The sequence below is a fragment of the Vulcanococcus sp. Clear-D1 genome, from assembly GCF_014654725.1.
Taxonomy (GTDB): domain Bacteria; phylum Cyanobacteriota; class Cyanobacteriia; order PCC-6307; family Cyanobiaceae; genus Vulcanococcus.
This window is the reverse complement of the sequence record NZ_JACVZV010000006.1, coordinates 1-95,627: the sequence shown is the minus strand read 5'-3', so window position 1 is coordinate 95,627 and position 95,627 is coordinate 1. Positions and strand designations below refer to the sequence as shown.

Below are 95,627 nucleotides of genomic sequence, written 5' to 3'. Positions count from 1 at the left end.
CGTTTGAAGCGATGAGACAGAGAAGCCACCCGAGAGGGTGGCTTTTTTGTTGGCTGGTGCTGGGGGAATTAGAGGCGAATCGAGGCATCCAGTTGTACACCCCCAAAGCCAGGCCCCACGCACTTGTGGCCAGTGCAGAGGCCTGGGTTGCCGTGGGGTTGTTGCTCAGCCTGGCTAATTCATCAGCTGCGGTGTACGTGCACCTGTTGCCAGGTGTCGTTGCGGCGATGCCAGATGCGGGTTTCGCAGCAGCTGGCGGTGATGGGTTCACCACCTGATAGCCGTTGGGTCAGTCGGGTGTAGCTGATCACCACGGCATCGTCGCAGAGCCAGCGCAGATGCGGTCGGGCCATGGTCACGGTGACGGCTGTGGCGGGTGCATCGCCGGCAGGAAGATTGAAGTAGTACTCATGGAAGGGCAGTCCCTCCACCAGGTGACCGTTGGTCTCTGCTTCGAAGCAGCTCAGGTCTGCTGCGCAGAAGCCTGCGTAACGGCTCCAATCGCCATTGACCACGCTCTCCAGCATGGCTTGATTGATAGCGAGAATCTCCTGGTCACGATTGCTGAGAGCCATTCGCGGGATGAAGCCTGCGGTAATCATTGATTCTCTCAAATCTTCCGCTGTCTCGGCCTGGATTCCCTTCGCGATCGCTGAACAGTACCGACATCCCGGCTGAGTCTGCTGCTTCAAGCTCGCCCAGTGAGTCGCTGATGAAAAGACACTCGGCAGGTGAAACTCGCATCTGCCCGGCGATGGATCTGTAGCTCTTCTCCTCCTGTTTGCTGCCAACCCGAGTATCAAACCAGTGACTAAAAAGTGCTTGCAGATCTCCGGAAGTGCTGTGGCCATACAGCAGTTTTTGAGCTGGAACGGATCCCGACGAATACACAGCTAGAACCAGCCCAGCCTTGTGCCATCGCTTCACTGATTCGGCTACATCTGCATACAGCGGTGCCACCAACTCCCCGTTTGCGTAGCCACTTCGCCAGATGCGTCCTTGCAAATCTTTCAGGGCGGTCAACTTCACATCACGATCAATGAGGCTCTGTAAATAGGTCGCTACGCCAGTGGTGCTTTCGTCCCCTGATGATTGGCTGCGGAGGGCGATGGCCTGGGGATGGTCATCGTTCATCCACGCTTGCTCCGCTTGTTCCACCAGGTTTTGAATCTCAGGATCTGCGGCATGGGCAGCGATGAAGCCCGGCAGTGCGTTCCTCGCATAGGGGAACAGCACTTTGGCGACAAAGCTCACTGGGCATGTTGTTCCCTCGATATCCAGCAGCAGATGCGTGATGCTCATGGTGTTGTCAGATCGCTTGCGGGCGCTGGATCAGGGCCTCGAGCAGGAGACGACGCCAGCGTTGCTCTAGCAAGAATTCAAGAATCTCCAGATGACGAACGGCAGAGCCGAGATTGCGTCCCCAGGCGTAAAGGCCATGGCCCGCAATGAGCACACCGTGCGGGGCGTCAGACAGCAAGGGCTTCACCCGCTTGGAGAGGGCCGGTAGGTCTTGATCATTGGCGCAAACGGGGATGCTCACGCTGCAGGCGTGGGTTGTGACCCCTTCCAACCCCTTCAGCATTTCCAGATCACGCAATTCCAGATGACTCTGCGTACAGGCTTCAGACTTATCGGTCTGCTCCAGGGCCCATTGCGAGAGCAAGGTGCCGGCCTGGGAATGGGTGTGGAGCACAGCCCCTGCTCCACAGCTGTTCACGATCTCCACGTGCAGGGCCGTTTCTGCACTGGCCTTTCCCTTGCCTGCCACCACCTCTCCTGAGGCGCTCACATGGATCAGATCACGAGGGGCCACGGTTCCCTTGTCGACCCCACTGGGTGCCATCAGCAACAGCAGCGGATCGCGCTCGAGCACGCAACTGAAATTGCCGCCGGTTCCATCACACCAGCCGCGCTGGTGGATGCTGGCCATGGCTTTGCTGAGCGCTGAAGCCAGGGCGGTGGTGTTGGCATTGGCCATCGGTCAGCAACGCAGTCACCCTCCAGCAGCTTGGCAGCTGGGGCACCAGTGGCTGCTGCGTCCGCTCAATTTGTCGCGGCGGATCGAGGTGCCGCACACCCGGCAGGGTTGCCCGCCCCGTCGATACACCCAGGCGGCATTGCCGTAGTTGCCGTTGGTGCCGGTGAGATCGCGAAAATCGCTGAAGGTGGTTCCGCCAGCGCCGATGCTGGCTTGCAGCACCTCCACCAGGGCTTGATGCAGCCGTTTGAGTTGTGCCGGCTTGAGCTGCTGGCTGGGCGTGTGGGGCGCGATGCGGCTGATGAACAACGATTCATCGGCATAGATGTTGCCCACACCGGCCACCAAGGCCTGATCCAGCAACGCAGTTTTGATCGGCCGGCTGGAGCCGGCGAGCTTGTCGGCGAGGTGCTGCGGGCTGAACTCTGTGCTGAACGGTTCGGGGCCCAGTCGGCGCAAACCGGTCATCACCGATTCCAGCGGTTCACCTGGGGGAACCCACCACATTTCCCCGAAGCTGCGCAGATCCACGAAGCGCAGTTCCTGACCGGCCGGGTTCCAAATCCGTACCCGCGTGTGCCGGCAGGGTTCGGCTGGGGTCTCCATCCAAAGAAATTGGCCTGTCATGCGCAGGTGCACCCCCCAGTGCCCTGCGGGTTCACCATCGCGCTCGAGGCTGGCCATCAGATACTTGCCGCGCCTCAGCCACTGCTGCACGGTGCAGCCTTCCAGCGCGCTGCAGAAGAGTTCAGGCAGGGGCGGGGATGCAACGGCGCGAGCCCGCACTACCTCCACCCGGGCCACCGCAAAGCCGCTCACCTGCTGCTCGAGCCCTCGCCGCACCGTTTCCACTTCGGGCAGTTCTGGCACGATCGGCTCTGGAGGCTGGAGCGCCACAGCCTGCCATGCAGATCAACCCCAGCCGCGCAAAAGAAAACCCTGGCACTAGGGCCGGGGTTGAACGAGGCAAGAGCGGAGCTGAGTGCTCGAAGCTTCAGGCCTTTTCGAGCTCGCTCTCGGCGAAGTTGTTGGTGTTGATGCCGCCTTCGGAGCCGCTCACGCCGTTGTAGTTCACCTTCTCGAAGCGCACCACCACGGGGTAGCGGATACCGGAGGTGTCGATTGAGGCGACGGTGCCGACTTCGTTGAACCAGTAGGACTCAGGACGCTTGATGCGCACCTTGTCGCCGCGGGAGATGGCCATCGCTGCGCAGGGAAAGGGGTGGCTGTCAGACGGAATGTACCCGCGTCGGGCGGGTCTTCTCACCGGCCGTCACGAAACGTGGCACCATCGACCTTCCATGAGCGCATCCCAATGGCCGAGGCCCTCTCTTTCAGCCTCGATCTGCCGGATCCCGAGAGCGAGACCATCAGCTCGATGGAGTTCCTGGCCCGCATTGAGGAGGCCTGGGCCATCTGTGATCGCTTCGACCTGCAGACCGAGATCTGGCGGGGTCGGATCCTGCGGGCGGTGCGGGATCGAGAGCGTCGCGGCGGCGAAGGCCGTGGGGCCGGCTTCCTGCAGTGGCTCAGAGAGCAGGAGATCAGCAAAACCCGGGCCTATGCCCTGATCCAGCTGGCCGAATCGGCTGACCAGATGCTGGGGGAGGGGGTGCTGGAGGCGACCAGCGTGAACAACTTTTCCAAGCGCGCCTTCATGGAAACGGCCCAGGCCGACCCTGAGGTGCAGCTGATGATCGGCGAAGCCGCCAACGACGGCCAGCAGATCACCCGGAAGCAGGTGCGGCAGCTCACCGATGAGTTCACCGCCGCTACCAGCCCCTTACTGCCGGAAGAAATCCGCCAGCGCACTGCTGAAAACCTCCTGCCTCCCAGGGCCGTTGCTCCTCTGGTGAAGGAGCTGGCCAAGCTGCCGGATGAGCAGCAGGAAGACCTGCGAAAAGTGCTGCGCGATGAGCCCGAGCTGGAGCGAGTGAAGGATGTGACCAGCACGGCGCGCTGGTTGAGCAAAGCCACCGAGGCCGGTCTGTCGGTGCGGGCGTTTCAGCAGGGTGAGCTCGATTTCGATAAGGCCATGCAGGAGGCGCTGCGGCTGGATGCGTTGGGTTTGCTGGCCGATGCGGTGGGGCAGGCTCAGGCGCTCGAGGCGGCTGTGCTGAAGCTGCACACCAGCTGGCGGCGGCTCAATGGTCTGCAGGAACGCTTGTGGGTGGAGAGCGGCAGCAGCACGCCCCACCTGCGTGAGTTGCTCACAGCCATGCAGACCCTGAGCGGCAACACCATGAGGGTGTCGCTGGGCGAGCTGGCGGGCGGCAAGCGGGTGCGGCTGCAGCTGGTGGAGGAGGCGCCGGATCAGTTGGAGGCCCCACCGATTCCGGTGATCGCCCAGGCCGGCTGAGGCCGGCGTGATGGCGGATAGGCTCGAGCAGGCGCTGCAGGATCATTTCGGCTGGAGCAGCTTCAGGCCCGGCCAGCGGCCGGTGGTGGAGGCGATGCTCGAGGGTCGCGACTGCCTGGCGGTGCTGCCCACCGGCGCGGGCAAATCCCTCTGCTATCAGCTGCCGGCGCTGGTGCGCGGCGGGCTGGTGCTGGTGATCTCCCCGTTGGTGGCCCTGATGGAAGATCAGGTGCAGCACCTGCAGCGGCGGGGGATCCCGGCGGCCTGCTTGCACCGCGGCCTCGATCCGGCCCGCCGCCGCGACCTGATCGCCCGGGTGCGCAGCAATCGGCTGCGGTTGATCTATCTGGCACCGGAGCGCCTGCAGGTGGAAGCCACCCGCCAGCTGCTGGAGGACATCCATGAGCAGGGGCAGCTGGTGGGGGTGGCGATCGATGAGGCCCACTGCATCAGCGCCTGGGGCCACGACTTCCGCCCCGATTACCGGCGCCTGGGGCAGCTGCGCCGTCTCTGCCCGGGCGTGCCGTTGGTGGCCCTGAGCGCCACCGCGGCGCCGCGGGTGCGGGCGGATCTGATTCGGATGCTGGAGCTTCGGCGCCCTCTGATTCAGGTGCGTTCAGCGCGCCGCGACAACCTTGCTTATGCGATGCGGCGCCGCCCCTCCGATCCCATGCCCCAGGTGCTCGAGGCCCTGGCCGAGGCCCGCGGGGCCAAGCTGATTTATGCCCGCACGCGCCGCTCGGTGGAGAGCTGGGCGCGGCGGTTGTGCGAGGCCGGCGTGGAGGCGATCGCGTATCACGCGGGAATGGATCCGGAAAGCAGGGCCCTGGCGCTGACCCATTTCCAGGAGCATGCGGCACCAGTGTTGGTGGCCACGGTGGCCTTTGGCATGGGGGTCGACCGCCCGGATGTGGGCCTGGTGCTGCACCTTGATCTGCCTGCCAGCCCTGAGGGGTATCTACAGGAGTCCGGCCGCGCCGGCCGCGATGGGCAGCCAGCCCGTTGCGTGGTGCTGTTCGATCCCGACGACCGCATCAGCCTGGGCTGGGCCATCCGCGCCTCCGCTGAATCGGTGAGCGATCCCCAGGAGCGCCAGCGGGTGGAGCTGGCCCAGCAGCAGCTGCGCCGTATGGAAGCCGTGGCGGAGGGGCCTGCCTGCCGGGAGCAGGCGCTGCTGCTGGCCGTTGGGGAACTGGTGCCGCCCTGCGGCCGCTGTGATCGCTGCAGCGAGCGGCCGGCCCTGGTGGATTGGTCGGAGCAGGCCGCTGAGGTGCTGGCTCTGCTGGAGCAACGGGGTGGGGTGGATCTGCGCAGCCTGGGGGAAGACCTGGCCCAGGCGGAGGGCGAGGAGGTGGAGCGCTGGCGCTGGTTGGCGCGTCAGCTTGTGCAGGAAGACCTGATCGCTGAGAGCGACGACGGTGCTCAGCGCCTCTGGCTGCGCCCCGCGGGCCGCCGTTTTTTGCGGCAGCCCTGGCCCCTCAGGCTGGCGGCCTGATCAGCCGCCTTTAGCCGTGCAGAGATCGTTGATCAGCTTGTGCTCGAAATCGCTCTGGGGCGCATCCCAGGTTTTCCAGGTGCCCGATTGCCCGGTGGCATTAAGCCGCTTGGCATTGCAATTGATGGCCAGGTAGAGGGGTTGCCCGTCGCTGTTGAGGCTGGGGGCCACATAGCTGCCGCCCATCGGCTGCCAGTTGGCCCAGTCCACCTGCAGGGGGCCGTAGTTGCGCCAATCGGGTGAGGCCGGTTTGCCGGGCTTGGTGCTGGAGGCAGCGGCTGCGGGCTGGGCCGCCGGTTTGGCAGCCACGGGTGTGGCGGCGGGTTTGGGCTCCGGTTTGGGTTCGGGTTTGGCAGCCACGGGTGTGGCGGCAACGGGCGTGGCGGCCTCGGCGGCCGGCTTCGGCTCTGGTTTGGCGACAACTGGTGCTGCTGCCGCTGGAGCAGGCTTGGCCACAACTGGCTGGGCGGCAACTGGTTGGGCAGCGGGTTTGGGCGCGGGCTGCGGTGCCGGCTTGGGTGCCGGTTTGGCGGCAACGGGCTGCGGTTTGGCTGCCGGCTTGGCCGCGGGTTTCGCGGCTGGCTTTGCTGATCCCCGCAGTTTCAGGGTGCGGCCCACCTCCACCTGGTTCGGATCGCTGATCCCGTTGAGGGCGATCAGGTTCTGCATCGACACGCCGTAGCGATCGGCAATCACCGAGAGGGTTTCACCGCTCTGCACCTTGTGCTGCGTGGCGCTCTTGTTCACCGCGGGCTTGGGGGCTGCGGCGGTGGTGGTGCGGGTGATGGGCACCTGGATGCGGCTGCCGGCCCAGAGGTCCTGCGGGCCGCGCAGGTTGTTGAGTTCCATCAGGCGTTGCACGCTGGTGCCGTAGCGCTCAGCCAGCTCGGAGAGGGTTTCGCCCGGCTTCACTGTGTAGTTGGCTTTCACCGTGGTGGTGCGGGTGCCACCACCGCCGCCACTGCTGCTCGAGCTGGTTGCTCCGGGCACCTGGATGCGGCTGCCGGCCCAGAGATCCTGCGGACTGCGCAGGCCATTGAGCTGCATCAGGCGTTGCACGCTGGTGCCGTAGCGCTCGGCGATTTCGGAGAGGGTCTCGCCCGGTTTCACGGTGTAGTTGCCGCTTCCGCCCCCGCGGCTGGTGGTGCCGCCGGCGCCGGGCACCTGGATGCGGCTGCCGGCCCAGAGATCCTGCGGGCTGCGCAGGTTGTTGAGCTGCATCAGGCGCTGCACGCTGGTGCCGTAGCGCTCGGCGATCTCCGAGAGGGTTTCACCGGGCTTCACCACGACCTCTCCGGCCAGGCCCGGCAGGGGCAGCAACAGGGCCAGGGCGAATGCGGCAGCGGAGCGGCGGCGCATGGGGCGTGGGCGTTCGGCTGGAGGCACCATACGGGCCTTGGCCGGTGACGCCAGCCCTCTTTTGATAAGGCCTGGTGATCAGGCCCGGCCATCGATCCGGGGCGGGGTGGGGCGTGGCTCAGCCCAGCAGTCTCCGCACCAACGGAAGCTTGCCGGCGTAGGGCGGGTAGCGGAAGGGAACATCCAGGCGGAAGGGCCGGCGCATCACGCTGCGTTCGTGCGAGAAGGTGCGGAAGCCGGCTTCTCCGTGGTAGCTGCCCATGCCGCTGTTGCCCACGCCGCCAAAGGGCAGCTCCGGCACGCCCACCTGCATTACCACGTCGTTGAAGCACACCCCACCGGAGCTGGTGCGCTGCAGGATCTGCTCCTGGGCGGCGCGCTGCTTGCTGAATAAGTAGAGGGCGAGCGGCTTGGGGCGCTGGTTGATCCGCTCGATCGCTTCATCGAGGCCGCTCACACTCAGTACCGGCAGCAGCGGGCCGAACAGCTCCTCCTGCATCAGAGGATCGTCCAAGCTGTCCACCCGGATCAGGGTGGGTGCGATGCGCCGCTGGTCGGCATCGCTCGCGCCGCCAAACAGCACTTGGCCGCGGTGGCGGGCCCCCTCCAGCAGGTTGTGGAGTCGTTCGAACTGGGCCTGATTCACGAGGCTGCCCAGATCCGGCGAGGCCAGGGGCTCGCTGCCGAAGCAGTGCTCGATCCGTTGGCTCAGTCGTTGGACCAGTGGTGCTTGCACCGCCTCATCCACCAGCAGGTAGTCGGGGGCGATGCACGTTTGGCCGGCATTGAGGCATTTGCCCCACACCAGCCGCCGGGCGCTCACCTCCAGATCCGCATCGCCCAGCACCACCGCAGGGCTCTTGCCCCCCAGCTCGAGCGTCACCGGCGTGAGGTGGCGGGCGGCGGCTTCCATCACCAGCCGACCCACCCGTTCGCCGCCGGTGAAGAAGATGTGATCGAAGCGCTCCTGCAGCAGTGCTTGCGCCACGGGGCCATCGCCCTGCACCACCTGCACGGTGCTTGCTGGGAAGGCTGCTTCAAGGAGCTCGCCGATCAGGGCGCTTGTGGCGGGAGCGTGCTCCGAGGGCTTCAGCACCACCGTGTTGCCCGCCGCCAGAGCGCTCACCAGGGGCTGCAGGCTCAGCAGGAAGGGGTAGTTCCAGGGGCCGATCACCAGCACGCAGCCCAGGGGCTCGCGGATCACTTCGGCCCAGCCCGGCTGCATGAACACCGGCAGCCCCACGGCACGCGGCGCCATCCAGCGGCGCAGACGGCTGCGCACCAACTGGATTTCCTGCTGCACCGCCACCAGCTCGAAGTAGGCCTCCACCGGTGGTTTGCCCAGATCGCTGGCCAGAGCGTTGAGCACCGCATCACGCCTCGCGGCGATGGCCTGCTCCAAGCGCTCCAGCTGCTCCAGCCGCCAGGCCCGCGGGCGTGTGGTGCCCGCGCTCACGGGCTGCCGCATCGCGGCGATCGAGGTGGAGAGCAGCATGAAACGCGAATTCAGGAGGGGCTCAGCCCAACCATTCCTGCTCGGGATGCTGCCGCAGATGCTGGCGGACCTGCTGCTGCAGCGCCGTGATCACGGCCTGCACGGCCGGGTGATCGCTGAGGTCGTGGCGGAGGAGGATCAGGTCGATGCCGCCTGGATGGCGCAACAGGGGGTGCTCCAGGAGATCAGCAGCAGCTGTGCTGGAAGAGGGGCTGGGCCGGGTGATCACAGCAAGATCGAGCACGCGCTCCTGTAGGAGGCGCTCCACCTGGAGGGGGTCGGCGCAGTGCTGCACCAGGGTGGGCTGCTGCGTTCCGCTCACCAGGGCGGCATGGCCGCAGGTGAGCCAGCGGGGTTCAGCAGGTGTTGCCTGTAGGCGCATCCATTGCGACGAACGCCTGAGCCCCTCCAGCAGCCCCTGATTGGCGCTCGCTCGGTAGCGGCCGTCGGTGTGTTTCCGGAACTCCAGGCCGAGCCGGCGGCTCACCTGCCGGTAGATGCGCGAAATCGAGCTCTGATCGCGTTGGGTGATCTGGGCCACAACGCTGGTGCTGGGGGTGATTTCCAGCAGGTCGAGAACGGGTAAACCGTCGAACAGGATGTCGGCCAAGGGAACCATCTCTGCCTATGCAGAATCTGCAAGCAGGGGGCGCCTTGGCTCAATCCCCAGTGGTGGGTAGGGCCTGATCCAGTCTTCCAGGCCCGGGCTTGGCGGGGAAGAGCAGCTGCAGTGCAGCCCCGCCCCGATCGCTCGTGCCGCACCGCAGCGCGCCGTGATGGTTCTCCATGGTGGTTCGCACCACAAACAGGCCAAGACCGCTGCCGCTGCGCTTGGTGGTTTGTAGGGGTGTGTCGTCCAGCAGCGCCGGCGGTAGGCCGGGGCCGTTGTCGTCCACCGACAGGCACCACTGCTCGCCCTCAGCCCTAAGGCTCAGGCTGATCCAGGGATCCGTCACGGCGGCATCCCTCAGGGCTTCGGCGGCGTTGCGCAGCAGATTCACGATGGCGATCTGGATCTGAACCGGATCGCCATCGATCCAGGCGGGCTGCTGCTGGCGGTCCAGTGCTTCGCTCTCCACCGTGAGGCTGCTCACCGGCCCACCGGAGCGGGCATAGAGCAGAGCGCTCTGGGCGACCTCACGCAGATCCAGCCGCTGATGGTCTGTTTGCACGTTGCGGAGCAGGGCACGCATCGTTTCGATCGTGAGCACCACCCGATCCGCTTCATGGCGGATGCTCTGCAGCTGGGCCTGCCAGGCTTCCGGCAGCTCGGGGCTGCCGGGCTTTTGGCTGCGATCCAGAAGCAGCTGGCTGTTGAGCAGCAACACGCTCAGGGGCTGGTTGATCTCATGGGCCACGGCCGCGGCCTGCAGGCTGCTGCGCAGCTTGTCTTTGAGCAGGGCCAGGGTTTGCGCGTCGCGGTAGCGCTCCCGTTCCTGCGCTTCCCGCAGGTTGGTGGTGAGCGTGTTGTAGCGCTCCACCAGTTCGCTGATGGCGCCATCGAGGGCGAGCAGTTCCTCGCCGGCGCTGCCGCTCAGGCCGCTGGTGAAGTGGAGACCTTGCCCCGCTGCAGGGTTCGGGGCAGCCAGGGCTTCCCCCAGTTGCCGGGAGGCGGATTCCAGTTGGTTGAGCGGATCCAGCAGAGCTCGGATCTGGCGGCTGATCAGCACCACCGCACCGGCCATTGCTGCGGCCGCAGCGAGCAGCGCCATCACACTGCTGCGTTCAGCCGCGGCGCTCGTGGGCCCAGTCGCCAGGGCTGTGAGCAGCGTCCAGTTGAGCCCTTCCTCCTCGCCCCAAGGGCTGGCCTGCAGGGTGTAGGCCTGGTCCTCCACCCTCACGCGCACCGGTGGGCTGGGGCGGCCGCTGCGGGATGTTGCGGCCGAGAAGGCTTGGCTCAGTTCCTGAATCAGGGGGTTGCGCAAGTCGCGCAGGTTGGCGCGCTGCACCGTGCCCTGCTTCTGAGCCAGGGTGAGCTCAGGCAGTGAACAGGCCACCAGATCGCCGTTGGGTTCCACGATCACGGCGATGCCCTCGCGCTCCTTCCACACCCCTTGCAGCCAGGTGCTCAGCTGACTGAGCACCATGTCCACCCCCACCACGCCCTTGAGGCTGCGATCCGGGCCGAACAACGGTGCGTTGTAAGAGATGGAGAACACCTCTGGCTGGTCTTCCCAGGCGTAGATCGAGCTCCAGCTGGGCTGGCCAGCCTTGGCTGTGTCGACGTACCAGGCTTCTTCGTGGGTGGCCGTCATGCCGGGGATCCGCTCCAGCAGCGCGCCGCGTTGGCCGTTCGCGCCCATGGCGTACACGGCCATGGAGCCGCGGCCGCTGCGAAGTGTGTCCTCGTTGAGGAGCAGATCGCCGGCGGCGGTGCGCTCCAGGCCCACAAACGACCCATCGGCGTTGCCGATGTTGATGTAGTCCACCGGGAAGACCGTCATCTGGTTCCAGAACCGCTCCGCGATCGCCCCAAAGTCCCGTTCCCGTGACGGATCGGCCTTCAGCCAGTTGAGGTTGAGCGCGTTGATCCAGATCGGGTAGCTGAGCTTGCTGGAGAGGCGAATGGAGAGATCCACCACCGAGGCGTTCTGGCGGTACACCTCGCTGAGCTCGAGGCCACTGCGCCGCCCGAGGCTGTAGCTGAGCAGGCTGAAGCCGCCGGTCACCAGCAACAGCTGCACCGCGCTCACCGCTGCCAGCCGGTTGGCGAGCCGTTTGGGGCGCGTGAAGACGTTGCCTAGGCGCAGGTTCAGCACTCAGCCCTCCACTGTGTTGAGGCGGCCCCTGAGCGAGGCCTGCCGCACCAGTTCGGAGCCGCTCACACCGAGCTTCTGGGCGATGGCCTTGCGGTGGGTTTCCACGGTGGTCACCGAGAGGCCACTGGCGCGGGCGATCTCCTTGTTGGTGAGGCCCTGGCCGATCAGGCCATAGATCTCCTGCTGCCGTGGCGTGAGTGGATCCGCGCTGTGGGGTAGGCAGCGTTCCAGCACCTGGGTGAGTTGCGCGAAGGCTGAGGTCTTGTCGACCACGCCCACGATCAGTGGCTGCAGCGCACCCGGACAGACAAAGCTGCTGGCCTGACCGGAGAGCACCACCACCTTGGCGTGGGGGCGAACGGCGGCCAGGGCCTGGGCTACTGCTAGTCCATCACCATCGGGAAGGGCCAGGTCAAGGATCAACAGGTCGGGCGCGTCGTCGCCACTGCAGAGAGCAATGGCATCGGCCTGGCGCGTGGCCGTGCCCACCACAGTGAGGCCAGGCATGGCCTCCAGCATCGAGCACAGCAGCTGGAGGAACATCACCTGGTCCTCCACGATCAGGCAACGCAGTGCCTCAGGGATCGCTGGCGGTGATGCGGTCATCCAGCGAACTTGAAGAACAAACTGAGCAAAATCCTGCAGGATTGCGGGGGGTTTGCACAGCTTTCTTGCTGTTTTTGAAAGCCCTTGACGAGACTTGAACTCGTGACCTCTCCCTTACCAAGGGAGTGCTCTACCGCTGAGCTACAAGGGCATGTGGAAGGTGGGCCGGGCTGGATTTGAACCAGCGTAGGCAGAGCCAGCGGATTTACAGTCCGCCCCCATTAACCACTCGGGCACCGACCCGAACCACACCCCAAGAACTTACCAGCCGGTGGGTCTGCCCCTGGCCCTGCTCCTTACGATCGAATCAGTGGAGGCCGGTTCAACGGCGCTGGCGATGCGGGTGCTGCTGCTCAATGGGCCCAATCTCAACCTGCTGGGGTTGCGGGAGCCAGGGCTCTATGGCGCTGACACCCTCGAGGCGATTGAGGCGGAGTTGGCTCGTCAGGCCGCAGGGCTCGGCGTGGCGCTGGAGTGCTTCCAGAGCAACCACGAGGGCGCGTTGGTGGATCGCATCCATGCCGCCCGCGGCCATGCCGACGGCATCTTGATCAATGCCGGCGCCTTCACCCACACCTCCATCGCCCTACGCGATGCCCTGCTGGGGGTGGCCCTTCCTTATGTGGAGCTGCACCTGAGCAACGTGCACGCCCGCGAAGCCTTCCGCCATCACTCCTATTTGGCCGACAAGGCCCTGGGTGTGATCTGTGGCTTCGGCCCCGCCAGCTACGGCCTGGCCCTGCAGGGCCTGGTGCTGCGCCTGCGCGCAGAGGCCGTGGCATGACACTTGTGCTCGAGAACCCCACGGCCCGGGTGAAGTGGCTGGCGGCCCCCAGCAGCGTCAGCTGGCTGGAGCAGGCCAACGGCCTGCCTGAACTGGTGCTGATTGATCACGCCCATTGCGAGCGCAAGGCGGCTGGCGTGGCGCTGCAGCTGATGTTCCGCTACCCGTCTGATGAGGGGCTGGGGGCACTGTTGAGTCCGCTGGCTCGCGAGGAGCTGGAGCACTTTGAGCTGGTGCTAGGGCTCCTGCAGCGGCGGGGGATGGCGCTGCGCCCGCTGCCGGCTCCGGTCTACGGCGCCAGCCTCACCGCGGCGGTGCGCAAAGGCGAGCCGGAGCGGATGCTCGATTCCTTTCTGGTGGCGGGGCTGATCGAGGCCCGCAGCCATGAGCGCATGGCGCTGCTGGCTGCCCACAGCCCTGATCCCGAGCTACGCGCCCTCTATGGCGAGCTGCTGGCCAGCGAGGCACGCCATTTCGGGTTGTACTGGTGTCTGTGCGAAGAGCGTTTCGGCCGCGAGGCCACGGTGGCGCGCTTGGAGGAGCTGGCGGCGGTGGAGGTGGAGGCGCTCAGCGGTGAGCTGGCGAACCCTGACGCTGTGCGCATGCACTCGGTGGGTGTCGTGCTGCGCTGAAGGTGGGGCTGGGTTTGGGTTTTATTCCACCGTCACCTTGACGCCGCCATTGGGGGAGGGTGGCAGTGAGAGTTCGCTGGTGCTCAGTGGCCCATAGAGGCTGAGTAGAGCCTGCTTGTACTGCGATTCGCTGATCACGTCCTCATCCACAAGCTGGCGAAGATTCTCCATGCGGGTGCGGATCATGACGTCTTTCAGTAGCGGCTGGCAGCTGAAGGCATTGTTGCTGCGGGCCAGTGGAATGTTCAGGCTCAGCATCGCCAGAAGCGAGCTCTGATTGCCGATCGTGGCGTTGCCATTCGATTGAGCCACGCTGATGCTGTTGCCCCATTGATCGGGATAAGCGCCGGCGGAAAGGCTGAGGTTGGGCAGGGCCCCGGCATCGGCGTTGCAGCGCACGCTGCCGAGATCAATCGACACCCGTGATCCTTGGGGAAACTGCTGGTTTGGGGCTAGGTAGATCTGTCCTATGGCTGCCTGGGGGTGGAGGCAGAAACAGAGCGCCAGCGTGAGCAGATCCTTGCCTGAACAAGACCCTGCAGCGAGGTTCCGCATACATAAAACGATGGTTGATCTGTCGCCACGCTGTAAGGAATCACGCGGCTAGCGCCTGGGCCGAGGCGGAATACCGAAGGCCGAAGGCGGATTAAGGCCTCGGCTTCGGCTGGGGGCAAGGGGGTGAGGTCAGCCGTGCTGCGTCCCTGCACCTGGCGCACACGAAACACCTGCAGTTCCACCCGTTGCAGGCGATCGCTGTTGTTGCTGACTTGGAGCACGCCCCGGCGCTGCTCCAGCACCAGGGGAGAGAGCCCCAGGGCTAGGGCATGGCTTGATGTCACCATCACCGCGGCCCCGAGACAGCCCGCCAGTGCTCTAGCGGTTCGCATCATCGGTGCAGGTCACGGTGGCGACGGCGTTGTAGGTGCCATTGGCAAACTTGTTGCCGTTGCTGGTGGTGCTAAAACGCACGTGCAGATTGGTGCTCGGCAGATTGCCATCGCTGCCGAGGTTGAGGCTCTGGGCTGTGCTGCTGTAGGAGCCGTTTCCGAGCTTCACTTCACTGGTGGTGGCGGCCGTCCCTCCGGAAAGCTTGGGGGGATCCACGATCACCGTTCCAGCTGAGGTGAGGTTGCTCACCACCGCAATTGTGCCGGGTGCCTGGGTGCCACTAAAAGTGCCCGAAAGGCTGGAGTCGGAGGTGATGAGTCCGCGTTTCTTCTCGACCGCTAGCGATCCGCCAGTCGTCGTGATGTCGCAGAAGTTGCTCACCACCGTGGGGCTGAAATCCACGTTTTGACTAGCGCCAATGGTGGCGGCGATTGTGGTGCTGGGCAGGAGCGCGAGGCTCAGCGCCACAGCATGGCTAATGCGTTGGTGAGATGGAAGCGATGCAGACATGCAGGCCGTTCGAAGACAAGTCGAGTGTTGTCTCCTCGCGTTCATCAGAAGGCTGGATCACCAGATCTGCTGAGGGCCCGAGCTGCTTTTCAGCCTCCATGCAGCGTTTTTTCATCCAGCAGCGGAAACTGCTCGGCGATTGCCTCGCCCGTGAATTGGGCCACCCAGCCGTCGGGGTTGTCAAAAAAGCGGATGGCGCAGAACTGCGGGCTGTTGCCCATGTCGAACCAATGCTTGGTGCCGGCGGGAACGCTGATCCAGTCGTCAGCTTCGCAGAGCACCTGCAGCACTTCATCACCGATGTGCAGGCAGAACAGACCCTGGCCTTCCACGAAGAAGCGCACCTCGTCTTCGCTGTGGGTGTGTTCCGAGAGGAACTTTTGGCGCAGAGCTTCGCGATCGGGGTGCTCAGGTGTCATCCGGATCGCATCCACCGTGGGGTAGGTGCCCTTGGATTGCACCCGCTTGATTTCGGTGGCGTAGGCGGCGAGCACGGCGGCTGCATCGGCGCCGGCAGGGAGTTCCACCCGTGCCGGCCAGCGTTCGAAGCCAATGCCGCGCTGTGCCAGCTCGGCGGTGATCAGTGCCGGGTCGTTGCTGGCGAAGTGGGGCAGCGGATGGTGGCTGCCGGTGACCGGAAAAATCTGCAGATGACTCATCGGGTCATGCCGCACGCCTCTTCACCCTAGAAAGGCGGCAGACCGCAGCTTTGGTGATTTGGATCACGATCCGGTGTCGGCATCGCCGGCCGGCAAGCTCACGTTGGTGGGGGTCGGGCCCGGGGATCCTGAGCTGCTCACCGTGGCCGCGGTGCGAGCGATCGAGGCGGCTGCAGCGGTGGCCTACCCGGTGGCGAGGCTGGAGGCAGAGGGCATGGCGGCCCGGATTGCCTCTCCCTGGATCCGCTCCGAGCAGCGCCGGTTGCCGTTGCTCTTCCCCATGGTGGCTGAGGCGGAACCGCGCCAGCAGGCCTGGCATGCCGCTGCCGAGGCCCTGGTGGCCGAGCTGAGCCAGGGCCAAGCCGTGGTGCTGCTCTGTGAGGGCGATAGTTCCCTGTATGCCAGCTGCTCCTATGTGCTGTTAGCGCTGGCGGAACGGGTGCCCGCCGCGGCATTGCGTGTCATTCCTGGGATCACGGCTGTTTCAGCCGCTGCTGCAGCGGCCTCCAGCCAGGGAATCCCATGGCCGCTGGCGCTGCAGCAGGAACCGCTCTGGATTCGTCCCACCCCCGAAACACCTTTGGAGCTGGCGGCGCTGTTGGAGCAGGCTGCTGTGGCCGGTGCCGTTCTGGCCCTGTTGAAGCTTGGCCACCGCTGGAGTTGGGTGCAACCGCTGCTAGCGGAGCGCGGGTTGCTGGACCACACCCTGTTCGCCCAGCGGGTGGGCTGGCCCGACCAGCAGCTGGCTTCGGCTGTGCTGGTCAGCGCAGCTGAGCAGCCCTACTTTTCGTTGTTATTGATCCGCCAGGGCTGGCCGGCGGTTCTGCCCTGAGGAATCACGCACGATGACCGCCATTGATTGGTTCTCCCTGCTCCATCCGGTGCTGGTGATCCTGTTCGTGTATCCCGTGATGGGCGCCACGATCCGGCTGGGCATCTTGGTGCGAGAGAAGCGCCTCGGCATCACCAAGCAGCCGGCGCTTGTGCCGCGGGAACACGCTGACCACGGCCGCTGGGTCACGGCTGGTGTGGTGGTGGCCGTGCTGATCGCGCTGGTTTATTCGTTCATCAGCAAGGCCGTGGAGCCTGGCGCGGCCTTTGTGGGGGGGGCGGCTCGCCTGGCGTTGTTGCTGCTCGTGGCAGCCGGCACGTTGGTGGCGATCTTGGCGCTGCTCAAGGTGAAGCGCCCAGCGCTGAGGGCCAGCTTCACTCTGCTCACTTGGGCGGGGCTGCTGGGCTTGGGCAGCCAACCGGAGATCTGGCGCCTCTCCGATAACCCCTTCAGCGGGGCGTTCTGGAGCTCGCACTACTGGAGTGGCGTCCTGCTCACCGGGCTGTTTCTGATGAACCTGGCGGCTCGCCCGGAAATCACGCGCCACCTGCGCTGGCGCCGCCTGCACGTGGCGAGCAACATCCTGATCATGGTGCTCCTGGCGGTGCAGGCGATCACCGGCAGCCGCGACCTGTTGGAGATTCCGCTCAGCTGGCAGAAGCCGGCGATCTACCGCTGCGATTTCACCAATCGGGTGTGTCCGGAGCCTGGTGCCGCTCCAGCTGCTGCGGCACCAGGCTCAGCCGTTGCTGCTCCCTCCCTGGGCTGACCAGCCGGCGCAGCAGAGCGAGTAGTGCTCGCCATTCCGGCGGCGCTTGCCGCTGCGGCCAGGCGCCGGGGCGCCCATACAGCCAACCCAGGAACTGTTCACGCACAACGGCTGGGGCTTGCTCCCAGGCCCAGCTCAGGTGTGAGCCTCTGTGCACTTGCGGGGCTAGGGGCAGGGCCGGCAACCCGGGGACGTTCGAGATCCGCAGCTCCAGCCACTCAGCTATCCCCTCCGGCGGGAGGGTGCCTGGCGCTAGGGCAACACCGGTCTCACTCAGCGCTTCGATCGTCACCAGCTGCTCCACGGGGTGCCCGGCATGATCCAGCCCCCGCAGCGAGGCTTGCAGGTTCAGGGCCAGCCAGGGGCTCGGATCGCCGGCGGCGGGATCGCGGCAGGCCTGAAGCGCCACCAGCAGGCCGAGCAGTGTGAGCCCGCCCCAGGCCAGGCCCAGCCAGCCGCCGGCACTGCCGCCACCGGAGCTGAGATGGCGCAGGATCAGAGCCAGGTTGAGCCCATTGAGGCCCAGCAGCACCAGCAGCGGCAGCGCCAGCACCGGTGCGATGCCGCCGCGCCCTTGCACCCGGTGCTTGGGGGTGATCCGAAACGCTTGCACCCGCCCCCAGAGGCTGGCCAGCACCGTGGCGGCGAGCGGCACAGCCAGCGCCCATCCCGGCAGATCGGCCAGCAGCGCATGGCGGCTGCCGCGGTTCAGCCAGCCCGTGCTCAGGAGCAGGGCGATCCAGAGCGGCAGCAATTTGCCCAGCACAGCTGCATCGGTGAGCAGCACTGGCAGCACGCCCAGCAGGCCGATGCTGAGCGGCATCAGCAGGAGCAGCAGCCGCGGCACCGTGTTGAACCAGTGCAGCGCGCCCTCCAGATAGGCCAGGCGTTGGCCGGGCCGCAGGTTGCGCAAGCGCAGGGGGCCCTGCCGCAAGCGCAGCGCCTGCAGGGTGCCGGAGGCCCAGCGCTGCCGTTGGCGCACGAAATCGAGCATGGTTTCGGCGGCCAGACCGGCGCTCAGTTTTTCGCCGAGGTAACGCAGCTTCCAGCCACGGGAGGCCAGAGCCATGCCGGTCACGAGGTCTTCCGAGATGGCCTGCTCCACGAAGCCGCCTATGTCGTCCAGAGCGGCGCGGCGCACCAGGAAACTGGTGCCGGCGCACACCACCGCATCCCAGGCGCTGCGCACCGGTTCGATCCAGCGGTAGAAGCTCTCCTCATCCGGCAGCAGCCAGGCCTCCATGGCCAGGTTGCGCATCACCGGGTCGGCATTGAAAAAGTGCTGGGGGGTCTGTACCAGCGCCACCTGCGGATCGAGCAACAGGCCGATCGTGCGCTCGAGGAAGTGCTGTTGGGGCACGAAATCGGCGTCGAACACCGCCACCAGCTCGCCGCTGCCCAGCGGCAGCCCGGCGTTGAGGTTGCCGGCCTTGGCGTGCCTCCGCTGCGGCCGGTGCTGGTAGCCGGCGCCGTAGCGGGCGGCCAGTTCGGCCACCTCGGTTCGGCCGGCGTCATCGAGCACCCACAGCTGCTTGTGCGGATAGCTCAGCTGGCTGCAGGCCCGCAGGCAGCGCTCCAACACCGGCAGGGGTTCGCCGCAGCTGGGGATCAACACGTCCACCGTGGGCCGCCAGCTGCTCGCCTGCCACTGAACCTGGGCTGCATCTGCTTCGGGGCGGCCATCGCTGAAACGCCGCCAAGCGAGCAGCAGCGGCAACAGCCCACTGAGCAATAGCCAGCTCTCGGCCAGCAGCAACAGCACGCTCAAGGCCGCGGCCAGCGGCCCACTGAGATTGAGGCTTGCGGTGAGGCGCCAGTGCAGATAGCTCAGGCTCAGCAGCGCGAGCAGCAGCAGCAGGCTGCGCCGCATCCAGAGTGGGCAACGGGCCTCAGGCCGGCGACTCAGCCACAGAGGCCACAGCAGCACCAGCCAAGGGAGCCAGAGCTCCGCAGTCATCCAGCTGGGCCGCGGCTTGATCCAGCAACGCTAGGGCTTCTGCGGGGGTGGGCGCCCGCATCAGAGCGTGGCGAAGCTGCGGCGCTCCGCTGAAGCCGGTGCAGGTCCAGCTCATGTGCTTGCGAGCGATCAGTAGGCCGTGATCGCCGCGGGCAGCCACAAGAGCCTGCAGCTGCTCCCGCGCTAGGTGGATGCGTTCGAGGGCTCCGGGGCTGGGCGGCATCGGCCTGCCGCTGAGGGCGGCATCGATCTGCCCCACCAGCCAGGGGGCACCCATCGTGCCGCGGCCCACCATCACGCCATCGGCGCCGGTGTGCTCCAGGCAGCGCAGAGCATCGGCGGCGCTGTTCACATCACCGTTGGCGATCACCGGGATCGTGAGCGCCCGCTTCACGGCGGCGATGGCGTCCCAATCGGCCTGGCCCTTGAAGCCCTGCTCGCGGGTGCGGCCGTGCAGGGTGAGCAGCTGCGCGCCCGCGCCCTCGAGCTGCCGGCACCAGCTCACCGGATCGGCGTCGCTGCCGCACCAGCCCAGACGGGTTTTCACAGTGACCGGGATAGCCACGGCCGCGGCCACCGCCTCCACGATCCGCGCCGCCAGCTCCGGATCGCGGATCAGGCCGCTGCCGCCGCCCTTGTTGGCGATCTTTTTCACCGGGCAGCCCATGTTGATGTCGATCAGATAGGCACCGGCAGCCTCGGCGCGGCGGGCGGCATCGGCCATGGCGGCCGGGCGGTGATCGAACAGCTGGACCCCGATCGGGCCGGGTTCGCTGGCCAGTTCTTCCACCTTGATCAGGCCATGGCCCAGCTCCAGGCTGGTGGCGTTCACCATCTCGGTGAACAGCAGCGCATCGGGGGCCCAGCGGCGCACCAGGCTGCGGAAGATGCGATCGCTCACCCCCGCCAGGGGCGATTGCAGCACGCGGCAGCGCAGCGCCCGGGGTGTGCCGCGGCCAGCCAGCTCGAGTGGGGGTGGGGCGGTGATCATGGTGCGTTGATTGTCGGACTCCAGGCCGATGCCTCCTGCCGAAGCCGCCGCCACGCCCGTTCCCTTCCCCCTGAGTCGTGCGCTGTTGGAAGCGGTGCTGGCTGATCGCACCAGCGACCGCTTCGTGTGTGAACTGATCTGGCCGCGCCTGGGATACGAGCAAAACGGCTCTGGCAGCTGGAGCGCGGGCCCGGCCACGGAGGCCAGCTGGCGGGAGTTGTTTCCGCGCGAACCGCAGTTCATCGCCGAGCGGCCCCCCTCGGTGGCGCTGACGCGCTCCATCCCCAAGCAACACAAACAGCTGCTCAAAGAGCAGCTGGGCTTCGGGGGGTATCGCATCGGAGAGCTCTATCCGCGCCGCACCCGCCGGGCCACGGCGGTGAACTGGCTGCTAGCCCATCTGGCGGAGCGGGGCGAGTCGCTGCCAGACAGTGGCCCGCTGCCGGAGCTGCGCGAACAGCCCGCCGATCCGGTGGCCGGCCACCCGGGTGATTTGCCGATCAGCTGAACACGGCAACCCAATTCACCGCGCGTGAAAACGGCGGCCCGATGGCTCACACCTGAATCGTGACGGGTGTGCCCACGGGGGTGTTCTCGAATAACCAGCGGGCATGCGGGCTCGGGATGCGGATACAGCCACTGCTGCGGGCCACCCCGAAGGCCTGCCCAGCGGCCTCCTGCCAGGGGGCCCCATGCATGCAGATCATTTCGTTCTCGGTGATGCACATGGCCCAGGGCACGTTCGGGGCCACGTAGGTGCGCCCGCGCATGGTGACGCTGCGGTGCTTGGTGAACACCTGAGCGCTGCCGGTGGGGGTTGGGCTGGAAGCTTTGCCCGTGCTCACCAACACCGTGCGCACCAGCTCCTGCTGCTGGTTGTACACATAGAGCTTCTGGTCGGAGAGGTCGACCACGATCGAGGCGATCAGGTCCAGCATGGGGGTAGGCCGCCGCAGGGGTCGGGGCTCAGAACACCCTCCTCGTAGCGAGACTCAGTGCGTCGCGCATTGCGACGGCGGAAAGTTTTTCGCTTCCGCCGGCCTGTAGGGTCAAGTCACGACAGTTGTTGTGATACCCGCTTGGCTCTGCCGGTCGTCGCCATTATTGGCCGCCCCAATGTGGGCAAATCCACCTTGGTCAACCGCCTCTGCAAGAGCCGTGAGGCGATCGTGCACGACGAGCCCGGTGTGACCCGTGATCGCACTTACCAAGACGGCTACTGGCGTGACCGCCATTTCAAGGTGGTGGACACCGGCGGTCTGGTGTTCGACGACGACAGCGAATTTCTGCCGGAGATCCGCGAGCAGGCCAACCTCGCCCTCTCCGAGGCGTCTGTGGCGGTGGTGATCGCCGATGGCCAGCAGGGCCTCACCGCGGCGGATGAATCGATTGCCGAATGGTTGCGCGGCCACAACGTGCCGGTGCTGCTGGCGGTGAACAAGTGCGAATCGCCCGAGGCCGGCCTCTCGATGGCCGCCGAGTTCTGGAGCCTCGGCCTGGGGGAGCCCTATCCGATCTCCGCCATTCACGGCGCCGGTACGGGCGACCTGCTCGACAAGGTGGTGGATTACCTGCCTTCCACCGAAGAACTCACCGGTGAGGAACCCATCCAGCTGGCGATCATTGGCCGGCCCAACGTGGGCAAATCCAGTCTGCTCAATGCCATCTGCGGTGAGAAGCGGGCGATCGTGAGCCCGATCCGCGGCACCACCCGCGACACGATCGACACCACGCTCGAGCGCGAGGGCCACACCTGGAAGATCCTCGATACCGCCGGCATTCGCCGCAAGCGCTCGGTGAACTACGGCCCCGAGTTCTTCGGGATCAACCGCAGCTTCAAGGCGATCGAGCGCTCCGATGTGTGTGTGCTGGTGATCGATGCCCTCGATGGCGTGACGGAGCAGGATCAGCGCCTGGCGGGCCGCATTGAAGAAGACGGCCGCGCCTGCGTGGTGGTGGTGAACAAGTGGGATGCGATCGAAAAGGATTCGCACACCATGCCGGCCATGGAAAAGGAGCTGCGCGCCAAGCTCTATTTCCTCGATTGGGCACCGATGCTGTTCACCTCGGCCCTGAGCGGCCAGCGGGTGCAGAGCATCTTTGCGATTGCGGCTGTGGCGGTGGAGCAGCACCGCCGCCGGGTGAGCACCTCGGTGGTGAATGAGGTGCTCCAGGAGGCCGTGAGCTGGCGCTCGCCCCCTACCAGCCGTGGTGGGCGCCAGGGCCGGATTTATTACGGCACCCAGGTGGCTACGCGGCCCCCCAGCTTCACCCTGTTTGTGAACGACCCGAAGCTGTTCGGCGACACCTACCGTCGCTACGTGGAACGGCAGATCCGTGAAGGCCTGGGCTTTGAAGGTTCACCGCTCAAGCTGTTCTGGCGCGGCAAGCAGCAGCGCGATGCCGAGCGCGATCTGGCTAAACAGCAGGCGCGCGGCCGCTGAGGTTGTGGGCATCGAGCCTCCGGCGATGCGGGCCTGATGGATTGGTTGCGGCAGATCCCCATCGGCCAGTACGTCGATGGCACGGGCAGCTGGCTGCGTGATCTCGATCCGCGGCTCAAGCTGGCTTGGACCGTGGCCTTTCTTCTCACGCCGATCCTGGCGGGGCCCTGGTGGCGGCTGGCTCTGGTGGGCTTGCTGCTGCTGGTGACGGCGTGCAGCGGCCTCCCCTGGCGAATCTGGCGCCGCACCCTGCCGCTGCTGCTGGCGCTCTCGGTGTTGGTGGGCGTGCTGGCCACCTTCCTGCCCGCCGGTGGGGTTGATCCGGTGGCCTTGAACCGGCCACCTCAGGAGCTGCGCTTGGCCCCTGCGGATCAGGGGCAGCGCTGGGAGTTGTTGCGCTGGGGGCCGGTGCAGTTGGGGCCGGTACCGTTCGGGCCGCTGCTGATCACGCGCCGCTCTGCGGCGTTAGGGCTCAACAGTGCCACCTTGTTGTTCACGGTGATTCACAGCGCCAATCTGTTGCTGCTCACCACACCACCGGAATCGTTGGTGTGGGGCCTGAGCTGGTGCATTTCGCCCCTGGCGCGGATGGGGGTGCCCGTCGATCGCCTCGGTTTCACCCTGCTGCTGTCGCTGCGATTCCTGCCATTGGTGCAGGAGGAATTTCAGAACTTGCTGCGCTCGGTGGCCACGCGTTCGGTGAACCTGCGTCAACTGGGGCTGCAGGGTTCTTTGGCGCTGGTGCTCGCTCTGGGGGAGCGCCTGCTGGCCAATGTGTTGCTGCGGGCTGAACAGGGAGCCGAGGCGTTGATGGCCAAGGGTGGGCGTTGGATTGCACCGGCTCAGTTGATTCGCGATCCGCTGCCCAGGCCAGCGCTGCAATGGGCCTGTGCCTTGGGGCTCGCGCTGTTGCTCGGTTTGCGGTGGAGGTACGGTGACGTCTGATTTGGTCACCGTCGGCACAGACCGCGTGAGCGCTGAGTGAGCACAGAGCGTTATCTCAATCACCCCACTTTCGGCTTGCTCTACCGCGTGGCGGAGGTGGGTGAGGGGCGCGATCTCTACGCCACGCTCTATGCCCAGCGCATGTTTTTTGTGGTGACGCTGCAGGAGCGCGGCGCTCAATTTGAGGTGATTCCGTTGATGGATGCCCGCCATCTGGCGGAGCAGAATCTCGCGCGTGCGCGCCGTGATGGCCCTCAGGCCCATGCCCGCTGGCGTCAGTTGTTCGATCAAACCTTCATCTGATCGCCAGTGGTGTCTGAGTCAGCAGCTGAGCGCTTGGAGGCGATTCGCCGCCAGCTGCCCGCCTCCACCCAACTGCTGGCGGTGAGTAAAGGTCATCCCGCTGCCGCCATTCGTGAACTGGCAGAGCTGGGTCAACGCAGCTTCGGCGAAAGCCGGCTGCAGGAAGCCATAGCCAAACAGGCGGAGCTGGCGGATTGGCCTGCGCTCGACTGGCACTTCATTGGGCGGCTGCAGGCCAACAAGGTGCGGCCCGTGGTTCAGCGTTTCGCTTGGCTCCACTCTGTGGATTCGCTGGCCCTGGCCGAACGGGTGGCCCGAATTGCCGCAGAGGAGGGTGTCTGCCCCAAGGTGTTGCTGCAGGTGAAGCTGCGCCCCGACCCGGCTAAGGGTGGCTTTGCCCCCGAGGATCTGCGCCAGGCCTGGCCGCAACTGCGGGCCCTGCCGACGGTGCAACTGGTGGGCCTGATGACCATGGCGCCCCTGGGACTTGATGCAGCGCAGCGCAAGAGCCTGTTTGCCGACTGCGCGGCCTTGGCGCGGGAGCTGGGTCTTGAGCAGTTGTCGATGGGGATGAGTGGCGATTGGCAGGAGGCTGCTGCGGCCGGCAGCACCTGGGTTCGTATCGGCTCAGCCCTCTTCGGCTCGAAACCCTTGTCACCGCCCGCGTGGGACGCTATCTAGGCTAAGTGCCAAGACCGAGGTTCCACGGTGTCGTTGCTCTCCCGCCTGCGTGCAGTTGTCTCCGGTGACGACTACCTCGACGGCTACGACGACGAGCTTGACTACGACCACGGTGATGTGCCGGAGACCAGCACCACCACGAGCCCTGGTGCCCTGGCTCTCACCAGCGATTTCGACAGCGTGGATCCCTTTGCTGGCAGCAATGTGATCGGCATGCCGGGCATCTCCTCCTCCGCCGCGGAGGTCACCCTGATGGAGCCTCGCAGCTTCGATGAAATGCCCCGCGCCATCCAGGCCTTGCGCGAGCGCAAGACCGTGATCCTCAATCTCACGATGATGGAGCCGGATCAGGCCCAGCGCGCTGTGGATTTTGTGGCCGGTGGAACCTTCGCCATCGACGGCCACCAGGAGCGGGTGGGCGAAAGCATCTTCCTGTTCGCCCCCAGCTGCGTCACGGTGACCACCGCTGCAAGCGAAGAGCCCTCCTCTCCCACCGTGGTGTCCCGTGAGGTGAGCCAAGAGCCGGAAGCAGCTCCCGCTCCCGCCTGGGGCCGCGAAACCTACGGCGCTAGCGTCGGCTGAGCGCACCTCTCGCCCTTTTGAGCAGCTTCTCCCCCACCAGCTTTGGGGTGATCGGCCTGGGCCGCATGGCCCAGGCCTTGTTGTTTCCTCTCTTGGAGAGCGGGCAGCTCAGCGCCGCCGGTGTGCAGGCGGCGGTGGCGTCCCTCCCCTCGGCCGAGCGCCTGCGGCAGCAGCGCCCTGGCTTGCAGGTGAGCACGGATCCGGCAGCGGCCTGGGGGTGCGCAGCGGTGCTTCTGGCGGTGAAACCCCAGCAGCTCGAGGCGGTGGCTGCAGCTGCACCTGCCCCCACCGGTGCGGAGCCGCCACTGCTGATTTCGGTGCTGGCTGGCGTGACGGTTGCACGCCTGCAGCGGCTGTTCCCCGCTTGGCGGATCGTGCGAGCGGTGCCCAACACGCCTTGCTTGGTGCGTGCCGGACTCACCGGCCTGGCCTGGGGTGAAGGCGTGTCTGCTGAACAGCAGGCCTGGGTGCAGCAATTGTTTGCTCAGGTGGGTGAGGTGCTGCAGTTGCCGGAGGTGCAGCTGGATGCCTTCCTGGCCCTCACCTCCTCGGGCCCGGCCTTTGTGGCAATGGTGGCCGAAGCGATGGCCGATGGTGCCGTGGCAGCAGGTTTGCCCCGGGTGCAGGCCCATCACCTGGCCCATCGCACCCTGGCCGGCACAGCCGCCTTGCTGCAGGAGCAGCAGCTGCATCCTGGGCAGCTCAAAGACATGGTGAGCAGCCCGGGGGGCACCACCATCGCCGGCATCCGTGCCCTGGAGAGCAGTGGCTTGCGATCTGCCTTGATCGAGGCGGTGCTGGCTGCCGCCGAGCGCAGCCGTCAGCTGGGCTGAGGCCCAACGGAATCAGGCCTTCTGGCCGATGCGTGGTTCGGTGCCTGCCAGCAGACGCTCAATGTTGCTGCGGTGCCGCCAGAGCACCATCACGCTGGTGAGCAGTGCCAAGGCCAGGTAGGCCGGCCGCAGACCGGTGCCAGTGCTGGCAAAGGAGCCAAGCATCAGGAGCGGCAGGCTCAGGGCAGCGATCACGCTGGAGAGCGACACGATCCGCGAGATCGAGATCACGGCCATGAACACCCCAAAGCAGGCCAGGCCCACGGGCCAAGTGAGGCCCAGCAGCATGCCCAGCCCCGTGGCCACTGCTTTGCCGCCGCGCCAGCCCAGCCAAACCGGCCAGATATGACCGGCCAGCGCCGCCAGGCCCGTAGCCACCACCCACCAATCGCTCTCGGGGGTGATGCCGAGCGGCTGCAACAGCAGCTTGGCCAGGAGCACGGCTGCAGTGCCCTTGAGCACATCCACCAGAAACACCACCAGAGCCGGAACCTTTCCGAACTGCCGCAGCACGTTGGTGGCGCCGGTGGAGCCGGAGCCCAGGCTGCGGATGTCTACCCCCTTGAGCCAGCGGCCCGCCAGGTAGCCGCTGGGGATCGAGCCCAGCAGATAGCCCGCCAACAGGCAGAACAGAGGGGTTTGCAGCAGTGGGGTCACAGCAGGTCGTCGTCGAGGGCGAGTTCGGTGGGGCTGCCGGCGAAAGCCAGCCAGATGGGGAATTGAAGGATTGGCACCTCCACCGCGGCTTCGGCGGCATCCACCACGATGAAGGGGAGCTCGCCCCGTTCTTCCAGGCGATCGGCTCGTTCGATCAGCGCATCGGGGCGCTCGAACAGCACGATGCCGCTCTGGGGGCCGAAGTCTTCGCGGGCGAGGCCAAGGCAATCCTGCAGGCCGCGGCGCCACTCGCCCAGCCGCTCGGGTGTTCCGGCTAGCACGAGCGTTTGAAAGCGCTCGCCGTAGAGATCGCCCAGGATCGAGATAGCCGCAGCGGTGATCAGGGCATTGCGGTTGCGGCTGCCGCTGCTGGGCTGGGCCCCGCGGCCGCCCTGGTTGAGGAACCAGTCGTCGAGCAGGGCGGCACCGGAGGCTTCCAGGCTGCGGCGCAGTTTCCAGGGGTCGGCATAAAAATCCGGCTGGCCCTGGAAGCTCTGCAGCCGCTCGCGGATCAGGGCCTCATCGGCGCTGAACAGGCCCGCGGCTGCCGGAGCCGGGGTGCTGGCGCCGGCGGCATGGCTGGCGGGCTGAGTGGCGGCCGCCTGATCCAGCGGTGAGGGCTGCACCACCAGCGGCTGCACCACCAGCTCCATCTGCTCGGCTGCCACCGCCAGCTCCTGCAAGGCGCCCACCAGGTAATCCTGAAAGCCCTTCACCCGCCGGGCGATCGAATCCGTTTGGCCGGCGAAGGTGCTGTTGATGTCTTGTTGGAGCTGATCACGGCGGCCGCTCAGCTCCTTGATATCCGCTTCGAGGGCCTCGCGCTGTTGGTGCAGCTCGCGCAACGCCAGTTCCTGCCAACCGGCAGGCGGTGTGTCGGGTGCGGGTGTCTGGACGTCGTCGCTCATGGCTGGGCGCTCACGTGGATGTTGAGCTGCTCGCGCAGGGTCTTGGGATCGAACAGCACCGGCAGAAAGTGAATGCTGCGCTGTTCACGGAAATAGAACAGCACAGGGATGGGAGACCAGAACAGCGTCCAGCTCAGCCATTCGCTGTAGGGGAAGCGGCGCAGCACGGTGCTGCCGCGCCACACCAGCAGGGCATCGGCACTGAATTGAAGCCGCAGGATCTGGCTCTGGATCAAGAGAAACAGCCCAAACAGGCTGACCGCCAGCGAGAGCCAGGGGTTGAGCAGCAGCGAGGCCAGCCCAAGCCCCAGCACCGCCAGGGGCAGCCAGGGGCTTGGCGCCAGGATCACGCCCTGGCTGGCGTCGGGCAGAGGCGCTTGAGACGCGGTCATTGGCCGAACAGCAGTTGGGTGAGCACCACGTCCATCAGCGACACGGTGACCAGAATCATCACCACGGCGCCGGTGGTGCTGGTGCCCACTTCCTTCGGGCCGCCGCGGGTGGTGAGGCCCCAGCCGCAGGAGATCACGGCAATCTGCAGGCCGAACACCACCGCCTTCAGCAGCATGGCTGGCAGATCCGAGGGCTCCATCCAGGTGCGCACGGAGTTCCAGAACACCGACGGTGGGATCTGATAGAGGAGCGTGCTGCTCACCTGGCCCGACCACATCGCCACAGCGAAGAACGCCAGGCACTGCACCGGGGTCATGATCAGCATCGCCAGCACCCGCGGCACCACCAGGTACTGCACCGGATCGGTGCGGAGCATGGTGATCGCATCGATCTGCTCAGTCACCTTCATGGTGCCGAGCTGGGCGGCGTAGGCCGTGGCCACCTTGCCCGTTACCAGGGTGGCGGTGAGGATCGGGGCGATCTCACGGGCAAGGCCCAGGGCGAGGATGCCGCCCACCGTGGCGCCCGCCCCCTGCTTCACCAGTTCGGAGGCGGCCTGGATGTTGAACACGGTGCCCGCGGCAAGCCCGGTGATGATCACGATCAGGAAGCTGCCTGGGCCCGCTTCCATCAGTTCCACCATTAGGTCGGTGATGCCCACTTGGCCTTTGGCTAGAGCGGCCAGGGCTTGACCGCCGATCAGGAAGCTTTCGCCCAGGCGGATGAGCCAGCGGGGGCGAAGCCAGGTGGGAAGACGGCGGCGGGGCATCAGTGACATCGGGAGGGGTTCAGCCGGCGCTGGGGTGGTGCTGCAGGTGAAGGCCTTTCTCAGGCCAGCGGCGCATCACCACCAGGCCCAGAACCACCAGAACTGCAGGAATGATGCCCATGCACAGCCGGATCGCCACCAAAGCGCTATCGGGCTGCAGCATGCCGCGGGACGCCACATAGCCGCTGAGGCTCATCAGGTTGCCGAAGAAGAAGAGGGCAAAGCTGATGCAGATCTTCTGGGTGAACACCATCCAGGCGCTGTACTGGCCCGCCGGTTTTTCCGGGTCGGCATCAATGGCATCGGGCAGCAGGGCCCACGGGATCAGGTAGGCGGTGGAGGCGCCGAGGCCCACCAGCAGAATGGCGCCCAGCAGCAGGGTCAGGCGCAGCCCGTTGGCGGCCGATCCCAGCGGACTGATCGCTGCATCGAGCGGTGCCAGCAGCATCGCGGCCATGCAGCCGGCCACCCAGAGGCCACTGCCCCACTGGAGGGCGCGGATGCGGCCCTGGCGGTGCGACACCGAGGTCCACAGCTGCAGACCCACCAGGGTGCTGATCTGGAACGGCAGCAGGATCCAGTTGCTCCAGCCCTCCGGTACGTGCATCACCACAGGCAGGAAGATCAGCGCGGCGGTCTGCATGATCTGGAGGGCACACCAGAGCAACAGGTAGAGGCCCAACACCTTCACGAAGCGCCCGTTGCTGCGCACCCGCTTGATCAGCCGCCGCGTGGTGCCCCGCTGCGCGTCGGGCTGCTGGCAGTGGCGGGCTGAGGGGGCGATGCCCCAGGCGCACAGCAGCGTGCACACCAGGATGATCAGGCCGGAGAGCACGCCCATCTGCCAGTAGCTGCTGGGGTTCTGGTGATCGCGCAGCAGCAGCGCCCCCAGCACGATGCCCACTAACCCCGCCGTGATCGAGCCGGTGAAGCGGGCCATGTTCAGCCGCGTGCGCAGCGACACATCAGTGGTGAGTTCGGCGGCCAGGGCGGCGTAGGGAAGGTTGACGCAGGTGTAGAGGCTGTTGGCCAGCACGGAGATGGCCACGAACACCCAGAAGCGCACCCACTCGCTGCCAGGGGGCAGCCACCACATCAGGGCCATCGCCACACCGAGGGGTAGGGCGCTTCCCACAATCCAGGGCAGGCGTGGTCCCCAGCGGCCCATGGTCTTGTCGCTGAGCCAGCCCACCACGGGATCGTTCACCGCATCCCAGAGGCGGGCCAGCATCAACACCAGGCCAGCCATCCAGGCGGGCAGGCCGGCGGCGGCCGTGTAGAAGATGAAGAGGTAGAAGCCGATCAGCGAGGCAGCCATGCCCGTGCCGGCGTCGCCTAGGCCGTAGGCCACCAGGAGCCGCAACCGCGCCGGGCCCCGCAGGCTTGCCGCATCAAACGGTGCGGCTGGGGCGGCGGGAGACGCAGCGGACAAGAGGTCTGATCCGAACGCAGGTCATAATGCTGCAGCCGGCGTGAATTCCATGACACGCAGGCCCAGCGGCAACGCTTGATGCGTTTGTACTGCTGCGGGCTTAGTTTAGTGGTAAAACCTCAGCCTTCCAAGCTGATGATGCGGGTTCGATTCCCGCAGCCCGCTTACAGCTGATGCCCCTCCATCAGGGGCGCGGCCACCAACAACACCAGGCTGCGGCTCCCCATCGCAACGCTGTCGCCTGAGATGGATGGGCCATCGGACGGCAGATCCTCCCCGGTGGGTTGATGGGTGTCGATCACCCGCTTCCAATCGCTGCTGCAGCTGGGGATCTCGAAGCTCAGATCTTCGTGATAGGCATTCATGCCGCACCAGATCAGTGGGCCGTGCTCGCGGTCGTTGAGGCTCCAGGCCAGGGTGTGCGACCAGGCGGCCCAATCCGGCTGAGCCAGCTTCACGCCATCCCATTGGCGCATCAGGTGGCCGGCCTGATCGAAGCGCAGGGCCTTGCCCGCCTCCGGGTGCGGGATCTCAGGGTTGAGCAAGTCGGCCAGGTGATGGCGCAGATGGATCAGGCGCTGCACAAACAGCCGCAGGGCTTGGTCGTCGGCATCCGGCTGCCAGTGCATCCAACCCAGAACGTTGTTTTGGCACCAGGCGTTGTTGTTGCCCCCCTGGCTGCGGCGCACCTCGTCGCCCATCAGCAGCATCGGCACCCCTGGGCTGAGCAGCAGTGAACACAGCAGGTTGCGCAGTTGGCGGTTGCGCAGGGCTGTGACGCCCGCATCGGTGCTGGGCCCCTCGGCGCCGTGGTTCCAGTTGTTGTTGTGGTTATCGCCGTCGCGGTTGTCTTCGCCGTTGGCCAGGTTGTGCTTTTGGCTGTAGCTCACCAGATCCGCCAGGGTGAAGCCGTCGTGGGCGGTGAGGAAGGTGATGCTGCGGCCCAGCAGGGCTGGCTGGCCGCCGAACAGATCCGGGCTGCCGGCCAGGCGTTGGCCCATGGGCCAGCAGCTTTTCTCATCGCCTTTCCAGAAGCGGCGCACGTCATCGCGGAAACGGCCGTTCCAGGCGCCAATGCGCCGTGCGGGGAAATCGGCCAGGCGGTACAGCCCGCCGCAATCCCACGGTTCGCTCACCAGCTTCAGATCCGCCAGTTCCGGATCGGCTTCGATCTCCTCAAACAGGGGCGGGTGATCAAGGGGAGCTAGCTCATCACCGCGGCTGAGGGCGATGCCCAGGTCGAAGCGGAAGCCATCCACCCCCAGCTCCAGCGCCCAGCAGCGCATCGATTCGAGGATCAGCCGGCGGGAGTGGGGGCGATTGGCGGCGATGGAATTGCCGCAGCCGCTCACATCGAGGTAATCGCCCTTGGCGTTCTGGTGGTAGTAGTTGCGGTCATCGATGCCGCGCCAACTCAGCGTGGGCCCGGCTTGGTTGCCTTCGCAGGTGTGGTTGTAGACCACATCCACCAGCACCTCCAGGCCGGCCTGGTGACAGGCGCTCACCAGCTGACGCACCTGGTGGCGAATCTGCAGCGGATCGTCGCCCTGCTGATAGGCGTGGTGGGGTGCCATCCAGCTCAGAGGGCTGTAGCCCCAGTAATTGAGCCGGCCCGCTGGGGCATCGTGCGGGTCGAAAGCCATCACCGGCAGCAGTTCCACCGTGGTGATGCCCAGTTCCTTCAGATAGGGAATCGCTTCGATCAGCCCCAGGTAGGTGCCCTGCGCGGCTTCGCTCACCGGGCTGCCTGGGCCGCGGCTGAAGCCCCCCACATGCAGCTCGTAGATCACGGTCCGCTGCCAGCTGTGGCGCGGCCGCGGCGCGGAGCGGAAATCAAAGCGATCCCGTTCCGTCACCACCCCCTTCAGGCAGCTGGCGGTGTTCGGCATCGCCCCAACAGCGTCAACCCGGCGGTAGACATCCCAGCCGGTGATCGCTCGGGCGCAGGGGTCGAGCAGCAACTTGGAGGGGTTGAAGCCGTGGCGGCCCGGCAGCAGCGGGCCGAACACCCGGTAGGCGTAGCAGCAGCCGATGCCGACCCCGCTCACCTCCACATGCCAGATGTCGCCGGAGCGGTGGCGATGGTCGAGCTCCACCACCTGATCGGGTTCCGGCGCGTTGCCCGCCGGAAAGATCAACAGCTCAATACGGGTGGCCATCGGGGCCACCAGGGAAAAGTTCACGCCCTGTTCGGTGGCGCTCGACCCCAGGGGCCAGGGTTGTCCCAGTCGGATCGTGCGCACCGGAGCCTGGAGGCCTCTGCCACAAGCTAGGTGTTGTCTGCGGGTCTTGCCCCCCGATGTCATGGCTCCAAGCACAACCCACAGCCGCCGGGCGCCCGCCTCGGCAGGTTCAGGAGGGGCTCTGGCTGTTCGCCCCCAACCGCGATACCCAGGGCGGCAGCTCCTGGTGGCTTGAGCCCTCTGCGGCCGATCGCTCCGGCGTGTTGATCGATTGCCCGGCCTTCAACGACGCCAACCTGGCGTTCCTGCAGCAGCAGCCCGCCGGCCGCATCGTGCTCACCGGCCGCGAGGGGCATGGCCGCCTGCGTCGGTTTCAGGAGGCTTTGGGCTGGCCCGTGCATGTGCAGGAGCAGGAGGCCTATCTGTTGCCCGGAGCGCAACAACTGATCGGCTTTGCCGAGCAGACGGAGCTGGAGCCAGGGCTGCGGCTGTTGTGGACGCCTGGCCCCAGCCCCGGCACCGCCGTGTTGCTGGCGGAGCAGCCTGGGATCTTGTTCTGCGGCCGGCTGTTGAGCCCACTGGCTCCAGGGCAGGCAGGCCCGCTGCGTACGCGCCGCAGTTTTCATTGGGGCCGTTGGCTGCGCAGCCTGGATCGCTTGCGCGCCTGGCTGCCGCCGGGGCAGCCGCACTGGCTGGCGAGTGGCGCCGGATTGGGTGCCTTGCGCGGTGAGGCGCTGGTGCCGTCGGCGCGGGCGCTGCTGGATCAGCTCGACCTGGATGCGCTGGCCACTCAGCAGCCTGTTTGAGGCTCGATGGACCCCGCGGCGGTGGCGAATGGGTCACAAAAGTGGCAAAACCGTGGCTGCAAAAGGGGTCCGATGGTTGCCGGGCCTTGCCAACACCCATACCATTGGCGCGCTGAACCCAGTGGCGGTCGGTGTTCCCGAGCCGCCCGGCTGCTACTGACCCAGAGGCTTCCCCAGTCCGATGAACAAAGCTGATCTCGTCAACCTCGTTGCTGCCCGCACCGAGCTGACCAAAACCGACGTGGCCCAGGTGGTGGATGCCGCCATCGACACCATCATTGATTCGGTGGTGGAAGGCAAAAAAGTGTCGATCCTTGGCTTCGGCTCCTTCGAGCCCCGCGAGCGCTCCGCCCGTCAGGGTCTGAACCCCAAGACCGGCGACAAGATCAAGATTCCCGCCAAGCGCGTGCCTGCCTTCACCGCCGGCAAGCTGTTTAAGGACCGCGTGCAGGGCTGATCGCCTCACCGGCATGACGCAGATGAGGCGGTCAGAAGACCGCCTTTTTTGTGCCCTTGGTGCGGGATGCTGAAGGCCTCTCCGCTTCCCGCCCCAGCCCAGTGTTGCCCGAGCATCTGCAGCGCCAGCTCGCCTGCCGCCGCGGCAACCGGGGGCGTTTTGCGCCATCCCCCACCGGTCGTCTTCACCTGGGCAACCTGCGTACAGCCCTGATCTCGTGGTTGATCACCCGGCTGCAGGGTGGTGAGTGGCTGCTGCGGATCGACGATCTCGATATCCCCCGCAACCGGCCCAATGCCGAGGACTCCATCCTCAGCGATTTGCGTTGCCTGGGGCTGGAGTGGGATGGGCCGCTGATTCGCCAGAGCGAGCGCCGCGGCCTCTACGCCTCGGTGCTCTCGGCGCTGCGCCGGAACGGCCGGCTCTACCCCTGCCGCTGCAGTCGCCGGATGCTGGCGGATGTGTCTGCCCCCCACGGCGCCACAGCGGTGTATCCGGGCTTTTGCCGCAACCGCGCCAGTGGCTGGGGGGCGGAGCAGGGGCGTCTGCCCAGCTGGCGTCTCAGGCTGAGGCCTGGCGTGCTCGGTTGGTCTGAGCAGCTGGCCGAGCACGGCAACCTTGCGGCGGAAACGGAGGTGGGCGATGTGGTGCTGCGCCGCGCCGATGGCTTCCTCGCGTACCACCTGGCCACGGCCGTGGATGAGCTGGCCCTGGGCATCACCGATGTGGTGCGCGGTTGCGACCTCTGGTCTGCCACGGGCCCGCAGGTGGCGGTGATGCGGGAACTTGATGGAGAGCCGCCGCAGTACTGGCATCTGCCGCTTTGGCTGGATGAACAGGGCCAGCGGCTGTCGAAGCGTGATGGCGGCTTGGGGCTCGACAGCCTCAGCGACCAGGGCCTCGATGCAGCCGCTGTGGTGGGGCTGATGGCGGCGAGCCTGCAGCTGGTTCCGCCCGGCAGCCGCCTCAGCAGCGGCGAATTACTGCAGGACTGCAGCCTGGATCGGCTTCAAGCCGTGCTCTGCAGGCGAGCCTGAAGGCTTAAGGAAGCCTTCGGGATCAAATGGCTGAAAACTCCCCAGAGTGATCGTCAACAGAACGATTCACGATGGCAAGCTCCCAGCGAGGCGCACAGTCCAACGGCAGTGCATGCACTTGCTGTGGCGGCAGTGGGGTGCTCCGCACCGAGGCTGCCGGCTACCGCACCTGCCTGGAGTGTCTGGGCCAAGGCCAGAGCCCAGTCTTTGAAACGGTGTTTGGGTTGCCGGATCCAGCGGCACCGCCGGCCGCCGAACCCTGCAAGCGTTGGGCCCGAGGGGCCAGCGTGGAGATCAGCGCTTCGATTTCTGGCGCCAGATGAAGAACGCTGTCGTGGCCACGACCAACAGCAGAGGAGCCGCGGTGAGCAGCAACAGGGCAACGGCGGTCCAGTCGGTGTACATCGCGCTCGGGCTCACAAGAGGCGCCATCATCTCAGTGCACCCCGCGTGGCGTCCATGACTCGATGGCTTGTTCCGCTGCTGGTGTTGGTTGCGGCGCTGCCGGCCCAGGCCGGGGTGGAGTTCACCGATTGCCAGCCCGCCTCAGGCGGTGGCATCACCTGCGACACCCGCCCCACCGGCAACACCCTCATGGACGACGAGGCCGCTCGCTACGGGCTCTTCGATGAGGCCAGCCCAGGCTGGGCCGAATACGACCCCTATGAGGGCTACGACGACATGTTCGGTGGCAACTGGACCTGATTAGCTCAGGCGCGTGATCGTCTGAAAGGCCACAAAGCTCACCAGCCAGGCCAGCAGCAATGACCAGGCCACGCTCAGCAGCGTGAAGCTCAGTTTTTTCGATTCACTGCGGATCACCGCCACGGTGGAGAGGCAGGGCGTGTAGAGGAGGGTGAACAGCATGAAGCTCAGCGCCTGGGGCCAGCTCACATCGCTGGCGATCGCGCGGCTGAGTGCCACGGGATCCGCCTGGCCGTAAATCACCGCCAAGCCCCCCAGCACGATCTCCTTGGCGATGAAGCCGAACAGGAGCGCCACCGCAAGTTTGGGGTTGATGCCGATCGGCGCCAGCAGCGGTTGGGTGAGGGTGCCGAGCTGGCCGGCCAGGCTGGCACTGGAGGCGGGCTCCACGCCCACCGGCAGGTTGTTGAGCAGCCACACCGCCACCACCCCGAAGATGATGAACCGGCGCGACCACAGCCAGAAGTGCTTCACCTCGCTCCAGGCGCGGCTGAGCATTTGCCCCGCTGTGGGCAGCCGATAGGGCGGTAGCTCCAGCACCAGGGGCTCATTGCTGGGGAAGCGGCCGCGGAACAACAGGGCCGTGAGCATGGCGGCCACAAAGCTCATCAGATAGAGCCCAAAGATCACCAGGCCCCCGATGCGCGGCGGGAAGAACACCGCTGCCATGAACAGGAACACGTTCAGCCGGGCCGAGCACAGCGAAAACGGGATCACCAGCATCGAGAGCAGCCGCAGCCCGCGATCGCGCATCACCCGCGTGCCGAGGATCGCTGGCACGTTGCAGCCGAAGCCCATCAGCGAGAGCACGAAGCTGCGGCCATCGAGGCCGAGGCGCTCCATGAAGGCATCCATCAGATAGGCCGCCCGCGACAGATAACCGCTGTCTTCCACCAGGCCCATCGCCAGGAAGAACAAGGCGATCACTGGCAGGAAGGCCATCACCGTGCCCAGGCCCTGATACAGCCCCTCCAGCAGGAAACCCTGCAGCAGGGCTGGCAGGGGCGCGATCAGGGGCTTGAGCACTGCCTGGCCGAACTGGTCCAACAGGCTGCCCAGTGCTTCCTGTACAGGTACCCCGATGGCATAGATCCCCTGGAACATCAGGGCCATCGCCAGGAAGAACAGCGGCAGCCCCAGGAGTGGATGCAGCAGCACGGCATCGAGGCGGCGGCTGCGGCTGTCCCGCCAGCGGGCCGGCAGGGTGACGCAGCGCTCCACCAGCTCGGCCATGGCACCATCGAGATCGGCATCCATCGCCGCCAGCCGTTCCTCGAGCTGCTCGGGGATGGCGGCGGGGTGATCGGCGCGTGCCTCCAGTTGGGCCAGCAGTGTGTGCTGGAGGGTTTCAAGGCCTTGGCGGTATTTGGCGCTGAGCGGCAGCACGGGTTGGTTGAGGGCTGCGCTCAGGCTCTCGGCCTGGATGCTCACCCCGAAGCGTGCCGCCTCATCAGCCATGTTCAGGGCCAGCACGGCCGGCAGACCGAGCTGTTGCACCTGCAGGGCTAGCCGCAGCTGGCGATCGAGCTGACTGGCATTGAGCACCACCAGCACCAGATCCACGGGTGTTTGTTCGAGGAACCGGCGGACCACCGCTTCGTCGTCGCTGTGGCCGCGTAGGTCGTAGATGCCTGGCAGGTCAACCAGCTGCACGCTGCGGCCGCTCAGCTGCAGATCGGCTTGTAGGAGATCCACGGTGAGGCCGGGCCAGTTGCCGATATGGGCGTGGTGGCCGGTGAGCCGGTTGAACAAGGTCGACTTGCCCGTATTGGGCATGCCGAGAACGGCAATGGTGCTCACGCGGCCAGGCTCACCCGGGCGGCGTCGCGGCGGCGCAGCATCAATTCGGTCATGCCGACGCGCACATGCAGTGGCCCGGACCACCAGCCTCGGCGCAGCACCTGAACGGATTGTCCGGGCCGTAGACCCAGCGCCTCCAGCCGCTGACGAAGCCCAGCATCCGCTGCCAAGGCCTTCACCGTGGCCGTGGCGCCGGTGGGCAGATCCGCCAGCTGGGAGACCGCTCGCATCAATGGATGCCTATTGCGAATGAGTTGCAATATCTTAAACGTGCTGGCTGGCGCTCCAGTCGAAATTGATTACGTTGGCCTCGAACGACTGCTCTGTTCAGGTCGGTGCTGCATTTTTGGTCGCCCCATCTCGACCCGGCCCATCCCGAGGACTGCACCCAGCCGGAGCGTTATGCCATCCAGCTGCTGGAGAAAGGCACCTTCCTGGCCGTGGGGCCTGATGGTGAGGCCCTGGTCGAGGTGAACAGTGCCGATCAGGCCCATCTCTTTCACGTGCATGAGTCGGCGCTGCGTGCGGCCCGGGAGCTCAATGCCGAGGGCCGCGGGCCCGTGGATGTGGTGAAGGTGGAGCTGGATCTGGGCGGCTGATTCGGAAGCCTTCGGCGCAGCAAGCTCCGTAGGATCCGCCCCTGCCCGCCCGGCGCCGCTGCGCCAGCCCTGATGGAGCTCACCTACCGCCCCCGTCGCCTGCGCCGCACCCCTGCCCTGCGGGCGATGGTGCGCGAGACCTCCCTCAGCGCCGCCGACTTCATCTATCCCCTGTTCGTGCACGAGGGCGCCACGAATGAGCCCATCGGCGCCATGCCCGGCTGCCAGCGCTGGAGCCTCGAGGGGCTTGTTCAGGAAGTGGGCCGCGCATGGGATCTGGGTATCCGCTGCGTGGTGCTGTTCCCGAAGGTGGCCGATGGCCTCAAAACCGAGGACGGCGCTGAGTGTTTCAACGAGGGTGGCCTGATCCCCCGCGCCATCCGCCGCCTCAAGGAGGTGCACCCGGGGATGGCGATCATGACTGACGTCGCCCTGGATCCCTATTCCTGCGACGGCCACGACGGCATCGTGAGCGGTGAGGGTGTGGTGCTCAACGATGAGACCGTCGCGATCCTGTGCAAACAGGCCGTCGCCCAGGCCCGCGCCGGTGCTGATCTGATCGGCCCCAGCGACATGATGGACGGCCGCGTCGGTGCCATCCGCGAAGCCCTCGATGAAGAAGGCTTCGAGCATGTGGGGATCATCAGCTACACGGCCAAATACGCCTCCGCCTATTACGGCCCCTTCCGTGAGGCCCTGGATTCAGCGCCTCGCGCGGCCGCCAGCAAGCCGATCCCCAAGGACAAGTCCACCTATCAGATGGATCCGGCCAACGCCCGCGAAGCGATCACCGAGGCCCAGCTCGATGAGCAGGAAGGCGCCGACATCATGATGGTGAAGCCAGGTCTGGCTTATCTCGACATCATTCATCGCCTGCGCGAAGAGAGCGAGCTGCCCATTGCCGCCTACAACGTGAGCGGTGAATACGCGATGGTGAAGGCCGCCGCCGAAAAGGGCTGGATCGACGAGCGGGCTGTGGTGCTGGAAACCCTGCTCTGCTTCAAGCGGGCCGGCGCCGATCTGATCCTCACTTATCACGCTTGTGATGCGGCCCAGTGGTTGCGCGAGGGTTGAGGGCAGGCGCAGTCGGTGCGATCCTCCGGGGGCTCCGGCAACATCCGTGACCCCCGATGGCCCGCTACCTCCTCCTCTGGGTTCACGGCCCCTGGATCGCCGCTTCGCTGATGGTGATCCTGGCTTTCCGCCTGTTGCTGGCTGAAGATTTCAGCCTCCATGGCCATGGGTGGGGGTTGCTGGGCAGCGCCTCGATCTGCTTCTCGATCGGCTGCGTGTGCAAGGTGTCGTGGGTGCTGGCTCAGTTGAACCGGCGCCGCACTGCCGCCGAACAGCAGCTTGAGCACTTGGTGCTCCACTGAGCCCTGCCGCGATGAGCCGCTCCTCTGTTCTGCTGATCATTGGCATCCCCTGGGCCACGGCAGTGGCTGTGCTGTTGATGGTCACCAAGATCCACTCCTTCAGTGGCCGCGTGCACTGGGGCCTGCTCGGCAGCGCCTGTATCTGCTTTTCGATCGGCTGCCTGGCGCGCACCAGCGTTGGCCTGCACGACATGGCCCAGCGCGCCAAGCATGAGAGCGCGTCGGCGATGGATCGGCCGGCCTCCTGATGGGGTTGCGTTTGCTGCTGCGCGGTGGAGTGTGGCTGGGGGCCGGCTTCTGGGTCACCACTGCCGCTGCGGCTCCTCTCACCACAGCCATGCCACCGTCGCCGGGGCTAGTGCGATCGCTGGCGTCATTCGAGCGCGATCTGCTGGAGCTCGATGGGGCGCTGCGGTCTCAGGGTGCAAGCGACCCGACGACCTTCAGCCTGTCGGATCCCGCTCTCCAACCTCCGGATCCCCAGGCCGCCCCAGTGAGCACCGCTGCCGCTGATCAACCCCAGGAACGCGTGCTCAGCCTGGTGCAGGCCCTCAGCGTGGCGGTGGCTAATAGCCCCGAACTGGCGGAGCGCCGTGCCCGCATCGCTGAAATGCGCGGCTTGCAGCGCTCGGTGCTGGGGCGCTTCTGGCCGCGGCTTGCGCTCAACCTGGGTGGAGCCTTCGCCCAGCGCAGCGACTACAACCTAGTGCTCCGGGACAACGCCGGCATCTATCCAGCGGCTCCCGCTCCTGGTGCAGCGTTTCTTGTGGCGGAGAATGGCTGGAACCGGATTCAGGCTAACCAGGGCAGCGCCTGGGGCAGGCTCGATCTGGATTGGGAGCTGATCAGCTTCGAGCGCGGCGCCGCCCTGGCGGAGCAGGATCAGCGCCTCACCGCCAGCCTCGAGCAATACGGCGATGCCCTGCGCCAGCTGCAGCTCCAGGTGAGCGAGGCCTATTACGGCTTGCAGCTGGCTGATCAGCTGCTGCGCATCCGACAGGCCGTGGTGCGCAACGACGCTCTGGTGCGTAACCAAGTGGCAGCCCTGAAGGGCTCGGGGTTGGTGCCGAGGCTCGATCTGCTGCGGGCGGAGGCAGCGCTGCAGCAGAGCCGCTTCCGCCAGGAGCAGGCAGAAGCGCTTCGTCAGAGCCGCCGACAGGTGCTCACCAATCTGCTCAACGTGGCGTTCACCACGCTGCTGCGGGCCCAGACGGATGTGGCGCTGCAACCCCCCTGGCCGTTGGCCCTGGATGCCACGGTGGTGGCTGGATTGCGAGATAACCCGGCCCTGGAGCAGCTCTCGGCGGAGCGCCAGGCTCTGTTGCGTCAGGCCGACCGCCGGCAGGCCCAACTCCTCCCGAGCTTGCAGCTGTTTGCCGCCGGTGGAGGCGGCACCGATCTACTCACCAAGCCGGTGATTGATCTCAATGGCTGCTGCGCCTCGATGAATACCCCCCAGATGTCAACTCAGAGTGCTGACTGGGTGGCTGGATTGCGGCTGCACTGGCGGTTCTTCGATGCGGGCGTGTCGGGTGGCGAGGCGCAGGCCAGCCGCGCGGCCGCTGAAGCGGTGCTGCAGCGCCTGGCCCGCCAGCGCAACCAGATCCGCCAGGAGCTGGAAACCGCCTTCTACGACTACCGGGCTTCCTTGAGTCAGCTGGCGGCGGCGGAGGCCTCCTATCAGGCGTCCCGCGAGGCGTTCCGTGACGCCCGCGCCCGCTACCAGCTGGGGCTGGCGGATTACACCGATGTGAGCGAAACGATCATGCTGCTCACGCGCTCCATGGAGGGGATCGCCGAATCCACCACCCTCGCCAATGTGAGCTACGCGCGGATGTTGCGTCAGCTGCAGCCGGTCCCCCAGCAGCCGGAGCGTGCACCGAACCTGCCACTCACCCTGTCGGTGGATCCGGTGCCTCAGGGGCCGTAGCGCTTTCAGCGTTGAGGCGCCGCTGCTCCAGCCGCGAGCGCAGCGCCAGGCTGCGCCAGGTGAGCAGCACCAGGAGGGCGATGAACCAGAACCACACCTCCGGGGCATTGCTCTGCAGCAGCACCGCCAGAAGCACAACTTCCAGGGCGAGGAAGGGCCATTCGCGCTTCATGGCAGGGTTCCCTCCTGGCGGCGGCTCGGCTGATCCTGCTGCAGATCGAGCTGAGGCGTGCGGTAGGTGCCAGTGAGATCCCTCAGGATCGGCAGGAGATAGCTCACCGGTGTGCGCCATTCCACGTAGGCGTGCGCCTTGAGGGTGAGGCCTTCGCGGATCGGAAACACGCTGCTGCCCTTGGAGAGGGTCCAGCGGTAGCCGTCGTCGCTGCGGCGGCCGGGCAGGAGATCGATTTCGGTGCGGATCACCGGGCCGCTGGCCACCAGCGATTCCGCCAGCGGTGGGTTGCCCATGGTGGTGTTGATGTCTTCCGGAGTGGCGGGCAGCAGGCTCACCCGTTCCACGAGTCCCTGGATGCCTCCGAAGCGGCCGCGCTGCTGCCAGTCGGGCACCACCTCAATGCCCTGGTTGTGTTGTAGGCGCCGGGCATCGGCGGGGTGGAAGTAGGCGATGGCCCGGAGCACCGTGCTGTTGCGGTTGGTGGCGGTGGCCGCACCGAGGGTGCCGAGGCGCTGCCCCGGTTTCACGGTTTGGCCATGGATCACCTGCAGGTCGAGCACGCTGCCGTCGCGCTTGGCTGTGAGGTGGCCCTGGTATTTGAGTTTGGCCTCGGTCACCCGCACTTCGCGGCGGGTGTTGTCGATGCGGAAGCGCCGTTGCTGCTGCTCGGTGTCGATGTCGAGCTTCACCTTGGTGTAGGCGCTGATCACATCCTTTTCGCGGATGGCGAGCTCATCGAGCTCCACCTGCAGCTGGGTGTTGCGATCGGAGGTGCTCACGACTTCCAGCGAGAGCGGCGCCACCACTTCGGTGCGGGCCAGATGGGCGAAGTCGGCCACCTTCTGGGCGTAGGTGCTCTGGAGGGTGCGCACCCGCTGGCGCTCCCGCTCCAGCTTGCGCAGGGCTGTGTCGCGCACGTCGCGGGCAGCCTGCAGGCGGATGGCGTCGCGGCGGTTGAGGTCGGTGTTGATCTGCACCAGTTCGCGCAAATCGCGCTGCTGCTGCTCGAGCTGCTTCTCCAGGGCCGGCTGATCGAGCACCATCAGCAGCTGGCCCTGGCGCACCACATCGCCCACCTTCACCTTCAGCTCGCGGATCTGGCCCTCGGCGCGGCTATCGAGGATGGTGGCGCCGCCGGGCACGATCACCACACCACGGCCCACCACCTCGGTGGGAACAGGCCAGAACAAGGCCCACAACGTGGTGAGGCTGCCCATGCCGATCAGGCTGAGCAGCACCTGGCCCTCCTGGTCACTGGCCTGGCGATGCACCCATCCCCTGAGGGCCTCCAGTGATGGCTTCAGGTTCACGGCAGGCCGTCCTTTCGCTGCATGATTTCTGCCGGTCCTCCGCGATGGGTGGCAGCGTTGACAATGGAAGGATCGTCGATCAGGTCCATGTCCGCCAGCCACCGACTCGGCCATGTCGCCCTGCGGGTGCAGGACATGGACCGCGCCAAGCGTTTTTATCTGGGTCTCGGCCTGCAGCTCACCTGGGATGCCGATGACTGGTGCTATGTGCAGTGGCCCGCCACCGGCGAAGGCATCGCCCTGCTGAGCCCCAGCTACCGCGCCGCCGGCCCCCACTTCGCCTTCCACTTCAACAACCGCGCCGAGGTGGATCGGATCCGTGAGCAGTTGGTGGAGGAGGGCCACAGCTGCGGGCCGGTGCACGATCACCGCGATGGCACCGCCTCCTTCTACATGCAGGATCCGGAAGGCAACTGGCTGGAGATGCTCTACGAGCCGGCCGGTGGCATTCCCTCCAACACTGGCGCTGAGCCGATTGCGGTGTTTCCGGCGTGACGGCTGCACCAGGTGCCGAGCATCCGGTGGAGCCATGGCCACGGGTGTTGCCTTCGCAGCACTCTCTTGAACCGGAGATTCCTGAAGAGCCCCTTGTCGACGCGGCCCCGTTGAGCGGCATTCAGCGTGAGGCCCTCGAGCTGCTCGAGTGGGGCGGGCTTGGCGAGCATGTGGCCGGCTTCGCCAGCACCACTGCTGGCCGCCGCGTGTGCCGCGAGCTGCCCCTGGCTCCCAGCCTTGAGGCCAGCCGCCAGCTTCTGGCGCAAACCACCGAACTCCTGGCCCTCGATGGCGTGCTGGAGGGCGGCCTCAGCTTTCAGGGGGTGGCGGAGCTCAGCCGCACCGTGCAGCTTTGCGCCAAGGGCGGGGTGGCCTCAGCCGATGAGCTGCTCGATGTGGCCACCACCTTGGCGGCGGCGCGGCGGCTGCGCCGGCAGATCGATGATCCCGAGCTGCGGCCCACCACCACGGCCTTGGTGGAGGAGCTGCGCACCCTGCCGGAGTTGGAGCAGCGCCTGCGCTTCTGCATCGAAGACGGGGGTCGCGTGGCGGATCGGGCCAGCCCGCCCCTGGCCCAGTTGCGCCGCCAGATCGGCGCCGCTCGCCAGGAGCGCCGCGATCGGCTGAACGACTTGTTGCGTCGTTACGCCGCCCTGTTGCAGGACAACGTGATCTCCGAGCGCAATGGCCGGCCAGTGGTGGCGGTGAAGGCTGGTGCCGCCAGCCAGTTGCCGGGCCTGGTGCATGACAGCTCAGCCTCCGGCAGCACGGTGTTCATCGAGCCCCAGGCGGTGATTCCCCTGGGCAACCGCTTACGCCAGCTGGAGGGCGAGGAACGGGAAGCCGAGCGAGCCGTGTTGCTGGAGCTCAGCGGCCTGGTGGGGCAGGAGCAACCGGCCCTGGATCATCTGCAGCGCGTGTTGCTGCTGCTCGATTGCGGGCTGGCGCGGGCCCGTTACGGCGCCTGGCTCGGGGCCGTGCGCCCCGAACTCGACCCTGATCCGCTGGCGCCGCTGCAGCTCGAGGGTCTGCGCCATCCGCTGCTGCTCTGGCAGGAGCGCCGCGAAGGCTCACGTTCGGTGGTGCCGGTGAGCTTGCGGGTGCACGAGGGGCTGCGGGTGGTGGCGATCACCGGCCCCAACACTGGCGGCAAAACCGTGACCCTCAAGAGCGTGGGTTTGGCGGCCTTGATGGCTCGGGCCGGCTTGTTCCTGCCCTGCAGTGGCAGCCCGCGGCTTCCCTGGTGCGCCCAGGTGCTGGCTGACATCGGCGATGAGCAGTCGTTGCAGCAGAACCTCTCCACCTTCAGCGGCCATGTGCGCCGGATCGCCCGCATCCTTGAGGCGCTGCCGCCGGCCGGTGCGGATCTGGCCAGCGCAGCCGGTGCCTCGTTGGTGCTGCTCGATGAGGTGGGCGCCGGCACCGATCCCACGGAGGGCACGGCCCTGGCGATCGCCCTGCTCAAGCAGCTGGCGGAGCGGGCGCGGCTCACGATTGCCACCACCCACTTCGGGGAGCTCAAGGCCCTCAAATACGACGACCCCCGCTTTGAGAACGCCTCTGTGGCGTTTGACGTGGAAACCCTCTCGCCGACCTATCACTTGCAGTGGGGTATCCCCGGCCGCAGCAACGCCCTGGCCATCGCCACTCGGCTGGGGCTCGATCCGGCTGTGCTGGCGGATGCTCAGGCGCTGCTGGCTCCGCGCGGCGAAGGGGAAGTGAATCAGGTGATCGCTGGTTTGGAACATCAGCGGCAGCGGCAACAAGACGCGGCCGAAGAGGCGGCGGCCCTGTTGGCGCGCACCGAATTGCTCCACGAGGAGCTGCTCCAGCGCTGGCAGCAACAGAAGGAGCAGAGCGCCGAACTGCAGGAGCAACGCCGCCAGGAGCTCGAGCGCTCGATCCGCGACGGCCAGAAGGAGGTGCGCCGCATCATCCGCCGCCTGCGCCAGGGCCGCGATGTGGACACCAGCAGCCTCGGCGAAACGGCGCGCCGTGCCGGCCAACGGCTCAAGAAGCTCGAGCAGCAGCACCGGCCCCAGCCGGAGCGCCGCGATCACAAGGGTTGGCGACCTGGCGTGGGCGATCGGGTGCGGGTGCTGTCGCTGGGTAAAGCCGGTGAAGTGTTGGCTCTCTCCGCCGATGGCCGTGAGCTCACGGTGCGCTGCGGTGTGATGCGGCTCAACCTGGAGCTCTCGGCCATCGAGGGGCTCAACGGCGAGAAGCCGGCGCCGCCTGAGGCCACCGTGAAGGTGCGCAGCCGCACCCCCATCGGCAGCCGCAGCCCCGATGTGCGCACCGAGCGCAACACCGTGGATGTGCGCGGCATGCGCGTGCATGAAGCCGAGGCTGCGGTGGAAGAGCGCCTGCGCACCGCCAGCGGTCCGCTCTGGGTGATCCACGGCATCGGCACCGGCAAACTCAAGCGCGGTCTGCGTGAGTGGCTGGCCACTGTGCCTTATGTGGAGCGCGTCAGCGACGCCGAACAGGGCGACGGCGGCCAGGGCTGCAGTGTGATCTGGCCGAAATAGAGGCTCGGCCTGCCGCGTGAGTTAGCTCAGCGCCGGCAGGACGGGTTCGCGGCCGGGCGGGGTGGCCGGTTCAGGCCGGGGGATCGCCTCCCCCGCCTGATCAAACAAACGCCATCCCAGGGGGTCCACTTCCAGGTGCACGCTCTGGCCCGGCACCAGTGCTTGATCGGGTTCAGCCCGCAGTTGCACGAGGTGATCGCCCTCGAGCAGGCGGGCGGTGAGCAGCTGTTCATTGCCCAGGCCCTCCACGTGGCACACCTCCGCCGGCAGGTTGCGGTTGGTGGCGGGGGCCAGCTGGAGGTGCTCGGCCCGCAGGCCGCCGTTCAGCTCCTCGCTACCGCCACGGGCTTGCCACTGCAGCAGCGCTTCGGCGATGGGGCCTTCGGGCATGAAGCGGCGGCTGCCCAGTTGCAGTTGACCCTGGCCTGCGCTGCGCACCGGCAGCAGATTCATCGGGGGGCTGCCGATGAACTGCGCCACGAACAGGTTGCTGGGCCACTGGTAGAGCTCCGTGGGGGTGCCCAGCTGCTGCAGGTGGCCGCGGTTGAGCACGGCGATGCGGTGACCCATGGTCATCGCCTCCACCTGGTCGTGAGTCACGTAGACGGTGGTGGTACCCAGGCGCCGCTGCAGCTCCACGATCTGGGCGCGGGTGCCCGTGCGCAGCTTGGCGTCGAGGTTGCTGAGGGGCTCATCCATCAGGAACACCGCCGGCTGGCGGGCGATGGCGCGGCCCAGGGCCACCCGCTGCTTCTGGCCACCGGAGAGCTCCTTGGGCAGGCGATCGAGCAGGTGGTCGAGTTCGAGTGTGGCCGCCACCTCCTGGATCCGAGCTTCGATTCGCCTTTCCCGACTGGACGGGATGCGGAGCGGCTTGGGCAGGCCGCGGCTGGCGCGGTGCAGGCTGTCTTGCAGTTGCTGGGCGGCGCTGCGCCGGCCCTGGCGGCGCAGCCCGAAGCCGATGTTGTCGGCCACGTTGAGGTGGGGATATAGCGCGTAGCTCTGGAACACCATCGCCACATCCCGCTGGGCTGGCCGGAGCCCGGTGACGCAGCGATCTCCCACAAAAATTTCGCCGCCGGTGGGGGCCTCCAGGCCCGCCAACAGCCGCAGCAGCGTGCTCTTGCCGCAGCCGGAGGGGCCTACGAGCACTAGAAATTCACCGTCGGCGATCTGCAGATCCACCTGGCGGAGCACCTCCACCGGCGCACTACCCCGCCGCGGTGGATAGGTCTTGCTGACCTGCTGGAAGCGAACCTCTGCCAAGACCAGGCCACGCGGCGGCCCGATCCTAGGGTTGGTCAAATGCAGTTCATTGATCAGGCCCGCATTGCGGTGCGGGCCGGCCGCGGCGGCGACGGCATCGTGGCGTTCCGCCGGGAGAAATACGTGCCAGCTGGCGGTCCCTCCGGTGGGGACGGCGGCCGCGGCGGTGACGTGTGGCTGGAGGCTGATTCCAACCTCCAGACCCTGCTTGACTTCAAATACAAGCGCCTGTTCGAGGCGGTGGATGGTCGCCGCGGCGGCCCGAACAAGAGCACCGGTGCCAGCGGTGACGGGCTCACGATCAAGGTGCCCTGCGGCACGGAGGTGCGCGATCTACGCACGGGCATCCTGCTGGGGGACCTCACCGAACAGGGCCAAAAGCTGCTGGTGGCGGTGGGCGGCCGCGGTGGCCTCGGCAATGCCCACTACCTGAGCAACCGCAACCGCGCTCCTGAGAAGTGCACCGAGGGCCGCGATGGTGAGGAATGGAACCTCCAACTCGAGCTCAAGCTGCTGGCTGAGGTGGGGATCATCGGCCTGCCCAATGCCGGCAAGAGCACGTTGATTTCTGTGCTGTCCGCAGCGCGGCCGAAGATCGCCGATTACCCGTTCACCACCCTGGTGCCCAACCTTGGTGTGGTGCGCCGTCCCACCGGTGATGGCACGGTGTTCGCCGATATCCCAGGCCTGATCGCCGGGGCGGCGCAAGGGGCTGGCCTCGGCCACGATTTCCTGCGCCACATCCAGCGCACCCGCCTGCTGATCCACCTGGTGGATGCCAGCTCCGACGATGTGGTGCGCGATCTGCACGTGGTGCAGCAGGAGCTATCGGCCTACGGCAACGGCCTCGACGAACGGCCCTGCCTGGTGGCGCTCAACAAAACTGAGCTGCTGCTCGATGACGAACTGGAGGAGAGGATTCAGCAGGCCAGCGACCACTGCGGCCAGCCTGTTCTGGCGATCTCCGCCGCCACGTCACACAATCTCGACAAACTGCTGGCGGCTACCTGGAAGGAGCTCGGGATCTGAGGCTCGTTCCAGGCAGGCTCGGCTCAAGGACGACTCAGTCGTCGTAAACGAGGCACTCAGGAGCGTCGGGGTTGAGGTCGCAGAACACCTCCAGAGGAGTGGGATCGTGCTTGTCCTCAGGGTGGTGCGCCTTGTATTCCTCAAGGCTCTTCACCTCTTCCTCGAGGTGACGGACCTTGCCCTGATCGCCGGCAGCGCGGGCCGCTTCGATCTCGGACTTGTCCTTGGCGATGTGCTCGTCGATCGTGGTCATGGAGGAGGCCGGAAGTGCTCGGCCGCTCGACGTCGTGCACACCATACGGGCTGCAAGTCCTGCTGGACGGGGTTTGTGGTGGGCTTCTGATTTCGGCCTGGTGCCGTTGTCTGCGGCGTTCTTGCTCCGGCGTTGCTATCGAGAGTTCACCAGGCTCCTGGGGCCATGACACGCATTCGCCAACGCCGCGACCGCCACTTCATCGACGACCGCGGTCGTCTCTATTGGATCAACGGTCCGGAGCATCACTGCTATCTCTCCGAGCAGCGCCAGTGGCGAAGCGGCCTCAGCTTCGACGAGGTGCTCGTGTGGAAGCAATGCGCCCCGAGCGGCCTGGTGAGCCAGCGCTTCAGCTCCCTCCAGGCGGCCTGTGAGGCGTTTGAGCACAACCAGGTGCAGTGGTCACTGGATCTCTACCTGCGCCGGATGGGCGATGAGATGGCGCTGCAACGCGGGGTGGACGACTACAAGCCCACCGCCCTGAAAGAGGAGGAGCTGCGGACAGGTCGGCTGTGCCGGCAGCCCTGGCTGGGCTCGGACCCCACCCCCGCTCCCCGCTGCGAGTTGACCGCCCGGCCGGCCTCCTGCCGGCCCGCAGCCGCTGAGCTCCCCCACCAGTTGCGCCGGCGCCGCAGCAGCGCTGCTAGCCGGCCAGTTCGCTGAGCTCCAGCCAGCGCTCCTCGCCGCGCGCGATCCGCTCCAGCAGCTGAGAGAGCTCTTCGCTCAAGGCCTCGAGGGCGGCGTAATCACTGCCGCCCACGGCCAGAAGCCCCTCCAGCTCGCCGCGGCGCTCTTCCCATTGCGGCAGCTGAGCATCGAGCTGCTCCAGTTCGCGGGTCTCCTTGAAGCTGCGCCGGCGGCTCTTGGCTGCAGTGGTTGCGGGGACTGGGGCTGCGGTGGCGCTGGGCGTGCCTGGGTTCGGCGCCGGGCTGCCGTTGGCGCCGCCGTTGCTGGCCGTGGTGCTTTTGTTCTGCTGCCGCTCGAGATAGCTGCTGTAGTTGCCTTCGAAGCGCTCCAGTTGGCCGTTCTCGAAGCTGAACAGCCGATCCACGGTGCGATCGAGGAAGTAGCGGTCGTGGGAGACCACCACCACGCAGCCGCGAAAGTCTTCCAGGAAGTCCTCCAGCACCGTGAGGGTCTGCACGTCGAGGTCGTTGGTGGGCTCATCGAGCAGCAGCACGTTGGGCGCCTCGATCAGCAACCGGCAGAGGTGCAGCCGCCGCCGCTCACCGCCGGAGAGTTTGCTCACCGGCTGGTGTTGCTGGGCCGGCGGAAACAGAAAGCGCTCGAGCAACTGGGAGGCGCTGAGGGTGGAGCCTTCGAGCTCCACGCTGCTGGCGGCCTCCTTCACCACATCGATCACCTTGCGCTGCCGGCCAGCCGCATCGGTGCCCTCGAGCACGTGGTGGCTGTGCTGATCGAAGTAGGCCAGCTTCACGGTGCTCCCCAGCTCGATCCGGCCGGCGTGGGCCTGGCGCCGCCCGGCGATCAGATCCAGCAGGGTGGATTTGCCGGAGCCATTCGGGCCGATGATCCCGATCCGATCCTCGGGGCTGAAGTCGTAGCTGAAGGCTTGGAGCAGCGGGGGGGCGCCGCCGGCCCGGGCTGCGTCGCTGGCCCACACCCCCAGCTCCTCCGCTTCGATGGCGCGTTTCCCGAGGCGGCGTTGGTTGGTGGCCAGGCTCAGCTGCCCTTTGCTCTGACGCTTGGGCTGCTCCTGCATCGCCTCAATGCGCTGGATGCGGGCCTTTTGCTTGGTGCTGCGGGCCTTGGGACCGCGCTTAAGCCACTCCAGCTCCCGCCGCAGCACGCTGCGCAACTTGGCCTCGCTGGCGAGCTCGGCGGCGTCTTCCTCGGCTTTGCGCGCCAGGTAGTAGGCGTAATTGCCGCTGTAACTGCGGGCTTCGCCGCGATCCACCTCCACGATCCGGTTGGTTACCTGATCGAGCACGTAGCGGTCGTGGGTGATCAGCACCAGGGCGCCGCGGAAGCGCTGCAGGTAGCCCTGCAGCCACTGAATGCAGTCGGCATCGAGGTGGTTGGTGGGCTCATCGAGTAGCAGCACATCCGGATCGGCCACCAGGGCTGCTGCCAGAGCCAAGCGTTTGCGGTAGCCGCCCGAGAGATCGCCTACGCGGCGCTGGGTGTCGCCGATGCCGAGCCGCTGCAGCACCTCTCGGATCTGTTGCTCCAGATCCCAGGCCTGGCTCTGGTCCATGCGGGCGTTGAGCTCGCCCAGTTCCGAGAGCAGAGCGGTGTCGTCGTTGCCGGCACTGTGGGCGTGGGCGAGGGCGTCGCTCACCTCGGTGTAGCGCCGTAGCAGCTGCATCTTTTCACCGCTTTCGGCGAACACCTGCTCCAGCACGGTGCGCTCCGGATCCATCTCGGGCTCCTGGCTCACCAGCACGATCCGGGCTTGGGGCAGCACGCGCCGCTCGCCTGTGCCCGGCGGCTCGAGCCCCGCCAGCACCCGCATCAGGGTGGATTTGCCCGCGCCGTTGGGGCCGATCAGCCCGAGCCGCTCCCGCTCGCTCACATGCAGGCTCAGGCCGTCAAACAGGGTGCGGATGCCGAAGTCCTTGCGGACATCCACCAGGCTGATCAAACTCACGAACCAGGCTGCCGCCGCTGAGCTTCCAGATAAGCAAACACGCTCTTATCGCCCACATCAGCGGCCGCGGGCATTGGGAACTTGCGCAGGGTGAGCACCAGCAGCAGCGCGGCCTCCACCCCCATCAAGGTGCCGCTGGCCGCCGCCGGCAGCAGGCCGCTCAGGGCGCCAAGCAGGGCCACCGGCAACAGCAGCGTGACGCCGATCGCCTCAGGGCGGCGGAAACAGAAGAACTCCTTGAAGCCGATGCCGGCCAGGGCGGCAAAGAAGGGGCCGATCGCCCAGAGCCACGCCGGGTGGCCAGCCACCGCATCCGCCATGCGGGCCGGGCCAGCGCTGATGGCCAGGGCCATAAAGCCCACGCTCCCCAGTAACCAGAGCAGCTGCAGGGCGTGATGGAGGGGCCTCAGGTAGATGTGAATCCAGCGCAGGGCCAGCCCAACCCCCAGCAGCAGCGGCAGTAGCCAGGGCCACAGCCAGGCACCGCCCCATTGGCGCCATTGCAGCAGCAGCCCTGCCTGGGCGATCGCCGCGATGCAGAGGGCCAGCCTGTAGCCGAACACCTCCCGTTCATCCTCCGCCGTGATGGTGTACGGCCCGTAGACCCCTTCGAAGCTGGTCATGGCGGCGGCGGCGCTTGCACCAGTGTGGCCAGGGCGGGTCCGGCGGGCACGATCCCCGATGGATGCAAGGGAAAGAGGGCCCCGAAGTAGTCCTCGCGCCAGGCCTGATCGCAGCAGGTGTCCGCCACGCCGGGTAGGCCATAGAAGCGTTGGCGCCACTGCCACAGGGCGGGCAGTTGCCACAGGGGCCGCCGCGACACCCCGAACAGCGGCGCGTACACCAGCTCCAGGCGAATCAGGGTGGGGAACAGCTGCACATCCGCCAGGGTGATCTGCTCGCCGCAGAGCCAGGGCCCCGCGCCAGTGCTTGCCAGGGCGGTTTCGGCCTGGTCGAGGGCGGCGAACAGTTCGCTCTCGGCTCGGTCGTAGGCCGCCTGGTTGCGGGCAAAACCGCAGCGATACACCCCGTCGTTGACGGCCCCCTGCAACAGCTCCCGCCAGCGCATGATTTCAGGGATCAACGCTTTCGGAACGAGATCGTGCGCGGGGTCTGCCATCGGCCACTGGTTGAGCAGTTCGATCAACCGTGCGCTCTCCCCCAGCACCACGCGGCCGCTGGCAGCCTCCACCAACACCGGCACCGTGGCCCGCTGGTTGGCGTCGGCGCCTGAGCGCCGGTAAAGCTCCTGCAGGGTGTTGCAGCCCAGAAACGGTGTGCGGAAGCGCCAGCGGCCGGCTTGCGGATCGGGTTCCACGATCAGCAACCTGATCGACTGCTGCAGTTGCCGCAGCGCCCACACCAGCCAGGCGCGGTGGGCCCAGGGGCAGCTGCGCCCCACGATCAACACGTGGGATTCAGCGTCTGCGGCATTGGCGGGCAGAGGCGGCAGCGCGCTGAAGGCAGATGCCGGTCTGCGGTAGTTGCCATCGCGATCGGCAGGGCCGAGGCCCTGCATCAGCTGCAGCCATTGCCAGTGCCAACCGGCCCGGGCGGCGCTCACCACGGCTGGAGGAATGGCCATCGCCGGCATCGCTGGATCACTGCCAGGCTGGCGCAGCAACCCGCCGGAGAACAGGCATGGGCCAGGGCCGAGTTCTGGTGGTGGCAGCCACCCACGGCAACGAGCGCAATGCCCCCTGGCTGCTCGAGCAATGGAGGGCGCGGCCGGAACTGCTGCGCAGCGGAGGGCTTGAGCTGCATCTCGAAATCGGCAATCCCGAGGCGTTTGCTGCCAACCGCCGCTACCTCGATCGCGATCTCAATCGCTGCTTCACTCCCGAACTCCTGGCTGACACCAGCCGCACGGAGAGCGAGGTGCAGCGCGCCCGCGACCTGCTCGCGGCCCATGGCCCCGATGGTGCCCAGCCCTGCGCCGTGGTGCTTGATCTGCACAGCACCACCAGTGCCATGGGTAATTCGTTGGTGGTGTACGGCCGGCGGCCAGCGGATCTGGCCCTGGCGGCCGGCATTCAGGCCCGGTTGGGGCTGCCGGTGTACCTGCATGAGGCCGATTCGGCGCAGACCGGATTTCTGGTGGAGCGTTGGCCGGCGGGGTTGGTGATCGAAGTGGGGCCCGTGCCCCAGGGTTTGGTGTCGGCGGTGATCTGCCGCCAGACCCAGCTGGCCCTGGAAGCCGCTCTCGACACCCTGGCCGCGGCTGCAGCGGGCCGGCTCCGGCTTCCGCATGGCCTGCAGGTGCACCTGCACCACAGCAGCCTCGATCTCCCCCGTAGCCCGCAGGGGGTTCCGGCCGCAGCCCTGCATCCCCTGCGGCAGCACCGTGATTGGCAGCCGCTGCAACCGGGTGATCCCCTGTTTTGGAGCGCTGATGGTGCCGCCCTGCCGTTGGAGCGGGGCTCAGCTCTGGAGGCTGGCGCCCGCTGGCCGGTGTTCATCAACGAGGCCGCCTACGGCGAAAAGGGCATCGCCCTGAGCCTCTGCCGCCGGGAGCTGTGGAGCTGTGAACTCAGCTGGGCCGAGGCCCTGGGCGCGTTGGTTCAGCGGAGTGGGCCGTTGTAAATCAGCTGAGCAACGGTGCGCCCATCGGGGCTGATCAGGATCTCGCTGGAGATGGTGGGTGTCTTGCCCAGTTGCTGCCAGCCAGGCGCACCTCCGTTGAAGCGGAACAGGAAGCCCTGATCAGTGCTGCTCACCAGGCAGCTGCCGCCGCTGCCCCCCGAAGAAAACATGCAGGCGTCCGGCATGTACTGGCTCAGGCCGCCATTGAGTTGCACCACGGTGTTGCGGGCCAGGTTCAAGGCGCGTTGCCGCGCTGGTGCCAGCTGCTGCAGCTGGTCGATCCGCTCAAGGGTTTGATTCACGCCCTGGGCGAAGCCGGCGCCAGGGGTGAGCGCCAGGGCAGTGGCAGCGGCAGCGGCGAAAGCGCCGGCGATCGGGGTGAGGCGTGGCATGGGGTTCGAGGTGGTGGGAGCTCAGCCGCAGGCCCAGGTGCTCTGTTCCTTGGTGCAGGGCAGATCGCTGCTGGTGCCGTCGGCCCAGTAAATCCGAAGCCTGTCGTCGCTGGTGCCCATGCGGAACGTGAGCGACTTCACCGGCCCGGCGGGCGCTTTGCCCGAAGGGTCCGCTGTGCTCCCCGCCCCTGGACTGGCCTGACGCTGCTCCAGCTGCTGCAGCCTCAGTTCGATGCGGTTGAGGCGCTCGTTCTCGGCGGAGGGATTGCTCTGGCAACCCACCAAGAGCAGCGCGGCAGCCAGAGAAATGGCGGAGAGGCGCATGGCCAGGGCGGAGAAAGGCAACTCCTAGCAGCGATCTCGGGGATTGACCAGGCGGCGCATCAGTGGAGCTGATCAGTGTGATCAGAAGGGCTCAGCTCGCCGATTGCCTTAAGAGCGCGTCACACGGCGCAAACATCCGTTACATTGGGTCTTGGCAGGGCGGGTTACCGGCCTGTCCTTCCTTCCCGCTCCGGCGCTGGACCTGATTTCAGGTTTTGCCGCTGAGCACTACGTATCCCGTACTCATGACCACCACTCTCCAGCAGCGCCAAGGCGCTTCTGCGTGGAACCAGTTCTGCGAGTGGGTCACCAGCACCGACAACCGCCTCTATGTGGGTTGGTTCGGCGTTCTGATGATCCCCTGCCTGCTGGCAGCCACCATCTGCTTCATCGTTGCTTTCATCGCAGCTCCCCCCGTCGACATCGACGGCATCCGTGAGCCTGTGGCCGGCAGCCTGATGTATGGCAACAACATCATCTCCGGCGCTGTGATCCCCAGCAGCAACGCCATCGGTCTGCACTTCTATCCCATTTGGGAAGCCGCCAGCCTCGACGAGTGGCTGTACAACGGCGGTCCTTTCCAGCTGGTTGTTTTCCACTTCCTCATCGGCATCTACGCCTACATGGGTCGTGAGTGGGAACTCTCCTACCGCCTGGGCATGCGTCCCTGGATCTGCGTTGCTTACAGCGCACCCGTGGCTGCTGCCTCTGCTGTGTTCCTGGTGTATCCCTTCGGTCAGGGCTCCTTCTCGGACGCCATGCCCCTGGGTATCTCCGGCACCTTCAACTACATGTTGGTGTTCCAGGCTGAGCACAACATCCTGATGCACCCCTTCCACATGCTTGGTGTGGCTGGTGTGTTCGGTGGCTCCCTGTTCTCCGCCATGCACGGCTCGCTGGTGACCTCCTCCCTGGTGCGTGAAACCACCGAGAGCGAGAGCCAGAACTACGGCTACAAGTTCGGCCAAGAGGAAGAGACCTACAACATCGTGGCTGCCCACGGTTACTTCGGTCGCCTGATCTTCCAATACGCCTCGTTCAACAACAGCCGCAGCCTGCACTTCTTCCTGGCTGCCTGGCCCGTGGTTGGCATCTGGTTCACCGCCCTGGGCGTGAGCACCATGGCCTTCAACCTGAACGGTTTCAACTTCAACCAGTCCATCCTGGATTCCCAGGGTCGTGTTCTGAACACCTGGGCTGACGTGCTGAACCGCGCTGGTCTGGGCATGGAAGTGATGCACGAGCGCAACGCTCACAACTTCCCCCTCGACCTGGCTGCTGCAGAAGCCACCCCCGTGGCTCTGACTGCACCTGCCATCGGCTGAGGTTGATCCTCAACACGGTTCAACCTTGGTTGAATCGGAAGGCCCCCGCGTTAGCGGGGGCTTTTTGTTGGGCGCATGTGGTGAGGACCCAAGCCCATCACTGGCCGATGTCTTCCGCCCACAGTTCGGGTTTGCCCTGCAGCATCTTCTGCATCAGGGCTTCGCAGGCCGGATCATCCAGGCAGTCCACGCGGATGCCGGCCTCCTGCAGCCACTGTTCGGCGCCCTGAAAGCTCTTTCGCTCACCGATCAGCACGCGGCGAAAGCCCAGCAGCACGGCGGTGCCAGCGCACATTGGGCAGGGCGAAAGTGTGGTGACGAGCGTGAGATCGCGCCAGTCGCGGCGCCGCCCCGCATTGCGGATGCATTGGGTTTCCCCATGGCTTGTGGGGTCACCGTTCTGCACCCGTTGGTTGTGCCCCCGGGCCACGATCGTGCCGTCTTCCTGGGCGAGCACAGCGCCGATTGGAATTCCACCCTCCTCCCAGCTTTGCTCCGCTTCCTGGCGGGCTTCAGCCATCAAGCGCTGCATGGTGGTCTGATCCATCGTTCAACCCCGGGGCCTACCCATTGAGGCGTGGATAGTCGATGTAGCCAGTGGGCCCGGCGCTGTAAAACGTGGTGGGATCGGCCGTACTGAGCGGGGCGTTCGCCTGAAAACGCGCCGGCAAATCGGGGTTAGCGATGAACGGCCGGCCGAAGGCCACGGCATCCACGGCGCCGGATTGGATGGCGGCGTTGGCCTCCTTGGCTCCATACCCCAGGTTGGCGACCAAGACGCCCTTGAACCGTTCCCTGGCGGGAGTCAACACATCACCGAGCTGCTGACCAAGCAGGTCGGCTCGCATCAGGTGCAGATAGGCGAGGGGAACCGCGTTGAGCTGCTCCGCCAACCAGCTGATCAGTCCGATGGGATCTGAATCGCGCATCGCGTTGTAGCTGTTGAGGGGTGAAAGCCGAAGACCCATCAGGGGTGTTTCCTGAGAGACCGCCTCAAGCACCTCCATTAACAGCCGAGAGCGGTTCTCCAGAGAGCCGCCGTAATGTCCTTGGCGTTGATTGCTGCCATCCCGCAGAAATGAATCCAGCAGGTAGCCGTTGGCGCCATGGATTTCGACGCCATCAAAACCAGCGCGGAGGGCATGGCGCGCAGCTAGGCGGAAGCCTTCCACGATGAGCGGGAGTTCCTGATCCGAGAGCTCCCGCGGCGTCACATACGGTTTCTTCCCTTCTGGCGTACGTACTTCATCGCCTGTGATCGCCAGGGGGCTGGGGCCGACGGGCTGTCTCCCTCCATTGAGCAGGGGATGGCAGGCGCGTCCGCCATGCCAGATCTGGAGCACGATGCGACCACCGGCTTGATGCACGGCCTCCGTGGTGAGGCGCCAGCCCTCGATCTGAGCGTCGTTGTAGATGCCGGGTTCGTGCCAGAAGGCTGAATGACCTTCCATCGCCATCGTGGCCTCCGACACGATCAGCCCGGCACTGGCGCGTTGGCTGTAGTACTCCGCCATCAGATCGCCGGGCACGTGGCCGATTTCGGTTCGGCAACGGGTGAGCGGTGCCATCCAGATGCGGTTGGGGAGCTCCAGCTCGCCTAGGCGCAGGGGGGAGAACAGATCGGCCATGGCCGGATTCTGGCTGGCTGTTCTGAATGTGCACGCCAGCGCAGGTGTTTCAGCACCCTCTGGTGAAGATCATTCAGGCTGAACGCAATCCCCACGAATTGCAATCAGGTGGCATGCCTGATGAATCATGTGCTCTTCTAATGATGTCATTGCCGAAAGAGAGAGAGCTTGCGATCAGCTGATCAAGCGGACAATACCCCTTGGAGTACAGGCGTTAGCGCTCTGTTTTGACTCTTTGAAAAAGCCGGTGACTGGATTTGAACCTGCGACCTACTGATTACGAATCAGTTGCTCTACCACTGAGCTACACCGGCAGCCGCATCAAATTAGCATTCAGGCTGTTGCGCCCTTCGGGCTCGCGTTATGGCACCACAGTCCCGCGAGCCCCTGGATCCAGCCCTGCGGGCGCGTTTGCTGCAGGAAGCCAAGACACCTTGGCGTGGGCTCAGGCGAGGGCTTTGGCTGGCTTTCACCGCGTCCGCGGCCGTAGGCCTCGCCACGATGACGATGCGCGCTTCAGCTGGTGAGGCCGTCGCCCTCAGCGACCTTGGGATCCAGATTGGGGCTCTCGTGCTCTTCGGCGGTCTCCTCTGGCGCGACCGCAACCCCAGCCTCGACGATGAAGCCGCCTGAGTCGGCGTCAGCCTCGGGGTTGGCTTCGGGCTCAGGCTCCTGCATCGGAGCTTGAGCCGGAGCTTCCGGGGCGGCTTCCTCGATGGGCTCTTCAGTAACCGCTTCGCTTGGTTCAGGCTGCGGAGGTGTGGCGCGTTCCGTTGCAGCCTCGGGTTGGGAGGTGGGTTCGGGTTTGGGCGCCGGTGATTCGATCGTCAGCGGCGGCAAGAGCAGCAGAGGGAGTCCCAGATTCAGGCGGTGATCGGCGGCCTGTGCCTGGGTGAGGGGCAGGCTTTGCTCCACCAGTGCCGCAGGCTGGCTGAACAGCCAGAGGGTTTGCACCAGCTGGTGCCAGTGCCATTGCATCAAGCTGAGCAGCGGCAGGCTCACCAGGAGCACCACCAACCGCGGGCTGGCCGAAAGGGGCGACCAGGCCCACGCCAAGCCAGCGTTGGCATCCATCATCCAAATGAGCGGCAGGAGCACGGCGGCTCCCGAGGCCGCAATCACCTTCAGAGGCAGGGCAGTTTGCAGAGCGCTCAGCCGCAGTTGCTCGGGCCGGCGACCGCGCAGGGGCACCTGAAGCAGCAGCAGCGACCAGAGGTCGGGAGGTAGTCGCCAGAACAACACAGCCGGCGCGAGCGCACCCAGGGCCCAAGCCAGCAACCGTTCGAAGCCAGGCAGAGGGCCAGGATCCGCTCCAGCGAGAACCAGAAGCAGCAGCAGCGCCTCGAGCGGCAAGGCCGCGAGCCCCAGGAGCTGGAGCCACAGCAGGGGTTCGCGTCTTGCCGGATTCACGGGGTGCGGCTGCAGATCAGGTGCTCAGTGTGCGGCGTTGGGTGACCAGTTTGTAGGCCTCAACGCGGTCGCCTTCCTGCCAGTTGGCGAAGCGATCGCAGCCGATGCCGCACTCGAAGCCGGTGGCCACTTCCTTCTGGTCGTCCTTGCCGCGGCGCAGGGAGTCGAGGTCGCCCTCGTACACCTTTTCCTTGCCGCGCCAGACGCGCACCTTGCAGTTGCGCTGCAGCTTGCCGTTGGTGACGTAGCAGCCCGCCACAGCGCTCTTGCCGATGGTGAACACGGCCCGCACTTCGGCTTCGCCGAGGTTCTCTTCCACCAGCTCGGGTTCCAGCAGGCCTTCCATGGCCATCTGGATGTCTTCGAGCAGCTTGTAGATCACGTCGTAATCGCGCACATCCACACCGGTGGCATCGGCGGCGCGCTTGGCGCCCGGTGCCATCGAGGTGTTGAAGCCCACAATCACGGCGCCGGAAGCAGCGGCCAGATCCACGTCGGTTTCGGTGATCTCGCCCGGTGCCGAGAGCAGCACCCGCACCTGAACCTCTTCGCGGGGCAGCTGTTCGAGGGAGCCGAGGATGGCTTCCACCGAACCCTGCACGTCGGCTTTGAGGATCAGATTGAGCTCCTTGAGCTCGCCCTCGCTGGCCTGGCCCGACATCGACGCCAGCGACACCCGGCGGGAGGCCATCTGCTGAGCCAGTCGGGTGGCGCGGGCCTCGGTGGCGCGATCGCCCACCACGGCGCGGGCGGCCTTCTCGTCGGGGTAGACCTCGAACTCATCGCCGGCGGTGGGCACTTCGCTGAAGCCCAGGGCTTCCACCGCATAGGAGGGGCCGGCTTCCTTCACGCGCTTGCCGTTGTCGTCGACCATGGCGCGCACCTTGCCCAGGATCGGGCCTGCCGCCAGCACATCGCCGGTGCGCAGGGTGCCGTTCTGGATGAGCAGGGTGGCCACAGGGCCCTTGGCCTTGTCGAGGTGTGCCTCGATCACGGTGCCCTTGGCCATGCGGTCGGGGTTGGCCTGCAGGTCTTCCACTTCGGAGACCAGCAGGATCATCTCGAGCAGCTTGTCGATGTTCTCGCCCTTGATGGCGCTCACCGGCACCATCACGGTGTTGCCGCCCCAGTCCTCCGCCACGAGTTCGTGGGCGGAGAGCTCCTGTTTCACCCGATCCGCAGAGGCGCCTTCCTTGTCGATCTTGTTGATCGCCACCAGGATCGGCACCTTGGCGGCGCGGGCGTGGCTGATGGCCTCCAGGGTCTGAGGGCGCACGCCGTCATCGGCGGCCACCACCAGCACGGCCACATCGGTCACCTTGGTGCCGCGGGCACGCATGGCGGTGAACGCCTCGTGGCCCGGGGTGTCGAGGAAGGTGATCTTGCGCTGCTCGCCGGCGTGGGGCACTTCCACCTGGTAAGCACCGATGTGCTGGGTGATGCCCCCGGCTTCGCCGGCCGTGACACGGGTTTTGCGGATCGAGTCGAGCAGGCTGGTTTTGCCGTGGTCCACGTGGCCCATCACGGTCACCACAGGCGGGCGGCGGATCAGGTGAGCCAGGTCGCTCTCCTCGATCATCTCCACCGTCTTGGCGGCAGCGGCCTCCACGTCGTCTTCGAGCACCGGCACGCCGAACTCGTCCGACACCGTCTCGATCGCGGAGAGATCGAGGGTTTGGGTGACGGTGGCGATGATGCCCTTAAAGAACAGGCTCTTGATGATCTCGGAGCTGTCCACGCCCAGGCGATCGGCCAGCTCCTGCACCGTGAGGTTGCCCTCCGGCACCACCAGCATTTCGGGCCGCTGCTGCTTGGCCTCGCGGGCAGCCCGCAGCTCCATGGCGCGGCGGCGCTGGCGCTGACGGGTGGTTTCCTTCTTGCGCTTGCGGGTAACGGCCGTGGGCTTGCGCTGGGCGGTGGCAGTGCTCTTCGGCTTGGCGGGGCGGGCCAGGGAGGCCTGCAGCACCACGGCTTCCTGTTCGCCGGCGAAGCCGCCAGTTTCTGCCGTCAGCGCATCGTCGTTCTCGCCAATGATGTGCACCTTCTGGCGCTGTTTCTGCGGCGAGCGGCTGCGCAGGGCTTCCAGCTTGGCGCTGTCGTCCCAATCGGGGCGCCGGGGGCGGCCGCCAGCGGGAGGCTGGGGTGCCCGGAAATTCGGGCGGCGGGGCGCCGAGGGAGGTGTGGCGATCGGCCGGGCGGCCTCGTCACCGCCGGGGGCTGCGGCGCCAGCACCCACGCCTGCGGGTGCACCAGGGCGGCGGGGCGGGGCAGCGGCGGGGCGTGCACCAGGCTTTTGCAGCTGCATCAGCTCGCCAGGGGCCACCGGCTTGCGCATGCCGGGCATGCCGGGGCGTGTGGGCGGCGCTGGGCGATTGCCGCCGCCAGCTGGGCCGCTCACATCGCGGCGAATCGGTTTGCCCACCAGCTCGACCTGCGGCCTGGCCGGTGGAGTGCCCGGTTTGGCTCCGCGCACGGGAGCCGGGGCGCCGGGGCGTGTGGGCATGCCCGGCCGTTGGCTCAGGGATGGACGACCCGACGGGGGCGCCGGGCGGCTGCCGCCCTGACCGCTCTGGGGACGCCCGACGAGTTGGGGCTTATTGCCGCCGCCACCGGCTGCAGGACGGCTGGGCGCCGGTGCACCGGGACGTGAGGGTGCTACTGCGGGCCGTTGCGGCGGTGCCACAGGGCGAGCCGGTGTGGCGGCATTAGGAGGTGCTGGTTTGCGGGCAGGGGGCGCACCCGCAGGCGCTTTCGACACGATTGCTGGAGCGGGGCGGCCGGGGGCCGGAGCGCCGGGGCGCGCTGGTGCCCCAGCCGGTTTGGCTGCTGCAGGCCGGGCCGGAGGCGCAACCGGAGCAGCCGGGCGTGCGGGGGGCGCGACGGGTTTGGCCGCCTGCGGGGCCGGTGCGGCCGGCCGGGGAGCGGGAGCAGCGGGTTTGGCCGCAGCCGGTGCGGGCGCTGCAGGGCGGGCCGGTGCCGTAACGGGAGGCTTGGCGGCAACAGGTTTGGCTGCGGCGGGCTTCGCGGCGGCCGGGGGTTGCACAGGCGCCGGTTTCACCGGTGCGGCAGGGGCGCTGGCTGCCGGTTTCGGTGCCTTAGGAGCGGCAGGAGCCGGGGCAGACGGTGCTTTCTTCACCGAGAGAATGGCTTTCTGGGGCGGCGCAGCCGGGGCTGGTGCGGCGGCGGCCTTGGAGCCGTTAGCGCCAGTCTTGATCAGGCTGCGGATGCGGGCTGCCTCGTCGTCACTAATGGAGCTGCTGTGGCTCTTCGCGGCGATCGAGAGCTTCTCGGCGGCATCGAGCACATCCTTGTTCTCAAGGCCCAAGTCCTTGGACAGCTCGTAAATCCTGACTTTGCCGCTGCTGGTCATTCAGTGCTCCAAAGGGTCGGTGCCACGGGTGCCACCGGGCCTCCACACACGGTGAGGCCAACATTCATCTTGCCTCAGAGCCTGCAGATGAGGTGGCGTGCAGGCGCTGCTCCAATGCCGCGTAGATGGAATCTGCAACCTGGCAACGCAGGGCCTTCTGCAGTTTCTTGCGGCGCTTGGCTTCCTCGAGACAGCTCTGGCTCGGGCAGAGGTAGGCCGATCGGCCCATGCCCTTGTCGAGAGCGAGTCCTCCGTCCGCCAGGCGGATGACCCGCCAGAGCTGTTGGCGATCCAACAGCTGCCGGCAGGTCACGCAGCGCCTGAGGACGCTGCGCTCACTCACCGGGCTCCATCCTCGTCATCGGCTTCCGCCACCACGTCTTCAGTGGTGTCTTCGCTGGCCTCTTCCGTGGCTGTTGCGGTGCCCTCTTGAGCCGCAGGCTCTTCGTTGGAGGATTCCTCGTCAGCGTCTTCCGCGCCGTACTCCTCCTCGTCTTCCGGCAGCGGATATAGCTCGCGCAGACGGGCATCCTCTTCAGCGCGCAGGGCCTGCTCCGCTTCGAGGCGGGCTTCGGCTTCCGCCTGCAGGGCTTCCTCTTCCTGGCGTTGGGCGATCAGCTCAGCCACCTTCTCGTCTTCCGAGGACTGGTCGTATTCCGTGCTGTTCTTGATGTCGATCTTCCAGCCGGTGAGGCGGGCGGCCAGGCGCACGTTCTGGCCCTCGCGGCCGATGGCCAGGCTCAGCTGATCGGGCGGCACGAGCACGTGGGCGTGCTGGCCTTCGGGGTCCACCAGGCGCACCGCTTCCACGCGGGCGGGGCTGAGGGAGTTGGCGATGTACTGGCCCGGGTCCTGCGACCAGCGGATCACGTCGATCTTTTCGCCGCGCAGCTCGTTCACCACCTGCTGAATGCGGGAGCCGCGGGCGCCGATGCAGGCACCCACCGGATCCACTTCGCGCTCCACCGAATCCACGGCCACCTTGGTGCGCGGGCCCACCGAGCGGCTGGGGGGATTGGCCTCGCGGGCCACGGCCACGATGCGCACCGAACCCTCCTGGATCTCGGGCACCTCGTTCTCGAACAGGTACACCACCAGGCCGGCGTTGGCGCGGCTCACGAACAGCTGCGGTCCGCGGCGGGGCACCTCGCTCACCTCCTTGAGGAAGACCTTGAAGGTGGCGTTGGCGCGGTAGTTGTCGTTGGGCAACTGATCGCGGCGGGGCAGCTCGGCCTCCACCTCGGGACGGCCCAGGCCGCTGCTCACGGCCATGATCACGCTCTGGCGCTCGAAGCGGATCACGCGGGCGGTGAGCACCGGATCCTCGAGATCCGCGAACTCCTCCTGGATCATCCGGCGCTGCTGATCGCGCAGCTTCTGGGCCAGCACCTGCTTGGTGGTGGCGGCGGCCATGCGGCCGAAATCCTCTTTCTCGGGGGTGACGTCGAGCACCACGGTGTCGCCCACCTGGGCGTCCTCGGCCACCTGCATCACCTCAGCCAGGGCGATCTGGTGGTCTTCGCTCTCCACCTCCTCCACGATGATCTTGGAGGCGAGCACCCGGTAACCCTCTTCATCGAGGTCCAGTGCCACGTCGAAGTTGGAGAAGTAGTCCTCCTCGAACGGGTCTTCGCTGATGCCCAGATACAGGGTGCGGCGATAGCGCTCATAGCCCTTGAGCAGAGCCTCGCGCAGGGCCGATTCCACCACCTGGGCAGGCAGCTTTTTCTCTTCGCTGATGTCCTCGATCAGGTTCGACAGACCGGGGAGGAGAACCAGGGCCATGGGTGGAGGGAGAAACGGGTGGTCTTCGGGGTGGGCTGAGAGCGGCTGGCGCTTTAACCCTCGGTGGGCGTGGTGAGGCGCACGGTGATCACATCGGCGCGGGAAAGGCGAACCGAGCGGCCGCGCACATTGATCAGCACGCTGTCGTCGGTGCGTTCCAGCAGGAGGCCTTCCCGTTCGGCCTCGGCACCGGTTTTGGCATCGCGATAGCGAACGCACACCGGAAAGCCGCGAAAGCTGCGGAAATCCCGATCGTCGTTCAGCGTTTCAGGGATGCCTGGGCTGCTGATTTCCAGAACATAGGCCTCCTCGATCAGGCTGGCTGCCTCCAGCGCCTCGCCCAGCACGCCGCTGAAGCTGGCGCAGTTGTCGAGGCTCACGTCGCCGCCATCCGCCAGACGCAGCTGCACCTGCAGCGTCATCGGGATGCGGTGGGTGAGCAGCTGCAAGCCGCACACCTGAAATCCGGCGTCGGCGGCTACCTGGCTCGCCAGGTGCTCGAGGTCGGGGATGAGTGGATGCGGCAAGCCGGATCGCTGGTCGGGGGACGGGCAACCCGTCCGGCACCTGCAGTGATCTGCAACCTGGCTGTCGGTTGGTTTCGAAGCGGAAGCCGTTTCGAAACTGTACGGGCAGCAAGGGGTGCCCGCCGGGCACATCCCGACCCTAGAGGATCGAGGTGTGCCCCTTGCACGGGCCTTCAGCCGCCAAGCGGCCCGCCCAGGGCGTTGAGATCCACAGCTGGGGGCTCCATGTAGGCATCGCCCGGCTTCTGCTCACCCCGCAGCGTTGGGTCTTGATTGAGGCACTGGCCTTTCTGTTCGTCGGTGCGGAGGTATTGGCAGACCCGTGCCCACAGCTTGGAGCGGGTGGAGGGACCTCCCTGGCTGAAGTGCACCAGATCGCCGCCGCCAGCCATGCCCTGAATCTCCACCTGGCAGAGCGAGCAGCGTTGACGAGTGCCTGGGGGGATTGCGGCCATGCCAGCCATGCGCAGAACGGGCAACTTAGGGCCATGTCGGAGGAACGGGCTGTGCTGCGGGTGCTTCAGCTGAGTGATCCCCACCTGTTGGCGGATCCCCGCGGCCGTTGTCGCGGTCGGGTCGCCATGGGGGCCCTGCACCACGCTTGGCAGCAGGCCCTGGCGCAGCTTGGCCAGCCACCGGATCTCCTGCTGATCAGCGGCGACCTCTGCCAGGACGAAAGCCTGGGCGGTTATGTGCGGCTGCGCGAGCTGCTGGAGCGATGGGCGGTGCCCACGGCTCTGCTGAGCGGCAACCACGATCACCCCGGTTTGTTGCGGGCGGCCTTGGGGCGCTGGGCCTGGATTGCGCCGGCCGTGGTGCCGCTGGCCGGCTGGCAGCTACTCCTGTTGAGCAGCCATCGCCCTGGTTCGGTGGCCGGTTGGCTCGAACCGGCCCAGCTCGCCTGGTTGGAGCATCAGCTGCAGGCCGGTCAGGGGCCGGCGCTTGTGGCGCTGCACCATCCACCGGTGCCGATCGGCAGTTCGGAGCTCGATCGCATCGGCCTGCAGGAGCCTGAAGGGTTGTTGCAGTCCTTGCTGGCTAGCCCTCGGGTGTCCGGGGTGGTGTTTGGCCACGTGCATCAGCACTGGCAAGGCGCGCTGGAACGACCCAGCGGAGCCGCGCTGCCGCTCTGGGCCTGCCCTTCCACCCTTGCGGCCTTCAGCGCCGTGCAGCCCTGTCCGCTCGGCAAGGCCGATTGGCCGGGTGGTCGGCTGCTGCTGCTCAGCGCTGATGGGACTCTCACCACCCAGCTGCTGCGTTGGCCGTCCGCCCAGGCTGCCTAGCCTGCGCATCAACCGTCTGATCCGACGTGCGCCGCCTTCTTGCTCTGCCCCTGCTCCTTCTGGTGAGCTTGTGGCTGGCAGCGCCGGCCTGGGCTGATCGTTCGGGATCCGGCAACAGTTTCGTGGCTGCGGCGGTGAAGCGGGTGGCGCCAGCGGTGGTGCGGATCGACACCGAGCGCAGCGTGCCCCGCATCGGCCTGGATCCCTCCTTCAACGACCCGCTGCTGCGGGAGCTGTTCGGCGATCAGATGCCCCACAGCCGTGAGCGCGGCCAGGGCTCCGGGATCGTGATCGATGCCAAGGGCCTGGTGCTCACCAATGCCCACGTGGTGGATGGGGCCGACCGGGTGGAGGTGAGCCTGCCTGACGGCCGGGAGTTGGAGGGTCGTGTGCTCGGGGCTGATCCGATCACGGATCTGGCGGTGGTGAGCATTCCCCCTGGCTCTGGCCTCAAGGCCGCCCCGCTCGGCGATTCCGAGGCGCTGGAAGTGGGCGATTGGGCGATTGCGCTGGGAACGCCCTATGGCCTGGAGCGCACGGTGACCCTCGGCATCGTGAGCAGCCTGCACCGCAACATCACCAGCCTTGGCTTCTCCGATAAGCGGCTTGAGCTGATCCAGACGGATGCCGCCATCAACCCCGGGAACTCCGGCGGACCACTGATCAACGCCGATGGTGAGGTGGTGGGGATCAACACGCTGGTGCGCTCCGGCCCCGGCGCTGGCCTGGGTTTTGCCATCCCGATCAATCTGGCCAAGGGTGTGGCGGCCCAGTTGGGCAATGGTGGTTCGGTGGTGCACCCCTATCTGGGACTGCAGTTGGTGCCCCTCAACGCCCGCCTGGCCCGCGACAACAACCGCGATCCCAACGCCCTGGTGCAGTTGCCGGAGCGCGATGGGGCCCTGGTGCAGCGGGTCCTGCCGGAGAGCCCGGCCGAGAAGGCCGGCTTGCGCCGGGGCGATCTGGTGGTGGCTGCCGCCGATCAAACGGTTCCCGATCCCGGCACCCTGCTGCGCCTGGTGGAAGGCTCCACGGTGGGTGAAGCGCTGCCGCTCACCGTGCTGCGGGGCGAGCAGGAGTTGCAGCTGTCGATCCGGCCAGAGGCGCTCCCCAGCGCCTGAGCTACGGTCACGGGCCAGAAAGAACGGCGTGATGGCGGACCTTCAGGACCAGATGAAGCAAGCGGTGGCTGCTGCTGCCACCGAACAGATCCGCAGCGGCATGGTGGTGGGTCTGGGCTCCGGCTCCACCGCGGCGCTGATGATCCAGGCCCTCGGCGCCAAGCTCAAGAGCGGCGAGCTCACCGACATCGTGGGTGTCACCACCTCCTTTCAGGGTGAAGTGCTGGCGGCTGAGCTCGGCATCCCTCTGCAAAGCCTCAATGCGGTGGATCGCATCGATCTGGCCATCGATGGTGCCGATGAAGTGGATCCCTCCTTCCAGCTGATCAAAGGTGGCGGTGCCTGCCACGTGCAGGAAAAGCTGGTGGCCGTCCGGGCCGAGCGTTTTGTGGTGGTGGTGGATTCCACCAAGCTTGTGGACACCCTGAACCTGGGCTTCTTGCTGCCGGTGGAGGTGCTGCCCGGTGCCTGGCGCCAGGTGCAGGCTCAACTCAAAGCAATGGGCGGAGATGCCCAGCTGCGGATGGCGGTGAAGAAGGCCGGCCCGGTGGTGACCGATCAGGGCAACCTGGTGCTCGATGTGAAATTCGTCGGTGGCATCACCGATCCGGTGACCCTCGAGCGCACCATCAACAACCTGCCCGGCGTTCTGGAGAACGGGTTGTTCGTGAACATCACCGACCAGGTGCTCGTGGGTGAGATCAACGATGGTGTGGCCGGCGTGCGCGATCTGGTGAAGCGCTGAGCTGGCCGGCGCGCTCAGCGCAGCCGCAGCCGCACCGATTCGCCGTGGCTGTGCAGCCCTTCGCTGTCAGCGAGGGTGGCCGCGGCGCCACCGGTGGCCTCCAGGGCCTGGCGGTTGAACTGGATCAGGCTGGTGTGGCGCAGGAAGGTTTCCACGCAGAGAGCACCGGCGAAACGGGCCGTGCCTGAGGTGGGCAGGGTGTGGTTGGGCCCCGCCAGGTAATCGCCCACGGCCTCCGGGGTCCAGGCCCCCATGAAGATGGCGCCGGCGTGCTGGATCTGTTCGGCCAGCGGTTCCGGCCGTTCCACCTGCAGCTCCAGGTGCTCGGGCGCAAAGCGATCACTCAGGCGTGCTGCCTGATCCAGGCTGTCGCACACCACGATCAGTCCCCAGTCGTTGAGGGCCTGGCGGGTGATGGCGGCGCGGGGGTGACCGGTCAGCTGCGCTTCGATCGCGGCCGGCACCGCCGCTGCCAGCTCGGCGCTGGTGGTGAGCAGGATGGCGGCGGCGAGCGGGTCGTGCTCCGCCTGGGCCAAGAGATCAGCGGCCACGTGCTCCGCGTTGGCGCTGTGGTCGGCGATCACCAGTACTTCGCTAGGGCCCGCCAGCGAATCGATCGATACCCGGCCGTACACCGCTTTTTTGGCCAGGGTCACGTAGAGGTTGCCGGGGCCGGTGATCACATCCACCCGCGGGATCGATTCGGTGCCGTAGGCCAGGGCGGCAACCGCCTGGGCGCCACCCACGCGGTAAATCTCTTCAACGCCTGCCAAATGGGCGGCGGCCAAAACGGTTTGGTTCACGCGGCCATCCGGACCCGGCGGCGTGACCATCACCAGGCGCTGCACGCCGGCCACGCGGGCGGGCACCGCATTCATCAGCACGGTGCTCGGGTAGCTGGCCCGGCCGCCGGGCACATAGAGGCCAGCCCGTTCCACGGGCCTCCAGCGGCGCCCCAGGCGCTCACCATGCACGCCTGTCACCTGCAGGTCCGCAGGTTTTTGGCGTTGGTGGAAATCCACGATGCGCCGGTGGGCCAGCTGCAGGGCTTCCTGCAGATCGGTCGGGGTGGCCGCCCAGGCGGCCGCGAGCTCAGCGGCCGGCACCCGCAGGGGATCGGGCCGGACGCCATCGAAGCGTTCGGTGAGCTCCATCAAGGCAGCGTCGCCCTGGCTGCGCACCTGCTCCAGGATCGCGTCCACCCGCTCCGCAGCCTCGCGGCTCTGGCCGCTACCGGTGCGCTCGGCGATCGCTTCGAGGCGGTGCCCGGCGGCCTCCACGTCATGCAGCAGCTCAATGTGCAGCGGTGCAGGGTCGCCGCTGGTTTGGGCTGGTGCGGCGGCGCTGGCAGCGGTGGCGCTCATGGCCTCGGGCGTTCTTGGTTCAAGCTAGTGGCCCGGGCTGCCTGCCTCGGTCGGGCCTGGGAGTAGAGTCTTCGTTTGCCGTGCCAGTGCAGTACAGCCTGTGGCCAATAACAAGTCGTCGAAGAAGCGCGTTCTGATCGCCGAGCGCAATCGCCTGCACAACCGCACCTACAAGTCTGCGGTGCGCACCCTGATGAAGCGCTGCCTCGCCGCCTGCGTGGCCTACAGCCAGGAGCCTGGTGATGCGGCCAAGCAGGCCGTGCAAACCACCATGAGCGCTGCCTTCAGCAAGATCGATAAGGCTGTGAAAGTGGGTGTGCTGCATCGCAACAACGGCGCCCATCAGAAGTCGCGCCTGAGCGCTGCTGTGAAGAAGGCTGTTGAGCCCGCTGCCAAAGCCTGATCGGCTTCGGTGTGCTGCGTTGTCTAGGGTTCGGGCTTCGCCTGAACCCTTTCTTATGGCTGCGGCCGTCGCCCTCGAGAGCCTGGATGCTCCCCTGATCGACAGCCACTGCCACATCGTCTTCCGAAATTTTGACGACGACTTGGAGGAGGTGGCCCAGCGCTGGCGTGATGCCGGCGTGGGGCGCCTCCTTCACGCGTGTGTGGAACCTTCGGAGATCCCGGCGATCCGGGCTCTGGCCGATCGCTTTCCGGAGCTGCGCTACGCCGTGGGCGTGCATCCGCTGGATCCTGAGCATTGGCAGAGCGACACGCCGGATGTCTTGAGGGCCGCCGCCCTCGACGACCCCCGGGTGGTGGCGATCGGCGAGCTGGGCCTGGATCTGTTCCGCGACAAGAACCTGGATCACCAGCTGACGATGCTGCGGCCCCAATTGGATCTGGCTGTGGAGCTGGATCGGCCCGTGATCATTCACTGCCGCGATGCGGCGGAGCCGATGCTGGCTGAGCTGCGGGAGCGCGCCGGCCGTGGTGCCTGCCCCCGCGGGGTGATGCATTGCTGGAGCGGCACCCCGGAGGAGATGGCCGGTTTCCTCGAGCTGGGCCTGTTCATCAGCTTCAGCGGCAACGTCACCTTCCCCAAGGCCACCGACACCCACGCCTGCGCTCAGCTGGTGCCGGCCGATCGCTACCTGGTGGAAACCGATTGCCCGTTCCTGGCGCCGGTGCCCCGGCGCGGCAAGCGCAACGAGCCTGCTTTCGTGGCGGCCGTGGCCGAGCGGGTGGCCGAGCTGCGCGGCGAGACCCTGCAGGCGGTGGCGCGCCAGAGTACGGCCAACGCCTGCGCCCTGTTTGGGGCCGGGCTTCACAATGTATGATGTTTCATTGGCCTGGCAGCGGGTTGTGGTTTATCCGAGCCCTCTGCAGCCTGAAAGCGCACGCCACTGTTCTGGCGCGCCTGCCCGTCCCCCTGGTGCTGTTGTCTTTCCGGTTCGAGTTGTCGTTGTCTCCTGGGTTGAAGCGAGCTGAATAGGTCTGCCGGCTGGCCAGTCTCTCCGTACGGAGGGGCTGGCTGTGTCGTCTCTCGTGCCATTCGTGATGCCAGTCGGCGCTGAGCGCGCCGGTCCAGGCCCATCGCTCCCTTCACCGCCCAGCAGGCCTCGCTTGTCCAGGTCCCCGTCGTCCCCCACCCGTTCCTGCAGGTTCCCCGCATGAGCAGCGCGATCCAGGTCGCCAAGACCGCCACTTACCTGCCCGATCTGGTGGAGGTACAGCGCGCGAGCTTCAAATGGTTTCTGGAGAAGGGCCTGATCGAGGAGCTTGAGAGCTTCTCGCCGATCACCGATTACACCGGCAAACTCGAGCTGCACTTCATCGGTAGCGAGTACCGCCTGAAGCGCCCCCGCCACGATGTGGAAGAGGCGAAGCGTCGTGACGCGACCTTCGCCTCGCAGATGTATGTGACTTGCCGCCTGGTCAACAAGGAGACCGGCGAGATCAAGGAGCAGGAAGTGTTCATCGGGGAACTGCCCCTGATGACCGAGCGCGGCACGTTCATCATCAACGGCGCTGAGCGCGTGATCGTGAACCAGATCGTGCGTTCACCCGGCGTCTATTTCAAAGACGAGCAGGACAAGAACGGCCGGAAGACCTTCAACGCCAGCCTGATCCCCAACCGCGGCGCCTGGCTGAAGTTCGAAACCGACAAGAACGATCTGCTGCACGTTCGCGTCGACAAGACCCGCAAGATCAACGCCCACGTGTTGATGCGGGCCATCGGCCTGTCGGACAACGACGTGCTCGACAAGCTGCGGCACCCCGAGTACTACCAGAAGTCGATCGAAGCCGCCAACGACGAAGGCATCGCCTCGGAAGACCAGGCCCTGCTGGAGCTCTACAAGAAGCTGCGTCCAGGTGAACCGCCCTCGGTGAGCGGTGGTCAGACCCTGCTGCACAGCCGCTTCTTCGATCCCAAGCGCTACGACCTGGGCCGCGTTGGTCGCTACAAGATCAACAAAAAGCTGCGTCTCACCATCCCCGACGCCACCCGCACCCTCACCCCTGAGGACGTGCTGAGCACGATCGATTACCTGATCAACCTCGAGCTCGATGTGGGCGGCGCCACCCTCGATGACATCGACCACCTCGGCAACCGCCGCGTTCGCTCCGTGGGCGAACTGCTGCAGAACCAGGTGCGCGTGGGCCTGAACCGCCTCGAGCGGATCATCAAGGAGCGCATGACGGTTGGTGAGACCGAGAGCCTCACCCCGGCCCAGCTGGTGAACCCCAAGCCCCTGGTGGCGGCGATCAAGGAGTTCTTCGGCTCCAGCCAGCTGAGCCAGTTCATGGATCAGACCAACCCCCTGGCTGAGCTCACCCACAAGCGCCGCATCAGCGCCCTGGGCCCAGGTGGTCTCACCCGTGAGCGCGCCGGCTTCGCCGTGCGCGACATCCACCCCTCCCACTACGGCCGCATCTGCCCGATCGAGACCCCGGAAGGTCCGAACGCCGGTCTGATCGGTTCGCTGGCGACCCACGCCCGCGTCAACGAGTACGGCTTCATCGAAACCCCCTTCTGGAAGGTGGAGAACGGCATCGTGCTCAAGCAGGGCGATCCGATCTATCTCTCCGCCGACCTCGAAGACGAGTGCCGCGTCGCCCCCGGCGACGTGGCCACCGATGCCGATGGCCGCATCAAGGCTGATCTGGTGCCGGTGCGCTACCGCCAGGACTTCGAGACCGTGCCGCCCGAGCAGGTGGATTACGTGCAGCTCTCACCGGTTCAGGTGATCTCCGTGGCCACCTCGCTGATCCCCTTCCTCGAGCACGACGACGCCAACCGCGCCCTGATGGGCTCGAACATGCAGCGCCAGGCTGTGCCGCTGCTGCGCCCCGAGCGTCCGCTGGTGGGCACTGGCCTGGAAACCCAGGTCGCCCGCGACTCCGGCATGGTGCCGATCACCACCGTGAATGGCACGGTGGCCTACGTGGATGCCACCGCCATCGTGATCCGCGATGAAGAGGGCAACGACCACACCCACTACCTGCAGAAGTACCAGCGCTCCAACCAGGACACCTGCCTGAACCACCGCCCGATCGTGAAGCTCGGCGACCCGGTGATCGCCGGGCAGGTGCTGGCGAATGGTTCGGCCTGTGAGGGCGGCGAAATCGCCCTCGGTCAGAACGTGCTGATCGCCTACATGCCCTGGGAGGGCTACAACTACGAGGACGCGATCCTGGTGTCTGAGCGCCTGGTGCGCGACGACCTCTACACCTCGGTGCACATCGAGAAGTACGAGATCGAAGCCCGTCAGACCAAGCTCGGTCCTGAAGAGATCACCCGCGAGATCCCCAACGTTGCCGAGGAGAGCCTGGGCAACCTCGATGAGATGGGCATCATCCGCGTGGGCGCCTACGTGGAAAGCGGCGACATCCTGGTGGGCAAGGTGACGCCCAAAGGCGAATCCGATCAACCCCCGGAAGAGAAGCTGCTGCGCGCGATCTTCGGTGAGAAGGCCCGCGATGTGCGCGACAACTCCCTGCGGGTGCCCAGCACCGAGCGCGGCCGCGTCGTTGACGTGCGCATCTACACCCGTGAACAAGGTGATGAGCTGCCGCCGGGCGCGAACATGGTGGTGCGGGTGTATGTGGCCCAGCGCCGCAAGATCCAGGTGGGCGACAAGATGGCCGGCCGCCACGGCAACAAGGGCATCATCAGCCGCATTCTCCCCCTGGAAGACATGCCCTACCTGCCCGACGGCAGCCCCATCGACATCGTGCTCAACCCCCTGGGTGTGCCGAGCCGCATGAACGTGGGTCAAGTGTTCGAGTGCCTGATGGGCTGGGCCGCTTCGCACCTGGATTGCCGGGTGAAGGTGGTGCCGTTCGATGAAATGCACGGCCCCGAAACCTCCAAGAACACCGTTCAGGCCTACCTGGAGGCGGCCAAGGCGCAGCCCGGGAAGGACTGGGTGTACGACCCGGAGAACCCCGGCAAGATCCAGCTGATCGATGGCCGCACCGGCGAAGCGTTCGACCAGCCGGTCACCGTGGGCTACGCCCACATCCTCAAGCTGGTGCACCTGGTGGACGACAAGATCCACGCCCGTTCCACCGGTCCTTACTCGCTGGTGACCCAGCAGCCCCTCGGTGGTAAGGCCCAGCAGGGCGGCCAGCGTCTGGGTGAGATGGAGGTTTGGGCTCTCGAGGCCTACGGCGCCGCTTACACCCTGCAGGAACTGCTCACCGTCAAGTCCGACGACATGCAGGGCCGCAACGAAGCGCTCAACGCGATCGTGAAGGGCAAGCCCATCCCCCGCCCCGGCACCCCCGAGTCGTTCAAGGTGCTGATGCGCGAGCTGCAGTCGCTGGGTCTCGACATCGCGGTCTACACCGATGCTGGCGAGGAAGTGGACCTGATGCAGGACATCAACCCCCGCCGCAGCACCCCCAACCGGCCCACCTACGAATCCCTCGGCGTCGCGGATTACGACGACGACTGATTGCTGATCGATCCGGACCACCCCAGCGGGTGACCGTCTGATCCCTTCCGTTTCCTCCGACCTCCGCGCGCTACACGGCCATGACCAACAGCAATCTCCGCACCGAGAACCACTTCGACTACGTCAAGATCACCCTTGCTTCGCCGGAGCGGGTGATGCAGTGGGGGCAGCGCACGCTGCCCAATGGTCAGGTGGTGGGCGAGGTGACCAAGCCCGAAACCATCAACTACCGCACGCTCAAGCCGGAAATGGACGGCTTGTTCTGCGAAAAGATCTTTGGCCCTTCCAAGGATTGGGAGTGCCATTGCGGTAAGTACAAGCGGGTGCGGCACCGCGGCATCGTGTGCGAGCGCTGCGGTGTGGAGGTCACGGAGAGCCGGGTGCGTCGTCACCGTATGGGCTTCATCAAGCTGGCGGCCCCCGTGTCGCACGTTTGGTATCTGAAGGGCATCCCAAGCTATGTGGCGATCCTGCTCGACATGCCCCTGCGGGATGTGGAGCAGATCGTTTACTTCAACTGCTATGTGGTGCTCGATGCGGGCGACCACAAAGACCTCACCTACAAGCAGCTGCTCACCGAAGACGAGTGGCTGGAGATTGAAGACGAGATCTACGCCGAAGACTCGGAGATCGAGAACGAGCCCACCGTGGGCATCGGTGCTGAAGCCCTGAAGCAACTTCTGGAGGATCTCGATCTGCCCGTGGTGGCTGAGCAGCTGCGCGAGGAGATCGCCGGCTCCAAGGGCCAGAAGCGCGCCAAGCTGATCAAGCGCCTGCGCGTGATCGATAACTTCATCGCCACTGGCGCCCGTCCTGAGTGGATGGTGCTGGATGTGATCCCGGTGATCCCGCCCGATCTGCGCCCGATGGTGCAGCTCGATGGCGGCCGTTTCGCCACCTCCGACCTCAACGATCTCTATCGCCGTGTGATCAACCGGAACAACCGGTTGGCGCGTCTGCAGGAGATCCTGGCCCCCGAAATCATCGTCCGCAACGAGAAGCGGATGCTGCAGGAGGCCGTTGACGCCCTGATCGACAACGGTCGCCGCGGCCGCACCGTGGTGGGCGCCAACAACCGCCCGCTCAAGTCACTGAGCGACATCATCGAGGGCAAGCAGGGTCGCTTCCGTCAGAACCTGCTCGGTAAGCGCGTCGACTACTCCGGTCGTTCCGTGATCGTGGTGGGTCCGAAGCTGAAGATGCACCAGTGCGGTCTGCCGAAGGAGATGGCGATCGAGCTGTTCCAGCCGTTCGTGATTCATCGCCTGATCCGCCAGAACATCGTTAACAACATCAAGGCCGCCAAGAAGCTGATTCAGCGCGCCGATGATGAGGTGATGCAGGTGCTTCAGGAGGTGATCGAAGGTCACCCGATCCTGCTGAACCGTGCTCCGACGCTGCACCGTCTCGGCATTCAGGCGTTCGAGCCCAAGTTGGTGGATGGCCGCGCCATTCAGCTGCACCCGCTGGTGTGCCCCGCCTTCAACGCCGACTTCGACGGTGACCAGATGGCTGTGCACGTGCCCCTGGCGATTGAGGCCCAGACCGAGGCCCGCATGCTGATGCTCGCCAGCAACAACATCCTCTCGCCCGCAACGGGCGAACCGATCATCACCCCCTCTCAGGACATGGTGCTCGGTTCCTACTACCTCACCGCTGTCCAGCCCGACGGCGTGAAGCCTGAGTTCGGTGATCGCAGCCGCACCTTTGCTGGTCTGCGCGACGTGCTCGCGGCCTTCGATGAGAAGCATCTCACCATGCACGACTGGGTGTGGGTGCGCTTCAACGGTGAAGTGGATAGCGAAGACGAAGCCAAGGAGCCGGTGAAGGAAGAAACCCTGAGCGATGGCACCCGCATCGAGCAGTGGAACTATCGCCGCGATCGTTTGGATGAAGACGGCGCTCTGATCAGCCGCTACCTACTCACCACCGTCGGCCGTGTGGTGATGAACAGCACGATCATCGACGCGGTGGCCGCCGCCTGAGATCCCGGACGTTTTCCCCCTTCCTTATTCCTCTTCGCGCGCAGCCATGACCGCCACCCCCTCCAAGAAGACCAAGAAGTCCAGCAAGAAGGCCGCAGCTGAAGCTCCGGCACCCGTGCTCGGCGCCTCCGCTCCCCTGAGCAAGGCCGCTCCGGTGTTCCGTAACCGCACCATCGATAAGAAGCAGCTGCGGAACCTGATGGCGTGGGCCTATAAGAACCACGGCACCGCTTCCACCGCCTCCCTGGCGGATGAACTGAAGGATCTGGGCTTCCACTACGCCACCCAGGCGGCCGTGTCGATCTCCGTGGATGACCTACGCATCCCCGGTGAAAAGGCCCGCCTGCTCGAAGAGGCGGAGCAGCAGATCACCGACACCGAAGAGCGTTATCGCCTCGGTGAAATCACCGAGGTGGAACGTCACACCAAGGTGATCGACACCTGGACCGAGACCAACGAGCGTCTGGTTGAAGAGGTCAAGAAGAACTTCAACGAGAACGATCCACTCAACTCGGTGTGGATGATGGCCAACTCCGGCGCCCGGGGCAACATGTCCCAGGTGCGTCAGCTGGTGGGCATGCGCGGCCTGATGGCCAACCCCCAGGGCGAAATCATCGACCTTCCGATCCGCACCAACTTCCGTGAGGGTCTGACGGTCACCGAATACGTGATCTCCTCCTACGGCGCCCGTAAGGGTCTGGTGGATACCGCCCTGCGCACCGCCGACTCGGGTTACCTCACCCGCCGTCTGGTGGACGTGGCCCAGGACGTGATCGTGCGCGAGGACGACTGCGGCACCACCCGCGGCATCCCCATCGACGCCGATGACAAGGGCCGTTACGCCGCCAAGCTCGTGGGCCGTCTGGCCGCTGAGCCCGTGCTCGATGGCGACGGCACCGTGATCGTGGATCGCGACGGCGAAATCGACGCCCCCACCACCGCCCGCATTGAAGCGGCTGGCGTGAAGACCGTGGTGGTGCGCTCGCCCCTCACCTGCGAAGCCGCCCGTTCGGTGTGCCGCAAGTGCTACGGCTGGGCCCTGGCCCACAACGAACTGGTCGACCTCGGCGAGGCCGTCGGCATCGTGGCCGCCCAGTCGATCGGTGAGCCTGGCACCCAGCTCACCATGCGGACGTTCCACACCGGTGGTGTGTCCACCGCCGAAACCGGTGTGGTGCGCTCCCTCGTGGCCGGCACGATCGAATTCGACAGCAAGGCCCGCGTGCGTCCTTACCGCACCCCCCACGGTGTGGAAGCCCAGATCGCCGAGACCGACTTCACCCTCACCGTGAAGCCCAGCGGCAGCGGAAAGCCGCAGAAGCTCGGCATCACCTCCGGCTCCATCTTGTTTGTGGAGGCCGGCGCCGAAACCCCTGCCGACGTGATGCTCGCCCAGATCTCTTCCGGCGCCGCCGTGAAGAAGAGCGTGGAGAAGGCCACCAAAGACGTGATCTGCGATCTGGCCGGTCAGGTGCGCTTCGAAGATGTGATTCAGCCCAAGGAGGTCACCGACCGCCAGGGCAACATCACCCTCAAGGCCCAGCGTCTGGGTCGGATGTGGGTGTACAGCGGCGACGTGTACAACCTGCCGCCCAATGCCCAGCCGGTGGTGAGCGGTAACAAGCCCGTCACCACGGGTGAAGTGCTGGCCGAGAGCCGCCTGGTGAGCGAGTACGGCGGTGCCGTGCGCCTGCGCGAAAGCGCCGGTGACTCTCGCGAAGTGCAGATCGTCACCACCAGCCTCACCCTGAAGGACTGCAAGCTCGTGGGTGAATCCACCCACTCCGGTGAGCTGTGGCACCTCGAGGGCAAGGACAGCATTCGCTATCGCCTCAACACCCACCCCGGCACCAAGATCGCCAGCGGTGAGGTGATCGCCGAACTGGCCGACGATCGATTCCGCACCCAGACCGGCGGCATCGTGAAGTTCGCTCCTGGCCTGGCGATCAAGAAGGCCCGCAGTGCCAAGAACGGCTACGAGGTGAGCAAGGGCGGCACCCTGCTCTGGATCCCGCAGGAAACCCACGAGATCAACAAGGACATCTCCCTGTTGATGATCGAGGACGGCCAGTGGATCGAGGCAGGCACCGAGGTGGTGAAGGACATCTTCAGCCAGACCGCCGGCATCGTGACGGTGACCCAGAAGAACGACATTCTCCGCGAGATCATCGTTCGCTCCGGCACTCTGCACCACGTCTCCGACGCCAAGGCGATCAGCCGCTACAGCGACGGCAAGATGGTCAACCCCGGCGAAGAGATCGCCAAGGGTCTCAAGGCTGAGGCCATGGTGTTCGTGGAAGCAGTCGACACCCCCGAAGGTGGTGCCCTGCTGCTGCGCCCGGTCGAGGAATACCGCATTCCCGATGAGGCCCACCTGCCTGAGCTGGGCAGCGTCACCCAGAAGAATGGCCCCAGCCTCGGCCTCAAGGCCACCCAGCGCCTCGCCTTCAAAGACGGCGAGCTGATCAAGAGCGTGGAGGGCGTTGAGCTCCTCCGCACCCAGCTGATCCTGGAAACATTCGACACGACTCCCCAGATGACGGTGGATGTCGAGTCGGTGCCCGACAAGCGCGCCAAGACGATTGATCGTCTGCAGCTGGTGATCCTCGAGAGCCTGCTCGTGCGCCGCGACACCCTCTCCGACGCCAGCCACGGTTCCACCCACACTGAGCTCTCCGTCAACGATGGCGACTCAGTGAAAGCCGGCGATGTGGTCGCCACCACCCAGATCCTCTGCAAGGAAGACGGTGTGCTGGCCCTGCCCGAGATCGTGGATGGTGAGCCGATCCGCCGCTTGATCGTCGAGCGCGCCTCGGACACCCGCAGCATCGACCTCGGTTCCGCCAAGCCTGAGGTGGAAGTGGGTCAGCGTCTGGTGGACGGTGATCTGCTGGCCAAGGGTGTGGAAGCTCCCTGCTGCGGCCAAGTGGAGTCGGTGAGCGGCAACAGTGTCACCATCCGCATGGGCCGCCCCTACATGGTGTCGCCCGACTCGGTGCTGCACGTGCGCGACGGCGAACTGGTGCAGCGCGGTGACTCCCTGGCCCTGCTGGTGTTTGAGCGCCAGAAGACCGGTGACATTGTGCAGGGTCTGCCCCGTATTGAGGAGCTGCTCGAAGCCCGTCGTCCGCGGGAATCAGCCGTGCTCTGCCGCAAGGCCGGCACCGTGGAGATCAAGCAGGGCGAGGACGACGATTCCGTGGCCGTCACCGTGATCGAAGGTGATGACGCCATCACCGAATACCCGATCCTGTTGGGCCGCAACGTGATGGTGAGTGATAGCCAGCAGGTGAGCGCCGGTGAACTGCTCACCGATGGTCCGATCAACCCCCACGAGCTGCTCGAGTGCTTCTTCGAAGACCTGCGCAGCCGCAAGCCCACCCTGGAAGCGGCGATGGAGGCGATCTCCAAGCTGCAGTTCCGCCTAGTGCAGGAAGTGCAGAACGTTTACAAGTCGCAGGGCGTCACCATCGATGACAAGCACATCGAAGTGATCGTGCGCCAGATGACCAGCAAGGTCCGGATCGAGGACGCAGGTGACACCACCCTGCTGCCCGGTGAGCTGATCGAGCTGCGTCAGGTGGAGCAAGTGAACAGCGCCATGGCGATCACCGGTGGTGCTCCCGCTGAGTTCACCCCGGTGCTGCTGGGCATCACCAAGGCCTCGCTGAACACCGACAGCTTCATCTCTGCGGCCTCCTTCCAGGAGACCACCCGCGTGCTCACCGAAGCCGCCATCGAAGGCAAGAGCGACTGGCTGCGCGGTCTCAAGGAGAACGTGATCATCGGTCGCCTGATCCCGGCTGGTACGGGCTTCAGCGGCTTCGAGGAGGAACTGCGCGCCGAGGCGGGCCCCCACCCCGACATCCTCGATGAGGATGCGATGAACTACCGCCGCATGCAGAACCTGCGCCCCGATTACACGGTGGAGATGCCTGCAGCTCCTGCTGCTAGCAGCGCCGGTGCCCTGCTCGACGATCCCTCCGATGAGGATCTGGAAGCCACCCGCAGCCGCCATGGCATCGAGGCTTCGGCCAGCACCACGGCCGCCTTCACCCGCCCTACGGTTGAAGAAGGCCTGGAAGAGGAGTTGATCGCCGATCCTGAGGCGATGCAAGGTCTCCAGGACGAGGGTCTGCTCACCGACGAGTGATCCTTCGATCACCCATCTGCCCATCGAACCTCCGGCCATGATTCAGCCCACGCTCGTGCCCCAGCGGCGTCTACCCCGCTACGGCTTCCACACCCACACCGAGCGGCTGAATGGCCGGATGGCGATGCTGGGCTTCATCGCCTTGCTGGTGGTGGAAGCTCAGCTCGGCCATGGTCTGCTGGTTTGGTGAGCCAGCCCCTGCTCGGACTCGGGCTGAAGGCGCTTGAGGCCTGGGCCCAGGAGCACGGACAAGCTGCCTTCCGCGGCCGGCAATTGCACGATTGGCTTTACGCCAAAGGTGCGCGCCAGCTGGCGGAGGTGTCGGTGTTGCCGAAGGGGTTTCGGGAGCAGTTGGCGGCCCAGCCACCGGAGGGCGCCTTCGATTGGATGGGTCGCTCCCGAGAGCTGCACCGCAGCGTGGCTCGCGACGGCACCACCAAGCTGCTGCTCGGCACCCACGACGGCTTGAGCATTGAAACCGTGGGGATTCCGGCTGAAGGCCGGCTCACGGTGTGCGTGAGCTCCCAGGTGGGCTGTCCGATGGCCTGTCGGTTCTGCGCCACCGGTAAGGGTGGGTTGCAGCGCTCACTCGCGGTGCACGAGATCGTGGATCAGGTGCTGAGCGTGCGCGAGGTGATGGAGCAGCGCCCCAGCCACGTGGTGTTCATGGGCATGGGAGAACCGCTGCTCAACATCGAGGCGGTGCTGGCGGCGATCGACTGCCTCTGCACCGATCTGGGCATGGCCCAGCGCCAGATCACGGTGAGCACGGTGGGGGTGCCGCGCACCCTGCCGCGCCTGGCGGAGCTCGCCCTTGAGCGGTTGGGCCGGGCTCAGTTCACCTTGGCGGTGAGCCTGCATGCCCCCGATCAGCGTCTGCGCGAAGAGCTGATCCCCACCGCCCACGCCTATCCGATCGAGGATCTGCTTGAGGATTGCCGCCGCTACGTGGCGATCACCGGCCGGCGGGTGAGCTTCGAATACATCCTGCTCGGTGGTTTGAACGACCAGCCCCGCCACGCCGCTGCGCTGGCCCAGCTGCTGCGCGGTTTCCAGAGCCATGTGAACCTGATCCCTTACAACCCGATCGCCGAGGAGGAGTTCCAGCGCCCCACCCCCGCGGCAGTGGATGGCTTCCGCCGGGCTTTGCAAGATCGGCATGTGGCCGTGAGCGTGCGCGCCAGCCGCGGGCTCGATGCCGATGCCGCCTGCGGTCAGTTGCGCCGCCGCCTCGAAGGCAGCCTGGAGCCGGTGCTGGCCCGTTAGGTGGGATCGCGGCTGGGGTCGAAGGCTCCCCGTGCTTCCTGTTCGCCCCAGGGGGCGATGCGCCAGAGGAGCAGGAACGCCGGCAATGCCGCCGCCACGGTGAACAGAAAGAAGCCAGGCCAGCCCGCCCGTTCCGCCACCACACCGGCCGGGGCCGCCAGGATCGAGCGGCTCAAGGCATAAATCCCAGACAGCAGGGCGTACTGGGTGGCGGAGAAGCGCGGGTTGCACAGGCTCATCAGCAAGGCAACGAATACGGCGCCCACCATTCCGCCGCTGATGTTCTCCAGGCTCACCGCGGTGATCAGGCCGCTCACGCCGCCGCCGAAGCGCGCCAGGGCCCAGTAGCTGAGGTTGCCGATCACACCACTGATGGCGAACAGCCAGAGCGAGCGGTTCATGCCCAGCCAGGCGAACAGGCTGCCGCCGATCACGGTGCCGAGCATGGTGGCGCCGATCGCCCAGCCCCCCTGCACCAGCCCGATATCCGCTTCGCTGAACCCCTGCAGCTTGAGGAAGGGGATGGCCATCGCATTCAGCAATCCATCCGGCCAGCGGTAGAGCAACACGAGCAGTAGCAGCTGCCAGGTGCGGTTGGGTCCGGCACGACGGACAAACTCCCGCGCAGGTCCGAGCACCGCCTGCCGCAGGCTGGTGACGGCGTGTTCCAGCGGAGGCAGCTTCGGAGCGCTGAGCGTGAACGGCACCATCGCGGCCACCAGGGCTCCGGCACTGAGAAACGCTGCGGGCCAGCCGAACCGATCCGCCAGCAGGAATCCGCCGGCTCCAACGCTGAGCATGGCGGCGCGATAGCCGAGGGCTGCCGCCGCGGCGCCAGCGCCCCGCTCGGCCTCCGGCAGCAGATCGGTGCGGTAGGCATCCACGGCGATGTCCTGGGTGGCGCTGCAGATCGCCAGCACCAGCGCCGCCAGGCCAACGGCGGTGAGTTGAGTGGGGTTGCTGCTCGGCCGCAGCAGAGCCATGGCGGCGATCACGGCTACCAGCAGCAGTTGCATCAGCAGGAGCCAGCCCCGCCGCCGATCCGGCCACGGGATCGGCCAGCGATCCAGCAGTGGCGCCCAGAACAGCTTGAGGGTGTAAGGGAGCTCCGCCAGGGGGATCAGGCCGATCAGTGCGAGGGGAACCCCGCTGGCGGCGAGCCACCCCTGCAGCAACCGGCTGCCCACCATCAGGGGGGCGCCGCTGGCCACCCCTTCAGCACTCACGGCAATCAGCCGCCGGATGGTGCCGCGGGATGGTGCCAGCGCTGAATCCGACGCACCCATGCGGCGTTCTGCAGATGGGCGGCACCTTAGGGGTGTCTTTCGGCGAGGAGAATGACTGCACATCGGCTTGGATCTGTGCAGTTCTTGCGTTCCACCCTGTTACCGGCGGCGATCGTGCTGCTCTTCGGCCTGGCCCTGTTTGCGGTGAGCGCGCGCATCTGGCTGCCGGGCGACATGCTCGCCCCGGCCCCCATCAGCTGAGCCGATCACGACGGGCCCGGCCCTTACGATCCCCGGCATGACAGGTCCGTTTCCCGAGTTTTCTCAGAGTCCGGCTGATTTGGCGCTGGATCCGGAACTGCTCGCGCGGGAACTGGCCGAAGAGCTGTTAGGCGATCCGCTCGACGAACTCGACGATCCCGCCGTTGCGCTGGCGGATGTGGCGGCGGAATGTGATCTCGGCCTGGAACTGCTGCGCGGCGGCCATGAAGAACGCATGCAGGGTCTGCGCATCTTTTGTGAACATCGCGACCCCCGTGCCCCGGCTCTGCTGGTGCCTTTGCTGGAGGCCAGCTGCCCGATCCTGCGCATGAGCGCGGTGTATGCCCTGGGCCGTAACCCGGATCTGCAGGCGGTGACCCCGCTGCTGGCCCTGCTCCAGAACGACAGCAACGGCTATGTGCGCAAGGCGGTGGCCTGGAGCCTGAGCAGCTACCCGGATGCGCCGGTGATGAACCCGTTGATCCGCGCGCTGCAAACCGATATCGCGGCCGTGCGCCTCTGGGCGGCCAGCTCCCTGGCCGATGCCGGTTCCACCGGACTGGCGAAAGCCGATCAGGCGGCTGGTCAGTTGCTGCAGGCCCTTCGCATCGATAGTGAGGCGGCGGTGCGCAGCAACAGCGCCTGGTCGCTCGGGCGCCTCTATGGCGATCTGGTGGAGCCGCGCCAGCTGGAGGTGGTGGAGTCGCTGCTGGGCGCCATGCTCCACGACGCGGATCTGGCGGTGCGCGATGAAGCCCGCCTTGCGCTGGAGCAGCTCGAGGATCCGCTGGTGCTTGAGCGGCTGCAGACGCTGGTCGATGAGGGGCTGTTGAGCTGAGTCCCAGTTCTGTTGCACGGGGCCGCCAGCTTCTGGGCAACGCGGCTAGCATCCGCAGACCCACGCCCCTGCCCGGGAATGGCTCAGCAAACCATCCGCTTTCGGATCCGACCTGACGGCCGGGTTGAAGAGCTGGTGGAAGGCATCACGGGCAGTGGTTGCGAGCAGCTCACCGAGCGGATCGAGGCCCGGCTTGGCAGCGTTCAGCAGCGCCAGGCCACCTCTGAGGCTTTCCAGGCCTCCAATGCCGCGGTGACGCCCGAGCAGACCCAGACCCTTTCTTCGCCGGTCTCCTGATGTCGCACTTCAGCACCGTTAAAACGGAATTGCGTGATCGCGCAGCCCTGATCGACGCCCTGCGCGACCTCGGGCACGCCCCCAGTGAAGGTCAGCGCCCAGTGCGTGGTTATCGCGGTCAGACCGTGCAAGCGGATCTGGCGGTGCTCGGTGAAGAAGGCGGTGATATCGGCTTCCGCTGGAGCGAAGCCAGCGGCAGCTATGAGCTGGTGACCGACCTCGACCTCTGGCGTCAGCCCATTCCTGTGGAGCGTTTTCTCGCCAAACTCACCCAGCGTTACGCCCTGCGCAGCATCCTTTCGGCTTCCAGCGCTGAAGGCTTCCAGGTGAGCGAGCAGCGCCAGGCTGCCGATGGCTCGATCGAGCTGGTGGTCACCCGCTGGGAGTGAGCGTCGATCCTGCGGTTGCCTTTGCAGCCGCTGCAACGCCGGCGGCGATTGTTTCAGGCCGCGAGCCTGTGCTCGGTGGTGCCCTGCGCCAGAAGGCCGTATGGGTGGATGAAGCGGTGTGCATCGGCTGCCGCTACTGCACCCATGTGGCGGCGAACACCTTCCTGGTGGAGGAAGACTGGGGGCGTTCCCGGGCCATCCGCCAGGACGGCGACAGCACCGAGCGGATCCAGGAGGCGATCGACACTTGCCCGGTGGATTGCATTCATTGGGTGAGCTACGAGGAGCTCCCGGCCCTCGAGGAGCAGACCCGCCATCAGGAGTTGCAGCCGCTGGGGCTGCCCACACCCTCGCGGCCGCGGCGCACCCTGCCCCGCGCCCACGCCTGATGCTCCCGGTTCGCCGCTTCGGCCGCACGGAGCTGCCGATGCCCGTGCTCTCCCTTGGAGGCATGCGCTTTCAGCAGAGCTGGAACGATCTGCCGGCGGATCAGATCAGCGCCGAGAGCCAGGACAACCTGCGCGCCACCCTGGAGGCGGCGGTGTCAGCAGGATTTCGGCATGTGGAAACCGCGCGGCACTACGGCAGCTCCGAGCGCCAACTGGGCTGGTTGCTGCCCCAGGTGCCCGATCCCGGCCGCATCCTCCAAACCAAGGTGCCGCCCCAGTCTGATCCTGCGGCTTTTGAGGCCGAACTGCGCCTGAGCTTTGAGCGGCTGGGGGTGCAGCGGGTTGATTTGCTGGCCATTCATGGCCTCAACCTGCCGGAGCATCTCGAGCAGACGCTGCGGCCCGGGGGCTGCCTGGAGGTGGTGCGGCGCTGGCAGGCGGAGGGCCGCGTGGGATCGGTGGGCTTCTCCACCCATGGCCCGCTGCCGCTGATCGTGGAGGCGATCAACAGCGGCGCTTTTGATTACGTCAATCTCCATTGGTATTTCATTCGCCAGGACAATCGCCCGGCGATTGAAGCGGCGATCGCCCAGGACATGGGCGTGTTCGTGATCAGCCCCACCGATAAAGGCGGTCACCTGCACACGCCATCACCGCTGCTGCGTGAGCTGTGCGCGCCGTTGCATCCGATCGTGTTCAACGACCTGTTCTGCCTCAGCGCTCCCGGCATTCACACCATCAGCGTGGGTGCGGCGCGGCCGGAGGATCTGGAGTTGCATCTGCAGGCGGTGCAGCTGCTGCCCCAAGCGGCGCAGGTGTTGCCCCCGATCGTGGCCCGGCTGGAGCAGGTGCGCCGCGAGGTGCTGGGCGATGCCTGGTTGGCCAGCTGGCAGCAGGGTTTGCCCGCCTGGCAGGACACCCCGGGGCAGATCAACCTCCCCACCCTGCTTTGGTTGCACAACCTGGTGGAGGCCTGGGACCTGGAGGTCTATGCGAAAGCCCGCTACGGCTTGCTGGGGGCCGGTAGTCACTGGTTCCCAGGTGCCAATGCCGATGCCCTGGATCAAACCGTGAGCGAAGCGGAGCTGAAGCAGGTGCTGGTCGCCAGCCCCTGGGCTGATCAGATCCCGCAGCTGCTCAGGGATCTGCGCCAACGGGTGGGCGGCACGGCCGTTCGGCGGCTGATGGCCAGCTGAATCCGGTTCAATGCGCCTCGCCGCTCTGGCCGAGCGGGAACTTGCTGGGGATCCCCACGGCGCGGGGATAGCCCTTGGGGCAGGGGGCGTTGGTGGCCACGAACAGGGCGGTGCGCTGGCCCCGGCCGGCGGGCAGCTCCCGCTGCTCGCTGCGCACGAGCTCTGCCTTCAGCAGCTGTAAGGCGCGCTCCAGGTCGCGTTGGTCGGTGGCCGTCCACTGGCCCCGGTAGAGCAGGGCCTGCCCCCCGGGCTTCAGCAGGGGCACCAAATATTCCGCCACCACCGGTGCGGCCGCCACGGCGCGCGCCATGGCCAGATCGAACTGGCCGCGGCAGTGGCCATGGCGGCCGGTGAGTTCCACCCGCTCGCAGCGCAAGTGCACCCGTTCAGCCAACCCCAGGGCCGAGGCCATCGCCTGCACGGCCTGAGTTTTGCGCCCCACCGAATCCACCAGGGTGAGCTGCGCTTGCGGCAGGGCAATCGCCACCGCCAGCCCCGGAAAGCCCCCGCCCGTTCCCACATCGATGCAGCGCAGCGGCGCCTCGGCTTGCTCGTTGAGCAGCTGCCGCAGCGGCCAGAGGCTGTCGAACACCTGGGCGATCCAGAAGTCGTCGCCCTCCACCAGGCGGGTGAGGTTCACGCGGCTGTTCCAGCTGCGCAGTTCCTCCTGCAGTTGCAGCAACTGCTGCAACTGCTCTGGGCTCGGCTGCCAGCCCAGCTCCTGCCAGAGGGCGGTGTCGGGTGTGGCAGCGGGCATTCCCTCGGGCGGCGTTGTCTCCTGCTCTCTAGGATCCCCCACACCCGGTGCCCCGCTGGTGGCAGCTGCCAATCACTACGAGCTGCTGCAGATCGCCCAGGATGCGTCGCCGCAGGAGCTGCGCCAGGCCTTTCGCCGGTTGAGCAAGCGCTACCACCCCGACACCACTGAGCTACCGGCAGGCCAAGCCGCGGAGGCCTTCCGCCAACTGCAGCTGGCCTACTTCACCCTGAGCGATCCTGAGCGTCGACGGGTGTACGACCACAGCCTGCAGCCCGCATCACCTCCGGTAAAGCCGGTGCGCCTGGCCGTCCCCCAGCCGGTACCGGTGCGGCGGGCGCTCTCCGGCGGTGAATGGTTCGCCTTGTTGCTGCTGGGGCTGGCGGTGGCGTTCAGCCTGGTGCTGGGGGTCGGCCTGGCCTGGGCCCGTGGCACCGAGTTGTTGCGCGAGCCCAGCTGGTGGCCGGGGGACGAGCAGACTGCTCAGACTTTGCCCTTCACTGCTGCGGATGTCGTCCCTGCCGCCCCCTCAGGCGCCGCTGTACAACCATCCGCTGCCGGCGCTTGAGCAGTGGCTGAGGGATCTGGGCGCCGTGCAACACGGGCCCCATTCCTGCCTCTGGGATCTGGAGCTGGGCGGCTGGAGCGCTCAGATCGAGCTGGACGTGGAGGAGTTGAGCATCCGCTGGCAAGCCGCTGAGGTGCCGGTGGAGCGCCACTTTCCTTATGGCTTCAGCCGCGCCGATGTGGAAGCGGCCATTCTCGCCGGACCCTGATGCCCTCCTGACAGGAGCGCCGATCGCCGCCAGCATGGGAAGACGATCGAGGGGCCTGATGGACAGCACCTCCCACCGCCATCCGCAGGTCTCGAACCGCTTCCTGCAGCCGGAGCAGCTCGCCGCTCCCCAGGCCGGCCGCGCCTGGAGCCTCACGGAGGTGTTTGCCGAAGGGCAGTGGCAGAGCGTGCGTGTGCAGCTCGAGGCCCGGGGCTGGAATGCGCTGCAGATCGAGCAGATCCATGATCAGTTGCGGCAGGGATGGCCTCTGGCGCTGGCTGAAAACAATCTGGCAGTGCTCAGCGGTCACTGCCCGATCAAGGCGCGCCGCTTGCACTAATCAGCTTCGCCAAGCCCCAGACCCGGCCAGGCCTAGCGACCCTCAGAGCTTGCGTTTGCACACGTCGCTCTGGTCTTCACCCTGGGTGGCGAAGGGGCCGCAGCTGAACCAGCGCACCATCGACACTTCGATGTCGGTAAACAGCACGAGGATGCCCGCGCAAAGGGCGGCAACAGCGGCGCTGATTGCAACGTGGGAGCGTTTCATGCACCGGGGCGTGTCATGCCTGGAGCTTATGGGAGAGCTCCAGCTGCTGCCATTGCTCACCCAGGCTGGTGGGGTTGATCGCCTCCAGGGGGGAGAGACAGCCGAGCATCGGTACGCCCCCCAGCTGCTCGAGGGTGCTGAGGTTGTTGGGATGGGCCGGGCCATTGAGCAGCACACCCACCACCGGGATCTGCCGCTGCCGTAGGGCCTCCAGAGACAGCAGCGTGTGGTTGAGGGTGCCCAGGCCGCTGCGGGCCACCAGCAGCACCGGGAGCTGCCAACGCTGGATCTGCTCGATCTGCAGCAGATCCAGCCGCAGGGGCACCAGCAAGCCACCCGCGGTTTCCACCACCAAGGGGCCCTGATGGGGCGGCAGCTGCAGCCGATCGGGATCGATCGGGGCACTGGGCTGCGCGGGATCACCGCTCTCCAGGGCGCTGGCCCAGTGGGGGGAAACAGGCGCCGTCAGCCGGTAGGCCTCCGGGATGATCCGCTCAGCCGGCAGCTCCAGCCAGCGCTGCACCCGGTCGCGATCGCCTTCGCCATCCTCGAGGCCGCACTGCACCGGCTTCCAGTAGTGGGCCCCGAGGCCCTGCACCAGCAGGGCGCTCACCACGGTTTTGCCCACCTCGGTGTCGGTGCCGCACACCACCAGGCGGTTGGTCATCGTTTTTGCCCCACCAAAACCAGCACGTGCCACACGATGGCGTGCTCCGGGCCGGGCCAGTGGTGGATCAGCCGCCGCAGCTCACCCGGCTGCAGGCGGGCGGCAGGGCTCGCCTGGGCGCCAATCGCTTTGATCTGATGCAGGAAGGCCCTGGCGCTGGGGTTGGGGCGGCTGAAGCGCAGCAGCTGGCAGTGGCGCAGCTGCAGAGCGCTGGCGGCGAGCTGCATCAGCCCCTGGGCATCCGGCAGGGGTAGGGCTGTGCAGGGCACCCCAGCCGCGTCTGCCGCCTGATGCCAGATCCGGAAGCTGCCGCGGCAGGGCACCGCCAGCAGCAGGGCACCGCCGGGGCGGAGGGCGTCGCGCCAGCGGCTTAACTCCTGCTCAGGCTGCTCCAGCCACTGCAACGCGAAGCTTGAGGCCAGCAGCGAGGCTCCGTCCAGCTCCACCGGCAGGCCTTGGTTGAGGTCCCACAGGCGTTGCAGTCCGTGCTCCGGTGGCTGCTCCTGCTGCAGCAGGGCCGCACAGGCATCGAGGCGCAGCAGCGAGGGCCCGCCCAGCTTGGATTCGATGGCACGGGCCAGCAGGCCACTCCCGGCGCCCAGATCGGCGCGCGGCCCTGGCGGCAGCGAACTGGCCAGAGGCCGTGCCAGGCGGGCCAGCCGAGCGGCCACGGCGGCCTGGAGGCTGGCGCTGCGTTGGTAGGTGCTGGCGCCGAGGCTGAAACAGCGCTCCACCGTGATGCTGAATGGCGGTTCAGGGCTGTTCATCGGCGATCCAATCCAGCACCCGTTCCGCCAGCGTGGGATCGAGCAAGCAGTGCCCAGCTGGTTCAAGGTTCCACACCTGGGCCTGTGGCAGCTGCTCACGCAGGGCGGCGCAGCTGACTGGGTGCACGATCCGGTCGTCGGCCGCTTCCACGATCAAGGCTTTGGCCCCCTCTGGGTAGCCAGCCGGCAGTCCTGCGCTGTGCTCAAGCCGCTCCAGATCGTCCAGCAGTCGTTGGCGCCCAGTGGTCGTGATGCCGTGCTCCAGGGGCCCCAGCGGCAAGGCCGAAGGAGGAAAGGGTGCTGCCGCTTCTCGGAAGAAATCCCTGAGCAGCGCGGTAGTGTCGCCGGAAGCGATCCGTTGACCCATGGCCTGGAGGGCCGCGCGGATGCTGCGCCCTTGCCGCCCTGGGGGTACGAAGGCCGCGAAGCTGGCCAGCCAAACCGCCGTTGTCGCTTGCTGCCACACCTGAGCTGGAAGCAGGTGAGGGCCCATGGAATGGCCGATCACCACGCGCTGCTGGGCCTGGGGATCCCAGCGGGGTTGCTGGGGGGGCAGACCCCCGTAGCCGCGTTCAGCGGCGCTGAACCGCCAGCCGCGGGCCTCAGCGAGCTCGGCCCAGGGCTGCCAGGCGCGGCTGTCGCCTGCCCAGCCATGGAGGGCGATCAGCTGGGTCGTCCAGGCCGCCTGGCTCATGGTGATCCCAGTGCGCTGATCAGTAGCGCCAGGCTGCCTGGGGGCAGATCGTGGCGCAGCACCAGCCGCAGCCTGGCTGTGCCCGCCGGCACCGTTGGGGGGCGGATCGCCACGCTGAGCAGCCCGGCTTGCTCCAGCTGCTGTTGCAGCGCCAGGGCGCGCTGGTTGTCGCCCACCAGCAGCGGCAGGATCGGGCCTTGCCCAGATGGCCGCGGCCATCCAGCCGCCTCCAACCGGTTGCGCCAGCGCTCGGCGCGCTCCAGCAGTTGGCTGGCGCGTTCAGGGTGTTTGTTGATCTGTGTCAGGGCCGCCAGAGCTGCCGCCGCCAGGGGCGGGGCGAGGGCTGTGGTGTAGCGGTACGGGCCTGAGTGCTGCAGCAGCCATTCCCCCACCAGCGCCTCGCCCGCCAGAAAGGCTCCGCCGCTGCCGAAGGCTTTGCCGAAGGTGCCGCTGATCAGGCTGACGCCCGCCAGGCCGTAGCCCAGGCCGCGGCCGCCGGGGCCCAGCACACCCAGGGCATGGGCTTCATCCAGCAGCAGGGCGGCGTTGTAGCGCTGGCACAGCGCACTGAGGCGGGCCGGATCGGGGGAGGTGCCCTCCATCGAGAACAGGCTTTCGCTGATCACCAGCAGCCGGCGCTGGGGCTGATCGCGGCGTGCCTGAAGCAGGCGCTGCTCCAGCGCATCGAGCTGGTTGTGGGCGAAGCGCTGCAGCCGCGCGCCGCTGGCGCGAATGCCCACGAGCAGCGAGTGATGCATCAGCCGATCGGCCAACACCAGGGTGTGGCGATCGGCCAGGGCCTGCACCGCCGCCAGGTTGGCCTGAAAGCCGCTGGGGAAGAGCATCACCCGCTCCCGCCCCAGCCAGGCGGCTAGTGCGGTTTCCAGCTGCTCATGCACGCTGCGCCCACCGCTCACCAACCGTGAGGCCCCGGCGCCCACGCCCTCCCTGTGCATCGCCTGGCTGGCGGCCTCCACCAGGGCGGGGTGCGCGGCCAGGCCCAGGTAATCGTTGCTGGCCAGATCCAGCAGGGGCGGGCTGCCTGGGGCTGTGCTCTGCAGGCCAGCGCTTCCGGCTGGCTGCCAGCTGCGCGGTTGGCGGCGCCGGTCGGCGGGTAGCTGCTCAAGATCGTCCGCAAGAGGCGCACGCCAGGACATCTCTGAGCTGGTGGCGTGAGCCTCGACCAAGCCCGCTGCTGCGCTGTGGTGCCCTCAGTCTGCCCGCTGAGCGGGTGCCCATAGGATCTGCTAATGGCAAGCAGCACCCAGGCCTCCGACGCCGCGTCGACTTCCGGCGCCGCATCCGGTGTTGTGCCGCCGCTGGGTGAGCTCTTCCCCTTCCCGCTCGACGGCTTCCAGATGGAAGCGATCGATGCCTTGAATCAAGGGCACTCGGTGGTGGTGAGCGCCCCCACCGGCTCGGGCAAAACCCTGGTGGGCGAATACGCCATTCACCGCGCCCTGGCCCATGGGCGCAAGGTGTTTTACACAACCCCCCTCAAGGCTCTTTCCAACCAGAAACTGCGCGATTTCCGCGAGCAGTTCGGCGCCGAGCGGGTGGGCTTGATGACAGGCGATCTCACGGTGAACCGTGAGGCCTCGATCGTGGTGATGACCACCGAGATCTTCCGCAACATGCTCTATGCGGAAGCGGATCAGGGCGACGACCCCCTCGAAGATGTGGAAGCTGTGGTACTCGATGAGTGCCACTACATGAATGATTCCCAGCGGGGCACTGTCTGGGAAGAATCGATCATTCACTGCCCGCCGGTGGTGCAGTTGGTGGCTCTTTCGGCCACGGTGGCCAATGCCGGGCAGCTCACCGACTGGATTGAGCGGGTGCACGGCCCCACCACCTTGGTGATGAGCGATTACCGGCCGGTGCCGCTGCAGTTCAGCTTCTGCAGTGCCAAGGGGCTGCATCCGCTGCTCAACGACGAGGGCACCGACCTGCACCCCAACTGCAAGGTCTGGCGCGCCCCCAAGGGCAATAAGCGCAAGGGGCCGAAAACCCCGAAGCCCCCGCAGCCCGAGGCGCCGCCGCTCGGGTTTGTGGTGGCCCAGATGGCCGAGCGGGAGATGCTCCCCGCGATCTATTTCATCTTCAGCCGCCGCGGTTGCGATAAAGCGGTGCGCGATCTGGGCAAGGTGTGCCTGGTGACGCCGGAGGAGCAGGCCCGCATCCGGGCGCGGCTCGAAGCGTTTGTGGCGGCTACCCCGGAAGCCGTGCGCGATGGCGGCCACGATGAGGCCCTGCTACGAGGTATCGCCGCCCACCACGCCGGGGTGCTGCCCGCCTGGAAGGAGCTGATTGAGGAGTTGTTCCAGCAGGGGTTGGTGAAGGTGGTATTCGCCACCGAAACCCTGGCGGCGGGCATCAACATGCCGGCCCGCAGCACCGTGATCTCAGCGCTCTCCAAGCGCACGGAGCGGGGGCATCGGCCCCTGATGGGCAGTGAGTTTCTGCAGATGGCTGGCCGGGCCGGCCGCCGCGGCCTCGATACCCAGGGCTATGTGGTGACGGTGCAGAGCCGCTTTGAAGGGGTGCGCGAAGCGGGGCAGCTGGCTACGGCTCCCGCCGATCCGCTGGTGAGCCAGTTCACCCCCAGCTACGGCATGGTGCTCAACCTGCTGCAGCGCTACGACCTCACCAAGGCGCGTGAGCTGGTGGAACGCAGCTTTGGGCGCTATCTGGCCACGCTCGATCTAGCTGACGACGAAGCGCGGATCGCCGAACTGCGTGCGCAGCTCAGCCATCTCAGTGAAGAGGCGGTGGAGGTGGCCTGGGACGACTTCGAGGACTACGAGAAGCAGCGCGGCCGGCTGCGGGAGGAGCGGCGGCTGCTTCGGATCCTGCAGCAGCAGGCCGAGGAAACCCTCGCCCATGAACTCACCCTGGCGCTCCGCTTCGCCAGTGAAGGCGCCTTGGTGAGCCTGAAGGCGCCGGTGCTGCGGGGGCGGGTCACGCCGGCGGTGATCGTGGAGAAGGTGGAGGGCCCGGGCCAGTTCCCGCTGCTGCTCTGCCTCACCGACGAGAACGTGTGGGTGTTGGTGCCCTGCACGGCGGTGGTGAGCCTGCACGCCGAGCTCAGCTGCCTCCAGGTGAAGGAGATTGCGGCGCCGGAGCTGCACCGCGCCGGTGAGCTGCGCCATGGCGATCAGGCCAGCGGCGGCTTGGCCCTGGCGGTGGCCCACATGGCCCGCCGCCACGACATGACCACTCCGCAGTACGACCTGGCGGGCGAGGTGCAAGCCCAGGTCCATCTGGTGCGGGAGCTGGAGCTGGCCCTGGAGCTGCATCCAGCCCACCGCGCCGGCGATCGCAAGAAGCTGCGCAAGCAGCGTTTCCGCATCGAAGAGTTGGAGGCGGAGATCGAGGAGCGGCAGCGCATCCTGCACTTCCGCGCCAATCGCCATTGGGAAACCGTCCTGGCGTTGATCGAGATCCTGCGCCATTTCGGCTGCCTGGCCGGTGAGGAGGGGCTTGAACCCACGGAGATCGGCCGCACCGTGGGGGTCCTGCGGGGCGATAACGAGCTCTGGTTGGGGCTGGCGCTGATGAGCGGTCACCTCGATGAGTTGGAGCCGGCGGATCTGGCAGCGGTGTTTGAAGCGATCTCCACGGAGGTGAACCGTCCAGATCTGTGGAGTGGTTTCCCGCCGTCGCCGGCATCCGAGGAGGCTCTGCACGATCTGCGCGGCATCCGCCGCGAGCTGCAGCGCCAGCAGGAGCGGGCCTCGGTGGTGATGCCGTTGTGGTTCGAGCCGGAGCTGATGGGCCTGGTGTACGCCTGGGCCAAGGGCGTGAGCTGGAACGACCTGATCGCCAACACCTCGCTGGATGAGGGTGATGTGGTGCGGATCATGCGCCGCACCGTGGATCTGCTCGCCCAGGTGCCCTATTGCGAGGCGATCAGCCAGCGCCTGCGCGATCACGCCCGCGCTGCCCTCAAGGCGATCAACCGCTTCCCGGTGTGTGAAATTGACCAGGTCTTGATGGCTCCATCACAATCGTGAAACTTGAGCAAAGTCGCGTATGTACAGTCCAGCTGGATTCCCTACGGGATGCGGTACAACTTGAGGACTATCTCTCTAAACCGGTACGGGTTTTGCGTGGATTGCTTGATCCGCAGCGGCTTAAGAGAGCCGGTTCGGAGACTTTTACCTATGGGTCAAGGCCGCTGACGATTGCTGGTTTTATTATTCAGCCGAAGGTGGCGATTCAGACGAGATTCAAGGATGGAGAGCTCCAGATTGAACATCGCTCAAAAGGCCTGCCTGGGCTTGGTGATACATATCGCAATTTCAGCTTTGGTCTCGAGGCACGACTTAAAGCTGAATCGAAAGGTTTATCGGCCAAAGCTTTGGTGTGGATAGAGTTTCCAGGTGTTCTCGACGCGGTGGTCAGGCCAGCTGCCCAATTGACCTTTCGGCAGATACTAGATCGGCTTGAAAACAGATTCCAGGAGCGTTTGCCGCTTAAAGCGGAAGCATGGCTGCGGCGAGCTGGCTGAGGTGCCGGGCTTGACCTGCTTGGTTGGTTGGGTCAATATATACGCCAAATTGTCGCTGAAATCAGATTGTGTCCGAGGAAGAGCTTCTGAGATTCCGGCAAGATCTTCACGTTAAGCCTGAGCTCAAGCAACTCAAGGAAGCTGTCAACGTTAAAGCTGTTGCTGATTTCGCTATTAGCAAGGGCTATGCAGTCGATTCTTCGGATTTAGCTGGTCTATCGGCCTAGTCTGAATCGCCAGCACCTCGCTGGATGAGGGTGATGTGGTGCGGATCATGCGCCGCACTACGGATCTGCTCAGCCAGGCGCCTTATTATGAGGCAATAGTCAGCGCCTGCGGTATAGTGCTCGTGTCACCCTCGAGGCGAGCAACCACTTCCCGATCTGTGAAATTGACCAGGTCTTGATGGCTCTATCGGAAGCGTGAAACTTGAGCAAAGCCGCGTATGTACCGTCCAGTTGCTGTCCCAGCTGGATCCCATAAAATTTGATGACTATCTCGCTAAGTCACAGCGGGTTCTTCGTGATCTGCTTGATCCTCCGAGGCTTCAGAGGACTGGTGAGAATAGTTTAACTTATGTCTCAAGGCCCTGAAAATTGCGAGCTTTCTTGTTTGATCGACTGTGATAATCCAAGCGAGATTTCAGGCCTGAGAGCTGCTGATCGAACATGCTTCAACAGGATTGCCATGGCTTAGCGAAAAGTATCGTCGGTTTATCTTTGGCTTCGAAGCGCGGCTGAAGTTCGAATCGAACCTATCGTTGGCCAACGCTTTGGTGTGGTTGGAGTATCCTGATTTGTTGGATCCCGTTATCAACGTAGCTGCCGAATTGGCATTGCTGCTGTCACTCGATCGACTTGAATGCAGATTTCATGAGCGTCTGCCGTTCAGAATTTCGGTATGGCTAGGGTGGTCTGATTGACTTGCATCCTTAATTGTGTCAGTCGCGGCGGCTAAGATGATAGTAAAGAACAGTCTTTGGTCTCAAAAGATTCAGCAAGCTGATTCGGGTGCAATCCTTTGGGTGGTTCTAGAAGCCCGCTGTACATCCCAGGGGTGCCTACTAAGAGTTTGCTGAAAGCCCCGCCACCTGGCTGAGTGGCACAAGCCCGAGACCCGTTGCAACAGAGCGGATTTCATCTGATTGGGTGGGCCGGTAGCCATGAAAGCGTGGGGCTGCGAAACCAATCCAAGTCCCAGTGGCATCCCGTGCCTAGCTGCATGCTGAACTGATCGCCTTTCTCCGTCAACACTGCCCTGTTCGCGACCAGCGGCATCTGGTACTCCTCAGGGCCGACCGAAAGTCAGGCACAAGGCAGCTGGCGCGGCCATGCTGGTGCCGATTTCGTTGGGACTGCTCTCGTCTGTTGGCCGACCCCGCTGCCACTGCTGATCGGATCGCGTTCATGCAGGCTCTACCGGAAGGCCGCAAGCGTCGAGGTGTCCGTTATTCGCAGTGGTTGCTGCTGTTGATGGCGATCCTGGGCCTCCTCACTGGGCGGCTAGGGCCGATTCAAAGTCTGATCACGGGTTCAGCTCTGGTTGTCGTCGCGCCATTG

102 protein-coding genes and 4 tRNA genes are annotated in these 95,627 nt (G+C 66.3%); 52 read left to right on the top strand and 54 right to left on the bottom strand.

The window, feature by feature from the left end; genetic code table 11:
* Positions 1 to 182 precede the first annotated feature (182 nt).
* The 5 genes from H9532_RS02375 to H9532_RS02355 form a co-directional block, all read right to left on the bottom strand.
* A complete protein-coding gene (locus tag H9532_RS02375) occupies positions 183 to 575 on the bottom strand; it encodes a DUF4440 domain-containing protein (RefSeq protein ID WP_296365445.1) in 393 nt (130 codons plus the stop codon).
* The gene (gene mtnC, locus H9532_RS02370; protein WP_296365443.1) at positions 556 to 1,302 is read right to left on the bottom strand and encodes an acireductone synthase; all 747 of its coding nucleotides are present in this window, start codon (positions 1,300 to 1,302) and stop codon (positions 556 to 558) included. Before mtnC ends, H9532_RS02375 begins: the two co-directional genes overlap by 20 nt.
* Before the next feature lie 7 nt (positions 1,303 to 1,309).
* On the bottom strand, positions 1,310 to 1,981 hold the full coding sequence (gene mtnB, locus H9532_RS02365) for a methylthioribulose 1-phosphate dehydratase (protein WP_296365441.1): 672 nt from the start codon (positions 1,979 to 1,981) through the stop codon (positions 1,310 to 1,312).
* Positions 1,982 to 1,996: 15 nt separating this feature from the next.
* The gene (locus H9532_RS02360; protein WP_296365439.1) at positions 1,997 to 2,851 is read right to left on the bottom strand and encodes a DNA-formamidopyrimidine glycosylase; all 855 of its coding nucleotides are present in this window, start codon (positions 2,849 to 2,851) and stop codon (positions 1,997 to 1,999) included.
* Between the two features lie 124 nt (positions 2,852 to 2,975).
* Positions 2,976 to 3,185, bottom strand: a complete 210-nt coding sequence (locus H9532_RS02355) for a photosystem I reaction center subunit IV (protein WP_010311442.1) — start codon at positions 3,183 to 3,185, stop codon at positions 2,976 to 2,978.
* Between the two features lie 111 nt (positions 3,186 to 3,296).
* On the opposite strand from H9532_RS02355, the gene H9532_RS02350 reads away from it, so the two are divergent.
* Together H9532_RS02350 and H9532_RS02345 are read left to right on the top strand one after the other, a co-directional pair.
* Entirely contained in the window at positions 3,297 to 4,340 is a 1,044-nt protein-coding gene (locus H9532_RS02350; RefSeq protein ID WP_296365434.1) for a hypothetical protein, read from the top strand.
* Positions 4,341 to 4,350: 10 nt separating this feature from the next.
* A complete protein-coding gene (locus H9532_RS02345; RefSeq protein ID WP_296365432.1) occupies positions 4,351 to 5,835 on the top strand; it encodes an ATP-dependent DNA helicase RecQ in 1,485 nt (494 codons plus the stop codon).
* Here the strand turns inward: H9532_RS02345 and H9532_RS02340 are convergent, their stop codons facing one another.
* From H9532_RS02340 to H9532_RS02310, 7 genes are all read right to left on the bottom strand, one after another.
* Positions 5,836 to 7,194 carry a LysM peptidoglycan-binding domain-containing protein gene (locus H9532_RS02340; protein WP_296365429.1) on the bottom strand — a complete coding sequence of 453 codons (1,359 nt, stop codon included), beginning with the start codon at positions 7,192 to 7,194 and terminating at the stop codon, positions 5,836 to 5,838.
* Positions 7,195 to 7,312: 118 nt separating this feature from the next.
* Complete coding sequence (locus H9532_RS02335) at positions 7,313 to 8,689, bottom strand: aldehyde dehydrogenase family protein (protein WP_296365427.1); 1,377 nt, start codon at positions 8,687 to 8,689, stop codon at positions 7,313 to 7,315.
* Positions 8,690 to 8,711: 22 nt separating this feature from the next.
* Complete coding sequence (locus H9532_RS02330; RefSeq protein ID WP_296365424.1) at positions 8,712 to 9,308, bottom strand: hypothetical protein; 597 nt, start codon at positions 9,306 to 9,308, stop codon at positions 8,712 to 8,714.
* Between the two features lie 40 nt (positions 9,309 to 9,348).
* Positions 9,349 to 11,448 carry a sensor histidine kinase gene (locus tag H9532_RS02325; RefSeq protein ID WP_296365422.1) on the bottom strand — a complete coding sequence of 700 codons (2,100 nt, stop codon included), beginning with the start codon at positions 11,446 to 11,448 and terminating at the stop codon, positions 9,349 to 9,351.
* A complete protein-coding gene (locus tag H9532_RS02320; protein WP_296365419.1) occupies positions 11,449 to 12,054 on the bottom strand; it encodes a response regulator transcription factor in 606 nt (201 codons plus the stop codon). It lies immediately after the preceding gene.
* 79 nt (positions 12,055 to 12,133) lie between these two features.
* Positions 12,134 to 12,205: transfer RNA gene (locus H9532_RS02315), tRNA-Thr, on the bottom strand.
* 10 nt (positions 12,206 to 12,215) lie between these two features.
* Positions 12,216 to 12,297: transfer RNA gene (locus H9532_RS02310), tRNA-Tyr, on the bottom strand.
* Positions 12,298 to 12,391: 94 nt separating this feature from the next.
* Between H9532_RS02310 and aroQ the strand changes: the two genes are divergently transcribed.
* A complete protein-coding gene (gene aroQ, locus H9532_RS02305; RefSeq protein ID WP_296365455.1) occupies positions 12,392 to 12,838 on the top strand; it encodes a type II 3-dehydroquinate dehydratase in 447 nt (148 codons plus the stop codon).
* A complete protein-coding gene (locus tag H9532_RS02300; RefSeq protein WP_296365417.1) occupies positions 12,835 to 13,470 on the top strand; it encodes a tRNA-(ms[2]io[6]A)-hydroxylase in 636 nt (211 codons plus the stop codon). The genes aroQ and H9532_RS02300 overlap by 4 nt, the downstream gene beginning before the upstream one ends.
* 21 nt (positions 13,471 to 13,491) lie before the next feature.
* Here the strand turns inward: H9532_RS02300 and H9532_RS02295 are convergent, their stop codons facing one another.
* The 4 genes from H9532_RS02295 to H9532_RS02280 all read right to left on the bottom strand — a co-directional run bounded on the left by H9532_RS02295 (position 13,492) and on the right by H9532_RS02280 (position 15,527).
* Positions 13,492 to 13,890 carry a hypothetical protein gene (locus H9532_RS02295; RefSeq protein ID WP_296365415.1) on the bottom strand — a complete coding sequence of 133 codons (399 nt, stop codon included), beginning with the start codon at positions 13,888 to 13,890 and terminating at the stop codon, positions 13,492 to 13,494.
* Positions 13,891 to 13,937: 47 nt separating this feature from the next.
* A complete protein-coding gene (locus H9532_RS02290; RefSeq protein WP_296365413.1) occupies positions 13,938 to 14,360 on the bottom strand; it encodes a hypothetical protein in 423 nt (140 codons plus the stop codon).
* Positions 14,344 to 14,868, bottom strand: coding sequence for a hypothetical protein (locus tag H9532_RS02285; RefSeq protein ID WP_296365411.1), 525 nt, complete (start codon positions 14,866 to 14,868; stop codon positions 14,344 to 14,346). The genes H9532_RS02290 and H9532_RS02285 overlap by 17 nt, the downstream gene beginning before the upstream one ends.
* An 89-nt stretch (positions 14,869 to 14,957) precedes the next feature.
* The gene (locus tag H9532_RS02280; protein WP_296365409.1) at positions 14,958 to 15,527 is read right to left on the bottom strand and encodes an acireductone dioxygenase; all 570 of its coding nucleotides are present in this window, start codon (positions 15,525 to 15,527) and stop codon (positions 14,958 to 14,960) included.
* Positions 15,528 to 15,600: 73 nt separating this feature from the next.
* Between H9532_RS02280 and cobI the strand changes: the two genes are divergently transcribed.
* Positions 15,601 to 16,359: a precorrin-2 C(20)-methyltransferase gene (cobI, locus tag H9532_RS02275; protein WP_296365407.1), complete on the top strand. Its 759-nt coding sequence runs from the start codon at positions 15,601 to 15,603 to the stop codon at positions 16,357 to 16,359.
* 13 nt (positions 16,360 to 16,372) lie between these two features.
* Positions 16,373 to 17,128, top strand: coding sequence for a DUF4079 domain-containing protein (locus H9532_RS02270; RefSeq protein ID WP_296365406.1), 756 nt, complete (start codon positions 16,373 to 16,375; stop codon positions 17,126 to 17,128).
* Here the strand turns inward: H9532_RS02270 and H9532_RS02265 are convergent.
* Positions 17,043 to 19,085, bottom strand: coding sequence for a cellulose synthase catalytic subunit (locus H9532_RS02265; protein ID WP_296365405.1), 2,043 nt, complete (start codon positions 19,083 to 19,085; stop codon positions 17,043 to 17,045). The genes H9532_RS02270 and H9532_RS02265 overlap by 86 nt on opposite strands.
* A complete protein-coding gene (dusB, locus tag H9532_RS02260) occupies positions 19,018 to 20,076 on the bottom strand; it encodes a tRNA dihydrouridine synthase DusB (RefSeq protein ID WP_296365403.1) in 1,059 nt (352 codons plus the stop codon). Before dusB ends, H9532_RS02265 begins: the two co-directional genes overlap by 68 nt.
* A 28-nt stretch (positions 20,077 to 20,104) precedes the next feature.
* Between dusB and H9532_RS02255 the strand changes: the two genes are divergently transcribed.
* A complete protein-coding gene (locus H9532_RS02255; protein ID WP_296365400.1) occupies positions 20,105 to 20,584 on the top strand; it encodes a DUF1823 family protein in 480 nt (159 codons plus the stop codon).
* 46 nt (positions 20,585 to 20,630) lie between these two features.
* Here H9532_RS02255 and H9532_RS02250 read toward each other — a convergent pair whose 3' ends face one another.
* The gene (locus H9532_RS02250) at positions 20,631 to 21,014 is read right to left on the bottom strand and encodes a L,D-transpeptidase (protein ID WP_296365397.1); all 384 of its coding nucleotides are present in this window, start codon (positions 21,012 to 21,014) and stop codon (positions 20,631 to 20,633) included.
* Positions 21,015 to 21,155: 141 nt separating this feature from the next.
* On the opposite strand from H9532_RS02250, the gene der reads away from it, so the two are divergent.
* The 6 genes from der to proC are packed head-to-tail and all read left to right on the top strand — an operon-like array spanning position 21,156 to position 25,864.
* Positions 21,156 to 22,520 (top strand): ribosome biogenesis GTPase Der, encoded by a 1,365-nt coding sequence (gene der / locus H9532_RS02245; protein ID WP_296365395.1) that lies wholly within the window; start codon positions 21,156 to 21,158, stop codon positions 22,518 to 22,520.
* A 36-nt stretch (positions 22,521 to 22,556) separates the two neighbouring features.
* On the top strand, positions 22,557 to 23,465 hold the full coding sequence (locus tag H9532_RS02240; protein ID WP_296365391.1) for an energy-coupling factor transporter transmembrane protein EcfT: 909 nt from the start codon (positions 22,557 to 22,559) through the stop codon (positions 23,463 to 23,465).
* A 36-nt stretch (positions 23,466 to 23,501) separates the two neighbouring features.
* Positions 23,502 to 23,768: a PipX family protein gene (locus tag H9532_RS02235; RefSeq protein ID WP_296365389.1), complete on the top strand. Its 267-nt coding sequence runs from the start codon at positions 23,502 to 23,504 to the stop codon at positions 23,766 to 23,768.
* 6 nt (positions 23,769 to 23,774) lie between these two features.
* Positions 23,775 to 24,449 carry a YggS family pyridoxal phosphate-dependent enzyme gene (locus tag H9532_RS02230; protein WP_296365388.1) on the top strand — a complete coding sequence of 225 codons (675 nt, stop codon included), beginning with the start codon at positions 23,775 to 23,777 and terminating at the stop codon, positions 24,447 to 24,449.
* 27 nt (positions 24,450 to 24,476) lie between these two features.
* Positions 24,477 to 25,031, top strand: a complete 555-nt coding sequence (locus H9532_RS02225) for a cell division protein SepF (protein WP_296365386.1) — start codon at positions 24,477 to 24,479, stop codon at positions 25,029 to 25,031.
* 17 nt (positions 25,032 to 25,048) lie between these two features.
* Positions 25,049 to 25,864, top strand: a complete 816-nt coding sequence (gene proC / locus H9532_RS02220) for a pyrroline-5-carboxylate reductase (RefSeq protein WP_296365384.1) — start codon at positions 25,049 to 25,051, stop codon at positions 25,862 to 25,864.
* A gap of 12 nt (positions 25,865 to 25,876) precedes the next feature.
* On the opposite strand, the gene plsY is transcribed toward proC, so the two are convergent.
* Genes plsY through H9532_RS02195 form a run of 5 tightly spaced genes read right to left on the bottom strand, consistent with a single transcriptional unit; the run spans position 25,877 to position 30,023 of the window.
* Positions 25,877 to 26,521, bottom strand: coding sequence for a glycerol-3-phosphate 1-O-acyltransferase PlsY (gene plsY / locus H9532_RS02215; RefSeq protein ID WP_296365382.1), 645 nt, complete (start codon positions 26,519 to 26,521; stop codon positions 25,877 to 25,879).
* The gene (locus H9532_RS02210) at positions 26,518 to 27,429 is read right to left on the bottom strand and encodes a DUF3086 domain-containing protein (protein WP_296365380.1); all 912 of its coding nucleotides are present in this window, start codon (positions 27,427 to 27,429) and stop codon (positions 26,518 to 26,520) included. Before H9532_RS02210 ends, plsY begins: the two co-directional genes overlap by 4 nt.
* Positions 27,426 to 27,821 carry a DUF3119 family protein gene (locus H9532_RS02205; RefSeq protein WP_296365378.1) on the bottom strand — a complete coding sequence of 132 codons (396 nt, stop codon included), beginning with the start codon at positions 27,819 to 27,821 and terminating at the stop codon, positions 27,426 to 27,428. The genes H9532_RS02210 and H9532_RS02205 overlap by 4 nt, the downstream gene beginning before the upstream one ends.
* Entirely contained in the window at positions 27,818 to 28,591 is a 774-nt protein-coding gene (locus H9532_RS02200) for an ABC transporter permease (RefSeq protein WP_296365453.1), read from the bottom strand. The genes H9532_RS02205 and H9532_RS02200 overlap by 4 nt, the downstream gene beginning before the upstream one ends.
* A 19-nt stretch (positions 28,592 to 28,610) precedes the next feature.
* A complete protein-coding gene (locus H9532_RS02195) occupies positions 28,611 to 30,023 on the bottom strand; it encodes an MFS transporter (RefSeq protein WP_296365376.1) in 1,413 nt (470 codons plus the stop codon).
* A gap of 94 nt (positions 30,024 to 30,117) precedes the next feature.
* On the opposite strand from H9532_RS02195, the gene H9532_RS02190 reads away from it, so the two are divergent.
* Positions 30,118 to 30,188, top strand: a tRNA-Gly gene (locus tag H9532_RS02190).
* On the opposite strand, the gene H9532_RS02185 is transcribed toward H9532_RS02190, so the two are convergent.
* Positions 30,188 to 32,266, bottom strand: a complete 2,079-nt coding sequence (locus tag H9532_RS02185) for a glycogen-debranching protein (protein ID WP_296365374.1) — start codon at positions 32,264 to 32,266, stop codon at positions 30,188 to 30,190. The genes H9532_RS02190 and H9532_RS02185 overlap by 1 nt on opposite strands.
* A gap of 56 nt (positions 32,267 to 32,322) precedes the next feature.
* Here H9532_RS02185 and H9532_RS02180 point away from each other — a divergent pair, with 56 nt between their 5' ends.
* The 3 genes from H9532_RS02180 to gluQRS all read left to right on the top strand — a co-directional run bounded on the left by H9532_RS02180 (position 32,323) and on the right by gluQRS (position 34,506).
* Complete coding sequence (locus H9532_RS02180) at positions 32,323 to 33,012, top strand: MBL fold metallo-hydrolase (protein WP_296365372.1); 690 nt, start codon at positions 32,323 to 32,325, stop codon at positions 33,010 to 33,012.
* 181 nt (positions 33,013 to 33,193) lie between these two features.
* Positions 33,194 to 33,469 carry an HU family DNA-binding protein gene (locus H9532_RS02175; RefSeq protein WP_010311229.1) on the top strand — a complete coding sequence of 92 codons (276 nt, stop codon included), beginning with the start codon at positions 33,194 to 33,196 and terminating at the stop codon, positions 33,467 to 33,469.
* A gap of 101 nt (positions 33,470 to 33,570) precedes the next feature.
* Positions 33,571 to 34,506: a tRNA glutamyl-Q(34) synthetase GluQRS gene (gene gluQRS, locus H9532_RS02170; protein WP_296365451.1), complete on the top strand. Its 936-nt coding sequence runs from the start codon at positions 33,571 to 33,573 to the stop codon at positions 34,504 to 34,506.
* 294 nt (positions 34,507 to 34,800) lie between these two features.
* On the opposite strand, the gene H9532_RS02165 is transcribed toward gluQRS, so the two are convergent.
* Entirely contained in the window at positions 34,801 to 34,926 is a 126-nt protein-coding gene (locus H9532_RS02165; RefSeq protein ID WP_296365457.1) for a hypothetical protein, read from the bottom strand.
* A 39-nt stretch (positions 34,927 to 34,965) separates the two neighbouring features.
* Here H9532_RS02165 and H9532_RS02160 point away from each other — a divergent pair, with 39 nt between their 5' ends.
* Positions 34,966 to 35,211, top strand: a complete 246-nt coding sequence (locus tag H9532_RS02160) for a hypothetical protein (RefSeq protein WP_296365368.1) — start codon at positions 34,966 to 34,968, stop codon at positions 35,209 to 35,211.
* Here the strand turns inward: H9532_RS02160 and feoB are convergent, their stop codons facing one another.
* Positions 35,212 to 37,011: a ferrous iron transport protein B gene (gene feoB, locus H9532_RS02155; RefSeq protein WP_296365367.1), complete on the bottom strand. Its 1,800-nt coding sequence runs from the start codon at positions 37,009 to 37,011 to the stop codon at positions 35,212 to 35,214.
* The gene (locus tag H9532_RS02150; RefSeq protein WP_296365365.1) at positions 37,008 to 37,241 is read right to left on the bottom strand and encodes a FeoA family protein; all 234 of its coding nucleotides are present in this window, start codon (positions 37,239 to 37,241) and stop codon (positions 37,008 to 37,010) included. Before H9532_RS02150 ends, feoB begins: the two co-directional genes overlap by 4 nt.
* Positions 37,242 to 37,346: 105 nt before the next feature.
* Between H9532_RS02150 and H9532_RS02145 the strand changes: the two genes are divergently transcribed.
* The 5 genes from H9532_RS02145 to H9532_RS02125 all read left to right on the top strand — a co-directional run bounded on the left by H9532_RS02145 (position 37,347) and on the right by H9532_RS02125 (position 40,916).
* On the top strand, positions 37,347 to 37,610 hold the full coding sequence (locus tag H9532_RS02145) for a hypothetical protein (protein WP_296365363.1): 264 nt from the start codon (positions 37,347 to 37,349) through the stop codon (positions 37,608 to 37,610).
* A gap of 72 nt (positions 37,611 to 37,682) precedes the next feature.
* On the top strand, positions 37,683 to 38,684 hold the full coding sequence (gene hemB, locus H9532_RS02140) for a porphobilinogen synthase (RefSeq protein WP_296365361.1): 1,002 nt from the start codon (positions 37,683 to 37,685) through the stop codon (positions 38,682 to 38,684).
* A 56-nt stretch (positions 38,685 to 38,740) separates the two neighbouring features.
* Positions 38,741 to 38,986: a hypothetical protein gene (locus H9532_RS02135; RefSeq protein WP_296365359.1), complete on the top strand. Its 246-nt coding sequence runs from the start codon at positions 38,741 to 38,743 to the stop codon at positions 38,984 to 38,986.
* 11 nt (positions 38,987 to 38,997) lie between these two features.
* Entirely contained in the window at positions 38,998 to 39,234 is a 237-nt protein-coding gene (locus H9532_RS02130; protein WP_296365357.1) for a hypothetical protein, read from the top strand.
* Positions 39,234 to 40,916 (top strand): TolC family protein, encoded by a 1,683-nt coding sequence (locus H9532_RS02125; protein ID WP_296365355.1) that lies wholly within the window; start codon positions 39,234 to 39,236, stop codon positions 40,914 to 40,916. The genes H9532_RS02130 and H9532_RS02125 overlap by 1 nt, the downstream gene beginning before the upstream one ends.
* Here the strand turns inward: H9532_RS02125 and H9532_RS02120 are convergent.
* Positions 40,879 to 41,088: a hypothetical protein gene (locus H9532_RS02120; protein WP_296365353.1), complete on the bottom strand. Its 210-nt coding sequence runs from the start codon at positions 41,086 to 41,088 to the stop codon at positions 40,879 to 40,881. The two genes, H9532_RS02125 and H9532_RS02120, sit on opposite strands and share 38 nt — an antisense overlap.
* Positions 41,085 to 42,401, bottom strand: coding sequence for an NHLP bacteriocin system secretion protein (locus H9532_RS02115; RefSeq protein WP_296365351.1), 1,317 nt, complete (start codon positions 42,399 to 42,401; stop codon positions 41,085 to 41,087). Before H9532_RS02115 ends, H9532_RS02120 begins: the two co-directional genes overlap by 4 nt.
* 87 nt (positions 42,402 to 42,488) lie before the next feature.
* On the opposite strand from H9532_RS02115, the gene H9532_RS02110 reads away from it, so the two are divergent.
* Positions 42,489 to 42,896, top strand: a complete 408-nt coding sequence (locus H9532_RS02110; RefSeq protein WP_296365349.1) for a VOC family protein — start codon at positions 42,489 to 42,491, stop codon at positions 42,894 to 42,896.
* Between the two features lie 110 nt (positions 42,897 to 43,006).
* Positions 43,007 to 45,427, top strand: a complete 2,421-nt coding sequence (locus H9532_RS02105; protein WP_296365448.1) for an endonuclease MutS2 — start codon at positions 43,007 to 43,009, stop codon at positions 45,425 to 45,427.
* Between the two features lie 21 nt (positions 45,428 to 45,448).
* On the opposite strand, the gene H9532_RS02100 is transcribed toward H9532_RS02105, so the two are convergent.
* Positions 45,449 to 46,693, bottom strand: a complete 1,245-nt coding sequence (locus tag H9532_RS02100; protein WP_296365347.1) for an ATP-binding cassette domain-containing protein — start codon at positions 46,691 to 46,693, stop codon at positions 45,449 to 45,451.
* 39 nt (positions 46,694 to 46,732) lie between these two features.
* Between H9532_RS02100 and cgtA the strand changes: the two genes are divergently transcribed.
* Entirely contained in the window at positions 46,733 to 47,722 is a 990-nt protein-coding gene (gene cgtA, locus H9532_RS02095) for an Obg family GTPase CgtA (RefSeq protein ID WP_296365345.1), read from the top strand.
* A gap of 34 nt (positions 47,723 to 47,756) precedes the next feature.
* Here the strand turns inward: cgtA and H9532_RS02090 are convergent, their stop codons facing one another.
* The gene (locus H9532_RS02090) at positions 47,757 to 47,975 is read right to left on the bottom strand and encodes a CP12 domain-containing protein (RefSeq protein ID WP_296365343.1); all 219 of its coding nucleotides are present in this window, start codon (positions 47,973 to 47,975) and stop codon (positions 47,757 to 47,759) included.
* Positions 47,976 to 48,140: 165 nt separating this feature from the next.
* Between H9532_RS02090 and H9532_RS02085 the strand changes: the two genes are divergently transcribed.
* Positions 48,141 to 48,638, top strand: coding sequence for a hypothetical protein (locus H9532_RS02085; RefSeq protein ID WP_296365341.1), 498 nt, complete (start codon positions 48,141 to 48,143; stop codon positions 48,636 to 48,638).
* Here the strand turns inward: H9532_RS02085 and H9532_RS02080 are convergent.
* Genes H9532_RS02080 through H9532_RS02070 form a run of 3 tightly spaced genes read right to left on the bottom strand, consistent with a single transcriptional unit; the run spans position 48,619 to position 52,171 of the window.
* Entirely contained in the window at positions 48,619 to 50,586 is a 1,968-nt protein-coding gene (locus H9532_RS02080) for an ABC-F family ATP-binding cassette domain-containing protein (RefSeq protein ID WP_296365339.1), read from the bottom strand. The genes H9532_RS02085 and H9532_RS02080 overlap by 20 nt on opposite strands.
* Positions 50,583 to 51,209: a DUF2301 domain-containing membrane protein gene (locus tag H9532_RS02075; RefSeq protein ID WP_296365337.1), complete on the bottom strand. Its 627-nt coding sequence runs from the start codon at positions 51,207 to 51,209 to the stop codon at positions 50,583 to 50,585. Before H9532_RS02075 ends, H9532_RS02080 begins: the two co-directional genes overlap by 4 nt.
* Entirely contained in the window at positions 51,206 to 52,171 is a 966-nt protein-coding gene (locus H9532_RS02070; RefSeq protein ID WP_296365334.1) for a glutathione S-transferase C-terminal domain-containing protein, read from the bottom strand. Before H9532_RS02070 ends, H9532_RS02075 begins: the two co-directional genes overlap by 4 nt.
* A gap of 56 nt (positions 52,172 to 52,227) precedes the next feature.
* Between H9532_RS02070 and H9532_RS02065 the strand changes: the two genes are divergently transcribed.
* Positions 52,228 to 53,169 (top strand): aspartoacylase, encoded by a 942-nt coding sequence (locus H9532_RS02065; RefSeq protein ID WP_296365332.1) that lies wholly within the window; start codon positions 52,228 to 52,230, stop codon positions 53,167 to 53,169.
* Here H9532_RS02065 and H9532_RS02060 read toward each other — a convergent pair.
* Both H9532_RS02060 and H9532_RS02055 read right to left on the bottom strand, forming a co-directional pair.
* A complete protein-coding gene (locus H9532_RS02060; RefSeq protein WP_296365330.1) occupies positions 53,148 to 53,561 on the bottom strand; it encodes a hypothetical protein in 414 nt (137 codons plus the stop codon). The two genes, H9532_RS02065 and H9532_RS02060, sit on opposite strands and share 22 nt — an antisense overlap.
* A gap of 21 nt (positions 53,562 to 53,582) precedes the next feature.
* Positions 53,583 to 53,906 (bottom strand): hypothetical protein, encoded by a 324-nt coding sequence (locus tag H9532_RS02055; RefSeq protein ID WP_296365328.1) that lies wholly within the window; start codon positions 53,904 to 53,906, stop codon positions 53,583 to 53,585.
* A gap of 224 nt (positions 53,907 to 54,130) precedes the next feature.
* Between H9532_RS02055 and psbA the strand changes: the two genes are divergently transcribed.
* A complete protein-coding gene (gene psbA / locus H9532_RS02050) occupies positions 54,131 to 55,210 on the top strand; it encodes a photosystem II q(b) protein (protein ID WP_214338452.1) in 1,080 nt (359 codons plus the stop codon).
* A 97-nt stretch (positions 55,211 to 55,307) separates the two neighbouring features.
* On the opposite strand, the gene H9532_RS02045 is transcribed toward psbA, so the two are convergent.
* The 3 genes from H9532_RS02045 to H9532_RS02035 form a co-directional block, all read right to left on the bottom strand.
* On the bottom strand, positions 55,308 to 55,757 hold the full coding sequence (locus H9532_RS02045) for a nucleoside deaminase (RefSeq protein ID WP_296365326.1): 450 nt from the start codon (positions 55,755 to 55,757) through the stop codon (positions 55,308 to 55,310).
* A gap of 16 nt (positions 55,758 to 55,773) precedes the next feature.
* A complete protein-coding gene (locus H9532_RS02040; protein WP_296365324.1) occupies positions 55,774 to 56,838 on the bottom strand; it encodes an alkene reductase in 1,065 nt (354 codons plus the stop codon).
* Positions 56,839 to 57,080: 242 nt separating this feature from the next.
* Positions 57,081 to 57,152: transfer RNA gene (locus H9532_RS02035), tRNA-Thr, on the bottom strand.
* Positions 57,153 to 57,201: 49 nt separating this feature from the next.
* Between H9532_RS02035 and H9532_RS02030 the strand changes: the two genes are divergently transcribed.
* On the top strand, positions 57,202 to 57,471 hold the full coding sequence (locus H9532_RS02030) for a DUF3493 domain-containing protein (protein ID WP_296365322.1): 270 nt from the start codon (positions 57,202 to 57,204) through the stop codon (positions 57,469 to 57,471).
* On the opposite strand, the gene H9532_RS02025 is transcribed toward H9532_RS02030, so the two are convergent.
* The 6 genes from H9532_RS02025 to H9532_RS02000 all read right to left on the bottom strand — a co-directional run bounded on the left by H9532_RS02025 (position 57,355) and on the right by H9532_RS02000 (position 64,385).
* Positions 57,355 to 58,248, bottom strand: a complete 894-nt coding sequence (locus H9532_RS02025) for a low-complexity tail membrane protein (RefSeq protein WP_296365320.1) — start codon at positions 58,246 to 58,248, stop codon at positions 57,355 to 57,357. The genes H9532_RS02030 and H9532_RS02025 overlap by 117 nt on opposite strands.
* A gap of 16 nt (positions 58,249 to 58,264) precedes the next feature.
* Positions 58,265 to 61,618, bottom strand: coding sequence for a translation initiation factor IF-2 (infB, locus tag H9532_RS02020; protein ID WP_296365317.1), 3,354 nt, complete (start codon positions 61,616 to 61,618; stop codon positions 58,265 to 58,267).
* 64 nt (positions 61,619 to 61,682) lie between these two features.
* Positions 61,683 to 61,961, bottom strand: coding sequence for a YlxR family protein (locus H9532_RS02015; protein WP_296365315.1), 279 nt, complete (start codon positions 61,959 to 61,961; stop codon positions 61,683 to 61,685).
* Positions 61,958 to 63,403: a transcription termination factor NusA gene (nusA, locus tag H9532_RS02010; protein ID WP_296365313.1), complete on the bottom strand. Its 1,446-nt coding sequence runs from the start codon at positions 63,401 to 63,403 to the stop codon at positions 61,958 to 61,960. Before nusA ends, H9532_RS02015 begins: the two co-directional genes overlap by 4 nt.
* 53 nt (positions 63,404 to 63,456) lie before the next feature.
* On the bottom strand, positions 63,457 to 63,930 hold the full coding sequence (rimP, locus tag H9532_RS02005) for a ribosome maturation factor RimP (RefSeq protein ID WP_296365311.1): 474 nt from the start codon (positions 63,928 to 63,930) through the stop codon (positions 63,457 to 63,459).
* 173 nt (positions 63,931 to 64,103) lie between these two features.
* Complete coding sequence (locus tag H9532_RS02000) at positions 64,104 to 64,385, bottom strand: hypothetical protein (protein ID WP_296365310.1); 282 nt, start codon at positions 64,383 to 64,385, stop codon at positions 64,104 to 64,106.
* A 33-nt stretch (positions 64,386 to 64,418) separates the two neighbouring features.
* On the opposite strand from H9532_RS02000, the gene H9532_RS01995 reads away from it, so the two are divergent.
* From H9532_RS01995 to rpiA, 3 genes are read left to right on the top strand one after another with little or no spacing between them, the layout of a single operon-like run.
* Positions 64,419 to 65,213: a metallophosphoesterase gene (locus tag H9532_RS01995; protein WP_296365308.1), complete on the top strand. Its 795-nt coding sequence runs from the start codon at positions 64,419 to 64,421 to the stop codon at positions 65,211 to 65,213.
* A gap of 26 nt (positions 65,214 to 65,239) precedes the next feature.
* Positions 65,240 to 66,334: a trypsin-like peptidase domain-containing protein gene (locus H9532_RS01990; protein WP_296365306.1), complete on the top strand. Its 1,095-nt coding sequence runs from the start codon at positions 65,240 to 65,242 to the stop codon at positions 66,332 to 66,334.
* A 31-nt stretch (positions 66,335 to 66,365) separates the two neighbouring features.
* Positions 66,366 to 67,079 (top strand): ribose-5-phosphate isomerase RpiA, encoded by a 714-nt coding sequence (gene rpiA, locus H9532_RS01985; protein ID WP_296365304.1) that lies wholly within the window; start codon positions 66,366 to 66,368, stop codon positions 67,077 to 67,079.
* Positions 67,080 to 67,093: 14 nt separating this feature from the next.
* Here the strand turns inward: rpiA and hisD are convergent, their stop codons facing one another.
* The gene (gene hisD / locus H9532_RS01980) at positions 67,094 to 68,443 is read right to left on the bottom strand and encodes a histidinol dehydrogenase (protein ID WP_296365302.1); all 1,350 of its coding nucleotides are present in this window, start codon (positions 68,441 to 68,443) and stop codon (positions 67,094 to 67,096) included.
* Positions 68,444 to 68,543: 100 nt separating this feature from the next.
* On the opposite strand from hisD, the gene rpsT reads away from it, so the two are divergent.
* The 7 genes from rpsT to rlmN all read left to right on the top strand — a co-directional run bounded on the left by rpsT (position 68,544) and on the right by rlmN (position 80,751).
* Complete coding sequence (gene rpsT / locus H9532_RS01975) at positions 68,544 to 68,846, top strand: 30S ribosomal protein S20 (protein ID WP_296365300.1); 303 nt, start codon at positions 68,544 to 68,546, stop codon at positions 68,844 to 68,846.
* 55 nt (positions 68,847 to 68,901) lie between these two features.
* Complete coding sequence (locus tag H9532_RS01970; RefSeq protein WP_296365298.1) at positions 68,902 to 69,723, top strand: TatD family hydrolase; 822 nt, start codon at positions 68,902 to 68,904, stop codon at positions 69,721 to 69,723.
* Positions 69,724 to 70,056: 333 nt separating this feature from the next.
* Entirely contained in the window at positions 70,057 to 73,347 is a 3,291-nt protein-coding gene (rpoB, locus tag H9532_RS01965; RefSeq protein WP_296365296.1) for a DNA-directed RNA polymerase subunit beta, read from the top strand.
* A gap of 80 nt (positions 73,348 to 73,427) precedes the next feature.
* Complete coding sequence (locus H9532_RS01960; RefSeq protein WP_296365294.1) at positions 73,428 to 75,332, top strand: DNA-directed RNA polymerase subunit gamma; 1,905 nt, start codon at positions 73,428 to 73,430, stop codon at positions 75,330 to 75,332.
* A gap of 46 nt (positions 75,333 to 75,378) precedes the next feature.
* Positions 75,379 to 79,485 carry a DNA-directed RNA polymerase subunit beta' gene (locus tag H9532_RS01955; RefSeq protein WP_296365292.1) on the top strand — a complete coding sequence of 1,369 codons (4,107 nt, stop codon included), beginning with the start codon at positions 75,379 to 75,381 and terminating at the stop codon, positions 79,483 to 79,485.
* A 37-nt stretch (positions 79,486 to 79,522) separates the two neighbouring features.
* Entirely contained in the window at positions 79,523 to 79,675 is a 153-nt protein-coding gene (locus H9532_RS01950) for a chlorophyll a/b-binding protein (RefSeq protein WP_296365290.1), read from the top strand.
* Positions 79,672 to 80,751, top strand: a complete 1,080-nt coding sequence (gene rlmN, locus H9532_RS01945) for a 23S rRNA (adenine(2503)-C(2))-methyltransferase RlmN (RefSeq protein ID WP_296365288.1) — start codon at positions 79,672 to 79,674, stop codon at positions 80,749 to 80,751. Before H9532_RS01950 ends, rlmN begins: the two co-directional genes overlap by 4 nt.
* Here the strand turns inward: rlmN and H9532_RS01940 are convergent.
* On the bottom strand, positions 80,748 to 82,037 hold the full coding sequence (locus tag H9532_RS01940; protein ID WP_296365286.1) for an MFS transporter: 1,290 nt from the start codon (positions 82,035 to 82,037) through the stop codon (positions 80,748 to 80,750). The genes rlmN and H9532_RS01940 overlap by 4 nt on opposite strands.
* 238 nt (positions 82,038 to 82,275) lie before the next feature.
* On the opposite strand from H9532_RS01940, the gene H9532_RS01935 reads away from it, so the two are divergent.
* From H9532_RS01935 to H9532_RS01915, 5 genes are all read left to right on the top strand, one after another.
* Positions 82,276 to 83,076: a HEAT repeat domain-containing protein gene (locus H9532_RS01935; protein WP_296365284.1), complete on the top strand. Its 801-nt coding sequence runs from the start codon at positions 82,276 to 82,278 to the stop codon at positions 83,074 to 83,076.
* A 78-nt stretch (positions 83,077 to 83,154) separates the two neighbouring features.
* Entirely contained in the window at positions 83,155 to 83,373 is a 219-nt protein-coding gene (locus H9532_RS01930) for a DUF2997 domain-containing protein (RefSeq protein ID WP_296365282.1), read from the top strand.
* Positions 83,373 to 83,762 (top strand): DUF1257 domain-containing protein, encoded by a 390-nt coding sequence (locus H9532_RS01925; protein ID WP_296365280.1) that lies wholly within the window; start codon positions 83,373 to 83,375, stop codon positions 83,760 to 83,762. Before H9532_RS01930 ends, H9532_RS01925 begins: the two co-directional genes overlap by 1 nt.
* A complete protein-coding gene (locus tag H9532_RS01920) occupies positions 83,759 to 84,151 on the top strand; it encodes a ferredoxin (protein WP_296365278.1) in 393 nt (130 codons plus the stop codon). The genes H9532_RS01925 and H9532_RS01920 overlap by 4 nt, the downstream gene beginning before the upstream one ends.
* Positions 84,151 to 85,347 carry an aldo/keto reductase gene (locus tag H9532_RS01915; protein WP_296365276.1) on the top strand — a complete coding sequence of 399 codons (1,197 nt, stop codon included), beginning with the start codon at positions 84,151 to 84,153 and terminating at the stop codon, positions 85,345 to 85,347. Before H9532_RS01920 ends, H9532_RS01915 begins: the two co-directional genes overlap by 1 nt.
* Before the next feature lie 7 nt (positions 85,348 to 85,354).
* Here the strand turns inward: H9532_RS01915 and rsmG are convergent, their stop codons facing one another.
* On the bottom strand, positions 85,355 to 86,104 hold the full coding sequence (gene rsmG, locus H9532_RS01910) for a 16S rRNA (guanine(527)-N(7))-methyltransferase RsmG (protein WP_296365271.1): 750 nt from the start codon (positions 86,102 to 86,104) through the stop codon (positions 85,355 to 85,357).
* A gap of 58 nt (positions 86,105 to 86,162) precedes the next feature.
* On the opposite strand from rsmG, the gene H9532_RS01905 reads away from it, so the two are divergent.
* From H9532_RS01905 to H9532_RS01895, 3 genes are read left to right on the top strand one after another with little or no spacing between them, the layout of a single operon-like run.
* Positions 86,163 to 86,672: a J domain-containing protein gene (locus H9532_RS01905; protein ID WP_296365269.1), complete on the top strand. Its 510-nt coding sequence runs from the start codon at positions 86,163 to 86,165 to the stop codon at positions 86,670 to 86,672.
* Entirely contained in the window at positions 86,614 to 86,880 is a 267-nt protein-coding gene (locus tag H9532_RS01900; protein WP_296365267.1) for a DUF3143 domain-containing protein, read from the top strand. The genes H9532_RS01905 and H9532_RS01900 overlap by 59 nt, the downstream gene beginning before the upstream one ends.
* A 58-nt stretch (positions 86,881 to 86,938) precedes the next feature.
* Positions 86,939 to 87,220, top strand: coding sequence for a hypothetical protein (locus tag H9532_RS01895; RefSeq protein ID WP_296365264.1), 282 nt, complete (start codon positions 86,939 to 86,941; stop codon positions 87,218 to 87,220).
* Positions 87,221 to 87,262: 42 nt separating this feature from the next.
* On the opposite strand, the gene H9532_RS01890 is transcribed toward H9532_RS01895, so the two are convergent.
* From H9532_RS01890 to H9532_RS01870, 5 genes are read right to left on the bottom strand one after another with little or no spacing between them, the layout of a single operon-like run.
* Complete coding sequence (locus H9532_RS01890) at positions 87,263 to 87,427, bottom strand: hypothetical protein (protein ID WP_296365262.1); 165 nt, start codon at positions 87,425 to 87,427, stop codon at positions 87,263 to 87,265.
* A gap of 13 nt (positions 87,428 to 87,440) precedes the next feature.
* Positions 87,441 to 88,094 (bottom strand): dethiobiotin synthase, encoded by a 654-nt coding sequence (gene bioD / locus H9532_RS01885; RefSeq protein ID WP_296365261.1) that lies wholly within the window; start codon positions 88,092 to 88,094, stop codon positions 87,441 to 87,443.
* Positions 88,091 to 88,861 (bottom strand): methyltransferase domain-containing protein, encoded by a 771-nt coding sequence (locus tag H9532_RS01880; protein ID WP_296365259.1) that lies wholly within the window; start codon positions 88,859 to 88,861, stop codon positions 88,091 to 88,093. The genes bioD and H9532_RS01880 overlap by 4 nt, the downstream gene beginning before the upstream one ends.
* A complete protein-coding gene (locus H9532_RS01875) occupies positions 88,848 to 89,555 on the bottom strand; it encodes an alpha/beta fold hydrolase (RefSeq protein ID WP_296365256.1) in 708 nt (235 codons plus the stop codon). The genes H9532_RS01880 and H9532_RS01875 overlap by 14 nt, the downstream gene beginning before the upstream one ends.
* Positions 89,552 to 90,712 carry an aminotransferase class I/II-fold pyridoxal phosphate-dependent enzyme gene (locus H9532_RS01870; protein ID WP_296365255.1) on the bottom strand — a complete coding sequence of 387 codons (1,161 nt, stop codon included), beginning with the start codon at positions 90,710 to 90,712 and terminating at the stop codon, positions 89,552 to 89,554. The genes H9532_RS01875 and H9532_RS01870 overlap by 4 nt, the downstream gene beginning before the upstream one ends.
* 201 nt (positions 90,713 to 90,913) lie before the next feature.
* Between H9532_RS01870 and H9532_RS01865 the strand changes: the two genes are divergently transcribed.
* The 4 genes from H9532_RS01865 to H9532_RS01855 form a co-directional block, all read left to right on the top strand.
* On the top strand, positions 90,914 to 93,571 hold the full coding sequence (locus H9532_RS01865; protein ID WP_296365446.1) for a DEAD/DEAH box helicase: 2,658 nt from the start codon (positions 90,914 to 90,916) through the stop codon (positions 93,569 to 93,571).
* Entirely contained in the window at positions 93,568 to 94,068 is a 501-nt protein-coding gene (locus H9532_RS01860; protein ID WP_296365253.1) for a DUF1997 domain-containing protein, read from the top strand. Before H9532_RS01865 ends, H9532_RS01860 begins: the two co-directional genes overlap by 4 nt.
* Positions 94,069 to 94,300: 232 nt before the next feature.
* Complete coding sequence (locus H9532_RS15980; protein ID WP_366664504.1) at positions 94,301 to 94,474, top strand: hypothetical protein; 174 nt, start codon at positions 94,301 to 94,303, stop codon at positions 94,472 to 94,474.
* A 961-nt stretch (positions 94,475 to 95,435) separates the two neighbouring features.
* Positions 95,436 to 95,627: hypothetical protein (locus H9532_RS01855; RefSeq protein ID WP_296365250.1), on the top strand; the 192-nt coding region annotated here is incomplete at its 3' end.

Excerpts from the sequence above, each read along its gene's own strand:
- H9532_RS02180 (WP_296365372.1), top strand. The coding sequence starts at position 32,323 with ATGTCATGGCTCCAAGCACAACCCACAGCCGCCGGGCGCCCGCCTCGG.
- H9532_RS01955 (WP_296365292.1), top strand. The coding sequence starts at position 75,379 with ATGACCGCCACCCCCTCCAAGAAGACCAAGAAGTCCAGCAAGAAGGCC.
- H9532_RS02120 (WP_296365353.1), bottom strand. The coding sequence starts at position 41,088 with ATGAAGCGCGAATGGCCCTTCCTCGCCCTGGAAGTTGTGCTTCTGGCG.
- H9532_RS02280 (WP_296365409.1), bottom strand. The coding sequence starts at position 15,527 with ATGAGTCATCTGCAGATTTTTCCGGTCACCGGCAGCCACCATCCGCTG.
- H9532_RS01925 (WP_296365280.1), top strand. The coding sequence starts at position 83,373 with ATGTCGCACTTCAGCACCGTTAAAACGGAATTGCGTGATCGCGCAGCC.
- H9532_RS02355 (WP_010311442.1), bottom strand. The coding sequence starts at position 3,185 with ATGGCCATCTCCCGCGGCGACAAGGTGCGCATCAAGCGTCCTGAGTCC.
- H9532_RS02150 (WP_296365365.1), bottom strand. The coding sequence starts at position 37,241 with ATGCGAGCGGTCTCCCAGCTGGCGGATCTGCCCACCGGCGCCACGGCC.
- H9532_RS02065 (WP_296365332.1), top strand. The coding sequence starts at position 52,228 with ATGGGCCAGGGCCGAGTTCTGGTGGTGGCAGCCACCCACGGCAACGAG.
- H9532_RS02290 (WP_296365413.1), bottom strand. The coding sequence starts at position 14,360 with ATGATGCGAACCGCTAGAGCACTGGCGGGCTGTCTCGGGGCCGCGGTG.
- H9532_RS01970 (WP_296365298.1), top strand. The coding sequence starts at position 68,902 with ATGGCTGCGGCCGTCGCCCTCGAGAGCCTGGATGCTCCCCTGATCGAC.
- H9532_RS02030 (WP_296365322.1), top strand. The coding sequence starts at position 57,202 with ATGGCACCACAGTCCCGCGAGCCCCTGGATCCAGCCCTGCGGGCGCGT.
- H9532_RS01930 (WP_296365282.1), top strand. The coding sequence starts at position 83,155 with ATGGCTCAGCAAACCATCCGCTTTCGGATCCGACCTGACGGCCGGGTT.
- H9532_RS02130 (WP_296365357.1), top strand. The coding sequence starts at position 38,998 with ATGAGCCGCTCCTCTGTTCTGCTGATCATTGGCATCCCCTGGGCCACG.
- H9532_RS02205 (WP_296365378.1), bottom strand. The coding sequence starts at position 27,821 with ATGACCGCGTCTCAAGCGCCTCTGCCCGACGCCAGCCAGGGCGTGATC.
- aroQ (WP_296365455.1), top strand. The coding sequence starts at position 12,392 with ATGCGGGTGCTGCTGCTCAATGGGCCCAATCTCAACCTGCTGGGGTTG.
- H9532_RS02300 (WP_296365417.1), top strand. The coding sequence starts at position 12,835 with ATGACACTTGTGCTCGAGAACCCCACGGCCCGGGTGAAGTGGCTGGCG.
- bioD (WP_296365261.1), bottom strand. The coding sequence starts at position 88,094 with ATGACCAACCGCCTGGTGGTGTGCGGCACCGACACCGAGGTGGGCAAA.
- H9532_RS02250 (WP_296365397.1), bottom strand. The coding sequence starts at position 21,014 with ATGCTGGACCTGATCGCCTCGATCGTGGTCGACCTCTCCGACCAGAAG.
- H9532_RS02160 (WP_296365368.1), top strand. The coding sequence starts at position 34,966 with ATGACTCGATGGCTTGTTCCGCTGCTGGTGTTGGTTGCGGCGCTGCCG.
- H9532_RS02350 (WP_296365434.1), top strand. The coding sequence starts at position 3,297 with ATGGCCGAGGCCCTCTCTTTCAGCCTCGATCTGCCGGATCCCGAGAGC.
- H9532_RS02210 (WP_296365380.1), bottom strand. The coding sequence starts at position 27,429 with ATGAGCGACGACGTCCAGACACCCGCACCCGACACACCGCCTGCCGGT.
- H9532_RS01870 (WP_296365255.1), bottom strand. The coding sequence starts at position 90,712 with ATGTCCTGGCGTGCGCCTCTTGCGGACGATCTTGAGCAGCTACCCGCC.
- H9532_RS01865 (WP_296365446.1), top strand. The coding sequence starts at position 90,914 with ATGGAAGCGATCGATGCCTTGAATCAAGGGCACTCGGTGGTGGTGAGC.
- H9532_RS01940 (WP_296365286.1), bottom strand. The coding sequence starts at position 82,037 with ATGGGTGCGTCGGATTCAGCGCTGGCACCATCCCGCGGCACCATCCGG.
- H9532_RS02285 (WP_296365411.1), bottom strand. The coding sequence starts at position 14,868 with ATGTCTGCATCGCTTCCATCTCACCAACGCATTAGCCATGCTGTGGCG.
- H9532_RS02075 (WP_296365337.1), bottom strand. The coding sequence starts at position 51,209 with ATGACCAGCTTCGAAGGGGTCTACGGGCCGTACACCATCACGGCGGAG.
- H9532_RS02345 (WP_296365432.1), top strand. The coding sequence starts at position 4,351 with ATGGCGGATAGGCTCGAGCAGGCGCTGCAGGATCATTTCGGCTGGAGC.
- H9532_RS01950 (WP_296365290.1), top strand. The coding sequence starts at position 79,523 with ATGATTCAGCCCACGCTCGTGCCCCAGCGGCGTCTACCCCGCTACGGC.
- H9532_RS01960 (WP_296365294.1), top strand. The coding sequence starts at position 73,428 with ATGACCAACAGCAATCTCCGCACCGAGAACCACTTCGACTACGTCAAG.
- rpoB (WP_296365296.1), top strand. The coding sequence starts at position 70,057 with ATGAGCAGCGCGATCCAGGTCGCCAAGACCGCCACTTACCTGCCCGAT.
- mtnC (WP_296365443.1), bottom strand. The coding sequence starts at position 1,302 with ATGAGCATCACGCATCTGCTGCTGGATATCGAGGGAACAACATGCCCA.
- H9532_RS02125 (WP_296365355.1), top strand. The coding sequence starts at position 39,234 with ATGGGGTTGCGTTTGCTGCTGCGCGGTGGAGTGTGGCTGGGGGCCGGC.
- H9532_RS02375 (WP_296365445.1), bottom strand. The coding sequence starts at position 575 with ATGGCTCTCAGCAATCGTGACCAGGAGATTCTCGCTATCAATCAAGCC.
- H9532_RS02330 (WP_296365424.1), bottom strand. The coding sequence starts at position 9,308 with ATGGTTCCCTTGGCCGACATCCTGTTCGACGGTTTACCCGTTCTCGAC.
- hisD (WP_296365302.1), bottom strand. The coding sequence starts at position 68,443 with ATGAGCGCCACCGCTGCCAGCGCCGCCGCACCAGCCCAAACCAGCGGC.
- H9532_RS01875 (WP_296365256.1), bottom strand. The coding sequence starts at position 89,555 with ATGAGCCAGGCGGCCTGGACGACCCAGCTGATCGCCCTCCATGGCTGG.
- dusB (WP_296365403.1), bottom strand. The coding sequence starts at position 20,076 with ATGATCACCGCCCCACCCCCACTCGAGCTGGCTGGCCGCGGCACACCC.
- H9532_RS02265 (WP_296365405.1), bottom strand. The coding sequence starts at position 19,085 with ATGACTGCGGAGCTCTGGCTCCCTTGGCTGGTGCTGCTGTGGCCTCTG.
- infB (WP_296365317.1), bottom strand. The coding sequence starts at position 61,618 with ATGACCAGCAGCGGCAAAGTCAGGATTTACGAGCTGTCCAAGGACTTG.
- H9532_RS02085 (WP_296365341.1), top strand. The coding sequence starts at position 48,141 with ATGACACGCATTCGCCAACGCCGCGACCGCCACTTCATCGACGACCGC.
- H9532_RS01935 (WP_296365284.1), top strand. The coding sequence starts at position 82,276 with ATGACAGGTCCGTTTCCCGAGTTTTCTCAGAGTCCGGCTGATTTGGCG.
- H9532_RS01895 (WP_296365264.1), top strand. The coding sequence starts at position 86,939 with ATGGACAGCACCTCCCACCGCCATCCGCAGGTCTCGAACCGCTTCCTG.
- H9532_RS02340 (WP_296365429.1), bottom strand. The coding sequence starts at position 7,194 with ATGCGCCGCCGCTCCGCTGCCGCATTCGCCCTGGCCCTGTTGCTGCCC.
- rsmG (WP_296365271.1), bottom strand. The coding sequence starts at position 86,104 with ATGCCCGCTGCCACACCCGACACCGCCCTCTGGCAGGAGCTGGGCTGG.
- H9532_RS02045 (WP_296365326.1), bottom strand. The coding sequence starts at position 55,757 with ATGGATCAGACCACCATGCAGCGCTTGATGGCTGAAGCCCGCCAGGAA.
- mtnB (WP_296365441.1), bottom strand. The coding sequence starts at position 1,981 with ATGGCCAATGCCAACACCACCGCCCTGGCTTCAGCGCTCAGCAAAGCC.
- H9532_RS01995 (WP_296365308.1), top strand. The coding sequence starts at position 64,419 with ATGTCGGAGGAACGGGCTGTGCTGCGGGTGCTTCAGCTGAGTGATCCC.
- rpiA (WP_296365304.1), top strand. The coding sequence starts at position 66,366 with ATGGCGGACCTTCAGGACCAGATGAAGCAAGCGGTGGCTGCTGCTGCC.
- H9532_RS02110 (WP_296365349.1), top strand. The coding sequence starts at position 42,489 with ATGTCCGCCAGCCACCGACTCGGCCATGTCGCCCTGCGGGTGCAGGAC.
- H9532_RS02090 (WP_296365343.1), bottom strand. The coding sequence starts at position 47,975 with ATGACCACGATCGACGAGCACATCGCCAAGGACAAGTCCGAGATCGAA.
- H9532_RS02070 (WP_296365334.1), bottom strand. The coding sequence starts at position 52,171 with ATGGCCATTCCTCCAGCCGTGGTGAGCGCCGCCCGGGCCGGTTGGCAC.
- H9532_RS02240 (WP_296365391.1), top strand. The coding sequence starts at position 22,557 with ATGGATTGGTTGCGGCAGATCCCCATCGGCCAGTACGTCGATGGCACG.
- H9532_RS02270 (WP_296365406.1), top strand. The coding sequence starts at position 16,373 with ATGACCGCCATTGATTGGTTCTCCCTGCTCCATCCGGTGCTGGTGATC.
- H9532_RS02000 (WP_296365310.1), bottom strand. The coding sequence starts at position 64,385 with ATGGCCGCAATCCCCCCAGGCACTCGTCAACGCTGCTCGCTCTGCCAG.
- nusA (WP_296365313.1), bottom strand. The coding sequence starts at position 63,403 with ATGGCCCTGGTTCTCCTCCCCGGTCTGTCGAACCTGATCGAGGACATC.
- psbA (WP_214338452.1), top strand. The coding sequence starts at position 54,131 with ATGACCACCACTCTCCAGCAGCGCCAAGGCGCTTCTGCGTGGAACCAG.
- cgtA (WP_296365345.1), top strand. The coding sequence starts at position 46,733 with ATGCAGTTCATTGATCAGGCCCGCATTGCGGTGCGGGCCGGCCGCGGC.
- H9532_RS02335 (WP_296365427.1), bottom strand. The coding sequence starts at position 8,689 with ATGCTGCTCTCCACCTCGATCGCCGCGATGCGGCAGCCCGTGAGCGCG.
- H9532_RS01915 (WP_296365276.1), top strand. The coding sequence starts at position 84,151 with ATGCTCCCGGTTCGCCGCTTCGGCCGCACGGAGCTGCCGATGCCCGTG.
- H9532_RS02200 (WP_296365453.1), bottom strand. The coding sequence starts at position 28,591 with ATGCCCCGCCGCCGTCTTCCCACCTGGCTTCGCCCCCGCTGGCTCATC.
- H9532_RS02135 (WP_296365359.1), top strand. The coding sequence starts at position 38,741 with ATGGCCCGCTACCTCCTCCTCTGGGTTCACGGCCCCTGGATCGCCGCT.
- H9532_RS01890 (WP_296365262.1), bottom strand. The coding sequence starts at position 87,427 with ATGAAACGCTCCCACGTTGCAATCAGCGCCGCTGTTGCCGCCCTTTGC.
- H9532_RS02255 (WP_296365400.1), top strand. The coding sequence starts at position 20,105 with ATGCCTCCTGCCGAAGCCGCCGCCACGCCCGTTCCCTTCCCCCTGAGT.
- hemB (WP_296365361.1), top strand. The coding sequence starts at position 37,683 with ATGGAGCTCACCTACCGCCCCCGTCGCCTGCGCCGCACCCCTGCCCTG.
- H9532_RS02320 (WP_296365419.1), bottom strand. The coding sequence starts at position 12,054 with ATGACCGCATCACCGCCAGCGATCCCTGAGGCACTGCGTTGCCTGATC.
- H9532_RS01900 (WP_296365267.1), top strand. The coding sequence starts at position 86,614 with ATGTCGTCCCTGCCGCCCCCTCAGGCGCCGCTGTACAACCATCCGCTG.
- H9532_RS02175 (WP_010311229.1), top strand. The coding sequence starts at position 33,194 with ATGAACAAAGCTGATCTCGTCAACCTCGTTGCTGCCCGCACCGAGCTG.
- H9532_RS02060 (WP_296365330.1), bottom strand. The coding sequence starts at position 53,561 with ATGCCACGCCTCACCCCGATCGCCGGCGCTTTCGCCGCTGCCGCTGCC.
- H9532_RS02040 (WP_296365324.1), bottom strand. The coding sequence starts at position 56,838 with ATGGCCGATCTGTTCTCCCCCCTGCGCCTAGGCGAGCTGGAGCTCCCC.
- H9532_RS01880 (WP_296365259.1), bottom strand. The coding sequence starts at position 88,861 with ATGAACAGCCCTGAACCGCCATTCAGCATCACGGTGGAGCGCTGTTTC.